The following is a 100,363-nucleotide window of genomic DNA, read 5'->3' as shown; positions in this document are numbered from 1 at the left end:
CGTCTCGATGGGCGGCGACGGCGCGATGCTCGACATCGGATTCCAGAACCTCTCGCGGCTGCTCGCGTCGGGCAAGCCGATCAAGGTGGTGGTGCTCGACACGCAGGTGTATTCCAACACCGGCGGACAGGCGTGCACCTCCGGCTACACCGGCCAGGTGGCCGACATGGCCGCGTACGGCAAGGCGCAGCACGGCAAGACCGAGACGCGGAAGGAGCTCGCGCTCCTGGCCATCGCGCACCGCGGCGCGTACGTGCATCAGTCCTCGCAGGCATCGGCGTCGCACCTCGTGGCGGGCGTGCTCAAGGGACTGCACAAGCGCCGCCCTGCGGTGTTCAACATCTATACTCCGTGCCCGGTGGAGCACGGCCTCGCCGACGACTCGTCGCAGCAGGCCGCGCGGCTGGCGCTGGAGAGCCGCGCCTTTCCCTTCCTCACGTACGACCCCGACGCCGGTCCGAACTTCGCCGACTGTCTGAGTCTGGACGGCAATCCGTCGCCCGACGAGACCTGGCCCACATACACGGTCAAGTACCTGGATGACGCCGGCGTCGAGCAGGCGCTCGACGTGCCCCTCACGATCGCCGACTGGGCGGCGACCGAAGCCCGGTTCAAGCAGCACTTCACCGAAGTGCCGTCCGACGCGTGGAACGACGCGATGATGCCCTTCCATGAATTCGTCGCGCTGCCGGCCGACGAGCGCGATGGGCGCGCGCCGTACATCCTCGCCGTGGGCAAGGATCGCACGCTGCGGCGCCTGGGCGTGTCGGCGGAGATGGTGCAACTGGCGCAGGAGCGCCTGCACTTCTGGTCGCAGCTCAAGCAGCTGGCCGGGCTCGAGATCTCGCCCGCCGTGCACGACGCGGTGGCGGTTGCGCTCGAGGCCGAATTCGACCAGCGGCTGTCGGCCGTGCGCGCCGAGTACGAGGCCAAGATCAGCGAGCTGAAGGCCAGCTATCCGTCGCAGATCGCGCGCCGGCTGGCCGAGGGATTACTGCGGCACGGCGGAGGCTCGGCGATTGCCGACCTGCTGTCGTCGCTGCCCGAGGTGGCGCACACCGGGAACGGAAACGGCGCGGCGGTTGCTGCCGCGCCGGTGCCGGCGCCGGTCGCCGCTCCTGTCCCCACGGCCGCGCCGTCTGCCGTCGCGGCTCCGGCGGCCGCACCGGCACCGGCACCGGTCGCGGTCGCCGTGTCGGCCACCGTCGTGGAGGAAGACGATGCGCTCGTCCTCGAGGCCTACATCGACTCGGCGCGGTGCACCAGCTGCAACGAGTGCACCAACCTGAACAAGAAGATGTTCGCGTACAACGCGGACAAGCAGGCGTACGTGAAGGATGCGCGCGCCGGCACGTACCAGCATCTCGTCACCGCCGCCGAGCGTTGCCCGGTGTCGATCATTCACCCGGGATCGCCGCTCAACCCCAAGGAGAAGGATCTGGAGAAATGGGTGAAGCGCGGCGCGAAGTTCAACTGAACTGACGATGGCGATCTCGCTGGGATTCCGGCACGGCGTCCATCCGCCGGAGGAGAAGGAGCTGACCAACCAGCTCCCGATTCGGCGGATGCCGTATCCCGATGAGCTGGTGCTGCCGCTGCGGCAGCATGCCGGCAAGCCGGCCAAGCTGTGCGTGAAGGTGGGCGATCACGTCGAGCGCGGCGACATGGTGGGCGAGGCCGACGGCTTCATGTCGGTGCCCATCCACGCTTCGGCGGCGGGGACGGTGGTCGACATCGACTGGTGGCCGCACCCCGACGGGTCGATGGCCGAAGCCGTGCGGATCAAGGTGGACCGGTACGCGCCGCACATTCCTCGGCCGCGACTGGTTCCGCAATGGGAAGGGCTCTCGCCCGAGGAAGTCGTGCGGGCGGTGCAGAACGCCGGCGTCGTGGGGCTCGGCGGCGCGGCATTCCCCACGCACGTGAAGCTGGCGCCGCCCAAGGACGCCCATGTGCACACGCTGATCATCAACGGCGCCGAGTGCGAGCCGTATCTCACCTCCGACCACCGCACGATGGTGGAGTACGCGCCGCGGGTGCTGTTCGGCATCCGTGTCATGATGCGCGCGCTCGGCGTCACGAAGAGCGTGGTGGGGATCGAGCGCAACAAGCCCGATGCGATCGCGGCGATGATCGCCGCCGTGCCGGCCGATCTGGACGTGGAGATCCTTCCGCTCACGGTCAAGTATCCGCAGGGCGCGGAGAAGATGCTGATCAAGGCCGTGACCGGGGTCGAGGTGCCGTCGGGGCAGCTGCCCGTGACGGTGGGGGTCGTGGTGCAGAACGTGGGCTCGGTGGCGGCGATCGCCGAGGTGTTCGAGACCGGGCTGCCGCTCGTGGAACGCATCGTGACCGTGTCGGGCCATGGCCTGCGGCGGCCGGCCAACCTCATCGTGCCGGTGGGCACGAAGCTGCGCGACCTCCTCGCGTTCTGTGACGGCGTGACCGCCGACGCGGCCGAAGTGATCATCGGCGGGCCGATGATGGGGCAGGCCCAGGCCAACCTTGACGCGCCGGTGCTCAAGGGAACTACGGGCGTGGTCGTGCTGGCAAGGGACGAAACGCGTGCCGACGAGTCGTGGGCGTGCATTCACTGCGGGCGCTGCCTCGACGCCTGTCCGGTGTTCCTGAATCCGTCGATGCTCGGTGACCTGGCGCGCGTGCGGCGGTACGACGAGATGGCGGAGGCCCATCTGGCCGACTGCATGCTCTGCGGTTCCTGCGCCTACGTGTGTCCGTCGAACATCCCACTCGCCCAGCTCTTCCAGGCCAGCAAGACGGCGCTCCGGCGCCAACTCGCCACCGTCCAATGAGCGAATCGATGCCCCCGCGCCTGATCATCACGGCGTCGCCGCACCTGAAGCCGGCCGACTCCACGCCCCGCATCATGTGGACCGTGGTGGGGAGCCTGGTGCCCGTGATCGCGGCCGCGGCCTGGTTCTTTGGCGTGAGCGCGCTGCTCGTGATCGCCGCGGCCACGCTCGGTGCCGTGGCGGCGGAGCGCATGTTCGGCCGCGGCGGAGCGCTTGCCGACGGGTCGGCGGCCATCACCGGACTCCTGCTCGGCCTCACGCTGCCGGCCGGCATGCCGCTCTGGATGGTGTTCGTGGGCGGCGCGTTCGCCATCGGATTCGGCAAGACCGTGTGGGGTGGATTGGGCCAGAACGTGTTCAATCCGGCACTCGTGGGCCGGGCGTTCCTGCAGGGCGCGTTCCCGGTGGCGATCACCACCTGGCCCACCGTCGGCGGACCGTTCTTCTCGCTCAAGGGCGATCTGTTCGCGGCGCCATTCGTGCATCCGATCGTCAACGCCGTGACCTCGGCCACGCCGCTCGGCCTGCTGAAGTTCGAGGGCAAGGGCACGGCGCTGGCCAGCCTCGTGATCGGAAACACGGCCGGTTCGGTGGGCGAGACGGCGGCGCTCGTCATCCTCGCGTGCGGGGCGTACCTCGCGCTGCGCAACTATCTCAACTGGCGCATCCCGGCGAGCATCCTGCTCACCGTGGCCGTGTTCAGCGGCATCCTGCACCTGATCGACCCGCACAAGCCCGGCGCACTGTTCATGATCTTCTCGGGCGGGCTCATGCTCGGCGCGGTCTACATGGCCACCGACATGGTGACGTCGCCCGTGACGAACGTCGGCAAGTGGGTGTTCGGCGTCGGCATCGGCGTGCTGGTGGTGGTCATTCGGGTCTGGGGCGGGCTGCCCGAAGGCGTGATGTACGCCATCCTGTTCATGAACGCGCTCGTACCGTTCATCAACCGGGCCACGCAGCCTCGCGTGTTCGGCACCGCGCGGCGGGCGGCGACATGACCGGCGCGCCGCAGGGCCAGGGGACGGGCACGCCGCCGGCGGAGCACAAGAGCACCCCCGCGTGGCGGCTGCTGCTCACGCTCGCCATCGCCGGCGCGGCCGCCGGGTGGCTCATCGTCACGGTGTACAATCTGACGCTGCCGGCGATCGAGAAGCACGCCGCGGAGCAGGTGAACGAGGCGGTGCGCGAGGTGCTGAAGGCACCCGCGCGGTGGGACACGCTGTACCTGGCCGGCAACGCGCTCACCCCCAAGCCGCCCGCCGGGTCCGCCAGGGTCGAGGCGGAGATGGCGTTCGTGGGCTACGACGCAAGCGGCAGGCGCATCGGTGTAGCCGTGACCGCCGCCGAGCCGGGGTTCCAGGAGTTGATCCACCTGATGATCGGTTTCGATCCCGCGACGGGCACGCTCACCGGCTACAAGGTACTCGACGAGCAGGAGACGCCGGGTCTCGGCCAGCGGATCGAGACGGACAGTGACTTCACTCGCCAGTTCGCGGGACGCGTCGCGCCGCTCAAGGGCGTCAAGAAGCTCGACGCCGGCGATCCGAGCCAGGTCCAGACCATCACCGGCGCGACGATCTCGTCGCGCGCCGTGGTGCGCATCATCAACGACGCGGTCGCCAAGTGGCGGCCGTTGCTGCAAGCCTACGATCGTGGAGACCATCCGTGACTTCGATTTCAGTCGGTGACCGCGTGGCGGGAGCGCCGGCGAAGGCGCAGGAGTTGATTCCCGGCGCTCCACCGCCGGCGAGCGCGATCGCCGACATCTGGCGCGGTATCGGCCGCGAGAATCCCGTGCTCGTGCAGCTGCTCGGCATGTGCCCGACGATGGCCGTCACCAACGTCCTCGCCAACGGTCTGGCGATGGGTCTCGCGACGACGTTCGTGCTCGTCGGCTCCGGGCTCTTCGTGTCGCTGTTCCGCAAGTACATCGCCAACGAGGTGCGCATCACGTCGTACATCCTGATCATCGCGACGTTCGTGACCCTCGCCGACATGATCCTCGCGGCGATCCTGCCCGACATCCGCAAGGCGTTGGGGCCGTTCATTCCGCTGATCGTGGCCAACTGCCTGCTGCTGGGTCGCGCCGAGGCATTCGCCGCCAAGGTGCCCGTGCGCCGCGCGGTGGCCGACGGTCTGGGCATGGGGATGGGATTCACGCTCTCCCTCTCCCTGCTCAGCACGATCCGCGAGGTGCTGGGCAACGGCAGCATTCTCGGCCACCCGCTGTTCGGCCCGCGGTTCGAACCCTGGGTGTTCATGATGCTCCCACCGGGCGGGTTCCTGGCGCTGGGCATTGCGCTGCTCGGCGTGGCCTACGTGATGGAATTGCAGAAGCGGCGCGCGCGGAGGATGGCATGAGAGATCTGTCGTGGATCTTCATCTCGACCATGCTGGTCAACAATTTCACGCTGGTGATGTTCCTGGGCCTGTGCTCGTTCTTCGGCGTCACGGGCAAGATCGAGACGGCGTGGCGGCTGGGGCTGGCCAACACCTTCGTGCTCATTCTCACCGCGGTGAGCGTGTGGGCGCTGAACACGTTCGTGCTCGCCCAGGCGCCGTACCTGCGGACGATCGCATTCATCGTCGTGATCGCGTCGGTCGTCCAGATCGTAGAGATGGCGGTGAAGAAGTACCTGCCGGTACTGTTCCGGCAGCTCGGCATCTACCTGCCGCTGATCACCACCAACTGCGCCATTCTGGGGCTGGCGTTGTTCCAGACGAGCCGCGGCTACACGCTCGTGGAAGGCCTGGTCTTTGCGCTCGGCGCGGGGCTCGGGCTCACGCTGGCGCTATCGCTCATGGCATCCATCCGCGAGCGCACCGAACTGGCCGACGTGCCGGTGGTGGCGCGGCGCATGGGGCTCGTGCTCGTGATCGCGTCGTGCCTGTCCATGGCCTTCATGGGCTTCGCCGGAATGGGGACCGCGGGATGACCCACACCATCATTGCCATCATCATCGGGGCGGTGCTGTTCGCCGCGTACGGCCTCGTGCCGCACCGGGCGTGCACCGGCCATTGCGAAGGTTGCACCGGCGGTTCGTGCGACCGCTGGACGGAAGGAGATCACCATGTCGTCTGACCCATCGTCGCGCTGGAGCCTTGGCCGGCGCGAATTCCTGACCATCGGCACGGGCATGTTCGTGGGGCTCACGCTGCCCCTCGCGCTGCGCCGCCGCGTATCGGTCACCAAACGTACGCTCCCGGTGATGGGCACGATCGCCGAGATCCAGGTGGCGCATCCCAACGTGCAGCTCGCCGAGCACGCAATCGACGCCGCGATCGCCGAGCTGCGCTGGGTGGACCACACGATGTCGCGGTTCCGCTCGACGTCGGACATCGGCCGCGCCAACCTCGGGGCGGCGCGCGAAGCCGTGATCGTGGGGCCCGAGACGGCTCTTGTCGTGCGCCGGGCCCTGCAATGGGCGTCGGTGAGCGACGGCCGCTTCGACCCCGCCATCGGCGAGGTCTCGGAACTGTGGGACGTGCTCCACCGGCACGAGCCGCCGCCACCGCCGCAGGTGAAGCGGCTTGCAGGGCGCAACTTCTGGCGCAAGGTGGACGTTTCGACGTTTGGCGGAAAGCCCGCCCTGCGGTACGACGATCGCGACATCCATCTGGACCTGGGCGCGATTGCCAAAGGGTACAGCATCGACCGGGCGACCGATGCGCTGCGCGCCCGCGGCATCGCGCACGCGATCGTCACCGTGGGCGGGGATCTCTACGCCCTCGGCGGGTCGCCGGAGGGCGAGCCGTGGAAGGTCGGCATTCGGGACCCGCGCGATCTCTCGGCCATCTCCCGCACGCTCGACGTCGCCGATCGGGCCGTGACCACGTCGGGCGACTATGAGCGCTTCTTCCGGTACCGTGGGGTGCGGTACGACCACCTGATGGATCCCGTCACCGGGGCGCCGCGGCGTACGCCCATTCACAGCAACACCGTGATCGGCGACTGCGCGATGGATTCCGACGCCGCGTCCACGTCCGGGTTCGGATTGACTCGCGAGGCGGCCACGGCGCTCGCCCGGCGCATGATTCCAGGAGCCGAAGCAATTCCGTTGACCTGAGGAGGGCGAGATGAAGAGCCACCGGCTGTTCTGCAACGCCTGCGAGCGTGAAGTGAATCTCGTGATCACCGACGCCCCGGAGCACGAAGGGCAGGCGACGCTCCTCGACTCCGAGGTCGTGTGCCTCGAAGTCGGCGACAAGTGCACCGGAGCCCTCTGTCCGCTCGGCGCGGTGGGGCCCGACGCGATGGTGGCACGGATCGTCCGCAACGGCCTACCCATCGACGGCCTCCGGACGCTGCGGTCGCTGTGTCCCGCCTGCGACCGCGAGACGGACATGGTGCTGTACGGCAACGGGCACGCTGCCTGTACGGAGTGCGGCAGCCCGGCCCGGTGGAAGGTCGATCACGCCGAGCCTGCGGACTGACGGCGGTCCATTGCCGTGGGAATGGAGCCCGCGTCACGGCGGCGCCCTGCTACGGCTGCCGCTAGGGCATGGTCACGATGGCGCGCATCATCGTGATGGCGTCGAAGAAATTGCGAAGCCGCAGGTTCTCGTTGGGCGCGTGCTGATTGTCGTCAAAGTTGACCACCGGCATGCCCACCGTCGCTGCCTTCAGGCCGTCGGAGAATAGATAGAAGGGCGTCGAGCCGCCCATGGACGGCAACCGAGCCGGGGTCGCGTGCATCGCGTCCGCGACCGCCGCCACCACGCGTTGCGCGGTCGCATTCGTCAGCGGCGTCCGGCCGGCCGGATAACCGCCCATGCGGCGCAGCTTCGCGAGCAGCGGGTAGGTGGACCGCTCCCGGTCCGTGGGCACGTCACCGGTGATCAGATGAAAGCCCTGCGCGCGGATGTGCGCTTCCAGCCGTGCGAACTGGGCATCGGGCGTGATGTTCTTCACGAACCGCAGATCCAGCCGCGCCACGGCCTGGGCCGGAATCACCGTGCGGCCCTGGCCGGTAACCGTGCCGGAGCCGAGCCCCGACACATTGAGCGTGGGCAGATTGTCCAGCGTCTCGAGGCGCTTGCCCGCGCCGTCGGGACGCGAGAATCCGAACTCGCGCATCAGGGTGCTGTCCACGTCCGGTATCTCGGCGATCGCCGTCTTCTCATCCGGGGTCAGCGGCACGACGTCCTGGTAGAACCCGGCGATGGTCACGCGCCCATTCGTGTCCGTCATCGACGTGAGGAGCCGCGCAAGCTCGAAGGCCGGGTTCGGCGCCCAATTGCCGTAATTACCGCTATGCAGGTCGTGGCGCGCGCCGAACACGGTCAACTCGGCGCTCATGATACCTCGGGCGCCGAATACGAACGTCGGACGGCCGCTCGGATGCTGTGGACCGTCCACCAGCACGATGAGGTCGGCGCGGATCTGCGCCGCATGGGCGTCGACCACTGAGGCCAGGGACGGCGAGCCCGCCTCTTCGTCGCCCTCGATCAGTACCCGGACTGTGGACGTGAGCGGCCGCCCCGCCGCGCGCGCTTCGTCGATTGCCGAAAGGAAGGCGATGATCGGCCCCTTGTCGTCGGCGGATGACCGTGCGTACAGACGCCAGTCGGGGTCAACCGGTCCGCTGGCCGGCAAGCTCACCACGCGGCCGCCGTCCTCCAACGGCTTGTCGCGGTAGATCGGTACGAAGGGACCGGAGTCCTTCCACTCCGACGGAATGACAGGCTGTCCGTCGTAGTGGAAGTAGAAGGTCAGTGTGCGTGCTGGCGCCGGGCTTCCCGGTACGAGTTCTCCAATGAGCACCGGCGAACCGGGGGTCTGGACGACCGACATCCGGAAGCCCCGCCGTTCGAACTCCGTCTTCAACCACGCCGCGTTGCGCGCGATGTTTCGTGTATCGGACGCAACGTTGGGAATGGACAGGAACGCCGTCAACTCGGCCAGCTCTGCTTGCCGCGTCGGCGACGGCTGCTGCGCGCTCAGCGAGGTCAGCGTGATGCAGAAAACGAGAACACCGAATGTGGCGCGCTTGACCATCCTGACCTCGCTGAGACACGGTTCCCGGATCAGCCGGCGTAACAGTAGTTGCAGCCCTTCTCCTGCGCGCGTCCGACGGCCATCACGCCGGATGGCACGAGCTGGATTCCGGGATACACATTGGCGAGCAGTTCGCGCTTGACATCATCCGCGTTCGCTCCGGTCTTGCCGGCGATCGTGCCGCTCAACACGGTGAGCGCCATATTGCAGACGCCGATGAGCACGCCAGCCTTGAGGAGTTCAACCACGCCGAGCCCTGGAATCGGGAGGCCGGTGATCGTGGCGAAGACATTGCGTGTGGCCGGATGACCGTTGTCGTCCACCTTCAACTGTTCGCCGAACTTGTACTTGGCCCACATCGCGTCGCCCAGCGCGAGGGGCGCGCCCTCGTGTCGCAGGATCACCACCGCGGTGTCGTCGGCATCGGGGGTCGGGTACGTGTCGTGCATGGTGTTCAGATAGATGCGTGGCCAGATGGCCGGCATCCCGCCGTTTGGCGCGGTGGCATCGAACACCATGCGATGCTTTCCCGTGATCCGATTGAACCACGCTTCGAGTTGCGGATCTTCGCCCCGCCCGCTCGGTTCCGCGAAAAGCCGGCTCGGGGCGACGGCGGCGAGGCCGATGGCGCCGGCGACGCGCGTGATGAACCCGCGCCGATGGGTGGAGAACTGACCGAGATCGAGCATACGCATACCTCCTGGGATGAGGGTTTGACCATCGAACCTACCGCCCCGTGCTGCAATGCGGGAGACCCGACCGCGTCCAACACCGTCCGGGCACGGGAGACGGGTTGCGAGTTTCCGCTTTGCCGCCGTAGAATCCGCGGCATCCCGCTCTCGAATCCACTCCCGCACCCAGACCCATGACGTACACGCTCATTCGCAACGGTACTCTCATCGACGGCACGGGCGCCGCGCCGGTTCCCAACGGCGCCGTGCTCATCAAGGATGACCGCATCGAAGCGGCGGGTCGTCTGGAATCGCTGCGCCGCCCCGCTGGCGCGGTTGCGGAAATCGACGCTGGCGGCGGGACGATCCTGCCCGGCCTCATCGACGCGCACGTGCATGCCACGATGCAGAACGAAGGGATGATGAAGCATGCCACCACGCCCTTCTCGCTCAATTTCTACCTGGCGGTGGGGTACCTGCGCCGCACCCTGGACGCGGGCATCACGACGGTCCGCGATGCGGGCGGCGCCGACCTCGGGCTCAAGCGCGCGCTCGAGATGGGGCTCATCGAAGGTCCGCGTATGCAGATCAGCATCACGCCGCTCTCGATCACCGGTGGGCATCTGGATTTCTGGCTCCCGTCGGGGCAGGAGCTGGGGTTGTTCACTCCTCACCCCGGGCTGCCAAGCGGGATCTGCGACGGCGTGGACGAGGTCCGGAAGAAAGTGCGCGAGGTGCTGCGCGCCGGTGCGGAGGTGATCAAGGTGTGCTCCACGGGTGGCGTGCTCAGCCCCACCGACCATCCGGAGTTCACGCAGTTCTCGCCGGAAGAACTGGCCGTCATGGTACAGGAGGGCGCGTTCCGCCGCGGGGTGAAGGTGATGGCGCACGCGCAGGGCGCCGAGGGCATCAAGAATGCGGTGCGGGCGGGGATCCACTCCATCGAGCACGGCATCTATCTGGACGACGAAGCCATAGAACTCATGCTCGCCCGGGGTACCTTCCTCGTCCCGACGCTGCTGGCGCCGCAGGCCGTTATCGAGCAGGCCGAGCAGACGGGGATGATTTCCGAGTGGGCGTTGCGCAAGTCCAAGGAAGTGCTGCAGGCGCATCGCGACAGCATCCGCCACGCGCACAAGGCGGGGGTGAAGATCGCCATGGGCACCGACGCCGGGGTGATGCCGCACGGGACGAACCTTCGGGAGTTGGGTCTCATGTGCGATCACGCCGGCATGTTGCCAATGGAGTCGCTGGTGGCCACGACACGAGTGGCTGCCGAGTGTTTGGGATGGCAGGACCGCGTGGGCACGTTGGCTGCGGGCAAGTTGGCAGACGTCACGGTGACCGCGATCGATCCACTGGTCGACATCCACGCGCTCACGCCGGCCACGATCCGGCTGGTGGTGCAGGGTGGGCGGGTGGTGAAGGCCGCGGCGACGGAGTAGCGGGCGGCGCCACGCCCCGCGCCGCAAGCCCGGCGATCTCACCGAGAACGACCGGGCGCGCGGCATATCGAGTTGCTCTGACGGCGCGCGCCCCGCGCGGCGTTCCATGAATCCATCGATCCGACACGCCCGTTGCGGGGATCCGCGACGGGCGTGTCGGCATTTGCCCGCGATCACCACGGCGATCCCACACCCCCGCTCGCCCCACTCGAAGGGGAAGGGGGCGTTCCACCCCCGTCGCGAGTCCGATCCTGACGGGCAACGCCTCACGGCTTGACCCCTTTTCATGGATCGACGGCCCGGCAGAACCAGGCAACCCTTCTGCAGTGGGGTGATGAAGGGGTTGCTCGTGACAAGTACCACACAAACGGGAGACGTTATGAAGAGCCTTCGAATCATGATCGTCGCGGCGGTCGCCGTGGGGTTGTGGGGGGTGGCGTGCCGGGACAATCCCTCGACGCCACAGCATCAACATGTGACGGCGCTGGTGGCATTGAACCAGACAGCGGTAACGCTGAAAGCCGGTGAGCACGCAAGTCTCACCGCGCAACCGAAGTGCAGTTGCGGGGAGTTGATGACGTCCACCGTGTCGTGGGCATCGAGCAACGAGTCCGTCGCCACGGTGACGGCGACGGGCGACGTGACTGCGGTGGCGTATGGCACCGCGATGGTCACGGCGTCCGCGGATGGGAAGAGTGCGAGCGCGACGGTGACGGTCGAGCCCTCCGGCACCGTGGTGACCTCCTTGGGCGGTGTGGTGACATCGGCCGACGGCGCGGTGACATTGGACGTGCCGGCCGGTGCCCTGACCGTACCGACGGACATCACGATCACGCGCGTGGAAGACGCCGCGTTCGGCGGTGACGCGCAGTATCTGGCGGGCTCCGGCTATGAGATCAAGCCGGCAGGGCTGGCGCTACAGATAGCGGCGCAGCTGCGGCTACGCTACGACGCGGCCAATCTCCCCACGGGAGTACTTCAGGAACAGCTGCGCATTCGCGAGCGCGACCGCGTGCAGAACCAGTGGCGCGACTGCGATCAGTTGGCGCTGCAGTCACAACATGTCGTCGCGTCGATCAATCGGTTCGGCGTGTTCGGCATCGTCGTACAGCCACCGGTGGGTAAGTACATCGGCGTCCTGGGCGGAACCGTGCTCTCGGCGGACGGCAACGCGGAACTGGTCATCCCCGAGGGGGCGCTGGACGTCGCGACGGACGTGGTGGTCACGAAAGTCACGGATAGCGAATTCACCGGCGACCTGACGTATGTGGGCAACACCGCGTACAAGGTGGAGCCGGATGGACAGACGCTGCATAAACCGGCGACCATGAACATCAAGTACGATCCGGCCAACGTGCCGAGCGGGATGGACGTGACGCAACTGCGCATCCAGCAGCGCGACCGGATCCAGAATAGGTGGCGGGATTGCACTCAGCCCGGGCTCCAGGACCAGACGGTCGGCGCAAACGTCGATAGCTTCGGGACGTTCGCCGTCACTGGAAAGCCGTCCGGCGGCGGTGGGGGAGGCGGTGGAGGCGGTGGGTCGTCGGCGAGCGTGGCAACTGTGACAATCAGCCCGTCAAGTATCAATCTCGTCGAAGGCGACGTCATCCAGTTGACGGCCACCACACTCGACAGCGCGGGCAATACGTTGTCGGTGCCGGTCACCTGGTCCACGGGCAACAGCAATGTCGCCACGATCGATGCGACCGGTCTGCTGACCGCCGTCACCAATGGGTCGACGTCGGTGACCGCGAGCGCGGGCGGCAAGCAGGGCGGTGGGTCGGTGAGTGTTGCAAGTAAGGTGGCAACGATCACGATTACCGGTGACGCCACCATCCGCGTTGCCGCCACGTCGCAACTCATCGCGACGGCCTACACCTCAACGGGGACTGTCGTGGCGGTGACGTTCACGTGGGCGAGCAGCAACACCGCAATCGCGACCGTCAGTTCGACCGGTCTCGTGACCGGAGTGGCAGCGGGGACCGCGAACATCACCGCCAGCGTAAAGAACGTGACCGGGACTCTCGCGGTCACCGTGTCCACCACCGGCGGCGGTGGCGGCGAGACGGAAACGACCGGGAACAACCTGTCGTGGCCGGTGGTATTCGCCGAAGGCACGGGCATCACCGGGTCGCCGGTGGCCACGGATCCAGGCGTGCGGCCGACGACGACCGAAACGGCTGCGTCGACCGAGCTGCTGGCGATCCCGGTGACCAGCCCGACGACTCCGTTCTGGTGGACGGGCAACGTCGTGGATGCGACGGGCTTCTACCTCCAGGGGACGCCGAACACCTGGCGGCCGCAGATCGTCGACGGCACTGGCCAGCCCAAGTACGATGCCGAGGCCGCCTGGGGCGACAACCTCACCGGCACGGGCAACCTGTCGGCTGGGCACCCGATCAGGATCGAGGTCGCACTCTCGGCCACCGGCATCGGCACGCTCCAGGGCTACAACATGCCGTACGTGGCCAACGCCTCGTCGCCCGACGAGATCCAGGGCACGGATGGCACGCTTGGGGCCTTCGTCCCACTCATCTACTCGGTCGGTCCGACCCTGACGATCGAGCAGCTCAGTGGGCCGGGTGGCAGCGTGACCAGCACGGTCTCCAGCGGCCCCATCTCGGCCGAAGTAAACGTGGGCGGCCGGACCGTGTACGGCCAGCAGTTCAAACCGACGGTCGCTGGCACCTATCGGTTGCGCTTCGTCCTCGCGAGCGGCAATAACGTCAACATCACCTCGGCCATCAACGGCATCGTGGTGAGCGGCAGCGAGTCGTCGATCGAGATCACGGTCACACCGTAGCAGGCTCCGGACTCGTTATCGTGGTCCACTGCCGGCCCGGGACAGGATGTCCCGGGCCGGCAGTCGCACGTTGCCACGAGGGGGCGAGCGGCGAGAAGAGCGGCAGGGGCTTGTGGCGAACCGTCCGACGCACAAATAGAATGCCGCGGCCGTTGCATTGCGGACCGCTCGCAGGCGACCTTTCCCTCGATGCACGCGTCGGAGACTCTTCCAGGAGAAGGGCGAATGCAACTCGGAATGATCGGTCTGGGCCGCATGGGTTCCAACATGGTGCAGCGGCTCTTGAATGCTCGTCACGACTGCGTGGTGTACGACACGCATCCGAAGGCGATGCAGGATCTGGTGTCCAAGGGCGCCACGTCCGCGACCACCATTGCGGATTTCGCGAAGAAACTCAGCAAACCACGCGTCGTGTGGATGATGGTGCCGGCGGCGGCCGTCGACTCGGTGTTGCAGTCGCTGACCCCCGTACTCGATCGGGACGACATCGTGATCGACGGCGGCAACTCCTACTACCACGACGACATCCGTCGCGCGGGCGAGTTGATGCGCGCGGGAATCCACTATGTCGATTGTGGCACCAGCGGTGGGGTGTGGGGGGTGGCCCGTGGATACTGCCTGATGATCGGGGGGGAGAACGGAATCGTGAGTCACCTCGATCCGATCTTCCAGTCGCTTGCCCCAGGCGTGGGATCGGCCCCGCGGACGCCCGGGTGTACGGGCGACGCATCACCGGCGGAGAACGGCTACTTGCACTGCGGCCCGAACGGCGCGGGACACTTCGTCAAGATGGTGCACAACGGCATCGAGTACGGCATGATGGCCTCGCTCGCCGAGGGGTTGAACATCATCAAGCACGCCAACGCCGGTACCGAATCGCGCGAGGTGAACGCCGAGACCACACCGCTGCGCCACGCTGAGTTCTATCAATACGAGATCGACGTATCGCAGGTGGCCGAAGTCTGGCGGCGTGGAAGCGTCATCGGTTCCTGGCTCCTCGATCTGACCGCGGGGGCGTTGCGGCAACATCCCGACCTCTCGACGTTCGCGGGTCGCGTGTCGGATTCCGGCGAAGGCCGATGGACGGTGCAGGCGGCGGTGGACGAGGGCGTTCCCGCGCCGGTGATCAGCGCGGCGCTCTACTCACGTTTCGCATCGCGGGGCAACGAGGACTATGGCTTCCGGCTACTCTCGGCCATGCGTTACGGTTTCGGCGGGCATCTGGAGCAGCCCGCGGGGAAGCCCGGCAAGGCCTGACTCGGCGCCCATGGTTCAATGCGCGCCCGGCCACCCACCGCCCAGCGCCTTGTAGAGCTGCACGGCGGCGGTGAGCTGCTGCAGCTGCGCCTGGCTCACTGCCAACCGCGCTGCGAACAGGCTGCGTTGGGCATCGAGCACATCGAGATAGCTGGCCAGTCCCGCCTCGTACCGCAACTGCGCCAGGTCGAGCGCGTCCTTGAGCGCGTCGGCCTGGGTCTGCTGCGCCGCGGCCTGGTCGCGCGCCGTGCGCACGCCAACGAGCGCGTCGTTGGCGTCGGCCAGCGCACTGAGCGCCGTCTTCTCGTACTGCGCGCGGGCCTGCACGGCCCGGGCACGCGCCGCAGCGGCCTGATCGGACAGGCGGCCGCCATCGAACAATCCGAAACTCACCCCCGCCTGAAGCGCGTACACGCGGGTTCCGACGCCGAACAGATCGCTCGGCTTCGGGGCCTGGCTGCCGTACGACCCGGTGATCATCACCGTCGGCATCCGGGCGGCGTCGGCGGCGCCGATGCGCGCCGTGGCCGCCGCGTACTCACGCTCGGCCTGCTCGATGTCCGGCCGCCTGCTGAGCAGCGACGCCGGCAGGGAGTCGGGCACGGTCAGGGCCCGTGCCGCGTCGGCCAGGGTACCGCCCCGGGCGATCGGGGTGGGCCCCTCGCCGAGCAGCACGTCGAGCGCGTGCTCGGTCTGGGCGATCGCGCGTTCGGTCTGGGCGAGCGTTACGGCTGGCGCGGCCACCTGGGCTTCGAACTGCTTGACGTCGAGTTCGGAGATCACGCCCTGGGCGTAGCGTTGCCGGGCCAATTCGAGCGTGGCCTGGCTCGACGCCAGCGTCTGCAGGGCGATTGTATGCTCCTGGTCGAGTTCGAGCAGCTTGAGATACGAGGTCGCGACGTCGCTGACCAGGGACAGGACGGTCTCGCGTTGCGCCGCTTCCTGCGCCGCGAGGTCGGCGTTGGCCGCCTCGACGCCCCGCCTGATCCGACCCCAGAAGTCGAGTTCCCACGACACGTCGCCCGTGAGGCGCGTGGCGCGGTACGAAACCGGCGGGATGAAGCCGAGGGCGATCTGGTTGCTGGCCACGCTGCCGTTCAGCGTCGCGGTGGGGAGCAGCGGTGCGCGGGCCACACCGACATCGGCCCGGTACTCCTGGATGCGTGCCACGGCGGTCTGCAGATCCAGGTTCTGATGAAGCGCCGTGTTGACGAGGCGCACGAGCGCCGTGTCGCGCAGGATGTCCAGCCACGCCACTCCGGCGAGCGAATCGGCCACCAGGCGCCGCTCGGCGATCGGGGCGCCGCCGGCGGCGGCGCTGTCGCGCCGGCGCGCCGCGGCGAGTGAATCGAAGAAGGTGCGCGTCGAGTCCGATGCGGCCGGCATGCGGATGCTGGCGCGCTCCGGCATCGGTGACGACCCCTGGTAATTGGGACCGAACATGCAGCCGGCGAGCGGTGCGGCGAGGATCGCGACGAGGACGCGAGGTCTCATCGGGTCTCCGCCTTGCGGTGGTGCACGGCGCGCTCGCCGCGTTCGGCCATCCCACGAATGACCTCGAAGAACAGCGGGATGAAGAAGATCCCGATCGTCGTGGCGAACAACATGCCGGCGAATACGCCGGTGCCGATGGAGTGCCGGCTCGCCGCCCCCGCGCCGCTGGCGATCGCCAGCGGCAGCACACCGAGAATGAACGCGAACGACGTCATGAGAATGGGGCGCAGCCGTTCGCGCGCCGCCTCGAGAGCGGCTTGCCGTACCGACATCCCCTTGTTGCGCAATTCCGTGGCGAACTCGACGATCAGAATGGCGTTCTTCGCCGCCAGCCCCACCACGGCGATCACGCCGACCTGGAAGTAGATGTCGTTGGGTTGCCCGCGGATCCAGATGCCAAGGATGGCTCCCAGCACGCCGAAGGGAATGCCGAGCAGCACGGCGAACGGCACCGACCAGCTCTCGTACTGGGCCGCGAGCACGAGGAACACGATCACGAGCCCGATGGCGAACACGAGGGCCGCGTCGCCGGTCGACGCCTGCTCCTGGTACGATTGTCCCGAGTACGCCACGCCCACTCCTTGCGACGCGAATTGGCCGGCGACCAGCGTGTCGATCTCGTCGAGCAACTCGCCCGAACTGAATCCTGCTTTGGGCGTGCCCGTGAAAAGCGCCGACTCGAATCCATTGAACCGCGAGACCACTGTGGGACCGGCCCGGAACTGCGTGGTCGTGAGCGCCGACACGGGAATCATCGCATCGTTGTTGCCGCGCACGTACAGGTGTCCGATGTCGGCCGGTGACTGGCGGAACTGAGGTTCGGCTTCGGCCTGCACCCGGAACGTCTTGCCGAACAGGTTGAAATCATTGATGTAGAGCGCCGACAGAAACGTCTGCAGCGTGTTGAAGAGATCGGTGAGATTCACGCCCCGGGCCTTGGCGGCCGCGCGGTCCACGTTCACATAGAGCTGCGGCACGCTCGCGCGGAAGTTCGTGGTCACGCTCTGTGCGGCGGGGAGCTTGTTCACGGCCTGCTGGAACTGCTGCACGCGCTGTGCGAAATCGCCGATATCCTGACCGTTGCGGTTCTGCAGGTTCAACTCGATGCCTGCCGTCGTGCCCAGGCCGGGGATCTCGGGCAGGTTGAATCCGAACGCCGTCGCGTCCTTCATCGCGAACAGCCGTTGGTTGATCCGCCGGGCGATCTCGTCGGCGGAATTACCCGGCCCGCGCTCATTCCACGGTTTGAACGACACGAACATCGTGGCCGAATTGGTCTCGGTGGAGAAGCCGAGGATGTCGAGCCCGACGAGCACTACCATGTTCTTCACGGCCGGTTCCTGGCGCAGCATCCCCTCGATCCGTTTCACCACGGCTTCCGTGCGCTGAAGCGACGCCGCGTCGGGGAGCTGCACCGAGATCGCCATGTAGCCCTTGTCCTCGGTGGGGATGAACGCCGTGGGCACCTGTCGCCAGAGCACGCCGGCGAGGCCCACGAGAATGAGGAACACGGCCAACCAGGCGCGTGGGCGCCCGAGCACACGATCCACGGCGCCCGCGTATCCGCCGGTGGCTCGTGCGAACCCGCGATTGAACCAGCCGAAGAACCCCGTCGTGTGCGTTTCGTTCGATTCCTTGAGCAGCAGCGAGCAGAGCGCCGGCGTGAGCGTGAGCGCGACGAGCCCCGACAGCACGACCGCAATCACGATCGTTATCGCGAACTGGCGGAACAGCGCGCCGGTCACGCCGCCGATGAACGCCACGGGCACGAACACGGCGCACAGTGAGAGCACGATGGCCACCAGGGCACTGGCCACCTGGCGAATAGCCCGGTCGGCGGCGACTCGCGGTGGCAGTCCCTCGGTGGCCATCAAGCGTTCCACGTTCTCGATCACGACGATCGCGTCGTCCACCACGATGCCGATGGCGAGCACGAGCCCGAACAACGTCAGCACGTTGATCGACATATGGAACGCCAGCAGGCCGAGAAAGGTGCCGATCACGCTCACCGGGACGGCGAGCATCGGGATGAGCGTCGCGCGCCAGCTCTGCAGGAACAGGAACACGACCAACGTGACGAGCAGCAGCGCCTCGAGCAGCGTCACCACCACTTCGTGGATGGAGGCCGTGACGAACGGAGTCGTATCGAACGGAATGGCGTAGTGGACGCCGGCCGGAAAGGTCTTCTGCAACTCGTCCAGCCGCTTGGCCACGGCGTCCTTGACCGCGATCGCGTTCGCGCCCGGCCGCGAATAGAGCAGCAGCACGGCGGTGGGCGTGCCGTTCAATCGTCCCTCGAGATCGTAGCTCTGGGCTCCGAGCACGGCGTGGCCGATGTCCCGGATGCGCACCAGGGCGCCGTCGGGCTTGGCTCGCACCACGATGTCGTCGAACTGTTCCGGCGTCGTGAGCCGGCCCACCGTGGTTACCGGAATCGTGAGCTGCGTGCCCGCCGGCGCCGGCTCGCGTCCCAACCGGCCGGCCGGGTTCGTCGCGTTCTGCTCCCGTACCGCGTTGACCACGTCGTCCACCGTGAGGCCGAGCCGCGCCATCTTCTCCGGATCGAGCTGGAGCCGCATGGAGAAGTTCAATCCCGCAAAGGCCGTCGCATCGCCCACACCTGGTACGCGCTTCAGTTCGTCGGTGACGTACAGATTCATGTAGTTCGTCAGATACGCCGCGTCGTACGCCGGATTGGTGGAGGTGAGCGCCACCACGGCGAGGATGTCGGTGTTCGCCTTGACGATCGAGATGCCGTTGGTGCGGACCGCGGCGGGCAACTGCGGTTCGGCGAGCTTCTCCGCGTTCTGCACGTCCACCGCGGCCAGATCCTGGTCCCGCGAGACGTCGAACGTGATGGTGAGCGTCATCGTCCCGTCGCTCGAATTGGCCGACGAGTAGTAGAGCATCCCCTGCAGCCCCGCCAGCTGCTCCTCGATCGGCGCGGCCACGGCCTGCGCCACGTCCTCGGCCGACGCGCCCGGGTACACGGCGGTGACGCGAATGGCCGGCGGTGTGATCTCGGGATAGCGCGACACGGGCAGCAGGAAGATCGCGAACACGCCGAGCAGCGTGATCACGATCGAGATCACCGACGCCAATACCGGGCGCCGGATGAAGAAGTAGCGCAGCTCGTCGGTGGAACGAGCCGGCCCGGCCTCGCTCACGGAGTCTTCCTCGCCGGTGCGGCCGACCTGCCGGGCGCGGGGGGCGCGCCGGTCGGGACCGTCGAGTCGCCCGCCGCTACCGGCGTGACCTTACGCCCCGGGCCGACCTTCTGCACGCCGTCGACGACCACCCGGTCGCCCGCCGTGAGTCCGCTGTCAATCACCCACTCGAAGCCGGTCCACGGTCCGGGCTTCACGTCGCGCGTCGAGACCGTATCGCCCGGGCCGACCACATACACGAACTGCCGCCCCAACCCCTGCTGCACCGCGCGCTGGGGCACGGTGAGGGCGTCGGGCCGCGTGAGGCCGTCGAGTTGTACGTGCACGAACTCGCCCGGAACGAGCGCCCGGTCTGCGTTGGCGAATTCGGCGCGGAACTCCTGCGTGCCGGTGGCCGAATCGAGCGACGGGGCGATGAAGTTGATGCGGCCGGCGCGCGGGAACGTCGACCCGTCGGGCAGTACGATGTGCACGGCCAGCGGACTGCCCGGTCGGATGAGCGCGCGCGTGCGCGGGTCCTCGCTCCACTGCAGCAACTGCTGCGATGACGGGTGGAAGGTCACGTACACGGGATCGAGCTGGTCGATCGTGGTCAGGAGGTCGCTCGGGCCCGTGACCCGCGCCCCCAGATCGAGCTGCGTACGTCCCACACGCCCGCTGATCTCGGCGCGGATCTCCGTGTCGTCGAGGTCCTTCTTGGCTTGGTCGAGCGCAGCCTTCGATGCGTCGACGGCCGTGCGGGCATTGTCCACGTCCTGCTGGGCCACGGCGTGTTTGGCGAGCAACGGCTCGAGCCGGGCCAACGTGCGCGTCGCGTTGTTGTAGGTGGCGAGGTCACCCAGATACGCCGCTTCGTAGCGCACGCGGTCCAGCCGGTAGAGCAGCTGGCCCTTGGTGACGACGGCCCCTTCGGTGAACGGCCGCTCCTCGATGATGCCCTGCACGCGGGCCCGCACTTCCACGCGGCGGAACGGCTCCACCTGGCCCTCGAATGCGAAGGGAACCGGCACCACGTGCGGCTCGACCGTGACCGTCCCCACCTGCGGCGGCGGGAAGGCGGGCGGAGCACCGCCCTGGCTCTTGCCGCACCCGGCGAGTCCGAGTATGGCCGCGCATCCGACGGCCGTCGCCAAACGACGGTGGTCACCACCTATTCCCCACGCTCGCACAGGGCCTCCCAAGACACAGAATATCAAAACTATGTACCGCGTCATGGAGCCGTCTATGGGGCAGGGCGCATCTTTTCGGGAATGTGGCGATACGGGATGGGAATTCTCACCCTTACTCTCACCCGAGACACCGCATATCGTGAATCTCTGCCGCCTGATGGAGCGGGGTACTCATGCGAAAGTCGATCCTGCCGTTGTCGCGGGTCTACGGCCTGCTCGAGCCGGGCCCGGTCGTGCTGCTGACCACGAAGAGCGGGCGGAAGGCGAACGTCATGACCATGTCGTGGCACATGATGATCGACTTCGAGCCGCCCCTCGTGGGCTGCGTGGTCAGCGAGCGGGACTACAGTTTCAAGGCCCTCCGGACGTCGCGCCAGTGCGTCATCAATATTCCGACGGTGGAACTGGCCGCTGCCGTCGTGGGCTGCGGCAACACGTCGGGCCGCGACGAGGACAAGTTCGCGGACTTCGGGCTCACGCCCGCCAAGGCCTCGCGCGTCCGGCCGCCGCTGATCGAGGAGTGCTACGCGAACCTCGAGTGCCGGGTGGTCGACGCGCGGCTGGTCACGCGGTACAACCTGTTCATCCTCGAAGTCGTCCGGGCCTGGCACGACCGATCGGTGACGCGGCCCAAGACACTCCATCACCTCGGGTACGGCACGTTCATGGTCGCGGGCCGTCGCCTCTCGCTCCCGTCGAGGATGCGCTAGCGGTTGAGAATCGAGCCGTGGCTCACCGCGATCGCTGCGACGCGACCAGCGGGATCCATCATGGCGGGGTGCTGTCCCGCCTGATGATCTGCAGCGGACCCGCCAGAAGAGAACCATCGCCCCCGGTGACGGTGCCGTCGAAGACGACGGCGGTGTACAACTCGGCGTCGAAGCTCGCGTTGTACATCAGCGAGTCGTTGGTCGCGTCGCCAGGCGCTCCCACGAGGCGAACGGTGAGCTGGTCGTCTCGCATGATGCCGCGGATCGCATACGTGACGGCCACCAGGGCAGAACCAGGGGCCGTGTAGGTGCCGGTGCCGTTGACGATGGTGTCGGCCTGATCGAGGGTCCACGTCAGGGTGCCGCCGTCGACGGGCTGGCCGTCGTAGAGCCCGGCAATGATGCGGGCGCGCGGAGGAGCGGTGGCCCCGCTCGTGGTGGAACAATTGGCACAGCACAGGAGGACGGCAGCCAGCCCGAGCACGCGGTGGACCTTTCCCTCCGTCCGGTTTTTTTGCCTCCGGCCCGGATCGGTAACCATTTGGGAATTAGTGAGTTGGGCGAACCGGTGCATCCGGACCCCATATGCGTGGCCAGCCGTCCTGGTGGATGACGTCGCTGGTCTGACGATGAACTGCGGACCTGGAATCGTACCGCGGTTGGTACCGGATTGCACTCCCGGTGCGGCGGAAACGCTCGACCATCGCGCTAAGAAGTCGTGCAGGCGGGTGGGTCCGGAATTCCCGGATCATGTGCGCCTTGGCCCCTGATGCGCTATGCTTGATGGCGATTCGGCGATCGATCAGGCGGCCGGCTCGCAGATCCATCACCCCAGGCATGGCCAACGCAATTTTCGGGGTCAAACGGCTGCTCGTCGGCCGGCCCCTTCCTTCGGATCGGCTCGAGCACGAGCGGCTGAACAAGAAGACCGCGCTCGCCGTCCTTTCGTCCGATGCCATCTCCTCCGTGGCCTATGCCACGGAGCAGATCCTCATCGTGCTCGCCGTCCTCGGCACGATGGCGCTGCGGTACGTGCTCCCCATTTCGGCGGTCATCGTCGGCCTGCTGATGCTGGTGGCGCTCTCGTATCGGCAGACGATCTTCGCGTATCCGAACGGGGGCGGCTCGTACACGGTAGCCAAGGACAACCTCGGGATCGGCGCCGGACTGGTGGCCGCCGCCGCGCTGCTCACCGACTATATCCTGACCGTGGCCGTGTCCATTTCCAGCGGCGTCGCAGCCATCACGTCGGCCTACCCGGCGTTGGCCCCCTGGACGGTGACGATGTGCGTGGCCGCCATCGCCCTCCTCGCCATGGTGAATTTGCGAGGGGTTCGCGAATCAGGGGCGGCCTTCAGCGTGCCGACGTACATCTTCATCGCGTCGATGCTCGCGCTCCTCGGCGTGGGCCTGTTCCGGCTGGCCTTCGCCCACACGCTGGCGCCGTCGGCCGGTCCCGTGCGCGTGGACGTCGTTTCGCAGGCGCACGGGACGGCCATGGGCGGCGGATTCGCCGGATTCGCGCTGGTGTTCCTCATGCTCCGCGCGTTCGCAGAAGGATGCGTAGCGATGACCGGTACGGAAGCCATCTCGAACGGCGTCACCGCGTTCCGCACGCCGGCGCCGAAGAATGCCGCCATCACACTGGGCTGGATGGCGGCGATTCTCGGCACCTTCTTCATTGGCACGAGCATTCTCGCGCAACGGTACGGCGTGATGCCGAGCGCCAACGAGACCGTGTTGTCGCAATTGGGGCGCCACGTGTTCGGCGGAGGATGGGCGTACTACCTGCTCCAGTATTCCACGTTCGCCGTGCTCGTCCTGGCGGCCAATACGGCCTTCGCCGACTTCCCACGCCTGTCGAGTCTGCTGGCCGAGGACCGCTACATGCCGCACCAGCTCGCAGCGCGTGGCGACCGGCTGGCCTTCTCCAACGGCATCGTCGCGCTGTCGCTGGTGGCCATCCTGCTGGTGTGGCTGTTCCACGGCGACACCTCGGCGCTCATTCCGTTGTATGCGATCGGGGTGTTCCTCTGCTTCACCCTCTCGCAGGCCGGCATGGTGAAGCACTGGTTCAAGGCGCGGAGCAAGGGGTGGGGGTGGCGGGCGGCGCTCAACGGACTCGGCGCGGTCGCCACGGCGCTCGTGTTCATCGTGCAGATCGCCACCAAGTTCCTGCACGGCGCATGGATCGTGGTCCTGATCATTCCACTCATCATCTGGCTGCTGGTTGCGATTCACCGCCACTACGTGCGGTTCGCGGAGGAGATCAGGTACACGGGACAGTCGCCGTTGATGTTCCTGCACCATACCGTGGTCGTGCCGGTGAGTGGGATCACCAAGGCCACGGCGGGCGCGCTCGTCTACGCGACGACGATCTCAGAAGACGTGCGCGCCGTGACCGTGGGGGTCGATGGTGCCGCGACCGCGGCATTTCGCGCCCAATGGGAGGCGTGGGACATCGACGTGCCGCTGGTGGTGCTCGAGTCGCCGTATCGCTCGGTGATCCGCCCGATCGTGGACTATGTGAAGGGATTGGAAGAGCACGGCGAGGCGGATCTGGTAACCGTGATCGTGCCGGAGATCGTGCCGCACCACTGGTGGGAGCACCTGCTGCACAACAAGACGGCCCTGTACATCCGGACCGCGCTCCTGTTCCGGCCCAAGGTCGTGGTCACGGCCGTGCCGTACCTGCTGGGGCACGCGGCGCGGCTGCAGGATCTGGCGTTCCGGGAGGACCCGGTTCCGGCGCCGGCCACGGCGCGGGGCCACGAATAGTCATGCTCCCTGGCGGGAGTGCCTCGGGCGGCGACACGCCGTTCCTGACCCTCGTCGTGCCGGTCTATAACGGGGCCGCGCGGCTTCCCGCGAACCTGTGCCAGCTGAAGGAATTCCTGGCCGCGCAGCCGTACACTTCCGAACTCATCCTGGTCGACGATGGGAGTGCCGAGTCGACGGCGCGCGCGCTGCGTGAATTCGTGGCCTCGAATCCGACGGTCGTACTGCTCCGCAACGATCCCAACCAGGGCAAGGGGGCGAGCGTCCGACGCGGCATGCTCGCCGCGCGCGGTCGGTACCGCGTGTTCATGGACGCGGACCTCGCGTATCCTCCAACCGAGATCAACAAGATCCTGCGCGATCTCGAAGCGGGGGCCGACGTGGCCATCGCCTGCCGCGTGCTGCCCGAGTCCCGCTATCTGATGAGCCCGAATTTCTTCCGGTATCTCTATACGCGTCATGTCATGAGCCGCGCCTTCAACCTGATGGTCCGGTCGGTGTTGCTGCGCGGCGTACTGGATACGCAGGCCGGTCTCAAGGGGTTCACGGCCCGCGCCGCCGAGGCGGTGTTCCCGCGCGTGACCATTCCGCGCTTCGGGTTCGACGTCGAAGTGCTGTACGTGGCCCAGCGGCACGCGCTGGCCGTTCGACAGACGGCGGTGCACTTCCGCTACGATGAGGAACCGTCCACCGTGCGGTTCGTCAAGGCGGCGGGGACGATGGCCGCCAACCTGCTTCACGTGAAGCTCAACGGCTGGCGAGGCCGCTACGACTGAGCGAAGCGCGCGCACGCCGGCGCGCCGGCTGATCGTCAACGCCGACGACTTCGGCCTTTCGCCGGCGGTCACGGCGGGCATTCTCGAGGCACACGCCGCCGGGACCGTCAGTTCCACGTCCATGATGGTGCACTGCCCGGGCTGGGACGACGCGGCTGCACGGGCGCGCGCCACGTCGACCCTGGGCGTGGGACTCCACTTCAATCTTCTCCTTGGCACCCCGCTCACCGCGGCGGCGTCACTCCGCCGCCCGACCGGCGAGTTCCTGTCGCTGGGCGCGCTGGCGCGCCGGGCACTGCGCGGGGCCCTCAGGACGGACGACATCGTCGCGGAGTGCGAGGCGCAACTTGCCGCGCTGGCCGGCGCCGGCATTCGCGTCACCCATATTGATTCCCACCGCCATACCCATGCGTTGCCCGTGGTGCACGGCGCTGTGGCGCGGGTGGCCGTGGCGCACGGCCTTCCGCTTCGGCGGCCGGTCGAATCGCCGCTCCGGTTCGGCGGCGACCCGGCGGGTCAGGTGCGCGGGGCGCTCGTCGCGTGGTCGTGGCGCCTGTCGTCCATCGGGGCGCCCCCGACGCACGCGCCGGATCACTTCATCGGCATGTCGCTGCAGGGCCGCCGCCGGTTTGCGTCACGGTTGGCGCATGTGCTGGGCTCTTTGCCCTGCGGCACCAGCGAGCTGATGGTGCACCCGGGACGCGTGGACGCCGCGCTCGCCGCGATCGACGGCTACACGTGGCCGCGCGAGCGCGAGCGAGCGGCGCTCACCGATCCGGCGCTCGTTGCCCTGTTCCAGCGCTTCGAGATCGCCCTCGTCGATTTCAGCGCACTCTGACGCCGCTCACGCGTCGGTGGCCGCGGCGCGAAACTCGTCGACGGGGACCAGCCCCCACAACTCGCCCTGCATGGCGAACCAGAGCGGAATCAACGGCACCGTCTTGACGAGATACTTGACGTAGAAGCCGTCGTAGAACGCGTGGGGCATCAGGTCGGGCGATACGAAATTCACAATGACGAGGCACGCCACGGTGAGGGCCGTACGCCACCAGGTCCGTTCCGAAGCGGCGAACCAGACCGCGGCCCCGATCATGGCGATCGAGTACGACGGCGATTCGGCCTGATGGTTGAACAGCACACAGAACACCAGAATCGACGCGAGGAACGTGATCCGGAACTGCCGGGTCCACGCGGCCGGCCCGCGGAGCAGCGGCGCGAGGAGCACGACGATCCCGGCGAGCTGGGTGGGCCAGAAGGGCCACTGCACGCCGAACCAGACCCGGAACTGCCCCATCAGCCCGGCATACAGCTCCGCGCCGCTCACGCCGTAGCGTGGGAGCGGCACGGCGTCGCGCGTCTCGGTAGCGCGCCACCAGTGATACTGCGCGCTCAATGAAGACCAATGCACCGCCACCAACGGAAGGGCGGCACCCACGACGATCGTGACGGCTACGATGGTCGCAAACCGCCACTTCCGCTGGTGAAAGATCGCGCCGGCCAGCGCGGCCACCGGAAAGAGCTTGATGAACCCGCCGGCCATGATTGCGCCGGCCGCCCGCCATTGGCGGTCGCGCTCCATCGCCGCCCATCCGAGCATCATCAACCCAGCGCACAGGGCGTTGCTCTGCGCCCGCTGCATGTCGCCCAATACGCCGAGCCACGCGATGGCGAGCGCGATCGCCGCCTGCCGCGGCGGCAGCACGCGCGTCATGCCTATGAAGACGGCGGCCGCGCACACGAGCGCCCAGAGCACGTAGCCCGGTACCAGCGGCAACAGGGCAAAGGGCGCGAACAACAGGGCGAACGTCGGACTGTACTTAAAATAGTCCGTATAGATCGCAGGATAGGCCGCGTACAGATTCTGCCCGGCCATCAGGTGGTGGAAAGCCGCCCGGAAGATCACGATGTTGTTCTCCGGCGGCGGGAACAGCGTGCGTTGCAGCGCGACGCCGACGGCGGTCACGCCGTACAGGGCGGCCAACCATCGCAGGGTCGCCGACCTCGCCGGCGGCGACGCCTCCGGAACGTTCGGGGCCTCGAGTTGCATCGGCGGAAAATGGCGGCCAGAGCCCGCGGAGGAAAGCCTGCGCGTATCCGAGCATCGAGACGTCGCCACCGATCGTCCTTGACGCCATTTCGGTCCACGGACAAATTCTTCGCCATCCTGCCACCAATCTGAGATCCCGATTCCGGGGTCTCCGTCCGATCTCCACGCGAACGAGAGTTGACCATGGCCCGTGCTAGCGTTCGGATCGCCGTCGGCGTCGTGTTACTGGTCGCGTGGTCCGGCTTTCGGGAGATCCGCCTGGCCCGCGCCAACCTGTGGGCCATCCACAGCGCGGTCCAGGGCGCGTTGCCCGATTCCTTCGCCGTCAATCAGGCCCGCTTCGCCGTCCTGCGACGGGACCTCCCAGCCGACCAGGCGTTGGGCTACGCGAGTGACATTCCTCGCGACATGCCCGACAACGGGTATCAGACAGCCTTCGTCCAGACGCAATACGCCTTTGCACCCGACCTGATCTTCGACAGTGACACGCTGAGTCGCATCCTGGGCAACTTCGTTCATGCCCCACCGGATAGTGCCGGGCTCGCCGCGATGGGCCTGCGCCTCGTTCATGACTATGGGCGGGGCGTCCTCCTGCTCAGCCGGGGGGCGCCGTGACGATCGGCCTCTTCGTGTGGCTCGCCATCACAATGCTCATCGGCTACGCGGCGGTCTCGGCGATCTGGCCCGCCCAGACGCCACGGCGCCTGCCCATAGCCACCGTGCGCCTTGCGCTGGCCATCGGCCTCGGCATGGGCATCGGCTCGTGCGCGCAGTTCATCGCGCTCGTCCTCTTCGGTCCGGTCCGGTTACCGGCGGTCGGCGCAGACGTCATCGTCCTCGTGCTGCTCGTGCTGCTGGCGCGGGTTCGGGCGCGCCGCACGCCCGGAAGCGAGGCCGGGCTCCCCATGCCGGCCCCGCCCGGCCGCCTCGATCGCACCATGGGGTGGGGCATGGTCGGCCTGCTGGTGATCGCGCTGATCACGACGGTCGCCTTCGTCCTTGAAACACCACAGGGCAACTGGGATGCGTGGGGCATCTACAATCTGACTGCGCGGTTCGTGTACCTGGGAGGCGCGACGTGGCATCACGCGTTCTCGCAGGTCCTTGGCATCCATCCCGACTACCCGCTCCTGCTTCCGGGATCGGTGGTGCGCGGCTGGCTGTATGTCGGTCGGGACAGCGTCGTCGTTCCCATCGTCGTGAGCGGCCTCTTCGCGTACGCGACCCTCGGACTTCTCGCCGGCTCCGTCTGGCTGCTTCGCGGCAGACGGCATGGGGCGCTCGTTGGCGTGGCCCTGCTGGGCACGCCGTTCTTCCTGAACAGCAGCGCGTGGCAGTACGCCGATCTTCCGCTCGCCTTCTTCTTCCTTGCGACGATCGTGTTCTTCGCCCTCGCGGAACGAATGACCGAGGATGCCTCGTGGCTTCTCGCCGCGTCGGGCCTTTGCGCCGGACTCGCGGCCTGGACCAAGAACGAGGGTCTCCTTTATGTCCTGATTCTGTTCGCTGGATTGTTGGTGGCGCATCGCCGATTCCTTCGTGACCGCGCCGATCGTCGTGCGATCTACGCCTTTCTGGCGGGGCTCATTCCGGTGCTGGCCATGGTGGCGTATTTCAAATTGGCATTCGCGCCGCCCAACGATCTCGTGTCCGGACAGGGACCGGCGACGCTGCACCGCATTCTGGATATGTCGAGGTACTGGACCATCGTCGGGTACGCCGCCCGGATCTTACCGCGATTCCCCATCATCCTCGTGGCGTTGTTCCTCGCCGTGGTCGGTCTGGATCGTACGTCGGGCGACCGGCGGGCGATCGGTCTGGGGCTGTTCGCCATCGTGCTCTCGGCCGCCGGCTATTTCGCGGTCTACGTGGTCACGCCGCTGGACCTCGCCGTACAGCTCCACCGGTCGCTCGACCGCCTCGTGCTGCAGCTCCTGCCGCTATTCCTGTTCGCGGCCTTTCTGGTGGCACGGATTCCGGAGCAGGGAATCGGGGCCGAGCCGCAGGTACACGATTAGCGCGTCCGGCGGGGCCTCGACCCGCGTCGGCGCCAGCGACTGCTTTGCGGCTGGCCTGCCTTACGGCATCCGTGCGTTCGGCGACACCCCCAGGCGCCGGAATGCGCGACGGCGGCGTGCCCGTTCGTGGGCAATCTCCGCGGCAGAAGCAGCGCGTAACAGTCTCGCAACAGCTGGGGACGTGCTGGCAAGGCGCGTCACAAGTGTCTATTCCACACCGTGTTGACCGGAATCTCGACATTTGGGTGAGGTCACCCGATTGATCCTCCGGGGCCACGGCTTATACTTGGGGACGCCATACCCATCAAGACCGCTTCGGCGAGCCGGCTGGGGCGACGCACCGCTCAAGAATCAGGGAGAACGTCTCCGCTCGCGGTTCCTCCGCCCGATCGACCTTCCAACCCTGCCGCAATGCGCATCTGTCTGATCACGCCATATGATCTTTCTCATGATGGCGGAGTCAATCGACATATCATCACCCTGGCCCAAGCGCTGCAGCGCCTCGGCCACGACATGCAGATTCTCGGGCCGGCGAGCGGCGAGACGCCGCCGCGGTGCGACAGCCTGCGCGGTGTGGTGCCCGTGCGAGCCAACGGATCGCGGGCGCGCGTCGGGTTATTGGTCTCCGGGTCGGCCGTGCGGCGGTACCTCCAGCGCGGGCGCTTCGACATCGTGCACGTGCACGAGCCGTGGGTGCCCGGACCCGCGCGGTACGCCGTGCGCTTCGCCGAGGCGCCGCTCGTGGCGACCTTTCATACGTTCGCGGAATCGGAACCGCGGATGGCCACGCTGGCCCGCCGCGCGCTCGCCCGCCCGCTCCGGCGGCTGAGCCTCGGGATCGCGGTGTCGGGGCCCGCGGCGGACTTCGCGCGCCGCGTGTTCCACGGTCCCATGCACATCGTGCCCAACGGCATCGATCCCACCACGTTCGCCACGCCGCACCTGCCGCCGGGGTTGGACGTGCCCGCCGTCGCGGCGCGCGAATCGGGCGCGCTCCGTCTGCTGTTCGTGGGCCGGTGCGACGAGCCGCGCAAGGGGCTCCGCCATCTGCTGGCGGCCGCTGCGCTCCTGCGCGAGCGCGGCCGTCACGTCGAACTGCGTGTGGTGGGCCACGGCGATCCCCTCATCTTCGGCGATCTCGTGCGGCGGTCCGGCGCCGTGTTCATGGGGCGCGTGGACGATCACCGGCTGGTGGAGATGTACCGGTGGTGCGACGTGTTCTGCGCGCCCTCCACGCACGGCGAGAGCTTCGGCGTGGTGCTGATCGAGGCCATGGCGAGCGGCCGCCCGGTGGTGGCGAGCGACATTCCGGGCTACCGCGACGCCACGGAGGGCGCCGCGATCCTCGTGCCCCCGGCGAACCCCGAGGCGCTCGCCGCGGCGATTCTGCGCGCGGCCGACGACGAGGTGCTGCGCCGCCACGTGGTGCAGATGGGCTGGCAACGGGCCCACCAACTGGCGTGGAGCCGGGTGGCGCTCACGATCAACGCCCTGTACGAGCACGCCGCGGCCGCGGCGGACGCGACCCGTCGCGACGTCGTCGGCGTGCCGGCGTGACGGCCCCGTCGGGCCCCATTCCACGATTCCAGCGCGATGGTGCGCTCACCCACGTCATCATCCCGGCGGCCCGCGTGCTGGCCCGCTACTACTTTCGCGCGCGCGCCGTGGGTGCGGATCGGATTCCCGCCGACCGGCCGGTGATCTACGTGGCCAAGCACCCGCAGACGTTTCTCTATCTGGAAACGATAATGCTGGCGCTGTTCACGTTCTGGGACAATGCCCGCCCGGCCATCCGCGTGCTCGAGAAGACCGGCACGTCCATTCATCGGACGCCGGTGCTGGGCTGGATGCGCCGGAACGTGAACGCGGTGCCGGCCACCGAGGAACACGCGCTGGCGGTGCTCGCGCAGGGCGAATCGCTGCTGATCTTTCCGGGTGGCACGCGGGAACTCTACGGTGCGCGCGACACGCTGCGGTGGGAAGGGCGTACGGGCTTCGCGCGGCTCGCCATCGCCGCCGGGGTGCCGGTGCTGCCGTTCGCCATCGCCGGCGCCGACCACCAGCATCTGGCGCGGATCTCGGTGCGAGGGGTGAGCCTGTGGGTGCCGCCGTTTCCGCTGCCGGTACGGCTGGAATATCGCTTCGGGCATCCGATGATGCCGCCGGCGGCCACGGGTCCGGAGGGTGCCGACCCCGTGGCGTTCGCGGGTCGCGTGCAGACGGCGCTCCGCGACCTGATTGCCGGCGGCCAGCCAGATGGCTGAGGTAGCCGTGGAGTCACAGACGGTGGCGGCGCTCGATCCGGGCCTCTGGCGCTACCGGTTCGGCTACCTGGCGCTGGCGCGCTGGATGTCCCGCTATCACCGCGTGCGCGTGGAAGGCACGCGGCCCTCCGGGCCGTGCATCTACGTCACCCACCACGGCGCCGGCTACCTGAACGTGGACCTCGCCATCGCCGTGTATCAACTTGCGTGGCGCGACTGGTTCGAGGCCGGCGGCCCGCTGCGCACGCTGCGCATCGCCGCGTCCAAGGGGAATCCGCTGGAGCGGGCCATTCCCGGGTTGGCTGCGGTCAAGCGCCACGCCGGACTCATCGATCCGTCCGAGGCGTCGTGCCTGCGGGTACTGGAGCAGGGCGACCAGCTGATGATCACGCCCGGCGGACGCCGCGAGTCGAGCCCGCAGTCGCGCCACTACCGCCTGCGCTGGGACGATCGCTACGGGTTCGCCCGGTTGGCGGTGCGAACGGGCGTGCCGGTGGTGCCGCTGGCAGTGGTGGGCGGGTTCTCGGCGTATCCAGGGGTCACCGTCGGCAAGCTCTCGCTCTGGAGCCCATTGCCGCTGCCGGTGCGCGTGGATATCGCGATCGGCACGCCCATCGCCGTGGCCCGCGACCCGGAACGCGCCCGCGATCTGGGCGTGCTCAAGCCGCTGCAGGACGCGGCGCGGCGCGCGACCCAGGCGCTGTACGACGAACTGCTCGCACGGCGCGGCAGGAAAGCGTCGTGACTCGCGTGCTCATCGCGGGCGACTGGCATCTCGGAACGTACAGCCCGCCGGCGCAGGCGCGGCTGGCGGTGCGGTTCCTGGAAGAGACTGGCGACGCGGGGCACCGGATCGTGCTCAATGGCGACATCTTCGAAGGATTGTTCGAACCCGCCGCCCGCGCCGAACGGGCGCACCCGGAGTTGAGCGCGCTGATCACCGCGATGGCGGCGGCGGGCGTGCTCACCCGTATCGAAGGCAATCACGATCCCGGCGCTGGTGCTCGGTCGCTGGTGCTCGAACACGGGGGCCTGGGCCGCGTGCTCGTCACGCACGGCCACCTGGTGGATCCCGTGCACGATTCGTCGGTCGGGAACTTCGGCGACGGCATCTCGCGACGGTTCGGCCACCTGTCGCTGGTGCGCGGCGCAGCGCGCATGGCCGAAGCGGTGGTGGCGGGCGCCATGGCCGGACCGGTCGACCGGCTCTACCGGCGCCGGTGCCTGGCCCTGGTGGAGCGGGAGCGTTGCGTGCTTGGGGTGTTCGGGCACAACCACCGGCGGCACCTCGCGGCGGGCGACCCGTACGCGAATGCGGGGTGCCTGCGGCACGCGCGCTTGGAGTATCTCGTGCTCGATGCAGCCGGCGCGTCGCTGCACGAATTCACGGCGTCGAACGCGTCGGGCGGGGTGCGCGCGGCCTCGTGATTGGGTCCGTGCTCGCGTTTCTGGCCCAGTGGCAGTACCTGGGCGCATTCGTGGGCATCTTCCTCGAAGAGTCGGGGGTGCCGCTGCCGGTGCCCGGCGACGTGTTCATCGCCGCACTCGGGGCGTCGGGGCGTGCCGGCCATGCGAATTATTTCATGGCCACGCTGGTCGTGTTCTCGGCGACCATGCTGGGCAGCACGATCCTGTTCGAGGTCTCGCGACGGCTCGGCCACCCGTTGTTGCGGCGGGTGGGCCACCGGTTCGGGTTCGACGGCGAGCGCGCCGATCGGATGGAGGTCTGGCTCAACACGCACGGGTCGGTGACCGTGGCGCTCGGACGCCTCGTGCCGGGATTCCGCATCGTGCTCACGGTGGCGGCGGGCGCGCTCAAGATGAGTCGCGCGGCGTTCCTGATCGGCGCGGCGGCGGCGTCCATCCTCTGGGCGGCGATCTACTATTGGCTGGGCTATGCCCTGGGCGCGGGCGTGGAGCGGGCGCTGAAAGCGGCGGCGGGCCGCGCCATTCGCAATCCGGAGGTCGCGGCGGCCGTCATCGTGGTGATCGTGGTCGCCGCCGCGTTGGTCGTGGGAATGGTCATGTGGCGGCGGAACGTTCGGCGAAGATCTGCACCAGATGCACCAGCGTCTCCGTCGTCTTCTCCAACCCACGGCGAGAATTGAACTCGAGCTTGCCGTGGAAGTTGTGGCCGCCGGTGAAGATGTTGGGGCAGGGGAGGCCGCGGAACGTGAGCCGCGAGCCGTCGGTGCCGCCGCGGATCGGCTCCAGGAACGGCGCGAGCCCCGCCCGCCGCGCGGCTTCCATCGCATGCTCCGTGAGCTGGGGATGGTCCCGGAGCACTTCCTTCATGTTCAGGTAGTTCTCCTTCACCTCCACCTGCACCGATACGCCGGGATACGCCGCCGCCGAGGCCGCGGCGAGGTCGCGGATCAACCGTTCCTTGTGTTCGAGTTCGCTCATCTCGAAATCGCGCAGCAGCACCTTGACGGTCGACTGTTCGACGTCGGCGGTGCCGAGGTAGGGGTGCACGAAGCCGATCCGCGCCTCGGTGGTCTCCGGCAGCATGTCGCGCGGCATCTGCGTCAGGAAGTGCGCGAAGGCATAGATGGAATTCACCATCACGCCCTTGGCGGTGCCCGGGTGCACGCTCTTGCCGCGGAAGGTCACGGTGGCGAGGCGCGCGCTCCATGTCTCGTCGCTCACGCCGCCGAGGGTGCCGCCGTCCACCGTGTAGGCGAACCGCGCGCCGAACTCGGCGATGTCGAACTTCTCGATGCCGCTGCCGATCTCCTCGTCGGCCGTGAACGCCACGGCGATCGGCCCGTGCGCGAGGTCGGGATTCCGCACGAGGGTGTCGACGAGCGTCATGATGGCTGCCACACCGGCCTTGTCGTCGGAGCCGAGAAGCGTGGTGCCGTCGGTCGTGATGATGTCGTCGCCGATCAGCGTGGCCAGCTCCGGATTCTGCGCCACGGTGATGATCTGCGCTGGATCACCGGGAAGGACGATATCGCCGCCCTGATAGTTCGCGTGGATCACGGGCTTGACGTTCGCGCCCGTCACGGCGGGGGAGGTGTCGACGTGGGCGATGAACCCGATCACGGGTACCGCCGTGGCGACGGTAGCCGGAATGCGCGCATAGACCATGCCGTGCTCGCTCGTGCGCACGTCGGTGGCTCCGATCTGCTCGAGTTCGCCGGCCAGAAGGCGGACGAGCGCCCACTGCTTGTCGGTGCTGGGTGTCGTCGACGCGCCCTCCTGGGACTGCGTATCGATCCTTACATAGCGTAGGAAGCGGTCGGTTACGGATTCGGAAGGCGGGGCGCGCATGGATGGAGAGGGGGAGGGTAAGAGAGTAGGAGGCTAGGAGAGAGCGGCAGCGACAGAACGGCGAACGGGGCAAGCGATGTCGCTTGCCCCGTTCGCGACGAAGGTGCGTCAGTCGTTCGGGAGCTTCACCTGCGGTTGGCCCGCAGCCTTCCGTTTGGCATTGAACGCGGCCAGACCGCTGGTCTTGAGGGTGTTCCAGCGCGCCATGACGTCATGCGACTCGGCGCGGGCCTGGTTGCAGGCCGTGATCTCCACCGCCGTCGGCGCCACATCGGCTCCCTGCATGGCCATCGCCGCGCCGAGCAGAGTGTTGGACAGCGTCTGCAGAGTAGCGGGCGCACTGCCGCCGCGTCCACCGCGTCCGAACCCGAATCCGAACCCGCGGCCGCGCCCGCCGGCCGGTGCCGCCGGGGCGAGCGCATCCACTTCTTTCCTGAACGCGTCGACGTCGGTGCCCTGGAGCTTGCCCAGCGCCGCGCTCAGGACGCGCGCCTGTGTGTAGGCCGTATTCGCTGCCTGCGCGCCATCGTACATCTCGCGCGACAGCGAGGCCAACTGCGCGAGCCCGGCCGGCGAGGTCTTCACGCGCGGATCGAGCTTGAGGGTCAGCGGCTGAGTATACGTCTTGCCGCCCACGGTGAGCCGAACGGTGTACTGGCCGGGCGGCGCCCAGGGCGCGTTCACGCTGGGATACGTGCGGTGCGGCACGACGCCGGCGCCGCCCTCACCGCTCGGCCCTTCGATCTCGCCCACGGCGTTGAAGTGCAGGTCCCAGCTGAAGCGGTGCATGCCCGCCTGCGTCGAGATCGACATCTGCGGCGCGGCCCAGTACAGCGGCACCGAGCAGTCGGCGGCACGGGGATCCCGCTGGCAAACCTTGTCGTACGCTTCGGGGTCCACGCCGGGATCGGGGTCGAGCACCGGATCCGTGCTCGCATACGAGCGGACGAGCTTGCCGCTCTGGTCCAGGATCTCGAGCTTCACGGGGCCCGACGCGTCGTGGGCCAGGTAGTAATCGATGATGCCGCCCGGCGGCGGGTTCTGCCCCGCCAGCACTTCGGGGGGCCAGGGCGTGGGGTCGTTGGTACCGAACCGCACGCGCAGGGCGGTGGCCGGCTTGAACAGATACGCGTCCTTTGCCTTCGCGACTTCGGCGGCCTGGCGCAGCGGTGTCAGGTCGTCCAGGATCCAGAACCCACGCCCGTGCGTGCCCGCCACGAGGTCGGAGCAGAGGCAGGTGGCATCGTCCTTCACCTGGATGTCGCGCACCGAGATGGCCGGCATGTTCAGACGCAGCGAGTGCCAGTGGTCGCCGTCGTCGAACGACACCCACACCTGGGTGTCGGTGGCGCCGTAGAGCAGCCCCTTCACGCGCGGATCTTCGCGAATGGAGTTGGCCACGGCGCCCGGCGCCATCCCGTTGTCGATCTCGGTCCACGTCTTGCCGCCATCGTGCGTGCGGAAGAAGTGCGGGTTCATGTCGTCGAGCCGCATGCTGTTGGCGGCGATGTACGCGGTCTGCGTATCGAAGTGGCCCGCGTCGATGTTGAAGATGCGCGTCCACGGTTTCACGGCGGCCGGCGTGACGTTGTGCCAGGACGTTCCGCCGTCGGTGGTCACCTGGACGTTGCCGTCGTCGGTGCCGGCCCACAGGGTGCGGATGTCGCGGGGCGAAGGCGCGAGGGCGGTGATCGTACCCTGCGGGCCCGGGGTGATCTCGCTGGCGTATTTGCCCATGTTGGCGGGCACCGGCCACGTCTGCCGCGCCAGGTCGGGGCTCACGCGCGCCCAGCTGTGCGCCTTGTCGGTGCTGCGCCAGACGACGTTGGACACGTAGTAGAGCGTCTTGTGGTCCACCGGCGACCAGATGATGGGCATCGTGCGCACGTTGCGGTTGTAGGTATCGCCGCCGGGCCCGCGGGCGCTCATGTCGGGGCCGACGTCGGTGGTCTGCCCGGTCCTCCGATTGTAGAGCGACACGTTGCTGCGGCTGCTGCCGTAGACCATGTCGGGATCGCTGGGATCCGGCGCCGCGATCCCGTACTCCTGGATGTTCACCGGATGCCAGTCGTGGAAGGTGATCTCACCGTCCATCGAGCGGCTGTCCACGCACGCCGAGCCCGAGTCCTGCTGGCCGCCGCACACGCGGTACGGGAAGGCGTCGTCGGTGGTCACGTGGTACATGGCCGCCGTGGGCTGCGTGTACCAGTTGCTCCACGACCGCCCGTGGTTGGCCGACACCACGCCCCCCTGGTCGGAGACGAGGAGGATGATCTTGGGGTTGGTGGGGTTTATCCACGTTTTCTGATAATCGTCACCGCCGGGAGCGCCCCGCACGGCGGTCCAGGTGACGCCGCCGTCGTCGGAGCGCCAGAACACGGTGGAGCAGCTGTACACGACGTTGTCGTCGGTGGGATCGACGGCGAGCGTGGGCAGGTCGCCGCCGCCGATGCGGACCAGCGGCCGCGGGTCCTCCACGCGGTTCCCGCGCGCGTCGCCGTTGGGGCCGTCGATGGCGCGGAACCAGTGCTCCCCGCCGTCCACGGACTTGAACAGCCCCACCACGCCCGTGGGGCCGCCACCACCGCGGCCACCCCGTCCGGCGCCCTGAGGTGCCGTGCCGGCGACGGTCGCGTACAGCACGTCGTGGTTGCTCGGCGCGATGGCGAGATTCGCCTGGATGATGTCCGGCAACCCGTTGGTGAGCTGCTTCCACGTGGTGCCGCCGTCGGTGGACTTGTAGATGCCGCCGCCGGCGCCGCCGAACGAGGTGTTCTCGGAATAGCCCTGCTGCTGCTGCCAGAGCGTGGCGTACACGATGTTCGGGTCCACCGGATCGATGCGCACGTCACCGCCGCTCGTGTACTCGTCCTTGTACAGCACCTTCTGGAACGACTGGCCCCCGTCGGTGGAGCGGAAGATGCCGCGCTCCTCGTTGGGGCCGTAGGGATGCCCCAGCGCGGCCACGAACAGCCGGTCGGGATTCTTCGGATCGACGTCCACCATCGCGATCATCTGCGAATTGCGAAGGCCGAGGTGCGTCCACGTCTTGCCGGCGTCGGTGGACTTGTACATGCCGTCGCCGGTGGCGAGGTCGGGCCGGATGATGCCGGCGCCCGAGCCCACGTAGATCACGTTGGGGTCCGACTGCGCCACCGCGATCGCGCCGATGGACCCCGTGGACTGGTGGTCGAAGAGTGGTTCCCACGTCGAGCCGTAGTCGCTGGAGCGCCATACCCCGCCGTTGTCGAACCCGATGTAGAAGACGTTCGGCTGGCTGGGCACGCCGTCCAGCGCACGAGCGCGCCCGGCGCGGGTGGGGCCGATCTGGCGCCACTGCATGGCGGGCGAATAGAAGTCGGAAGTCTGCGCGGTGGCCGTCGCGGCCGGGGCCGCGAGGATCGCGATGGCGAGCGTGAAACGCGTCAGGAGTGTGCGCACGGAAACCGCCCTCATGGAATGGAGATGGGATAGAGAGATAATGGGGCCGGGACCCGGCGTCGGCCAGTCGGCGCATCCGTCGAACGCCGCCCATCCCAAGAATCCAGATCCGAGTTGGCGCTCACGGCTCCCCAGTCGTCATCTCACTTCGACCGTCGTCGTGAGCCGGATGTCGGCCGACGAGGCGCCGACCCTGAGTTCCACCGGCTCATGCTCCACCACCCACCGCTGCGAATTGGGATTCCAGTACGCCAACGATGAGGCTGGCACCCGCATCGTCACCGTGCGCGCCTGTCCTGGTTGCAGCGTGACGCGCTGGAATCCGCGGAGATCCTCCCGTGCTCTGGTCACCATGGAATGCGGGTGGCTCACGTACAGCTGGACCACCTCGTCGCCGGCCCGCGTGCCTGTGTTCCGCACGTCCACGCGGACCGTGACGGTATCATTGGCGCCGAGCGTGTCGGTACTCGTTCGCAGGTTGGAATAGGCGAACGTGGTGTAGCTCAGCCCGTAGCCGAATGGATAGAGAGGCGCGCCGTCATAGTACCGATAGGTGCGTCCCGCCATCGCGTAGCTGTCGAACGGCGGCAAGTCCTTCACGCTATGATAGAACGTGATGGGCAGCCGCCCGCCGGGATCGTAGTCCCCGAACAGGGTCTCGGCGACGGCGGTGCCGCCCGCCTGGCCGGGGTACCAGGCCTCGAGAATGGCCGGGACGTGGTCATTGGCCCAATTGATGCCCAGGGCGCTGCCGTTGAGAAGCACGAGTACCGTCGGCTTGCCGAGCGCGACGACGCGTTGGAGCAGGTCTTCCTGCGTCTCGGGGAGCGCCAGTCTGGTGCGGTCGCCGCCGTCGAACCCGTCGATGTGCAGCGGCATCTCCTCGCCCTCCATTCGCGAGGTGAGCCCGAGGACGAGCACCACGGCGTCGGCCTGTTGAGCAACGGCCAGCGCCTGGGATTCGAGCAGGGAGTTGGGGGGCGCCCAGTCCAGGTGCAGTTGGGCATCGCCGGTCGATTCCGACCCGTCAATGCGAATCTGGTAGCTCTTGCCGGCCTCGAGGGTGATCGGACCACTGCGGATGGGGAACGGCATCGGGAACTCGCCGCGCGCCAAGCCCACATCGGATCCTCCGCGTCCCCCACCCGCGACCGGTGCGCCGCCCGGCGGACCACCACGGCCGCCGCGCCGACCGAACGCCGCGGAACTGAGGACCAGGCTGTCGTCGATCCACATGTCGAACTTGACCGTTCCCCGAAGTTGCAGCCGGTACGCGCCCGTCTCAGGCACCCGCAACGTGCCTGTCCAGCGAACCCCGAAGTCATCAGGATTCAAGTCGCTGCGCGGCGCACCCTCTCCCCATCTGGCGTCCACCGTGCGGTCAGTGCCGGAGTATGAGGGAGCGCCTTCCAGCGCCTGGTTGTCGAAATAGTCCACGTGCAGGCCCGGCTGCCCGTCGGGGGTCGTGAACAGGCTCTCCGGCGCCGCCTCGTACACGGGAAAGCTGTCGGCCAGGTTGGCGCCGAGCGCGTAGAGTACCTTCGTGGACTGGGACACCGCCGCGCGAATGCCGCGTAACGCCGAAATCGGGTCGGCCGGGGTTCCGTTGTAGTTGCCGAGCAGCACCTCGGTCTGGTCGGCGTTGGGACCGATGACGGCCACCGTGCCCAGGTCCTTGCGGAGCGGCAGCAGGTTGCCCTGGTTCTTGAGCAGGACCATCGATTCACGCGCCACCTGAAGCGCCAGCGCGCGGTGCGCCGGCGTGTCCACGTCACTCAATGAGAGATTCGACCAGGGCACGGAATCCGGCGGGTCGAACATGCCGAGTTTGAAACGCGCCAGGAACAGTCGGTCGATGGACGTATCGATCTGTGCCTCGGTGATGAATCCCGAGTCGACCGCCGCCCCCAGGTCGGCGTACGTGCTGCCGCAGTCGAGGTCCGTTCCCGCCTTCACCGCCAGAGCGCTGGCCGCCGCCCCGCTGGTCGCGAACTCGTGCGTCCGGTAGATGTCGTCCACCGCATCGCAGTCGGAGACGACGTATCCCTTGAACCCCCATTCGTGGCGCAGGATGGTATCGAGCAGCATTGGGCTACCGCAGGCCGCGGCGCCGAACAAGGCGTTGTACGAGCACATGACCGAATAGGCGCCCCCCTGTTCGATGCCCTCCTGGAACTGCGCCAGGTAGGTCTCGCGCAGGTCGCGCTGACTAACCACCGCGTTGTATACGTGGCGCTCGGGTTCTGGCCCACTGTGCACGGCGAAGTGTTTCACCGTGGACACCGCCTTCAGGTACTTGGTGTTGTCCCCCTGAATGCCCCGGATGAATTGAACGGCGATGCTCCCGGTCAGGAACGGATCTTCCCCATAGGTCTCCTGGCCCCGTCCCCACCGCGGATCGCGGAAGATGTTGATGTTCGGCGACCAGAAGGTCAAGCCGCCGAAGCGTGGGTGGCGGTCGTTCTTGATGTTGTCGTTGTACTTTGCCCGTGCCTCGTCGGAGATGACCGTCGCTTCGCGGTAGATGAGCGAGTCGTCCCACGTGGCGGCCATGCCGATCGCCTGCGGAAACGAGGTCGCCAAGCCGGCACGCGCCACGCCGTGCAACGCTTCGTTCCACCAGGCGTACGCAGGAACCCCGAGGCGCGGAATGGCGGGGGCCATGTCCTGCATCTGCGAGATCCTTTCCTCCAGCGTCATCTGCGCCACGAGGTCGTCGGCCCGCGCCCGGAACGAGCGCCGTAAGTCGAGATAGGCGGGGGTGGAGGCGCCGCTGGGTGCCTGGGCAGAAGACGAGATCGGTATCAGCGGGATGACGGCGGCACTGACGAGCAGGGCAAGGCGCAGGCAATGACGTGGGCGCATCGGACTCACCGTGAACTTTGGTTGGTGCTTGGGACCGTCGCAGGCAGCGGCAGCCGGGCAACTGGTTGCCGATCGGGAACATGAGGCCGATTCTCGGCGCTGATGAGCATTCATAATATCGATCTTGTCGAGCTATCTCCCCGGCAACCGGACCCGGACCCGCACGCGAGCGCGATCTGTTGGTGGAACCCCATGTTCGAGGTGTGCAGCACTCCGCTGATCGCGAAATTGTGGCTGGCCACATCCACCGGCCGTCGCATTTCGATGAGCTGATGGGCCGTGCCGTGGCGAACCGCGTCAGTGACCGACTGCACGTCGAGGGGCAGGCGAATTCGAACGAGATCGAGGCGCCGCTTCTTTGTCACCATGCCCGCATGGTCCGGAGCGGCGAGCAGGAGCGCGTCCTCATGGAGGCGGACGCACACGCCCGACCCGTGGCGGATCTCGACGGTGCCCATCGGTGGATCTCGACGATGCCCATCGTCCGCAGCTTCTTGAGCGCTTCGCGGATGGCCGGACAAGCTCTGCTTGGCCATCGGCTCGACGATGTCGCTCATCGGACAGCGGTCCCGGAGTTCTCGTCCCCGTCAATGCTACGGGAATCCGGTGCTGCCCGCAGGTACGCCTTCCGGAAATGTGCGTAGAGCGGCGTGTAGAGCGCCCGGGCGAGTGGGTCGGGAGGGGTGGGCGGACTCCGCGTGACGGTGACCCGTACGGCGGCATCGAGGTCGCGATAGGCGCCAGCACCGACCGCGGCAAGCAGCGCCGCCCCGTAGGCCGATCCTTCCTCGCGATTCACCGTCACCACGGGCAGGCCGAACACGTCGGCCTGCAGCTGGCGCAGCAGGGCGTGGCGGGCGCCGCCTCCGGTGAGTACCACCTCGCTGGCGGGGAGCCCAAGCTCGCCGAGGATCTCCAGCGAGTCCCGCAGGGCGAAGCAGACTCCTTCGAGCACAGCCCGCGTGACGTGCGCCCGCGTATGGGCAAGGCTGAGTCCCAGCAGGGCCCCGCGCAGCGAGGCGTCGCGATGTGGGGTTCGCTCCCCTTGCAGATAGGGCAGGAAGGTGACGCCATCGGCGCCGGGCGCGACCGTCGTCGCCTCGCGGCGCAACGCCCGGCTCGCCTCGTCGGCGTTCGCGTACCCGCGGGCGAACTGATCGCGGAACCATGCGAACGCGCTCCCGGCGGACAGCACGACACCGATGAGATACCAGCGGTGGGGGACGACGTGGCAGAAGGTGTGGGCGCGCATTCGCGGATCTACGCGCGGCTCGGCCATCGGGGCGAGCACCGTGCCCGACGTGCCCCAACTCGCCACGGTGTGGCCGGCGGCGACCGCGCCGACGCCCGCCGCACCGCAGGCGTTGTCTCCACCCCCGCCGACCACGGGCGTGCCTGCCGCCAGTCCGGTAAGCGCCGCTGCGGCTTCCGTGACGCGGCCCAGGATCTCGGCCGACTCCCCGAGGTCGGGCACCAGGGAGGCGGGCAGGTCGACCAACTCGAACATCGCGCCGCTCCACCGGCGGCGCGCCGTGTCGAACATCAGCGTTCCCGACGCATCGGACGGTTCGGTCGCGAGCGCCCCGGTGAGGCAGAATCGCACGTAGTCCTTGGCAAGGAGCACCTTCGACAGCCGGGCGAACGCCGACGGTTCGTGACGGCGGAGCCAGAGTACCTTGGGGAGCGTGAATCCTTCGAGGGCCGGATTGCTGACGAGCTCGCGGAGGCGGTCCTCCCCGCCGGCGCGTTCGGTGATCTCCCGGCACTCCGTCGTCGTGCGTCCGTCGCACCAGAGCAACGCCGGGCGGATGACGTCGCCGTGCGCGTCGAGAAAGACGGACGAGTGCATCTGGCCGGAGACGCCGACGGCCGCCACCGAAGCGCGGGGGTTCGCGGCCAGCAGCGCGCGTACGGCGCCACTCGCCGCGCGCCACCAGTCGGCGGGGTCCTGCTCGGCCCATCCGGGGCGGGGCGTGATGAGGCTGAGCGGAACCGTGGTCGTCGCGACCACATCGCCGGAGGGGCGCATGAGCAGGGCCTTCACGCCGCTGGTCCCGACGTCGAGTCCCAGGAACACCGGCCCCGGCCCGGCCATTCCGCCTGCGTGCTGGCTCGGCATGTCAGGGCTCATAGATACGGTTGGGCAAGCCACATCAGCCCGTCGCGCAACTTCACGGGGAGTGGCCTGCGCCGCTGGTCGACGATCGTCCAGAGGCGCGCGGCGTCCCGCTTGGCGTCGATCATGGCGTCCAGCCGCGCCGCGAAATGCGGACAATAGCATTCCACGGCATACTCGAAGTTCAAACGCAGGCTGCGCGGGTCCCAGTTCGTGGATCCGACCAGCGACCACTCACCGTCCACCGTGAACAGCTTGGAGTGGTCGAAGGGCGCCGGTGTGAAGAACACACGGCACCCCCCGCGGAGCACCTGCGCGAGCTGACCGCCCTGCGCCCACTGCACGGTGCGAAGGTTGCTACGCGCCGGCAGCAGGATCTCCACGTCCACACCTCGCAGCGAGGCCACCTTGAGCGCGTCGACCAGTGGCTTGTCGGGCAGGAAATACGGCGTGACGATCCGGATACGCCGCCGGGCCTGTGCGATGGCGCCGAGAAAGGTGAACAACATCGCCTCGAAGTCCTCGTCGGGCCCGTCGGGGATGCCGCGGGCCAGCACGGGCCCGACGTCGGCGGGCAGGATGGGAAACCACGACTCGCCTTCGAGCGCCTCGCGCGCCGCGAACTGCCAGTCGAAGGCGAACGCTCCCATGAACTGCCGCACGACCGGCCCACGAAAGCGGAAATGGACGTCCTGCGTGGGGTCGGGCGGATCGAGCGACAGCATGCAGCCGTCCCGGATGTTGAGCCCGCCGCAGAACCCGACGGCGCCGTCCACGATCATGAGCTTGCGGTGGTTACGAAGATTGAAATAGGGGTGCGAGAAGGGGAACGCCGACGGCAGGAATTCCTGCACCGTCACGCCGTGGCGGCGCAGCGTCCCGACGATCGGTGGGCGGCTGTACCGTGCTCCCACGCCGTCGATCAGAACGCGCACCTGGACGCCGCGCGCGACCGCGGCTGCCAACGCGTCCACGAACCGGTCGGCCGCCGTGCCCCGGTCGAAGATGTAGGTGGCGAGCGCCACGCTCGTGCGGGCGTCGGCGATGGCTTCGAGCATGGCGGGATACCCGGCGTCGCCGCCCACCAGTGGATCCACGGCGTTGCCCCCCACGAGGGGAGCGCCGGTCACCCGTCCCGTGAGGGTCGCGAGGGGGCGTAGCCGTTCCGGAATCTCGGCTTCGGCCACTCCCCGGTGCGGCAGGATATGCGAACCGGTGTGGGTGATTCCGGTCATGGCACGGTCGCGTCGCAACTGACCGGCCAGGCGCTTGATCCGGTTGACCCCGAGGAACAGGTACATCAGCGACCCCACGAGGGGCGTGAGCCACACGAGCCCGATCCATCCGATCGCGGCGCGGACGTCGTCCTTGGTGAGGACGATGTGCGCCGAAACGCCGACCGCCAGCACGACGTGAAGAACCGCGATGAGGAGCTGCAGCGCGCTTGGGGACATGAGACCGTGGGGCAGCGGGTCCAAGCATCTTAGTCGACAGTTGATGGACAGGCGAGGAGCGATCGCCGGCCCTCGACGGCTCGGCGCCGCCATGGCAGCGCACGGTAGGGAGACAACCGCGCGTTGCCGGCCCTCTCCTTACATGCTTTCGGGTAGCCGCCGACAGTGGGTCGCGGGGGGCGGCGGCAACTTACATGCGACCGAGCGGGCGCCGTTGCCCGCCGCACCCATCCGGAAGGGGAGGGAGGTGCCCATGCTGAAGCTCCGCAACATCATGACGACGGACGTCGTGTCCGTCACTCCGCTTACAACGCTTCGCGACGCCATGGAGTTGCTGGCGCGCCGCCACGTGAGCGGGGCTCCCGTGCTCCAGGGCGATAAGGTGGTGGGCGTGGTATCGGCGTCCGACCTGATCGGCTTTGCGGCCAGCCAGCCCGGCGTGCCCACCGAACAGGAGGAGCCTGGCGACACCGAGTGGCGTGACTGGAGCGATCTGCCGGTTCCGGACGTCAGCGACGCGGAAGACGAGCCGTCGGCGGAGTTCTTCACGGATCTGTGGGACGACGCGGGCGCCGAGGTCACCGAGCGCATGGCGAGCGTGGAAGGTCCCGAGTGGAACGTGCTCGAGGAGCACGAGGTGCGCGAGGTCATGACCCGTCGCCTATGGGCGCTGAAACCCGGGGATGCGGTGGAACAGGCGGCCGAGTTGATGAGCCGCGCCGGCATTCACCGCGTGCTCGTGGTGGACGAAGGGGCGCTCGTGGGCATCGTCACCGGCACGGATATCGCCCGCGCCGTGGCCGAAGGCAAGGTGCAGGCACGGACCTACGTATTCAACCGCGACCGGGAGTTCCGCGAGCCCTGGTCCTGAAGCACGGCCGCCTTTGGGCGGAGGAGGCACCGATGTTCCGCACCATCGTCGTACCGCTGGACGGTTCACCCCTGGCCGAGCATGCGCTGGCCACCGCCACGATGCTCGCCGAGCGGGCCAAGGCGGGGATCCAGTTGGTGCGCGCCCACCAGCTCATGCTGCACGACCTCGGCGATCAGGTGGCGCTCGATGAGGCCATGCGCGAGGAGGCGCAGGAGTATCTCGAGCGCACGGCCGTGGGCATCCATGCCGAGACGGGGCTCGACGCGCGCACGGTGGTGCTCGACGGCCCGCCGACGCAGGTAATCTGTGACCACCTGCGAGCGCAGGACGCACCGCTCCTCGTGATGTCCACCCATGGGCGCACGGGTTTCAGCCGCGCGTGGCTGGGCAGCGTGGCCGACGGCGTGGTGCGTACCGTGTCGTCGCCGGTGCTGCTCCTCCGCCCGGAGGAGGCCGCCGGCGGCGTGCTTGAGCCGATCGGGGCGTTCAATCGCATGCTCGTGCCGCTCGACGGCTCGGGGTACGCCGAACAGGTCGTGCCGCCAGCCCTGGCCCTCGCCGAACTGACGGGCGCCCAGGTGCTGCTGCTCGAGGTCGTGAAGCCGGTGTTCGCGCCGGCGTTCATGCCGGCCATGGAGTACGCGGTGGCCTACGCGCCGCCCGAAGAGTACTCGGCGGCGGCCACGGACGCGCTGGTCGAGCGGGCGGCCGATTACGTGTCGAGCCTGGCCGCCAAGCTGCGCCGCCAGCATCCGACGGTCAACGTGCAGAGCGAGGTGCGCACCGAGCGTTCGCCGGCCCAGGTCATCATCGAGACGGCGGCCGCGAATGCCAGCGACGTCGTGGCGCTGGCCACTCACGGGCGGGGGATGTCTCGGCTGGTGGTCGGCAGCGTGGCCGACAAGGTCCTTCGCGGCGGACCGCGGGCGCTGTTGGTGGTGCGGCCTCAGTAGCCCGAATCGTCGCCGCAGCCGCAGTTCGGACCGCATGCTCCGGACTGCGGCTGTCGCGCGCGGAGCCACCGGGTCCACGCCCGGCGCAGCAGATAGGCGGCCGCCGCGGTCAGGGCCAGGGCGACGAGGGCCGGCTGGATCCACGCGCTGTTCATCAGGCGCCTCCCAGGCCGAGGGCCAATCCGCCGTGATAGATGACGAAGCCGGCGCCGTAGGCCAGTACCAGCATATATGTAAATTGCAATAGCGCCCAGCCAGCCCCGCGCCACCCTCCGCCCGTTTCGCGGTGGGTCATGGTCACGGTGCTGGTACACATCAGGGCGAACACGTAGAACGCCATCAACCCGACGGCGATGAGCGGCGTGTAGGCCAGGCGCCCGGTGGCCGGGTTGCGCTCCTCGCGCAGACGCTGGGCCAGCGTGTGCGCGTCGGTGCCGTCCCGCGATACGCCGTAGATGGTTCCCATGGTCGATACGAACACCTCGCGTGCTGCGAACGACGCCATCATGGATACGCCGATCTTCCAGTCGTAGCCGAGCGGGCGTACGGCCGGCTCGATGGCGTGGCCCAGCCGGCCCAGCGCCGACTGCGAGAGCCGCTGCTCCTGCGTGATCGTCTGCCCCGGCGCCGCCGTCGCCCGTGGATAGGTGGCCATTCCCCAGAGCAGGATCGAGATGGCGAAGATCACCGTGCCGGCACGGCGCAGGAACAGGCGCACGCGCTGCCATACCGAATTGGCGAGCACGCGTCCACTGGGCAGCGAATACGGCGGCAACTCGATGATCAGCGCCCGGGTCTCCGACCGGAGCAGGGTGCGGCGGAACACGGCGGCCGCGGCCAGGGCCGCCACCGTGCCCAGCAAGTACATGCCCAGCATCGTGAGGCCCTGGAGGCTGAATACCCCCGCCACGGCCACCGCCGGCACGAATGCGGCCACGAGCAGCGTATACACGGGCAGCCGCGCCGAGCAGCTCATGAGCGGCACCACCATGATCGTGGCCAGGCGCTCCTTGGGGTGCTGGATGGTGCGGGTGGCCATGATCGCCGGCACGGCGCACGCGTATCCGGAGATCAGGGGAATGAAACTCTTGCCGTGCAGACCGAGCGGGCGCATGTAGCGGTCCATCACGAACGCCGCGCGCGCCATGTAGCCCGAGTCCTCGAGCAGCCCGATGAACAGGAAGAGAATCGCGATCTGGGGCAGGAACACGAGCACGCTCCCCACGCCGGCGAGCGCGCCGTCCACCAGCAGGTTGCGAAGCTCGCCCGGAGGTACCGCCACTCGCACGCCGGCACCCGCCAGGGTCACGAGGGCCTGGATGCCGCCGGCCAGCGGCCGCGCCCAGCTGAACATCGCCTGGAAGACCAGGAGCATGAGACCGAGAAAGATGATCGGCCCCCAGATCCGGTGCAGGACCACGGCATCGACGCGGTCGCTCAGCGATCGCGTATGCGGCCGTGTGCGCGTCACCGTGCGATCGCACACGGCCGAGATCCAGCGGTACCGGCGGTTCGCCTCCCGCGACTCGGGATCCCCGCCGCGGGTGCCGTCGGCGTCGGGCATCAAGGTCAAGTTCGAGTGAGGGAGCGAGCCGGCGCGCGCCACGGCATGGCGCAGGCGATCCACCCCTTCGCCCCGCGTCGCCACCACCGGCACCACCACCACGCCCAACTCGTGGATCAGTTCCACGACATCGATCCGGAGGCCGGCGCGCTCCGAACGGTCCACGCGGTTGAGCGCGATGACCGTGGGGCGCCCCAATTCCAGGACCTCGGTGGCCAGATACAGATTGCGCTCGAGATGCTCCGCGTCCAGCACGAGCACGATGACGTCGAGCGCGTCCACGCCGCGGGCGGAACCGAGCAGCACGTCGACGGCGATCGTCTCGTCGGGCGATTCCGGGGAGATGCTGTACATGCCGGGAAGGTCGATCACCGACACCGCCTGGCCGTCGTACCGGTATTCGCCTTCGGCGCGGTCCACGGTGACGCCCGGAAAGTTCGCCACGCGCTGGCGGCGGCCGGTGAGCGCGTTGAACAACGTGCTCTTGCCGCAGTTCGGATTGCCCACCAGGCCGACGCGCAGCGGCCGCTGTTTCGGGTTCTGCAGGACGGGCGCGAGCCCGGCCGCGGCGCTCATGCGGCGAACGCTCGCACCGTGATCGTCCGCGCGACCGCGACATCCAGCGCGAGCCGCGAGCCGCGGACGTCGAGCAGGATCCCGCTCCGCGTATCCACGATGTTCACCCGGGCGCCCTCGAACACGCCGAGCGTGCGCAGCCGCCGGGCCTCGTGTGCCGGACAGGAAAATCCCACGACCAGCGCGCAGAACCCGGTGGGGCAGAAGGCGAGCGGACAGTCACTGGGGCACGCGCGGCGCGAAGTCGGGGCCGGCTGCTCGGATTTCCGGTGCTTCCACAGTCTGAACACGATAGGCGCTGGCGATGGGCTGGTCGTGGTTTCCTTCGGCGCTGCACGAACGCTAGCCGCTGGGAGGGGGACCACAATCAGTGGATTTGCGGCGTGGATGAAGGGGAATCCCTGACAAGACGGCCTGCAGGACCGTAGGAGGGAACGACGGGAACGGCGTTTGCACCTATCCGTCCTACTCTCCTACCGTCCTACTCTCGAATCGGCCGCGATCTCACCCTACATAGGTCGCCAGCGTGCGGCTCACGCGCCCTTCGTGCAGTCGCTTGAGCGCGCGGTCGCGGAGCTGGCGGATGCGCTCGCGCGTGACGCCGAATAGCAGGCCGATTTCCTCGAGCGTCCGTTCGCGACCGTCGTCGAATCCGAAATAGAGCCGGAGCACTCGCTCGTGGCGCGGGGAGAGGGTGCGCAGCGCGCGCTCGAGATCGCCGTGGAGCAGGCGTCCGATGGTTTCTTCTTCGACGTCGGGGGCCTGGGCCTGCGCGAACTGCTCCATGAGGGCGCGGTCGCCGGCGCCGGAAATGGGCGCGTCGAGCCGCAGTTCGTTGGTCTGCACGCCGTGGAGCGAGCGCACGACGCGCGGCGAGAGGCCGGTCGCGTTGCTCAACTCTTCTTCTGTCGGTTCGCGGTCAAGTTCCTGACGCAGGGCGGCGGCAGCCTTCACCATGCGCGACATGTCGCCGGTGCGGTTGAGCGGCAGGCGTACGGTGCGGCCCTGCCGGGCCAGGGCGGCCAGAATGGCCTGGCGCACCCACCACACGGCGTACGAGATGAACTTCACGCCCCGGTCCGGATCGAACCGCTGCGCGGCGGTCATGAGCCCCAGGTTGCCTTCCTCGATCAGATCGAGGAGCGAGAGCCCCCGATTGCGATACTTCTTGGCCACGGATATTACGAAACGTAGATTGCGCTGTACCAGTTCATCCAGGGCCAGGCGGTCGCCCGCCTGAATGCGGCGCGCGAGCGCAATTTCGTCGGGCGAGGTGAGCAGTGGGAACCGGTTCACCTCGAACAGGTACTGGTCGAGGATGTCGTGCTGCGGGGTATGCGCAATGATGGGGCTCGGACGGCCGAGCGCGCGGCTGCGGGTGGCTCGCTTCATGACGACGCCTCTGTGCCGATGGGGGTATTCGACAATGTTCATCCGCGCATCTCGCCCCGCATCGGAGGATGCCTGATTCTGCGTGGGGGCTTTGCCCTGCGGCCCGGTAGGCGCGGCTCCGTCCGCAGCGCAGGGCGGCACGCGCCTACCGGTGCGTGGAGGCAACGTGGCGGGTGGCGGCGCGACGAGTTCACCCGATGGTTCGGGGCCGAATCAGCAGCAGGCGATGGGGCCCGATGCTCTGGGCGAAGGGGTCGACCACGGGATGACGGAGACGCGACGATCGTGGGGGAAGCCGAGGAGCAGAAACCCTTACGACGCCTCAGGGCATCTCCGATTGGTGGGTACCTCGCGCCGGGCGTTTATTTGACACGCTGGAACGACGCCGGTCCGCGAGGACCGGACCAGAAGGCCGGGATCCGATTCGATGTCATACGCGAACGCAGAACGGGCAGGTGGCCTTGATACGACTGAGCACGCAGGCTGGTTCGGGATGGAGTGAGTTCGGCGCCCGTCGCACTCCGTGGCGCCACGTGATCGCGGTCATCGTGTCGTTCTTCGGCGCTGCGACCCTCGTCCTGGGTCTGGCGGCGCCCGCTTCTGGCCAGCAGCAAAAGGGCGTCGTCGAGTGTCGAAACTGCCATTCCAACCGGGACTTCCTGGTCGGGAAGGCAGCGACCCTCAAAGCCGATTCGTCGTTGTTCGTCCCCGATACGCTGCTGCATGACTCGAAGCACGCGGGGCTGACGTGCGCACGCTGCCATCCGGACTTCGCGAACGGCTACCCGCACCGCGTCACCACGGGCATTGCCGTTCCGTGTCAGAGCTGCCATCAGAAGGAAGGCGATGACTGGGCCCGTTCGATTCATGCGCCCGATGCGGTCACGAGGGGGAATGCGCCGACGTGCGTCAGTTGCCACGGAGCGCACCACGTGTTGGGGGCCGACGATCCCCGCTCTCCGACCTACCCGTTGAACGTGGCCTCGCTGTGCGGCCGCTGCCACGCCGATCCCAGAATCATCGGCACGTACTTCGGCGCGGCCGATCAAGCGCAGGCTCGGACGGCGGTGAGCTCGTACTACAAGACGGTCCACGGCACCGCCATGACCAAGGCGGGGCTGGTCGTTTCGGCCACGTGCAGCGACTGCCATGGCGCGCACCTGATTCTGCCGCCCGATTCGTCGCAATCCACGATCAACCGCGCGAACATTGCCGGGACCTGCGGCAAGTGCCACGCGGGAATCCTCGAGACCTTCAATCAGTCGTCGCACGGACAGGCCCTGCGCACGGGGGCCAAGACGCCCACGGGGCACTCGGCACCGGTGTGCACCGACTGTCACTCGTCGCACCAGATCGTGGCGGCCTCGGATCCGGTCTGGTTCCGCGGCGTGGTCAAGGAATGCGGCTCGTGCCACGAACAAGAATACAAGACGTACTTCGAGACCTACCACGGCCAGGTCACGGAGCTCGGGTTCGGGATCACCGCCAAGTGCAGCGACTGCCACACGCCGCACGACATGCTGCCGTCCACGGATCCCAAGTCGTCGGTCAACCCGGCCAACCTGGTGAAGACGTGCAGCCAGTGTCACCCGACCGCCAACGCAAACTTCGTCCAGTACCAGCCGCACGGAGACCCGCGGAACCGGCAGGCGTATCCACGGCTGTTCTGGACCTGGCTCTTCATGACCGCACTGCTCGTGAGCGTCTTCCTCTTCTTCGGGTTGCACACCCTGATGTGGCTGGGCCGGATCACCGTGGATCGGCTGCGCGGCAGGCCCACGCATGGCGCTGAGCCGCCCGTCACGCCCCGGGACAAGGGGGAACAACCATGAAGAAGCCCATGGCCGTCTCGGATCAGGGGCAGGGACCCTACATCCGGCGCTTCGGGACCGTCGAGCGCACGATCCACGCACTGGTCATCATCTCGTTCCTGGGCCTCGTGGCCACGGGCATTCCGCTCCGCTTCGCCTATGCGCCCTGGGCCGCGCCGTTCATGCGGTTCCTCGGTGGTCCCGGCTCGGCCGGGTTCATCCACCGGGTGTGCGCCGCCATCACGTTCGGCTACTTCTTCATCCACCTGGCCGCCGTGACCCGCAACCTGATCAGGGCCGAGGACAAGATGTCCATCTTCTGGGGCCCGCGGAGCATGGTCCCCCAGCCGAAGGACATCCGGGACGTCGTGGACATGTTCAAGTGGTTCCTCGGTCGGGGACCCCACCCGAGGTTCGACCGCTACAGCTACATGGAGAAGTTCGACTACTGGGCGGTGTTCTGGGGCGTGGCCATCATCGGCGGCTCCGGCTTGTTGCTCTGGTTCCCCACGTTCTTCGCCCGGTTCTTGCCGGGCTGGCTGTTCAACGTCGCCACCATCGTGCACGGCGATGAGGCGTTGCTCGCGCTGGGCTTCATCTTCACGATCCACTTCTTCAACGTGCACCTGCGTCCGGAGAAGTTCCCCATCGACCTCGTGATCTTCACGGGCCGGGCCAAAGCGGAGTACTTCGAGGATGAGCATCCGCTCGAATACGAGCGGAACCAGCGCGAGGGCCGCCTGCAGGAGCTGCAGACCGTTGCGCCGTCCCGCGCGACCTACCTCTGGTCCATGGGCCTCGGCTTCGCGGCGCTGGCGGTGGGGATCTTCCTGGTCCTTCTGGTGATCTACGCTCTTGTGAGTTGAGATAATGACCGCCGTTCGGCGCCGGATCGTCGGTGGTCTCGTGGCCGGTTTGGCCACCGCGACCATCGTCGCCTGGACACCGGGACGTCAGCTACCGCAGCGGGAAAGCCAGCCGGTGGTGGCGTCGTCCACCCCCGTCCCGCTCGACTGCACGAGCTGCCACCCCGGGGTCCACGCCACGATGTCGGACACGGGTCCGGAGGCGTCGGCGCGCTGCACCACCTGCCACGCCCGGGCGCACGAGGCCATCCAAGCGCTGTTCACGGGGCAGGGCCCGGACTCGACGCTCCGGCCGGATCAGATGTACCTGGCCCGGGTCGGCTGCCGCTCCTGCCACACGGATCGGGTCCTCGCTGCAACGGCCTCGGGGCCGCGGATGGCGGCGATCGTCCAGGCGTGCACGAGCTGCCACGGCCCCAGCTACCGGGACATGCTGCCCCGCTGGGACGAGGCCCTCGGCTGGCGCACCCAGGTCGTGGCCTCATACGTCTCGGAAGCCAACGCCCAGCGCCGCCTCGCCGAGCGCGCTGACGCAAGGGCCGAACTGCAGTCCGCGCGCGCGGACATGACGCTGGTGGTCGATGGCGTCGGCCTGCACAACGTGCCGGGTGCCGACGCGCTCCTGCGTTCGGCGGTCCGGAAGGTGGGGTCCGCGTATCGGGACGCAGGTCTGCCGGTGCCGCCGCCGCCCGCGTTGGGGCCCAATCCGGCCGTCGTCCCCTGCGCCGAGTGTCATTACGGCATCGAGGCCTTGGGCGCCACGATCTTCGGCCAGGCGTTCAGCCACGCCGATCATGTGGTTCGTGCGGACGTCGCGTGCAGCAAGTGCCACTCTTCCGCGGGCCCCTTCGCCGCTGGCGGCCGCCAGTTCGATCCCGCACACGGCAAGCCGAAGGTGACGGCGGCGGCGTGCAGCGAGTGTCACCACGTCACGTCGGCGTTGACGTGTGCCACGTGCCACAGCGGTCGGGATCTGACGAGCCGTGCCGACTCGGTGATCCTGCCACTCCATTTGCGACCCAACGGCGCACCGACCTCGCGCGAGGTCGCGTTCCGGCACGGTGCCCACGCCACGGTGCAGTGCGCGCGCTGCCACACGTCGCCGGCGGCGATCGCGACGGTCGTGGCCTGCACGACCTGCCACGAGGCGCACCATCGCGAGGCTGCCGACTGCGCGGGCTGCCACGGAACCAAGCTGCTCACGTCTCACGTGGCCGCCGACCACCTGGCCTGCGCCCAGTGCCATGCGCGCACGACCCTCGAGCTGCTCACCGGCGACCGCACGTTCTGCCTGAGTTGTCACGTGGACCAGCGCGCGCACCAGCCGGCGCGGGAATGCGCGCCCTGCCACATGCAGATGTCGCCAAACGAAGTCCAGGCAAGGATCCTGGGTCGTCGGCCCTGACGGGTCAACGATCCGGCCTGGCTTCTTGCACGCGCGGCCGGCGCCGGAGGTTCAGCAGCAGCTCGCGTGCCAGCAACCGCAGGATCCCGCCAACGCGGAAGTTGCGCAGGAACGCGCCCGGCGGGAACAGCTCCGCCTTGTCGTTGACGGTCGCTTCGGAGAAGGCGCGGATCTCCCCCAGCAACGCGCTGTGGACGGCCGGATCCAGCTCACCCCCGCCGGCTTCGGCGAGGCTGCGCCGCAGCGCGCGGGCCGAGGCCATGCGACGCGCCACCGCCGCGGCCTGCTCCGGCTCGATTCTCCGGTGCTTTGCCTTGAGCGCGTTGAGGCGCTCGGCGCCGTCGTACGTCGCGTCCACGATCTCGGCCCGGGTCATGGAATCCGTCGAGTAGTTCAGGAACGACTCCCAGTCCCGCTGCTGGTCGAGTAGCGCGCGGTGTTCCGCCAGCGTGTGGGCGCGAATCCGGTAGCCTTGTGCTTCGGCCTGCTCGAAGCCGTCGCTGCCCGGGTCGATGAAGGGACCCATGGGTGTGATGAAGGCCGAGAGCCGACGGTCGAAGCGGGAAAAGAGGCGTTCGATGGCGTCCACCATCTCGAGGACGTTGCCATAGCTCTGGCCCGGCAGGCCGATCATGAAGAACATGTCCAGGTTCTCGCAGCGGAGCGCGAGCATGGACGCGATGCCCGCCTCCAACTGCTCGTTCGTGTAGCGGGCCTTGCCAAGGCGGGTGCGGATCGCTTCGTCGTGGCTCTCGGGGGAAAGCTCCGCGCCCCAGCGTGGGACCATCGCATCGATGCGCTGCAGCAGGTCTACCGGCGGCGGTTCGAAGAATTCGAATACGATGCGATTGGCAACGGGCGCACGCCCGAGCGCCTCGACCACTGCTCGCGCGTATGCCGGGCCGCCATCGTTGATATCGCCGACCAGGAAGATCGGCGCCCGCGTGAACGACGCCAGGCCCCGTACCTGCGCGGCGATGGCGTCGGGGCCGCGGAACAGCGGGTGCCGCCCCGCCATGAAGCGCTTGAAGGCCGCGTCCGACGCACCGCACGTCACGCACCCTCGGGCGCAGCCTCGTACGGTCAACACGGCCGTGATCGGATGGCGCCACCACGCCTGGAACGGGATACTCGTCCAGAAGTCCAGGTGGCTGACGACGGACGCCACCATCATCCCGAGATCCAGATCGAACTCATCGAGCGACGGCGGCGCGAACGACGCGGGGTTGACGCGCACCGCGCCGTCCTGCTTCCACGTCAGGTTGGGCACGCGGTCGAACCGGCGCTCGCCTTCGAGTTCTCGCACCAGCGCCAGCAGGCATGGCTCCGTCACGCTGCCGCGCAGCACGAAGTCCACGGCCGGGTCCTGGATCAGCTCCTCGTGGAAATAGCTGGACGAGATCCCGCCGAATACGATCGGAATGTCCGGGTGCAGCCGCTTGAGCAGCGCTGCGACTTCCGGCCCGCCGTGCGCATGAGGCAGCCAGTGCAGGTCGATGCCGAAGAGTCTGGGGCGAAGTCGGCGCAGGAACCGCTCGGGCCGGAACCGCCGGCTGCGCATCATGCGCAGCGCCAGATTCACGATGCGGGTCCGATAGCCGTGACGCCGGAGGTACGCGGCGAGCGTCACGAAGCCGATCGGATACATCTCGAAAATCGGCGACGATGGGATGACGTCGCTGATCGGACCGTAGAAGATGGTCCGCTCGCGAAAGTCGTAGATGCTCGGCGGGTGGATGAGCACGACGTCCGGTTGGCTCAATGCGCAAGGTCTCCTGCCCGCGGTCGCGCGGTCCCCGAGGTGCGGCGAGGCTGCCCCAGGGCATACTGGGGCAGCCCATCGAGTCGCGTCAAATGGCGGGGGAGGTCAGCGTCCCTTTCCCGCGGCAGGGGCCGGTTTCGGCACCGCCGTATGCGCGGTCCCCATCGCCGGCACCCGGTGGCAGGTCTCGCACGCCTTGCCCGGGTGGTGGTTGGTGTACGACGCGTGGCACGCCGTGCAGACCGGGCGGCTCCATCGGTTGATCTGCGGCACGGTCTTGTGGCACTGACTGCACACCACGTGGTCGGCCACCTTGTGCTTGGCCAGCGCGCCGCCGCGATGGCAGCTCAGACACGCCACCTGCGGCTGGTGGTGCTGTTCGTGGCAGTTGTCGCACTGCAGGGCACGCGCGTCCATGCCCGGCGCCGTGTGGCACGCCTTGCACTCCAGGTTGGCGGCGAGGTGCGCGCCATGGGAGAAGTCGCCGGCCGCCAGCTTGAATGTGTCCGGCGGCACGCCTCCCGGTCCCGCGTGGCAGCGCGCGCAGTTGGCGACCGGCTGCACCTGGGAATGGTGGCACGCGTCGCAGCTGGCGGTGGAAGTCAAGGTGATTCCGCCGTGCGCCGAGAACGGCGTGTGGCACGCGCTGCACTGGAGCCCGGCGCGCAGTACGTGGCCCGTATGGTCGAAGCTTCTTCCCTGGAAGCTGCCCTTCTGCTGTTCGACTCCCAGGTGGCACTGCAGGCATTGGTTCTCGCTCACCGGCGGGCCCAGGTCCAGGCTCGGCACGCGGTACGGCAGGCCGCCATCCTTCACGGCCTGCCGCACCAGACTCAAGGATGCCCGCAGCAGCTGGTCGGCGTAGACGATGTTGTGGGCGCCCTTGCCGGCGCGCACGAACTCCACGTTCTCGCTGGCCATGCCCAGCAGGCTGTCGGCCAGCGCGCGGCGGCGCAGCGGCATGGCAGAGGCGGCCGTCTGCGCGGCGTCCACGATCGGCCCGACCAGCTGCACCTTCCGCTCCATCTGCGTCTGCCAGGCGGGCAGCACGTTGGCGTACTTGATGCCGTGACACGAGAGGCACGCGGCCTGGTTGGCGACGTTGACCGTGTCATGGCCCGGCAGCTTCGACGCGGCGTTGTGGCAGGCCACGCAGGCCACTCGCGCCGTGTACATGGCGCTCGGAGTCGGCTGCACCCCGTGGCCGCCGATGCCGGCGTAGAGACGTTGCTCGGCCTTGTGGACCCCGGCGTGGCAGCTCTTGCAGTCGAGCTCCACGTTGGTGGTGAGGGCCATGACTTTGTGGTCGAGCGAGGTGTGACACTGGATGCACGCAATGTTGTGCTGCGAGACGTGCACCTGATGCAACATGGTGGGGTTGTTGAACTGCGCAAGCAGCGCGGGCTCGTTGTGGCAGCTGACGCACCGCGCCTCATCCGCGGCGCCCGTACCGTGCGTCACCTGGTTGTGGCAGGACAGACAGTCGATCCTGTCCTTGACGTACTGCGCGTGGTCGATCACGTAGCCTTCGGGCGACGTGACCGTGGGCGGCGACGGATGACATCCGATGCAGCCGCCCAGCGGCTTGCCTGCCGGACGATCCTTGAAGTGACAGAGGAAGCACGTGCCTTCCGTGACCGCGATGTGCGTACCCTGCACGATCTGGGAATGGCAACTCGTGCAGTGCAGCTGCATGCCATTCCGCACTTCGCCCAGGTGCGTGGTATGGTCGAAACGCACCCCCTTGAAGTCGACGCGGCCCTGGATCAGCCGGTCGGAGTGGCAGCCCGAGCGCAGGCACGACGCGTCCTCGATCTCCGCCCACGGCCGCGTGGTGGTGGCGCCGGTGAAGTCCTTCACCACCATGTTCGCAGCCTGGATCTTGGTCATCGCCTCGGCCTTGATCCCCGGCGCGATGTGGCACTTGATGCAGGGAACGTTGCGATGCGTCGAGGTGGTCCACGACTTGTAATACGGCTGCATGATGTGGCAACTGCCACAGAACCAGGGCTGGCTGGAGACCTGGACGAAGGTCACGGTCCCCACGGTGATCAGGATGATCGTGAGGATCCCGACCGGAATGAGGATCCGGCCTATCCGCGAGATGCGCCGGCGTACCGCAGGTGACATGCCCCTAGCCTTGCCGGTGGTCGTCGTCGCCGGTTCTGCGCAGAGCCCTCAGCGCCAGCCACGCCAGCACCACGGCCGAGAGCGACAGGAACCACACCGGAAGCAACAGGAGCTTGTGCTCCCAGCGCTGCTCACGGCTCGTATTCGCGGCGTTGTTCAGGTCCACGGACACCGAGCGCACCCGCCGGGCGAGATCGTCGACCTTCGCGAAATCGAGACTGTGCTGGGCCTGCGCGATCTGCAGGTAATACGTCAAGGCCGACTGATACCGGAACCGGTAATAGCCAACCTGACGGCCTGCGAGAGACAGCGCATCGACCGCCTGCCGCGCGGACTCCATGTCCAGACTCGCCTGGACCACGCTGTGCTGGAGGTCCACGCCCATCTGATGGAGCCGCGCGTCCGATGCGTGGCACTTGTCGCACGTCGCGCCGATCTTGTCGATGGGCACGCCCTCCGTGCCGTGGTTCGTGTGGCACGCCAGGCAGCCGCGCAGCTTGCCGACCCGGGACGCCGCGCCGTGTGGGCTCTGCTCGAACGCCTGGTCCACCAGCGCGTGACACTGCCCACAGACGCTCGCCACCTGCGTTCCCGTCGGCGGAAGGGCGGAGTGCGCGCCATGGCAGGAGATGCACGTCGGAGCTGCGAAGTTCTGGTGCTGGAACAGGGCCACCCCGTGCGCACTGCTGCGAAACTGTTCGAACTGGTCCGTGCGCAGGTGGTACTTCGCCATGAGCTTCTCGTCCGAATGGCAGTGCGCGCAGGTGCCCGGAATGTTGGTCGGGTACACCTGGCTGCGGGCGTCGTACGGCGGGTAGATGATGTGGGTCCCGTGGCAATCCGTGCACGTGGGTGCATCCGCGTTGTTCTGGCCGAACAACAGCTGGCCGTGGCGGCTCGTCCGGAACTGCGCGAGCTGTCCCGTGGGCAGACCGTACTCCCTCATCCGATTGGGGTCCGAATGGCACGAGCCGCACAGCTCGGCGGTCTGCACCTTGTTCGGCGAGCCGATGAAGTGACCCTGGTGGCCGCCCGGCAGCGTGCGCGCGTCGGCGTTTCCACCGTGGCAGTCGACGCAACGAACCCCGTGCTGGGAGTGAACGCCCATCGTCGCGGCCTCGCGCTGTCCTGCGTGGCAGGCGAGACAGCCGTTGGCCGTGTCCGCGCTCACCACGGTCCCCTGCGCCTGCGACGCTCGCGGGCCCAGGAGCAGGGTGGCGAGGACGGCGACTCCCATCAGGCTCCTGAATGCGGCGCCTCTCATTGCGGACCTCTGGGGCTCGAAGTGCCCGTGGGTTGCGCGGCCGGCTGCACGGGCGCGACGCGTGGCAGCGCGGGCCCCGGCATCGCCAGGGGCTGCTCGATCGGCGTCAACTCGCCGGATGCCAGGACCGGCACGGACCGCAGGTGCCATCCGGCGGCCCAGGCCACGGCGAACGCGAGAAAGAAGACCACCCCCAGGCTGGCCACGATCGGGCGTTGTCTCAGACGGCGCTCCGGCGATCGGTCGAACAGCGGCAGCAGCACCATCACGGCGCCGAGGAGCAGGTACGCCGCGAAGCCCCACCCGCCCAGGTAGTAGATCAGCGCGCGGGACACGTCGGCCACGATCCAGGTCGAGCGCAGCGACGCCGGCGGCTGTGCCGGGTTCGCCGGCGCCGCCACATCGCGCGGGTACAGGGCCGCCGCCGTGATCACGAGCGACAGGACCAGCACACCCACGATCAGCGAACGCAGAAAATGGTTCGGGAAGAACGGGACGCCGGATTCATCGCTTGGGCCGAGGTCCTCGGTCGCCGCCTCGGCCGGCGGCGCGACGCCGTGCTTTCGCACCAGAGTGAAATGCAGCATCAGCAGCGCGAGCGCGAGCCACGGCAACACGATGACGTGAATCGCGAAGAACCGGCTCAGCGTAGCGCCCGAGACGAGCGGGTCGCCCCGAAGGATCTCGACGAGGGCACCGCCGAACAGCGGCACGTGGCCGAGGATGGCCAGACCCTGCGTCACCGTCCAGTAGGCCCACTGATCCCACGGAAGCAGGTAGCCGGTGGCGCCGAACGCGAAGATGACGAACAACAGGAGCAGTCCGACGAGCCAGTTCGTCTCCCGCGGCGGCTTGTAGGCCGCACCGAAGAATACGCGGCCCATGTGGACCAGCGCCGCGAGCACGATCAGGTTGGCGGCCCAGACGTGCACATCCCGCATGAGCCAGCCCAGCGTGACGCCCGATACGATGTTTTGGATGCTCTGGTACGCTTCCTCCGCCGACGGCCGGTAGTAGAAGGAGAGCAGCACGCCGGTCACGACCAGCACCATGAACAGCAGGTACGTGATGCCGCCGAAGGCGTGCCTCCATCCGGCGTGGCGCGACAACCGGTGGCGCAGCGACTTGCGGAACGCCTGGTCGATGGGCAGACGCGTATCGATGCGCCCGTACAGCAGGCCCACGAACCGCAGGATGGCGAGCAGGCTGGCGTCCGTGCTTGCCTTCAGATCGTCCCAGAAGCGTTTCCCCCACGCCACGGTTGCCTCCCATGCACGCCCCAGCATCCTATGGCCTCCCCACGTAGACGATGCCGTCGCGGACGAACACGGGATACCGCTGGAGCGGCACCGTGGTCAGGCCCCGCACCACGTTGCCCTGCAGATCGTACACGATGTAGGTGCATGGAGAGAGGACCCGCAGCGAGGTCGGGTCCCAGTCCAGGATGCAGCCGTCGGTGGGCGACGTGCCCTGCAGCCCCGCGTAGGTCTTTTCCCCGGTCCGCACGACCAGGATGACCTGCTGCCCCCAGTCCACGACGCGGCTGGCGCCGACCGGGAGCTGCGCCTCGGGCGCCACGACGAACGCGGGCTGCAACTCCGCAAGCTGAAGACGTTCTGGTGGCAGGAGATAGAGGAATGCGGCCAGGGCGAGCCCGACCACCATCAGCACGACAATGCCGCCCAATAGATATTCGCTGAAGCCCGGCTCCCAGGGCGCATCGCCGGCTTCGGGCTCCGTCGTCGGGGACGTCACGGTCACACCGCTCCTCCCATGCGAGATCTCATCGATGCGATCCGGAATGAAGTCGTAAGCGCCAAGCTCCTCGGCGTCCCACGCGCCGTCGGGGCCGTGCTCGCTCCTGGCTCGACGGCTCCCAGGGGACCCGCGCCTCAACCTACCCCCCACCCGGTAGAGGTCTGTCGGGTAAATCCTGACTCTCTGTCGGGCCGGCTCTAGGCGCCGCGGGGAATCCGCCCGACGCCATCCGGGCGTCCGGCGCCACTGTTGCCGCGCATCGCGATGCTCGAGTTCCTCCGCCGACCGTTCACGCGCGGGCGCGGTAGCCCAGTATCCGCGCCAGGCCGGGCACGTGGCGAAGGAGCTGCGCCAAAGCCAGCGTTCCGGCCAGCGAGCTCGCGAACAGGACCGTGAACTTCACTCCCACTCCGACCCGTGCGGGCCACTGCACGATCACGTACGCCAGCGCGACGATCACCGGCTGGTGCACCACGTACCAGGCGAACCCGTTTGCGCGCCCCACGGCGATCGCCCGATTCTCCACGCGCAGCCACCGGCGGCCCGCCCCCAGCACGGCCACCATGCAGGCCCACGCGTCGACGGCGTACAGCGTCCAGAACACGAGATAGCTCGGCGAATACGGGGGCGGCAGTCGTGAGGGCAGGGCCCCCGCCCAGACGAGGGCGGCGAGCAGACACGAGAGCGCGGCCCCCGCGGCCGCGAGACCCTTCCAGTACCGGTCGATGGCCGCGCCCAGCGTCGGCGCGCCGGCGAGCACGAAGCCGTACACGAACGCCACCAGCAGCAGCGCGTGGTTGGCCCAATCCGTGCTCAGCATGTGGCGCTCCGGGAACAAGCCCCAGAGCAGTTCGCGCTCGAGGACCAGTGGCAGGGCGAGCGCCAGCAGTCCGATGCTGCTGCCGCTCAGGCGCGCGAGTCGCTGCATCTTGAGTTCACCCGCGGCGGTCTGCCAGTACCGGAAGAGCGGAAGCGCGATCACGGAGTATGCGAACAGATGTGCCAGGAACCACAGGTGGTGCCACGACAGGTTGCCCTGCGGGTAGATGCCCTGGAAGAAGTGCGGAATGAACTGCACGAACGACCCACTGAACTGGCCGCGCAGTCGCCGCTCCAGGTACACCTGGGGGGGCACGAAGAGCAGCGTGCCGACCACGAGCGGCAGGAGCAGCCGGTTGACGCGTTCCCTGATGAATACGCCGCTCCCCCGCGTGCGCAGCGAGTACCAGGTGGCGGCGCCGGACAGCACGAAGAACAGCGGCATGATCCAGGGCGCCATGAGCGCCGCCAGGGCGCCCGCCCACGGCGCGCGCACCGCATTCGTGATGTGCCACTCGTCGGCCGGATTGAACACCTCGCACACATGCACGACAAACACGCCGGCCAGCGCCGCCACACGCAGCGCGTCCACGTAGATCAGACGCGGTTCGGGAGCCGCGGCGCCGCCCCGTGGGGGGACGCCGCCTTCAGGGGCCGGTTGGGGGGCGACGCTGTTCGTCATCATGGAGCATGCGCACTGCGGGCGTATCGAGATCGTCGAACTGCCCGCGATTGGTGGCCCACACGAATGCCGCAACGGCCGCGCCGACGACGAGCAGCGCCAATGGCACCACGATATAGATGACGCTCACGCTCCGCCTCCTTCAAACGTGCGGGCGCGCCACGAGCTCATCACCACGGTCAGCGAACTGGCCGGCATCATCAGCGCCGCGATCAGCGGATCGAGCACGCCGGCCATGGCGAGCCCCGCACCCACGATGTTGTACAGTAGGGAGAACGCCAGATTGCGGCGAATCACCCGCATCGTCCGCTCGGCTCCTCGCACCAGTTCGACCAGCGGCGCCAGCCCCGGCCGTGTCAGATAGACGTCGGCGGTCGCGAGGCACGCCTCCGCGCCGCCGTGCACGCCCACCCCCACCGATGCGGCGGCGATCGCGCCCGCATCGTTCACCCCGTCGCCCACCATCACCACGGCCCGCCGAGTGTCGCGCCGCGCCGCCTCGACGACACGCAACTTGTCCTCCGGCGCCGCGCCGCCGGTGCACGCCTCATCCGCGAGCCCCAGGGCGCGACCCACCGACGCCACCACCATCGGTGCGTCGCCCGACAGGAGCGCCACGTCCCATCCACGCGACCTGAGCGCGGCAATGGACCTCGCGGCGTCGGGGCGCACCGGGTCGCCCAGACCCGCGGCGGCGACGATCGTCCCGTCCACGGCGACGAGCACCGGCGTGAGATCGGAGGGCAGAGTGACCGCCGGAGATTCGCCGTCGGCCCGAGCACGCACGAACGCCGGCGCGCCCACCACGACGCTCCGGCCCTGAACCCACCCCGAAATGCCGCCCCCCAGGGCGTGGACCGTTCTGCCTGCGGGCGGGGCCGCCACGCCCGGCCAAGCGGTGCGGAACCCCGCGGCGATCGGGTGCGTGGACTCGGCCTCGAGCGCCAGCACCAGCGGCTTCACCCAGTCGGGCCCCTCCCAATGCACGAGCGCCGTCTGACCCGCCGTCACCGTGCCCGTCTTGTCGAGCAGCAGCCGTCCGGGACGCGCCAGCGTCTCCAGCGCGTCTCCCCCTTTGATGAAGATTCCGGCCCGCGCCGCACGGCCAATCGCGACCGACACCGCCAGCGGCGTGGACAGCGCCAACGCGCACGGGCAGGTCACGATGAGCAGGGCAATGGCGTTGTCCACGGCCCGCGACGGATCGCGCAGTTCCCAGATCACGAATGTGATGGCAGCGAGCGCGAGCACGACGGCCACGAACCAGGCCGCCATGCGATTCGCCGTCTGCACTACCGGTGCGCGGCGGCGGCCGCTCTCCTCCACCTGCTGCAGCAGTCGGGCGACGCGGCTCGATTCACCGGCCCGCTCCACGCGCACGAGGATGGGCGACGACAGATTCACGGTCCCGGCGAACACGCCGGCCCCCACTCCCGCCGACACGGGGCGCGACTCGCCGGTGAGCAGCGCCGTGTCCAGCTGCGACCGGCCAGCGGTGATCACGCCGTCGGCGGCCAGCGTCTCGCCGGGCCGCACTTCGAATTCCATGTCCGGCAACAGCGCCTCGGCCGGCACCATGCGCGTCGCGCCGCCGGGCTCGATGACGCGCGCGGAGGAGGGGGTGAGCGAGTAGAGGAGTTCGGCGCCGTCGGCCGCCGCCCGCTGGCCGCGCTGCTGCAGATAGCGGCCCACGAGGAGCAGGAAGATCAGCAGCGCCAAGCCGTCAAAGTAGATCGGTCCGCTGTCGCGGATCGTGTTGATCGCGCCTTGCGTATAGCCCACGGCAAGGCCAAGGGCCACGGGTACGTCCATGTGGAGCGTGCGCGTGCGGAGCGCCGACCACGCGCCGGAAAAGAAGATCCGGCCGGGCCAGAACAGGGCTGGCGTGACGAGCAGCAGACTCAACCAGCGGAAGAACAGCTGCCATTGGTGCTCCATCCTCCCGCCCCAACCCGCGTAGAGCGCAAAGGCAGCGAGCATGATGTTGCCGGCGATGGCGCCCGCAACCCCGATGCGCACGAGCATGGCGCGGTCCTCGCGCCGCCGTATGGCCTCGCGCTGCACGCCGCGGAACGGGTGGGGCGGGTACCCCAGCGAGTCGAGCATACGGGCCACCCGCGAGAGGGGTACGGTGGCGGGGTCCCACTCCACGCGGGCCAGCGAGCGCCGGATCTCCAGCTCGGCGCGGGCCACGCCCGGCAGGAGGAGCGGGACGCGCTCCACGAGCCACACGCACGACGCGCAGTGTACGCCCTCCAGGTAGAGGTCGACCTGGGCCCGCCCGCCCGGCAGCGGCCGGATATATAATTTCTGGAATGCCTCGTGGTCGAACTCCTCGTAGGCGCGGCCCGTGGGGCTGACCGACGCGCCCCGCGGCGCGCCCAGCCGGTAGTACTGATCCAGCCCGTGCTCGTGGAGGATCTCGTACGCCGCTTGGCAGCCCGTGCAGCAGAACTGGTGCGGCGCTCCGGGCTCGACGAGCCCGCTCGGTACCGGGAGCCCGCAGTGCGTGCAGGTCACCTCCGACGGCGCTTCGGCGCGGGCGCCCGCCGGGGGCGCCAGCGCGGCGCGTTCAGTGGCCTGCATGGCTCGAGTCCATCGCCGTCGCTTGGGGCGCAGCCGCGGCGGTCGGAGCGCCGGCGTGCATGCGCATGTTCATGGCGGGCGGATGGACGCGTCCGGCAATCGAGAGAAGCCCAAGCACCAACACCAACGCCGCACTCGCCAGCGGGAGCCGCCGAGCCACGGGCCCTAGCAGCCGCTGAGCCCCCAGCCCGAGCCCGAGCAGCACCGGCACGGTGCCCAGCCAGAACGCGAGCATCACGCCGGCGCCGCCAAGCCCACTGCCGGTTCCGCCGGCGGTGACGACGAACGTGTACAGCCAGCCGCAGGGCAGGAGCGTCGTCAATAGCCCGGTGACGGCGGCGCGGGCTACCGGTGGACGGTCGCGCATGGCGACGAGTGCGGCGCCAAGCCGGCGCTTCGCCCACTCCGGCGCCAGCGTGCCCGGCACCCGCATGCCAAGCGACGCGGCCATGATGCCTAGTGCCCAAGCCACCATCAGCGTGCCCGCCAGGATGGCGGCCCCTCGGCTCATCCCGGCGAACCGGCCCAGGTCGTCGACGCGAGCGCCGATCGCACCGGCCACGATTCCCAGCACTACGTACGACACGAGGCGGCCGCCGTTGTACGCGACGTGGGCGGGAAGATTGGCAAGCCCGCGTGGTGTCGAGGCGCCGGCGTACACGCACACGAAACCACCGCACATCGCCGCGCAGTGGATGCTGCCCACCAGGCTGGCGACGAGGACGCCCAAGAGCAGGGTCACGTCCCGTTTCCCGCCGCCACGGCCTCGACGCGCGACGTCGCGGTGAATCGCTGGCTGCCCCGCGTCACGTCGAACTGCAACTCCCACACCCCGCCATGCGTGACGGGGAGACGCACGTTGTAGCCGGCGAAATCCCGCGTCAGCGTGGTGTCGATGACGTCGTTGGCGCGCGCGTTGAAGAACGCCGCGACCTTCACCGTCGCGTCGCGGATCTCGACGCCCGACGCGTCGCGCAGCGTGATCTGGAGCAATGCCCCGCCGCGCGGGGTGTAGGCGGCGAGTTCGGGCGACAGGTGCCAGCCGAGCGCGAGATTCTGGCGCTCCTGCGCCATCGTGCTGTCCCAGTCCACCGCCTTCTGATAGTAGTTGGGCTCGATGGCGAACGAGGGATCGTCGTTGGCCACGCGGTACATCCACCCGTTGAGGCCTACCGTGGCGGCGAGGATCGCGGCCACGGCAATGGGCCACCCAGCTCCGCGCTTCATCTGCTATCCCCTCCCGCGCCGCGCTCGGCGTCGCCGTGGTCATCGTGGTCGCCGTGCTCGGGACCCACGAGACGGTACGGCACGTCGCCACTGAATCCCGCGCCGTCGGTGACGTGGACGGATATGTTGCGCCGCCCGTCGTGAAACGCCGTGGCCGGGAGCAGCACGAACAGCGCCATCTCGTCGGTCTCACCGGCAGCCACGGCCATGGGATCGTCCGGCGCGATCACCGATCCGTCGTTCACGCCTGCGATGTTCACCTGGTACACGTGATCCTGGTTCGAGCGATTGGTGATCTTGACGCGCAGTTGGTTGGCCACGCGTCCGTCGGCTTCGATCACGAAGGGCTCGCCCATGCCGCGCAGCACGGTTACGTCGGCGGAGGATTTGGTTCCCAGGGCGAACAGGAATCCTCCAAAGGTGACGGCGAGCGCCATCGGGTAGAGCACGACGCGCGGGCGCAGCTTGCGCACCTCGGCGCCCTCGAGGGCGGCTTGGGACGAATAGCGAATGAGACCGAGCGGTTTGCCGACGCGGGCCATGATGTCGTCGCACGCGTCCGCGCACTGGGTGCAGTGGATGCACTCCATCTGCAGCCCGTCACGGATGTCGATGCCCGTGGGGCAGGTGAGCACGCAAGCGCCGCAATCGATGCAGTCGCCGGCGCCAGTGCGGTCCTTGCCGCGGGCCCGCGGCTCGCCGCGCTTGCGGTCGTAGGCCACGATCAGCGATTGCCGGTCGAGGAGCACCGACTGGAACCGGCCGTAGGGGCAGGCGACGAGGCAGGTCTGCTCGCGAAACCAGCTGAAGTCGGTCATGATGCCGAACGTCGTGAGCGCCATGATGGCAAACGAGGTCGGGTGATCGACGGGCGAGCGCTGCACCCACATCACGAGGCGATCGATCCCCACGAAGTAGGCCAGGAACGTGTGGGCGAGAAATAGCGACAGCAGCAGGTAGACGCCGTGCTTGGCCATCCGCCGGGCGCGCAGCTGGCCGCGCACGCCCTGGCGATCGAGCTGCAGGGCCCCGCTGCGGCCTCCCTCGAACAGCCGCTCGATGGGACGGAACAGGAACTCCATGTACACCGTCTGCGGGCAGCTCCACCCGCACCAGACCCGGCCAGCCAGCGCAGTCATCAGAAAGATCCCGATGAGGATGCTGGCCATCAGCAGCATGAGGAGCAGCGTGTCGGTGGGCAGGAAGGTCGTGCCGAACAAGGTGAATTGCCGGTCGGGAAGGTCGAGCAGCACGACGGGCTTCCCGCTCATCCGCAGATACGGGAGGATGAAGAACACGAACATGAGCCCGTACGCCACCGCGCGCCGCCGGCGCCAGAACTTGCCGGGCGAGGGCCTGGGTCGGATCCAGCGGCGAGATCCGTCGACGTTGAGCGTCGGAAGGACGCGGTCGGTGGCGGCAGGCGGGGCGGTCATTCCGGGCGAGCGACCTTCACGCCTTGTGGCGGCTTGGGATTGGGTGGGTTGGTGCCGTGGAGTGCGTAGTACACGTATACGGCGACGTCGTTGATCTGCTCCGGCTTGAGGATCTTGCCCCAGTTCGGCATGCCCTTGTCGAGCACGCCGTTGGTGATGGTCCGATGGACGTCCACCACGGTTCCGCCGTGGAGCCAGTAGTCGTCGGTGAGATTCGGGCCGATGACCCCGCCGCCGTCGGGGCGGTGGCACGGGGCGCAATTCGTGACGAACACTTCTTTGCCGGCGGTGAGCGCCTGCGGATTCTTGCCCAGCGCGGCAAGGGTGGTGGCATCGCCCGCCGTCGAGGGCGGCGGGAAGCGCTTGACCGCTGCGGCCACCGACGCGTTGTAGTCGGCAATCCGGCCCGGCCCGCGCAGCACGTGCCACGGATCGAGTCCGTACACGATCGCGAAAACGATCGTGGCCCAGAAGATCCAGACCCACCACCGCGGCATCGGGTTGTCGTATTCCTGGATGCCGTCATAATTGTGTTCGAGCAGGCGGTCCTGATCGCGATTACTGGTCGGCATGGTCGGTTGACCGGTCGAGGGGCGTATTGGAGGTGAACCGCGCCACGCCGTCCTCGAGCGGCAGATGGGCCTCGTGCTCCCAGGTGGAGCGCTTGGCCAACAGCACACGGGCGAGAATCGCGAGGAACACGGCGAGGAAGATGATGAGGGCGATGTCGGCGTAGATGTGCAGACCGGCACCGGCCACGACGTCGGACAACGACTTCATGGAGTGCCGCCCCCGGCCGTCTTTCCGACGGCCGCCGCCGGCGCTGCCTCGACGGCGGTCGCGACCGGTGGCGCCGAGACGTGCGTGGCGTCCCAGCCCAGCCGCTGCAGATAGGCCACGAGGGCGACGATCTCCTTGCCTTGCAGGTTGGCCGGGCCGCCCTGCTGCGCGATCGTATCGGCGATCAGCGCCGCCTGCGCCTTCGCCATCCTCGGCGCATTCCCCGCGATCACGGCGCTCCCGTAGGGCACGCCGAGCATGGCCATGGCGTCGACCTTGCGCTGGATCGACGCGAAGTCGAGGTCGTCGGTGAGCAGGAATCCGTATGGCGGCATGATCGATTTGGGCGTGATCGACCGCGGGTCCTGCATGTGGCGCACGTGCCAGAGGTCGGGATACTTTCCGCCCTCGCGCGCCAGGTCGGGCCCGATGCGCCGCGATCCCCACAGGAACGGATGGTCGTACACGAATTCGCCGGGCTTCGAGTACTCGCCGAACCGTTCGGTCTCCCAGCGGAAGGGCCGGATCATCTGCGAGTGGCAGTTGAAGCACCCTTCGCGAACGTAGAGGTCGCGGCCCGCCAGTTCGAGCGGCGTATACGGTTTGACCGACGAGATCGTCGGCACGTTCTCGCGGATCAGGAAGGTGGGAATGATCTCGAACAGCGAGGCCACGGCCACGGCGACGATCACCATCACGGTGAACAGCAGCCAGCGGCCCTCCCACACGCGGTGCCAGTCGAGGCGCGTGAATCGCGCCCAGGCGCCCTGCGGTGCGGCGTTCGGCGTCTCGCGCACGCGCTCCGGGGCGAGCGGCGCTGCCTGGATCACCGGCACGTCGTACACGGCGGGCCGGTTGCGCCACGTCATGAGGATGTTCCAGCCGAACATGAACATGCCGACCATGTAGAAGCCGCCGCCGATGGCACGCATCCACCACATCGGAATGACCCGGACGACGGTCTCGATCCAATCCGGATACGCGAGGCGCCCGGTCTGGTCGAACGCCCGCCACATCAGGCCTTCGGTGACCCCGGCGCTGTAGATCGCCACGACGTACAGGAGGATGCCGAAGCTCCCGATCCAGAAGTGCCATTCGGCCAGCTTCTTGCTGTAGAGCTTGGTCTGGAACAGCCGTGGCAGCAGCCAGTAGATCATCCCGAACGTCATGAAACCGTTCCACCCCAGCGTGCCCGTGTGGACGTGGGCGATCACCCAGTCGCTGTAATGCGCGAGCGCGTTGACGCTCTTCACCGAGAGCATCGGCCCTTCGAACGTCGACATGCCATACGCCGTCACGGCGACTACGAAGAACTTGAGCACCGGATCTTCCACGACCTTGTTCCATGCGCCGCGCAGCGTGAGCAGGCCGTTGATCATGCCGCCCCAGGACGGCATCCACAGCATGACCGAGAACGCCATGCCGAGCGTGGATGCCCACTCGGGAAGCGCGGTGTAGTGGAGATGGTGGGGGCCGGCCCAGATGTAGATGAAGACCAGCGACCAGAAGTGAAGAATCGACAGCTTGTATGAGTAGATCGGGCGCTCGGCGGCCTTGGGCAGGAAGTAGTACATCAGCCCGAGGAATGGCGTGGTGAGGAAGAAGGCCACGGCGTTGTGGCCGTACCACCACTGCATGAATGCGTCCTGCACGCCGGCGTAGATCGAGTAGCTCTTGAACCATCCGGCCGGCACCGAGAGGTTGTTGAAGATGTGCAGGATGGCGACGGTGATGATGCTGGCGATGTAGAACCAGAGCGCCACGTACAGATGCCGCTCGCGGCGCTTCTTGAGTGTGCCGAAGAAATTGACGGCGAACACCACCCACACCACGGCGATCGCGATGTCGATGGGCCATTCGAGTTCGGCATACTCCTTGGCCTGCGTGAACCCCATCGGCAGCGTGATCGCGGCCGCGACGATGATCGCCTGCCACCCCCAGAAGTGGAAGCGCCCCATGAAGTCGGAGAACATCCGCGTCTTGCACAGGCGCTGCGTGGAGTAGTACGCACCCGTGAAGAACGCATTGCCGGCGAACGCGAAGATGACGGCGTTGGTATGCAGTGGACGTAGACGCCCGAAGGAGAACCAGGGCGCGACGTCCAGCGACGGCATGACGAGCTGGACGGCGATGACGAGCCCCACCAGCATGCCGACCAGCCCCCACACGAAGGTGGCGACCATGAACTTGCGAACGATGTCGTCGTCGTACGAGAAGGAGTCCAGAGCGACGGATGCACCGCGGGTCGTGGACGGCGCGCGCGCGACGCCGCCGGAGCGGGCGTCCGCTGCACCTTCGGGAAGCATCATCGGGAGGGGGTCCGGTGAGGGGCTATGATGTCGCGATCGCACACCGCAGGCGCGACCTAGGCCCAACCTGTCGGTGCAGGCCAATCGCCGCATTCGGCAGTTTCCCCCATCCCGTACGGGATTTCCCTGACCCCGGCGACTTGCCGGGACTTCCCCTACTCCGCGCGGGACGCGATAGCTTCCATAGATATGACCATCACCGAATTCACGTCCCCGCCCTCAGACCCGATCATCATTCAGGGCGGCATGGGCGCGGGCGTTTCCAACTGGATGCTCGCTCGCGCGGTGTCGCTCCGCGGACAGCTCGGCGTCGTCTCGGGCACCGTGATCGATACCATCTTCGTGCGGCGCCTCCAGGATGGCGACCACGGCGGGCACCTCCGCCGCGCCATGGCGCAGTTTCCCTGTCCGCCCGTGGCCGAAGCCGCGCTCACGCGCTACTTCCACCCCGAGGGACGCGCACCCGGCACACCCTACAAGGCGCTCCCCACGTACAAGCAGGTGGTGAGCGCCGCAAGGCAGCAGCTCACCGTGCTGGCGAGTTTCGTGGAAGTGTGGCTGGCCAAGGAAGGGCACCAGAATCCCGTTGGCATCAACGTGCTCACCAAGGTGCAGTTACCCAACCTGGCCACGCTGTACGGCGCGATGCTGGCCGGCGTGGACGTGGTGCTCATGGGGGCCGGTATTCCGCGCGAGATCCCCGGGGCGCTCGACGCGATGGCCCTGCATCAGCCGGCCGTGATCCGGATGGACGTGGAAGGCGGGGGTGATGCCGAGTACCTGACCTTCGATCCCGGCGAGCACGGCGCGATGCGGGTGACGCTCAAACGACCCAAGTTCTATCCCATCGTATCGGCCAACTCGCTGGCCACGACGCTGGCCCGCAAGGCCAATGGGCGGGTGGACGGGTTCGTGATCGAAGGGCCCACGGCAGGTGGGCACAACGCGCCGCCCCGTGGCGAAATGCGCCTGTCGGCGTCCGGGGAGCCGCTGTACGGCGAGCGCGACGCGGTGGATCTCGCCAAGATTCGCGAGCTCGGGCTTCCGTTCTGGCTGGCCGGCGGCACGGGCTCGCCCGAGGGACTGCGCGCCGCGCTCGATGCGGGCGCGGCCGGCATCCAGGTGGGAACGTTATTTGCGTTCGCAGATGAATCGGGCGTCGTCCCCGGGCTCAAGGAGGAAGTGCTGGCGGGCGTGAATCGCGGCGACGTTCGTGTGCGCACCGATCCGCGCGCGTCGCCCACCGGCTACCCCTTCAAGCTGGTGGAACTGGATGGCGGAACGTACCAGACGCCCGACCGCGAACGCGTATGCGACCTCGGGTATCTGCGGGTCGCCTACCGCACGGACACCGGCGGCATCGGCTACCGGTGTCCCGCCGAACCGGTCGATGCATACGTGGCCAAGGGCGGCACCGCCGACGAGACCCACGGCCGGCGCTGCCTGTGCAACGCGTTGCTGGCCAACATCGGCCACGCGCAGGTCCGCCCCCGGTGGGACGACGAATTGCCCCTGCTCACCAGCGGAGACGACCTCGTGGGCATGGCGCCCTTTCTGCGCGGCCGCACGCGATACAGCGCGGGCGACGTGCTGGATTACCTCCTGGCCGGAGTTACCGTCGACGCCGCTTCCCGAGCAACCGCTGGAGCCTGAGTCGTTCCTCGCGCTCCCGTTCTTCGAGATCGCGGCGCACGGCGGTTATCTGTGACTCCAGCGTGGGCGCCACCCGCTGCTCCAGCGTGCGAAGTCGCCGCGACGTGGTCGCCACGGCGTCGCCCAACCGACGCACGCGCTGCTCTCGCGGGGCGGCGTCGATGAGCAGTTCGGCGAAGATCTCGTAGCGGCGCGCCGCCTCCTCCACCGCCACCCCGACATCCCCCGGCGCCAGTCCACGGGCGTCGAGCGTGCGCTGCAGGACCGGACGTTCGATCACGTCGCTCACCGCCAGCCCCCACACCCGCGCCGGCCGCACCTCCACGCGCGGATCGCCCGGCGGCCACGACATGGCCGACAATCCGGAGATGCCGTGGATGGCCAGGGCGGCGGAGAGCGACTCCGCGGCCGCGTTGGCGCTGTCGGCCAGCTGCTGACGCACGTCCGCCGCGGGGCGGGCGAGCTTGAACAGTTCGGCCACCAGCGCTTCACGCTTGCGCCGGGTGAGCGACGCGCCCTTGGCCACGAGCGCCAGGCGGCGGCGCGCGCCGAGCAGGCCCGCCCGCGTGGACGTGATCCGGCCGCCGGCGCTCACGATGGTTCCTCGTGCTGGGCCACGGCGGCTTGCCGCGCCTCGATGGTCCGGTCGCCGAGGCGCATGAGGTCGTCGCGCGGCAGCGTCTCGAGCAGCGCCCACCCGCGTTCGAATGTCTGGTCGATGGTGCGCCTCCCGTCGGGCTGCCCCACGAACTCCCGCTCGAACCGGTCGGCAAAGACGAGGGCGCGCCGGTCGGCGTCGGGCAGCCCGGACTCGCCGACGATGGCCGCCATGCTCCGCGCCTCGCGGCCGCGCGCGTACGTGGCGTACAGCTGGTCGCTCCATTCGCGATGCTCTGGCCGCGTGTGCCCCGCGCCGACGCCCGCGTTCATGAGCCGCGACAATGATGGCAGGACGTCGATCGGCGGCGCGATGCCGGCCCGATGAAGATCGCGCGACAGGACGAGCTGGCCCTCGGTGATGTAGCCGGTGAGATCGGGAATCGGATGCGTGATGTCGTCGTCCGGCATGGTCACGATCGGGATCTGCGTGATGGACCCTGGCTTCCCCGCGATGATCCCGGCTCGTTCGTAGATCGTGGCGAGGTCGGTGTACATATACCCCGGATACCCGCGACGCCCCGGGATCTCCTCGCGCGCCGTGGCGATCTCGCGCAGCGCCTCGCAATAGTGCGTCATGTCGGCAATCACGACGAGGACGTGGATGCCGCAATCGAAGGCCAGGTACTCGGCGGTCGTCAGCGCCAGCCGCGGTGCCAGAATACGCTCGATGGCCGGATGGGCCGCCTCGTTCAGGTAGAGGACGGTACGCGGCATCGCTCCGCTCGTCCGCACACGATCGAGAAACTCGTGTGTCTCGCGCGCCGTGATGCCGATACCGGCGAACACCACCGCGAAGGGCTCCCCGCGCGGTGCTCGTGCCCACTCGACGATGCGCGCCGCCAGGTCGAGCGCCGGTAGCCCGGGGCCGCCGAACACGGGCAGCTTCTGTCCGCGGACCAGCGTGTTCATGGCGTCGATGGCGCTGACGCCGGTTTCGATGAAGTCACTCGGCCGCGCGCGGCGCATCGGATTGATCGGCGCGCCGTTGGTGGGTCGCACGGCGTCGCCCACCGGCGCCGGAAGCCCGTCCACGGGTGCGCCGTGTCCGTCAAAGGCGCGGCCGAGCAATTCCCGCCCGACGACGGTGTTGGCAACGTCGCCGGTCAGCACGACCTCGACGCGATCGGGCGCCAGCCCCACGGTGCTGTCGAGGAGTTGGATGCTGGTGATGCCTTCGCCGGCATCGATCACCTGCCCGCGCCGGTCGGGTTGGCCTGGCAGGCACACCCGCACCCATTCGCCGAGGGCAACACGGCGCGTGTGCTCCAGGAACAGCAGGGGGCCAGCGGCCGAGGCCGCGCCGTGATAGGTCCGTTCGGGGGCGATGCTCATGCGGTATCTCGCGTGGCCGTGCTCGGAGCGAGCGCGCGTGCGGCGGCCCGTGCATCCGCCGTGCGTTGCTCCCGTTCTTCCTCGGGTGCGTCACGCAGTGCGGCGAGCGCCCTTCGAACAGGGCCGAAGTCGAGCTTGGCGAATGAGACACCGGTGCCGAGTGCCGCCGCGCCCGACGTGTGCGCTTCGAGTGCGCACGACGCGAGCGCGTAGGTCTTGGCCACCGAGGAACTGGCGTCGTGCGGGTGAAAGGCATTCTGCCTGAGCAGGATCTCGCGCACCATGGCGGCGCAGTCCAACGTCAGGCGGTCGGCATCCTCGAGGGCGTCGGGGCCAACGAGACTGGCGATGTCGCGTAGTTCGCGCTCGTGCTGGATGAGCCGCATCAGGCCGGCCCGCACGGCGGCCCAGTCGGCGCCGCCCTCCGTGGCGAACCAGTCGGCGATGCGGTCCCCGTACAGGGAGTAGCTCGTCTCCCAATCCACGGCCGGGAAGTGTCGCTGGTGGGCGAGGGCGGAGTCGAGGGCCCACATAGCGCCGGCCACCCGAAGCGATGCCTGCGTGACGGGCTCGGAGAAGTCGCCGCCGGGCGGAGAAACCGCGCCGATGATCGTCACCGCGCCATCGCGCGCGGGCGCGCCCAGCGCGCGGCCGCGTCCGGCGCGCTCGAAGAACTCGCCAAGTCGGCTGGCGAGGTACGTGGGATAGCCCTCTTCGCCCGGCATCTCCTGGAGGCGGGCCGACATTTCACGCAGCGCTTCGGCCCAGCGCGACGTGCTGTCGATCATCAGCGCCACACGGCATCCCTGATCGCGGAAGTACTCGGCGATCGTGACGCCGAAGTAGATGCTGGCCTCGCGCGCGGCCACAGGCATGTTGGACGTGTTGGCAACGAGAACGGCGCGCTCCATGAGCGGGTGCCCGGTCCGCGGGTCGACGAGGGCGGGGAATTCCGTGAGGACGTCCGTCATCTCGTTCCCACGTTCGCCGCATCCCACGTATACGATGATGTCCGCCTCGGCGTGTTTGGCCAGCGACTGCTCGATGATCGTCTTGCCGGTGCCGAAGCCGCCCGGCACGACGGCGTTGCCGCCCTCGGCGACGGGAAAGAACAGGTCGAACACCCGCTGGCCGGTGACGAACGGGCGTTCGTAGCCGAGGCGCGCGGCCAGCGGTCGCGGCACCCGCACCGGCCACCGGTGCGCGAGATGGAGCAGGGTGCCGTCGTCGAGCGCGCCGATCGGCTCGCCCACGCGGTACGAGCCGCTGGCGATGCGCGCGATGCGGCCGCTCAGGTTCGGGGGCACGAGGATCCGGTGCGTGAACCCGAGTCGCTCGGGCGTCGTGCCCAACAGATCGCCGGGGCCGACCTGGTTCCCCACGGCGGCAGTGGCCGTGAAGCTCCAGAGGTCGCCCGGATCCAGCGTATCGGCGGCCGCGCCGGGGCCGATGAAATCTCCGGTGGCTTCGGCCACGCGGGCCAGGGGGCGGCCAACTCCATCCAGGACGGCGCCGAGCAAGCCGGGCCCCAACTGTGCGGTGAGGGTGACGCCGGAGAATTCGACCGGAGCGTCGAGCCGGAGCCCAGTCGTATCTTCGTATACCTGGAGTGTGGCCACGTCGTGCTCGACCCGCACGACCTCGGCGAGCAGGCGGTGGGCACCCACGTACGCAAGTTCATATAGCGCCGGGGCACACGGACGGGCCTCGACCAGGGCCCCGGCGATGCGCGTGATGACGGCGGTCATTGGAGCCTCACGCGGTACCCGATCGCACGCCGCAGCAGCTCGAGAATATAGGTCTCGGCGCGTTCTGGAAGCCCGCCCCACGTGGCGCGCGGCATCGGGACGACGATCGGCAGCGCCCGGGTCTCGAGGTCGTGACGAAACGACGCCGGGAACCCGTCGAACAGCGGCTGCTCGACCAGCAGAATGCCCAGCTCAGGCTGGTCCACGATCTCGGCCACGCGGTCGGCGGCATCGGCCGACGTGGCGGCGTCGTCGGCCGGCAGTCCGGCCAGCCGGAGCCCGGCCGCCACCGCGGGGGTGGCCACGGCCCGCACCCGGTAGCTCATGCGGCCGCCTCCTCGTATGCCCGCACGCGCAGGTCCGTCGGCACGCCGAGCGCCAACTGCCACAGCGTGCGCCGCAGCGCCCGCTGTTCCGCCCGCACGCGCAGAATATATAAGATGACGAAGGACAGCCCGAGAGGAGCGTGCAGGCCGCGGGTCCGGAACTCACCGATCAGCGCCGTGAGTGCCGCGTCATCCGGGTCATGAGGGCGGGGCGAGAGCGCCGCCGCGAGCGCGGTCCCGGCGGCACGGCGCGCCAGTCGCGCCACGAGCCTCGCGGCGCTCTTCGTGTCCACGGCGTATCGAAGGTCGTCCACCGCCACCAGCCTGCCACCGGGCAGAAACACGGCATCGGGGCTCGCGTCGGCGTGCTGTTCGGCGAGCAGACGCGCTGCCCAGTAGTTCTGGAGGTCGATCGTGCGCTCCACGTAGTGCCGCAGCGCGGCATCCGCCCGGACCCCTGCCTCACATGCCCGGACGGCCCACGCCCGACCGATCGCCTGGTCGAGCGCGAATAGGTCCGGGCGCTCCCGGCGTGCCGCCTCGGCTACGGCGCGGCCGAACGGATGGCCAAGGGCGAGCAGGGCCGCGCCGATCGCGCCCACGTCATTGAGCAGGGCCAACTCGTCCAGCGCGCGCGCTGGTAGGGCAGCGGTCGGGATAAGCCCGGCGGTGCGCATCTCGTGTGGCACGTGCCCCAGTGCGCCGCGGAGAATGGCGCGGAGCGAGCGGCGGTCCTCGTCTTCCAGAAGCGGTTGGAGCACATCCCCACAGTCCCGGCTCCAGCGCGCGAGCACGGCGAACCGGCGTGCTGCGACGCGACGGATCGCGACCTCGGTCGCGTGCTCGTCCGGGGCTGGTGCATTGGGCGGAAACGCCAGATACCCGAGGCGCACGAGCGCATCGGTGAAATCCCGCCGATCCTCGGATCCGGCCAGCGAGCGCAGGGTGCCGGGCGCCAAGAGATGCCCCGACAGGCCGCGGGCGCGGGCGACGAGCGCCCCCCAGGCGTTCACCGGGCCGGCGCCTCGAGCAGGTGCACGGCTTCGATCTGGAGCGTGGGGCGCAGGCGGCGAAGCCGCGCGCCGAAGGTCGCGTCCACGCGCACCGTGGCGGCGCGGTTCTCGATCAGGGCTCCGAGAGGTACCGCGTCGTCCACCGTGATCGTCGTGTCGGGCCGCCCGAGCGAAGCCAGTGCGGCCTCTACCGCAGCACGAGCGGCCGTGGCGCACCGCACGTGAACGGCGGCAGCGTCGACGAACGGCAGCGCGTCGGCCAGCAGCGGCGCCAGGCGCTGGGCCAGGTCCGGTGCGCGCTCCAGCGCCTGCAGCTCGCGCTCGGCGGCCGCGAACACGCGGTCGAGGAATACCGCGCGCGCCGTGAGCACGCCGAGCAAGGTCTGTTGAGCAACCTCCGCCTGCGCCGACTCGCGCTGGCGCGCCAGGGCGCGCTCGCGTTCGCCGACTGCGTCGACGCGCTGGCGTTCGCGGCGCGTGGCAGCCGCGGTCGTCACCCGATCCGCTTCGGCGCGCGCGTCGGCGAGGCGCGCCGCCGCGGTGGCTGCCGCGTCGCGCCCGATCTGCTCCAGCAGCGGGCCGGCCTCGGCCGGCACGGGCTAGCCTCCGCCCGCCCGCAGCAGGATGAGCACCGCGACGATGAAGCCGAGGATGACCATCGTCTCCGGAATGGCGAGAAGGACGATGATCGTGCCGGCCAACTCCGGCTTCTCGGCCAGTGCTGCGGCGCCGGCCGTGCCGATCTTGGACTGTGCCCACGCGGTGGCCAGCGCGGCCACGCTGAGCACGGCGGCGGCACTGATCACGATCCACATCATGTTCATGAAAGTTTCCTCGTCGTCTCGGGAACGAGCGGGCCGGCGCGATGGCCAAACGGCTGAAACGGACGTCCGCCCGGGTTATAGAACTTCCCAAAAAACTCCACATAGTGGAGCCGGAGCGCGTGAATCGCCGGGCTGAACAGCCCGATCGCGAAGTTCACGAGGTGGAACAGCAGCGCGAATACCAGGCCGACGACCGTGCCGCCAAAGGCGCCAACCATCTGGTTGGCCACGACGGCGAGCATCACCGACGCGGTGCCGATGGCCATGATACGCGCGTACGACAACACGTTGCCGAGCGTGGCCAACAATTCGACGGGCGCGATCACCCCTTCGGCAAAGACCAGCAAGGGGAACGCGATGAGCAAGGCAATCACGGCCGGCGTGAACAGCCCTTTGGGAAGCACCTCGAACGCCGCCAGCAGTGCCCCGACCACCAGCAGCACCATCACGGCCGACACGCCGCGGCCCAGCGCGTGCTTGGGTTCCTTGTGGAACGCGGTGATGGCACCGAGCACCAGGCCGAGCACGACCTGCACCACGCCGAGGCCGACGGCCAGCGCGAGAGCGGCGAACACGGCCTTCTCGCGATCGAAGATGATGGGGTGGATGCCCAGCAGCCGTATTCCCAGATCCCCGAAGTACTCGCCGTACAGCACGCCGAAGATGATCGCGAACGCCGCGCACGGACCGGCAATCTCCGCGGCCGTTCGCAGGAAGCTGCCCCGCTCGGTCCGGGCATGAATGATGACCGCCAGGATGGCGAGCAGCACGCCGTAGCCCACATCGCCAAGCATCATGCCGAAGATGAGCGGAAAGAAGACGGCGACGAACGGCGTCGGATCGATGCTCCCGTATCGCGGCAATGGAAGCAATCCGATGATCTGCTCGAACGGCCGGAAGAGCCGCGGGTTTGAGAGTACGACCGGCGCGTCTTCGGTGCCCCAAGCCTCGCGCGCCACGGACTCGATCACCACCGCGGGCCCGGCCGCGGCGGTGACCCGTCGCATGAACTCGGCCAGGCTCCGCTCGGGAAGCCACCCTTCGAGGTCGAATGCGTGCTCGGTCACCGCGGTACGCTCGTGTGCCGCGGCGGTGGACAGCCAATCATCGATCGCCGCCCGCGCCTGCCGAAGTTCGGCTCCACGGCTCGCGGCAAGCAGGCGCCGGTCGTCGGCGCATGCTCTCAGTTCCAATGGGATCTCGTCCAACCGCGCGAGCATCTTGGGCACGGCGCGTTCGAGCGGCATGTCGCGATACGCCTGCGGCAGCGGTACCTCGGGCACGCGGGCCTCGGCCAGTCGGGCGTCGAGCTTGTCGCTGAACTCGCGGGGCAGCACGAGCAGGATCGCCAGGTCGCCGCCGGGCAACTCATGCGTGCTCATCGTGAACTCGCCTCCGAGTTGCTCGCGCAGCGCGTCGGTGAGGGCGTCCACGGTGGACCGAGTCGATGCAGGCACGACCACGGCGCGGCTCGTGAGCCGCGCCGTGTCGGCCACCTGCCGCACGGCCGGGAGCACTGCCGAGAGGAAATCGCGGTATCGTGAGACCAGCGCGCGTTCCTCCTCCAGCCCGGTCTCGCGGTCGCGGAGCGCCCGCGCCGCCCGCGCCGTCGCGTCGGCAAGCCGCGCCCAGTGGGCGAGGTCGGCGGTCGTCGCCGGGCGCACTTCCGCCCGCGCACCGTCCGCGGAGAGCAACCGCAATGCCTCTTCGACTTCCGCGAGCACGCGCGTCAACTGTACGCGTCGGCGCTGTTCCGGTGGGGAGAGGCGCGCCCGTTCCACCCCCGTGCGCGATGGCGCCTCTGCCAACTGCAACTGGCCGAAGTCCTGGACGGCGCTCAGAGCGGCGTCGAACCGGTCCTTCGGTCCGAGCACCCGCACCTTGGCCATCGGGATGATCACGGAGACTCGGCCGCCGGCGCCACGAACAGGGCCAACCGCTCGGCGATCGCGGCGATGCGGGCGTCGTCGGCATGGGCGAACATTCGTGTATGCCGATCGGCCTCATCCTGAATGGATCGGGCGTCGCGCCGCCGTTGCTCCGTGGCCTGCTCATCCAGCAGCCGCAGCGTTTCGGCAAGCTCGCGCTCCGCGTCGGCGTCAGCGGCGGCCGCGGCATCATGCGCGTCGCGCACCAATCGCTCCGCGTCACGCTCGGCCTCCGCCAAGCTCAGGGCCACGGCGCGTTCGGCTTGGAGCAGTTCGTCAAGGGCCGACGAGTCGGCGGCCGCCTTCTGTTTGTCCTTTCTGGAAGTTGCCATGTCCGCCTCGGTACCCACGTAGAATGGGGAATCCCAGCCACGCTTCGTAGATACGGCGGCGACAATGGGGCAGGACATAGGGTGTGTGCCGCACAGGCGTCGGGGAATGACCGACCAGTCACCCCCGGAGGACCGGCTATATGGGCAGCGATCATTCCCGGACGGTGGTCACGAGGGTCGTGCCGCGTCGTGCGGGTCGGTGGCCCCCCGGTCCTGCTTCAGTTGATGCCCGACGCCCCCACGACCGCGCTACTTCTTTGCCACGCGCACGACGCACTCATCCCTGGCCCTCGAAGCCCGCGGTTCGCTTGGCGAAAAACGCGTCGAGCCCCTCCGCGAAGTCGCGGCCGTCGGCCGAGCGCACCAGGTGCTGTAGTTCCTCGTCCAGGTGGTAATCGAGCTGCTCCACGCCGGCCGCTTGATTGATGAGACTCTTGGCTACGGCGTACGCCTGCGTCGGCCCGGTGGCGATCCGCTGCGCCACGGCCATCACGTCGTCACTGAATGAGGCGCGCGGAAATACGTCATTGATCAGATGCAGGTCCTTGGCCTGGCCGGCGGTGAGCCGCGGGTTGAGCAGCACGAGACCCATCGCCATGCGAAGCCCCACGAGCCGCGGTAGAAAGAAGGTCGAGCTCTCCGCCCCCGTCAGTCCGGTCTTGTGGTACGCCCACTCGAAGGTCGCGTCGTCCGATGCGAACACCAGATCGCACGCCATCGCGATGCCGAATCCGCCGGCCGCGGCCACGCCTTCGACGGCCGCGATGAACGGCTTGGGCGCCCGTTTGATCTCGGAGATCGTGCTATGCAGGTACTCGAGGATCTCCTTGAACCCCTCACCGAATCCGGGAGGAGCCGCCGTCCCGTCGGGGCGCAGGTAGCCGAAGTCCTCTTGCGAACCCTGGGCCCGGATGTACTTGAGGTCCGCACCGCTGCAGAAGATACCGTTGGTGCCGCGCACGATCACGCACCGCACGTCCTTGTCGCGCGCCAGCTGCAGGCCGGCCTTCCGGAAGTCGCGGGCCGTCTCCACGTCCAGGGAGTTGAACCGCTCGGGCCGGTCGATGACCAGCACGCCCACCGCCCCGTGGCGTTCAATATGGATGTGCTCCATGGCCATGACGCCGGTCGCCTCAGCAGATGCGCGGCAGGAGTTCGCCCTCGTACTCCGAGAGCAGCCGCTTGCCGAGCCCGGTATCGAGCACGACGTCGCCCACGCGCGTGTCCACGCATTCACCGATCACGGCGGCGTTGACGCCAGTCGGGTGGCGGCGCAATGCGTCGAGCACGGCCTGCACCGTCGCGTCGTCACCGCGCACGCCGAGCACGGCCTTACCCTCGTTGGCCACGTGCATCGGGTCGAGGCCCAACATCTCGGCCACCGCGCGCACCACCGGGTTCACCGGCACCAGTTCCTCGCGAACGAGGATGCCGACGCCGCCCTTCTCGGCCATCTCGTGCAGCGCGCTCGATAGCCCGCCGCGGGTGGGATCCTTCATCGCACTCACCGCGCCGGGGCGGATGGCGAGGGCGTCGCGGATCATGCCGTTGATCGGCGCCACGTCGGAATACAACTCGGCGTCGATGGCGAGATGGTGGCGATGCGCCATCAGCGCCATCCCGTGATCGCCCACGTTGCCGGTGACGAGGATGCGGTCGCCCACCTGCAACCCCGAGTCGCGGACGATGGCGTCGGCCATCGCCACGCCGGTGGTGTTGATCACCATGCCGTCCAGTTCGCCGCGTCCCATCACCTTCGTATCGCCGGTCACCACTGTGGTGCCCGCTTCGCGGCAGGTGTCGAACATCGACTGCTGCACGCGCTCGAGGTCGGCAAACGTGAAGCCTTCCTCCACGATCAGCCCGCAGGTGAGGCCGAGGGGCTCGGTGGCCCCCATCATCGCCAGATCGTTCACCGTGCCGGCAATGGCCAACCTCCCGATGTCGCCGCCCGGAAAGAACACCGGTTGCACGACGTGCGAGTCGGTGGTCACGACGAGCCACCTGTCCCCCACGCGCAGCGCGGCGCCGTCGTCCATCGCGGCAATGCCGAAGCCGTCGACCTCGACGTCCACGAATCCGCGCGTCAGCGTTTCCTGGATGAGGCGGCGCATGGCGCGCCCGCCGGCTCCGTGCTTCATCACGATCGTCGGATCGCGGCGGCCGGAGTGCGCGCGCACCGCGTCGGCGGACGTTGCGGTCGTCATAGCTTCGGGTGCCCTCCGTACTGGTGCCAGATGCGGCAGGTGCCCTCACTGCTCACCATGCACGCGCCCACCGGGGCGTCGGGCACGCACTCCTTGCCGAACAGCGAACACTTCTCCGGCGAGGAGATGCCGGCCATGATGTCACCGCAAACGCAGAGTTGCGTGAGGGCCGGTGGGGCCTGCGTCCACAGCCGCTTGAGGTCGATCTTGAATTGCCGGCGCGCGTCGAGGTGCGCGTACTCGTCCCGCAGGCGAAGGTTGCCGTTGGGCACGTGCGCGATGCCGCGCCAATTGCCGCCCGTGGTCCGGAACACTCGCCACAGTTCGCGTTGGGCCACCGTGTTGCCTTCCTTCGTCACGCAGCGTGGAAACGCGTTCACCACGCGATGGTCGTGGTCGCGGATCAACTCCACGAGCTGCGCGAGCCCGGCCAGGATGTCCAGCGGCTCGAACCCGGCGACCACCACGGGAATGCCGTGCCGCTCGACGAATCGCTCGAAAATTCCCCAGCCTGTGATCGTGGCCGCGTGCCCCGCCGCCAGGAATCCCTCGATCCGCGTGTCCGGCATCTCGGCCACGATCTCCATGACCGGCGGGATGTACTTGTGTGCCGAAAGCACGTAGAAGTTCGGCGGGGGATCGTTGACGACGATCGCTGCCGTGGCGACCGCGGTGGTTTCAAAGCCGCTGGCGAAGAAGACAACCGGTTCGTCGGACTCGCGGGCGATGTCCACCGCTTGGGCGGCGCTGTACACCACGTCCACGTGGCCGCCCATGGATTGGACCTCGGCCAGCGACCGCACCGTGCCTGGCACGCGCAGCATGTCGCCGTAGGTCACCACCCGCACGCCGTCCTCGGCGAGCACTACCGCCTCGTCCACTTCGGGTAGGTCGGTCACGCACACCGGGCACCCGGGACCCATGATCACGTCGAGCGCGTCGGGAAAGGTGGCGCGCAGGCCGAACTTGGCGATGGACTGCTCGTGGCTGCCACAGACGTGCATCACGGTCACTGGCGCACGGCCGATCTGCTCGCACATGTGGGCGATCGCGTCGGCAAGGGCGTGGGCGCGCGCCGGGTCGCGGAACTTCAGTTCGTCGGCGCCCTTGGGCAGCGCCGCCGTGGCGGCGGTAGGGCTAGCCACGCGTCGCGCTCGCGCTGGAATTGGAGGTGGCACTCGCCGGCCGTTGGCCGGCGTCGATCTCGCCGCGCACGTCGGCGGCCATCATGTCATTCTCGGCTTCGCGCAGCAGCACCTCGTACAGCGCGAGCGTCTCCTGGATCTCGTCGGCCGGGATGCGTCGGATGGCGAACCCCACGTGGTTCAGGATGTAGTCGCCCGGCCCGACCGGCTCGTCGATGATGTCGAGGCGGGTCTCGCGACGTACGCCGAAGAAATCGACCTGAGCCGTCTGTCCGTTGACCGCGATCACGCGGCCGGGTACGCCGAGGCACATGGGAATTCCCCTCTCCGATGCAGCGGGTGGATCTCGAACGCTACGCCAAGCTGGGAATGACGCGTGCGCGTGTCAGTAAGCAGACCCGGTGAAGAATGTAAGGGGAACCCGGATGTGCTGCCGGTGTCGCCGGCCTTACGCCAATCACACCACAGATGCGTAGGCGCGTGCCTTACAAAACTCCGGCATGTGCCGACGGTTCCGCGCCTTGGGAGTCGGCACATTCAGCCCTGCAGCAACGGGTATCAACGGAGCAGAACATCGGCACCATGCGACGAATCAGCTACCAACAGTCCTGGATACCACGCCCCCAACGGAGTGCGGAGATCGTACATATGAAAAATTTCAATAGTCCGGTTTCGAGGCGGCTGGCCGCGTTGTTTATCGTCGCGGTGGTCGCCTCCGCTTGTTCCAGCGAGAAGATCGCGTATCGGAGTGAGCCGAGGTTCAGCGCGCCCCCGGCGGCGGCCGCGAACTTCGTCGGGTACGCGGACAGCACCACCAAGGAGACGGTGTGCGGAACGTGTCACGTGGATCAGCAGGCCAAGTGGGTGACGACCAAGCATGCCAACGCCTGGGCGGATCTGCAGGCGAGCGGGCACGCCGGCGCGTCCTGCGTGCCGTGCCACACCGTCGGCCCGAACGGGAACGCGACGAGCGACACCCTGGTGGGCTACGTTGCCACCAAGAGCGCCCGCTATGAGGACGTCCAGTGCGAAAGCTGCCATGGCGCCGGTCTCACGCATGTGTCGGCTCCAGGGCTCAGCAATCGTCCGCTGGCGTCGATTGCCGTCGACACCGGAACGGCGTTTGGCAACGGGTGCGGCGAGTGCCACACCGGCACGCACGATCCGTTCGTCGATGAATGGATGCAGACGGCCGACGCCGGCCATGCGCACGTCGAGGCCCATGCGTTGGGCAACGCGTCGTGCACGTATTGCCATGTCGGGCAGGACGCGCTGGCCAAGTGGGGCGTGAACACCAACTATGTGGAAGCGTCCCAGGAAGCCACGAACCCCATGACGGTGACGTGCGCGGTCTGCCATGACCCGCACGGCGGTCCGAACACCGCACAGCTGCGCTACCCCGTCAACGTGGCCGACACCGCCGGCAACCTCTGCATGCGGTGCCACCAGCGCAACGGTAAACCGGTGGCGCCCGCCAGCACGCACGCGCCGATGGCGCCGGAAGGTCCGGTGCTGCTCGGCTTCGCGGGCTGGTTCCCTCCCAATTACACCGGTCCCGACACCATCGTCGGCACGCACGGCTCATCTGCCAATGCGAACCTCTGCGTGACCTGCCACATGGGCAAGATGACGGTGAACGACGCCAACGGAGCGTTCGTCACGAGCTACATGGGCCACACGTTCGCCGCGGCCCCCTGTCTCGATGCCCAGGGCGTCCCGACCACCGGCACGTGCGACGTCTCCCAGCGATCGTTCGACGCCTGCGCGACCAGCGGCTGCCATGGCAGTCCGGCGGCGGCGCGCTCGGCGATGGTGGCCGTGGAGGGCCGCCTCGCGTTGCTTGATTCGGCGCTCAACAGCCAGCTGGTGCAGATCCCAGCCGCCGAATTGAAGAAGACGACGATGAATACCGCCATCGGCGCGACGTTCAATCTTCAACTGGCCGAAAAGGTCGGGAGCGCCGAGCACAACCCGTTCCTTATGGAAACGCTCCTCACGAGCAGCATCAAGCAGGTCCAGTTGGACTATGGGATCGCGCCCAAGATCAGCGTGAACCTGGCGAACATCCTTCCGCAGATGGCGCGGGACAACCGCTGATCGGCATCCACTGAGCGGATCGTGGGCGCTGGCGGGGGTCGGGAATGGATACCTTCCCGACCCCCGTCAGCGTCTCGAGCCCAGGGAGAACGGTGCGCAGAGGCCCCCGGCCGTCCGGGGCCCCGCCTGTCGTCCGGGTTGCGGGTCCAGACCTGTTGTGTGATATCAGGGGATACCCGACAGATCTGAGCACTCGAATTCACCCCGGTAAACGCATGACACTAATGTAGGCGTATCCCCCACAAATCTCCGGTATCCACCGACGGTTACGCTACTTAGCCGCCCGCACATTGCATCACGCAGCGGTTGCCGCCGTGAGGGAGGCAGCCGCACGATGCGAAACAGCACGAGATCGGTGCAGGTCCCACGCCCCCCACGGAGTGCGGAGGATAATCGCATGAGAAGTTCCAAGGGTCCGGTTCTGGCGCGGCTTGCCGCGGTGGTGATCGGCGCGGTCGCCGCCTCGTCGTGTACCAGCGAAAAGATCGTTTACCGGAGCGAGCCGAGCTTCACCGCGCCCCCTGCGGCTGCTGCGAATTTCGTCGGGTACTCGGACACGCTCACCAAACAGACGGTGTGCGGCAACTGTCACGTTGATCAGCAGACGAAATGGGAGACCACCAAGCACGCGAATGCCTGGGCGGATCTCCAGGCGAGCGGGCATGCCGGCGCCTCGTGTGTCCCCTGCCACACCGTCAGCGCGAACGGCAATGCGGTTACCGACACGCTGGTCGGCTATGTGGCCACCAAGGACGCGCGGTACGAAGATGTGCAGTGCGAGAACTGCCATGGGCCTGGGCTGGCGCACGTTTCGGCGCCCGCCCTGAGCAACCGGCCGCTGGCCTCGATTGCGGTCGACACCGGCACCGCGTTCGGCAATGGCTGCGGCGAATGCCACACCGGCGTTCACGAGCCGTTCGTCGATGAATGGCGGCAGTCGCGGCACGCCGTCAGCGTCGAAACGCCCACGAAGGGGAACGCCACCTGCCAGCCGTGCCACACGGCGCAGGGCGCGCTCGCGGCGTGGAACGTCAACACCAATTACGTCGAAGCGAGCCAACTCGCCAGCAACCCGCAGCCGATCGTGTGCGCCACGTGTCATGACCCGCACGGCAGCAGCAACCCGGCCCAGTTGCGGTGGCCGATCAACGTTGCAGATGTCACGCAGAACCTCTGCATGAAGTGCCATCAGCGGAACGCGACGGCCGATCCGACCAACACGCGCGGTCCGCACTCGCCCGAAGGCGAAACGCTGCTCGGCACCGCCGGGTGGTGGCCCCCGGGCACGGACCTGACCGATACGATCGTCGCGACCCACGGCTCGTCTGCGAACCCGGAACTGTGCGTCACCTGCCACGTATCCAGCTTCGCCGTGAACAATCCGGCCACCGGCAGCTTGGTGTTCCAGGCCACCGGACACCTGTTCGTCGCCATCCCGTGTCTCGACGCGAACGGGCTCCCGACTACGGCCAGCTGCGACGTCTCGCAGCGCACGTTCGGTGCGTGCACGGCCAGCGGCTGCCACGGCAGCGAATCGGTCGCACGGTCGGCGATGACGGCGGCTTCGTCGCGGCTGGCGCTGCTCGACTCGGCGCTCAACAGCCAGCTGGTCAAGATTCCGGCCAGCGAATTCGCGGCGAGCAGCGTCCTCACCACGGCCAAGGGAGCCAAGTTCAACCTCCAACTGGCCGAAGAGCCGGGCGCGGTGGTCCATAATCCTTTCCTCATGGAAGCGCTGCTCACGGCGAGCATCAAGCAGGTGCAACTCACCTACGGCATTCCGCCTACGATCAGCGTGAACCTGGCGAACATCCTGCCCGCAACGGCCAAGTCAGACCAGTAAGCGGGTGATGCCGAATTCGAAATGCAGCATCGGCGCGGGTCGGGGATGAACACCTTCCCGGCCCGCACCAGCACCGGGGCGCCGCTCCGGTGCCCCCAACGGGCCCGAGTCGGGCCGAGCGGAGAGAGCAATGGCAGCAGCGGACCGCCACCACGGCGCGACGCCGAGCGGGGAGTCGGAGGCGGGCATATGGTGACGCCGGCGGTCGTGCGGGGCTTCGGGCCCCGGAGGGTCACGCGGGCTCACACGATTCGTTCGATGGTCGCCGCAGGGGCACTCGCCGTCGCGGCCGCGGCCAGTGCCGGCGCCCAGGGCGTGGTCATCCAGGGATCGAGCTACGCCCAGTTCCTCGATATGCGGCCCCTCGTCACCGACAGCGTGCCGTTCAGCGCCACCGACTCGCTCTCGTCGCTGTTTCGCGTGACGAAAAACGGGGTGGTGACGACCTGCACGACCGGCGATCCGTACTGCTACTTCTACAAGTCGGCACCGAGGGCGAGCCTCACCGCGATGATGCAGGACCTGGACGTCACGGCATGGGGTCTCGGGACGGGCCTCAGCCTGCACGCGCAACTGCGCGGCCGCGCCGCGACGGGCGATGCCCGCGACCTGTGGCCGCAAGCCACCCAGTCGTTCGACGTGCTCGCGGCCTATCTGGAACTCGACCGCTCGGCGTTCTCGGCCAAGCTCGGGCGCCAGTGGGTGGCCACGGGGCTCGGCATGTTCAACTTCGACGGCGCGGCGTTGACGGTGCACCCGGTTTCCATCGTCAGCGTCGACGCCTACGGTGGCGGCACCCTGGTACAGGGCCTCGATCGTCCCCTCGATGCGGCGGCGCTGTCGCCGGTGGAAGACATCCCGCCAGTGGACCGATCGTTCCTCGTGGGCGGTTCGGTGCAGATCCGCCCGAGCCCGTTCGCCGCCGTACGCGTGCAATACCAGCGCGAAGTGCGCAGCGACCTGGGCGCCCTGTACTCCGAGCGCATGGCGGCGGACGCCGAGTTCCAGGCGCCCTGGGCGTCGTTCGGCGGCGAGGCGACGCGGGACCTGGCCACCCAGACGTTCAATGACCTGGCGGCGCACGTCGCCTTCAACCCCTGGCGCGGCATCAGCTCGCGGCTGGAGGTGCGGCACTACGTGCCGTATTTCGACCTGTGGACCATCTGGGGGGCGTTCTCCCCCATCGGGTACGACGAGGCCACGGCCAACCTGAACTGGAGTTCGGCCAACGCGCGCCTGGCCTTCGGTCTCTCGGGCGGCCGCCGGACATATGAAGACACATATACCGGCGTGGCCTTCCTCCCGCTGCGCACGAGCGGATGGCGCGTGGGAGCCACCGGCGCCGTGCACGTCGCCCGCGCGTGGACGGTGCAGGGCAGCTATGACATGGATATCAACTTCGGCGCGTCGACCACCGATGGCGACGTGGCCCTGCGATGGGCCCCCAGCGATCGCGGCTCGCTCTCCGTGCACGGCACCGCCTTCCAGAACATCTACGAATTCACGGTCGGCGAGGGGCGGGTCCTCGGCACGGGTCTCCAGGGCAGCTACCGGCTGCGCCCCGATCTGCAGGTCATCGCCGATGCCACCGTCTACCAACACACCGGCCGCAACGAACCCGACCTCGCCAACTGGGACCAGCGGCGCGCCAGCCTCCGCCTGGAGTGGCGCGTGGGCGGCGAGCCAGGCGGTTGGACCGTCGGTCCGCTGAGGAAGCCATGAACCTGCGGCGATTGATCGTTCCGCTAGCGCTCGCCGTGGCCACGGCCGGGTGGGCCGTGCAGCAGCAACAGTCGCGCGGCACCTTCCCGCATTCCCGACATGCCAAGCTGTTCCCCACCTGCGAAGGGTGCCACAGCGGCATTCTGGACGGCGATACGGCGCGCATGTTCCCCACCAAGGACGCGTGCGCACAGTGCCACAACGGTACGGACCAACGGCTCGTGGCATGGAGCGGCCCGTCCTGGCACGCCACCAACCTCAAGTTCTCGCACACCGACCACGCGGCCACGTCGGCCCAGGCGGGCAACCCGGCGGCGTGCGCCAACTGCCACGGCCAGCAGGCGGGCCGCGACACGGCGTGGATGCACGTGGCCGGCGCGAATCCCGACGCCTGCATCGCCTGCCACACGCATCAGGCGCCCGCACATCTGGCATCGACCGCCACGTGCACGACGTGCCATGAACCGCTGACGCAGGCCACGGCGCTCACCGCCTCGGCGATCGCGAATTTCCCGAAACCGCCGTCGCACGACGCCCCCGACTTCCTGGCCGCGCACGCGCCGACCACCGGCGCCCAGGTGGCGCAGTGCGCGACTTGCCATGCCCGGGAGAGCTGCGCGCGGTGCCATGCCAACGCCGATCAACTCCCCGCCATCCGCTCACTGGCCAACGACGTCCGCGTCGCCTCGCTCGTGCGCAACGTGGCGCCGGTGTACTTCACGCCCGCTTCCCACCGCACCGCGGGCTGGCCCTATGAGCACGGCAAGGATGCGGGCGCCAATCCGCAGACCTGCGGCAGCTGCCACACGCAGACCAGTTGCCGCACCTGTCACATCGGCGCGCTCGGAAGCAGCGTGATCGCCAAACTTCCCGAGGCGAAGCCGGGCCAGGCGCCGGGCGTCGTGCTCGTGGCGCCCCCCCGCACGCCGCCGCGCCAATCGGTCACCGTGACGGCGGCTGCCAATGCACCGGCCACCACACTGCTGGCGACTGCGAGAGACACGGTGCGCCTCGCCGTGGTGCACGTCCACCCCGCCGGATTCGCGACCAATCATGAGACCGCGGCGACCACTGGGCAGCTCGACTGCCAGGGGTGCCATAAGCCGAGCGATTGCGCGGCCTGTCACGACGGGGTCCCCACGCGCCAGAGTTCTCATGTCCACCCGGCCGGATTCGCGACCAACCACAAGACCGCCGCCGCCAGCGGGCTGCTCAACTGCCAAGGGTGCCATAAGCCGAGTGACTGCACGGCCTGTCACGACGGTGTCTCCCCGCGGCAGGACTTTCACCCGGCCGACTTCATGGCGCGCCACGCCACTGCGGCCTACTCGCAGGAGCAGAACTGCAGCTCCTGCCACCGTGTCGAGACCTTCTGCCGGTCGTGCCATCAGAAGAGTGGCATCGCCAACAGCGGAGGGGTGCGCGGAACGGCTCACACCGGCCAGCCGCTATGGCTGCTGCAGCACGGGCAGGCGGCCCGCCAGGGGCTCACCGGGTGCACGAGTTGCCATCAGCAGAGCGATTGTCTGCGCTGCCACTCGAGCCTCGGCATGCACGTCAACCCGCACGGGCCGAACTTCAACGCCGAGAGCATGGGATCGAAGAACATGCAGATGTGCCTGGTGTGCCATCTGACCAACCCGCTCAAGGGTGGTGGCTGAGCCCCCAAACGCGGGTCAGTTCTTGGCGGACTTCCCTGGCCCCTTGGAGTGCAGGTTCTGCAGCGCGCTGTCCGTGAGCATGTCGGTCGTGTTGTTCTCTCGCCGCTTGATCTCGGCGCTGGCGCTGTCGGCGAGCGCCTTGTTGCCCAACTTCTCGGCGGCCATGTAGATGCCGAAGAAGGGTGCGGCGTTGAGCGGGGCCAGGTTCGCGGACTGCCGGTAGCTCGTCAGGGCATCGGCATACTTGCCGGCGCGATATTGTGCATTGCCGCTGTCCAGCGCCGCGCGTGCCTCCGGCGACATCGTGGTGTGGGGATTGGCCTGACTGTCGGCCGCCGGGGCCATCATCTGGCCCAGCGGCTGCTTGGCTGGCTCGGCTTGCTTGCTGCACGCCGCGACGAGCAGCGCCGGCAGGGCGACGATCGTGAGAGCGCGGACGGCGCTACGGGAAAACTCGGACATGACGGCCTCGGTACGTGGGCGGTGCTGGGTGACTGCTCGTTGCGCCGCAGTATCGCCCACCGGGCGCCGCAGACGCAGCCGGACCTTTTCCCCGACACGGGTCGGGCGATTCCCGACCATCGTGTCAGTACAACCCCCTGGGGGATTCAGGGGTTCGCTTCTGTGTGGCGCCTTCCCCAAGTCTGATCATCATGGCACGCGATCGCAATACACGCGGGGGCGGGTGCCCGGGAGCCGGGTGTCGCGAGCCCACGCGACCACAGACCCACCTAGGGGGTTGTGCCATGCTCACGCCAACCACGCATGCGTGGTCAGACGATGAGGCGCTGGGCGGATATCTTGGCCGGCGCGGCATCAGCCGTCGCGACTTCATCGAGTTCTGCGGACAGATGGCCGCGGTCCTCGGACTGAGCAGCCTGGCGGTGCCGCGCATCGCCGAGGCCATGGAGTCGCTCCAACGGCCCACCGTCATCTGGCTGCAACTGCAGGAATGCACGGGATGCGTCGAGAGCGTCATTCGCTCGTCGGACCCGACGATCGGCGACTTGGTGCTCGACGTCATCTCGCTCGATTTTATGGATACGCTCATGGCCGCCTCGGGCACCGCCGCCGAGAAAGCGTTGGACGATTCCCGCAAGAAGAACGCCGGCAAGTACGTGCTCATCGTCACCGGGTCGGTGCCCACACACGAGAACGGCATCTACACGATGATCGGCGGGAAGACCGCGCGTTCGCTGCTCGAGGAGACTGCTAAGGATGCGGCGGCGGTGATCGCCGTCGGCGCCTGCGCCCACTGGGGCAGTGTCCAGGCGTCGCATCCCAACCCCACGGGGGCGGTCGGGGTCTCGGACATCATCAAGGACAAGCCGGTGCTCAACATCGCCGGGTGCCCGCCGATCGCCGACGTCATCACGGCGACCGTGGTGCACTTCCTCACCTTCGGGCGGCTGCCCGCCACCGACTCCGACGGGCGTCCGCTGTTCGCGTACGGCAATCGGATCCACGACCAGTGCCCGCGCCGCGCCCACTACGACGCCGGCCAGTTCGTGCGGACGTTCGACGACGCCGGCGCGCGCGAGGGCTGGTGCTTGTACGAGGTGGGGTGCAAGGGACCGGCGACCTTCTCGCCGTGCCCGATCTTCATGTGGAACTCGCACACCGACTTCCCGATCGGCGCCGGCCATCCCTGCCTCGGCTGCACGGAGCGGAACTTCTGGGACACGATGTCGCCGTTCTATAATCGCATGCCGAACGTCGCCGGAGTCGGCGTGGAACACACCGCCGACATCCTCGGCGCTGCCCTTGCCATAGGCGCGGCCGCGGGCGTTGCCGCGCACGCCGCGGCGACGGGCATCTATCAGATCCGTTCGCGGCATCCTCATGAGGCGGCCGACCAGTCAACGAGCGAACCCGGCCGGGAGGACAGCCATGGCGAGAACTAAAGTTGTCGTTGATCCGATCACGCGCATCGAAGGCCACCTGCGTATCGAGGCCCAGGCCGAGAATGGCAAGATCGCCGACGCGTGGGCGTGCTCCACGCAGTTCCGCGGGATCGAGATCATCATGGAGGGGCGGGATCCCCGTGACGCGTGGGCGTATACCCAGCGCATCTGCGGCGTGTGCACCGTGGTCCACGCCGTGGCGTCGTGCCGCGCCGTGGAGGACGCGCTCGACATCCACATCCCGCCCAATGCGAATACCATTCGCAATCTCGTGCATGGGATGCAGTTCGTTCAGGACCACGTCATTCACTTCTACCACCTGCACGCGCTCGACTGGGTAGACGTGGTGAGCGCACTCAAGGCCGATCCGGCCCAGACGTCGAAGATCGCCGCGTCCATCTCGCCCTGGCCCAACAATTCCGCCACCCACTTCCGCGAAGTGCAGGAACGTCTCAAGACCTTCGTGGGCAGCGGCCAGCTGGGCATCTTCGCCAATGGGTACTGGGGCCACCCGGCGTACAAACTGCCCCCCGAAGTGAACCTGCTCGCCGTGGCACACTATCTCGAGGCGCTCGACTGGCAGCGCGACGTCATTCGCCTGCACACCATCTTCGGCGGCAAGAACCCGCACCCGAACTTCCTCGTCGGCGGCATGGCGAGCGCCATCAATCTCGAGGGCACGGCGACGATCAACGCCGCCAAGCTCAGCGAGATCAAAGACATGATCACGCGCGCCCAACGGTTCGTGGAAGAAGTGTACTGGCCCGACCTCGTGGCCATTGCCGGCTATTACAAGGATTGGGCGGCGATCGGCGGCGGCACGGGCAACTACCTGGCGGTGGGCGAGTTCCCCGACACCGACATCCGCGACGTGAGTTCGCTCTATCTGCCGCGCGGCATCGTGATGAACAAGGACCTCACAAAGGTGATCCCGTACGACCAGAACGGCGTGACCGAGTCGGTCTACGCTGCCTGGTACGACTATGACGAGGGGCCGAAGGCCGCGCTCCATCCGTACAAGGGCGAGACCAAGCCGCACTACACCGGCCCGCAGCCGCCCTGGCAGTTCCTCCAGGACGAGACCAAATACACGTGGATGAAGGCGCCGCGCTACAACGGCCACCCGATGGAGGTCGGCCCGTTGGCCCGCATGCTCGTTGCCTATGCCGGCGGGCACAAGGACGTGCAGGCGATCGTCGGCGACACGCTCAAGGCGCTCAACGTCGGGCCGGCGGCGCTCTTCTCCACGCTCGGACGCACGGCAGCGCGCGGCATGGAAACCGTGTTGCTGGCCCGCCGCCTCAGCGTGTGGTACGACGACCTCGTGACGCGCATCAAAGCGGGTGACGTCACGACCTTCGCCGGCAAGAACTGGGATCCGTCCACCTGGCCGAAGACCGCGCGGGGCTATGGTCCCCTCGATGCACCGCGCGGCGCGCTCGGCCACTGGGTGGAGATCGCGGACGGCAAGATCTCACGGTATCAGTGTGTGGTGCCGACCACGTGGAATGCCTCGCCGCGCGACGACAAGGGCGTCGTGGGCCCGTACGAGGCGGCGCTCACCGACAACCATCCGCTGCTCAAGCCGGACCAGCCGATCGAGATCCTCCGGACGGTCCACTCGTTCGATCCGTGCAACGCCTGTGGCGTCCACGTTCTCGACGTCAACGGCGATACGGTGACGGAGGTGCGCGTGCAATGACACCCGTCGATCCCAAACACGCGCGCGGTTCGCCCTGGCCGTCCATCGACGAACGGGCAGGCGCCATGACGCGCGAGCCGGTCATCCGTCGCGGTGGCCGTACGGAACAGTGGGTCTATCTCTGGCACTGGCCCATCCGCGCCATGCACTGGGCGGCGGCCGTGAGCATCGTGGTCCTCGTCGTGACCGGATTCTGGATCGGGAGCCCGTACTTCCTCACCGGCGGCGCGAGCCAGACCTTCGGATTGCAGTACGTGCGACTCGTCCACTTCATCGCCGCCGGCGTGCTCGTGGCCACGGCCATCGTCCGCGTCTACTGGCTGTTCGCCGGCGATCGCTTCGAGCGGCTGCCGGCGCTGTTCCCCGTGCGCAAGCGCGATTGGGTGAATCTGTGGCGGATGATCAAGTTCTACCTGCTCATCCATCCCGAACGCGGGCCGCGCTACCTGGGCCACAATCCGCTGCAGCAGCTGTCATATACGTTCACGTACTTCATGGCGGCCATTCTGGTCGTGACGGGCTTCACGATGTTCGGCGAGGCGGATCCGCAGGGGATCTTCATGCACACCTTCGGCCACCTCGCGCCGTACTTCGGCGGGTTCCAGTGGGTCCGCGTGCTTCACCACGTGGCCGCCTGGTACTTCCCGCTCTTCATCATCCTGCACGTGTACCTGGCCATCCGCGCCGACCTGCTGGAACGGAGCGGGGCCATCTCGTCGATCATCAGCGGCGGCCGGTTCGTTCCCACGGACGAGCGCTACGCCGATGAATGAGCCGCGCGAGGGCGATGTCGTCGTCGGGCTGGGCAACCCCATCATGGGCGACGACGGCATCGGCCTGGCCGCGCTCGAACGGTTGCGCGAAGAATGGGACATTCCGGCCATTGTCGAACTGGTGGACGGAGGCACGTGGGGGATGACCCTGCTGCCCCTCATCGAGTCCGCGCAGCGCGTGCTGTTTCTCGACGCGATCCGCACCGGGCGGCCTACCGGCACCGCCGTCAGGTTGTTCGGTGACGAGATCCCCCGGCAGGCGGCCCTCAAGGTTTCCCAGCATCAGATCGACCTGCGCGAGGTCCTGGCCGTGGCCGAGTTCCGGGGCACCCTGCCGCCCGAGATGGTGGCGGTCGGCCTCGAGCCCGCGACCTTCGAGCTCGGCGACCCCATGACGCCGGCCGTCGTCGACAATCTCGACCAGGTGGTGCACATGGCCGTCCACCAACTGCGTGCCTGGGGGCACGACTGCCGGCCGCGTCAGCCGGTCGAGGCGCTCCGTGCATGAGATGAGCGTCGCCATGGAGATCTGCCGCATCGTCGAGAACAAGATGCCGGCCGAAGGGACACTCGTCTCCGTTGGCGTCGAGATCGGCGACACCGCCGGGCTCGAGCCCGACAATCTGGAGTTCTGCCTCGAAACGCTGCTCACCCAACCGCCGTTCGCCGGCGCCAAACCGGTGTTCGACCGGGTCACGGGCGACGTGCTGCGCGTGACCTACCTGGAGATGGACGATGGCAATTAGAACGATCGACGTTCGGGAGCGCGTCATGGAACGCAATGACGGCATCGCCCGAGATGTCCGGCAGCGTCTCGACGAGGCCGGCGTCGTCGCGCTCAACCTCGTGTCGTCGCCCGGCTCCGGCAAGACGCTCCTGCTCGAGCGCACGCTCGACGCGCTCGGCGACGACCTCAACATGGCCGTGATCACCGGCGACGTGCAGACGCAGAACGATGCCGAACGCCTGGCGCGGCACACCAACCGCCTCGTCCAGGCCGTGGTCACCGGCGGGGCGTGCCACCTCGACGCCAGGCAGATCGACAGAGGACTGGAAGCGGTGGACCTCGACGACACCGACGTGCTGTTCATCGAGAACGTCGGCAACCTCGTATGTCCCGCGTCGTGGTATCTGGGTGAGGATGCCAAGGTCGTGCTGTTCTCGGTCACCGAAGGCGAGGACAAACCGCTCAAGTATCCCAAGATGTTCCGCGAAGCGCGCTACGCCGTACTCACCAAGATGGATCTGCTCCCCTACGTGCCGTTCGATATCGATCGGGCGGTGTCGTTCGCGCGCGAGGTGAACCCCGACCTCCAGTTCTTCTTCACGTCGTCCACCACCGGCAGTGGTCTGGACGAGTGGTTCGACTTCATTCGGGATCTCGCCGGCCGGCGGGCTGAACGACCTGCGCGGAGCGCGCCGTGAGCGGCGCGCGCTGACGCATGAACCCGACGGTCGACAATCTCGAGGCGGAGTCGGCGTCCGGATCTCATCCGGCCGCGCTCCGCCTCCGCGTTGCAGGCGTGGTGCAGGGCGTCGGGTTCCGGCCGTTCGTCCACCGGCTGGCGGTGCGGCATGCGCTCCGCGGATGGGTGCGCAACACCACCGGCGATGTCGAGATCGCCGTGGTGGGTGAATCGCTGGAACTCGAACGGTTCGTCGCCGCCCTGCGCGTCGAGGCACCTCCGCTCGCCCGCATCGACCGCCTTGAACGCGAGCCGGCGGACGGGGAAGACTTCGGCTCGTTCCGCATCGTGGAGAGCGAGGTCGACGGCATGGCGGGGCAGTGGGTCGCGCCCGACGTCGCCACCTGTCCGGATTGCGAAACCGAGCTGTTCGATTCCACGAACCGGCGCTATCGGTACCCGTTCATCACCTGTACCAACTGCGGCCCGCGCTATACGGTCATCGAACAGATGCCCTACGATCGCGAGCGCACCGCGATGCGCCCCTTTCCCCAATGCCCGGCCTGCCACCGCGAATACACTGGCATCGGCGATCGGCGCTACCACTCGGAAACGAACAGTTGTCCGGCATGCGGTCCGCGCCTCACGTTCCTTCACGGCACGGGCGGCGAGCAGGTGGGCGTCGATCCGATCGCCGCTGCGGCGGCCTGCCTGAGCGAGGGTGGCATCGTGGCAGTGCGCGGACTCGGCGGTTTCCATCTGGCGGTCGACGCGACTGACGAAACGGCGGTGCAGCGGCTGCGGCGCGGTAAGAACCGCGACGGCAAACCGCTGGCCGTGATGGTGCGTTCGCTGCGGGCGGCCCGGCGTCTGGCGGTCGTCTCCGATGCGGAAGCCCAGTGGCTCGAGCGGCCGAGCCGTCCCATCGTGGTACTCGAGCGGCGCGCGGACGCGGGTGTGGCCCCGTCGGTGTGCGGTGCACTGAGCACGATCGGCGTGATGTTGCCCTACACCCCGGTCCACTTGTTGCTCCTCGATGCCGTCCGGCGCCCATTGGTCATGACGAGCGGCAACCACAGCGGGCAGCCGCTGGCGGCATCGCTGGACGAAGCGCGCCGGGACCTCGGCGACGTGGCGGAGGCGTACCTCACGCACGATCGCGACATCGTCGCGCGGATCGACGATTCGGTCGTGCGCGTGGCGCCCGATGCCGCACTCGGCGCCGCGGTGGCGAGCGGTGGCGGCGCCACCATCCTGATGCGTCGCGCCCGTGGGTTCGCCCCCCTTCCGGTGGCGCTTCCCGTGGCCACGCCAATGCCGCTCGTCGCCGTGGGGCCGCATCTCAAGAACACCTTCGCCATCGCCGCCGGGCGCGACGTCTATGTGAGTCCGCACGTGGGTGATCTCGAGACGCTGGAGACCGCCGATCACTGGCGCGCCACCTACGATTCCTTCCGCCGGCTGTTTCGCGTGGAGCCGGCCGTGGCGGTGCGCGATCTTCACCCTCAGTACCTGTCCACGCGGCTTGCCGAGGAGCTGGGGCTCGCGCGCATCGAGGTCGTGCAGCATCACCACGCGCACATCGCCGCCGTGGCCGGGGAGCATGGGGTACGCGATCCGGTGATCGGCGTGGCGTTCGACGGCACGGGCTACGGCGATGACGGGCACACGTGGGGCGCCGAGATCCTGCTCGCCGATCTCACGAACTACCGGCGTGTGGGGCAACTTCGCTATGCGCCGCTGCCGGGGGGCGACGTCGCGGCCCGTTCGCCCTGGCGTGTGGCGCTCGGGTATCTGTCCCTCGAGCCCGGCCTAAGCGACGCCTTCGCGCTGGCGTTCGAGGACGTCGACCCTCGCGCCGTCGAGACCGTGCGCCGCCAGGTGGCCCACGGCGTGAATTCACCCCTTGCGTCGTCGATGGGCCGGCTGTTCGACGCCGCGGCCGCCGTGCTCGGCGTTTGCCGCGAGTCGCGCTTCGAGGGCGAGGCGGCGATGCTGCTCGAAGCCCGGGCCGGACGCCACCGCGGCTTGGTGCTCGCGTACCCGGCGGCGCGAGGCGAAAATGAGCGTCTGGTATTCGACCCCGTACCGCTGCTCGCCGAGTTGGGCGAGCGGGCGGTGCGCGGCGAGGATCCCGGGCCGTTGGCCGCGTCCTTCCATGAGACCGTGGCCGAGGGGACGGCTCGGGCAGTGGCGGCGATCGCCGAGCGCGAGGGCGTGCAACGGGTCGTGCTCGGGGGAGGGGTGTTTCAGAATGCACGCCTGCTCGCGTCGCTCTCGCACCGACTGGCACGGGGCGGGCTGCTGGTCTTCGCGCCCCAGGTTCTGCCGCCCAACGACGGCGGGGTGAGCTACGGCCAGGCCGTCGTGGCGGCGGCTCGCCTGGCGCGGGTTTGACCTTGCGTGGGGCGCCGCTGCCCCCATGTTCATGACTGGTGAAGAGGCCGCACGCATGACCGCGCGACAGGCGTGGCGACGAGGGGCGGTGATCGTGGCGGCCGTGTTCGCGGTGGCCGCCGCGGCGTGTTTCCGCAAGGGCAAGGGTGTTGAACCGGCCCGCCAGCCGGTGGTGCTCGTGGTGAACAACCGCGGGTTCTTCGACGTGGACGTCTACGCCCTTTCGTCGAGCGGCGCGTCGGCCGCGAGATTGGCGACCGTGACGGGATTTTCCGTAGCGCGCTTGGTGGTGCAGCCCAACTTGCTCCAGCCGGGGGGCGTTCTGCAGGTGCGCTTGCATCCGATCGGGACGTTGGTCACGTGGGTGAGCCCGTCGCTTCAGCTGTCGGATGGGGAGCACGCGCAGTTGGACGTCTATTCCGACGCCAACGGCAACCTGAGTCAAAGCGTCCTGTATCCATTGACCGACTCGACGTCGGCGCCCCCGTTGCGCTGAGGGCGGGCAGGGCAGAGCTGCTTCGGATTCGGGACACGCTGGGTGGGAGGCCAGATGGCATCGGACCGTTCGGACGATGCGGAACGCAGCGGGCGCCGCTGGATGCGCGCGATGGCCATTGGCATTGCGATCGCCTCGATCGCGCTCCTCGTCAGGGCGTCATCGCACTTCAATCAGACGTACGACGAAGAGGCGCACTTGGCGGCGGGATTGAACTGGTGGCAGTATGGCCGATCCGACGTCGACCAGGTGCATCCGCCGCTCGCTCGGATATTCATCGCGCTCGGCCCCGCCCTCGCCGGTGTGCGCCTGCACGGCAACGCGACCGTGTGGCTGCAGGGCAACGCCGCACTCCTGGCCGGGGGCCACTATCATCGCACGCTCGCGCTCGCGCGCGCCGGAGTGCTTCCGTTCTTCGTGCTCCTGCTCGCG

Annotated in this window: 87 protein-coding genes; 42 read left to right on the top strand and 45 right to left on the bottom strand. The window is 68.3% G+C overall.

Annotated features, from left to right (window positions below):
• From VNF92_07665 to VNF92_07625, 9 genes are all read left to right on the top strand, one after another.
• Window positions 1-1,477, top strand: a 1,477-nt coding sequence (locus VNF92_07665) for a ferredoxin (GenBank protein HVA57751.1), incomplete at its 5' end; no start/stop codon positions are given.
• A 7-nt stretch (window positions 1,478-1,484) separates the two neighbouring features.
• Window positions 1,485-2,813: an electron transport complex subunit RsxC gene (rsxC, locus tag VNF92_07660; protein HVA57750.1), complete on the top strand. Its 1,329-nt coding sequence runs from the start codon at window positions 1,485-1,487 to the stop codon at window positions 2,811-2,813.
• Window positions 2,810-3,814 (top strand): RnfABCDGE type electron transport complex subunit D, encoded by a 1,005-nt coding sequence (locus VNF92_07655; protein ID HVA57749.1) that lies wholly within the window; start codon window positions 2,810-2,812, stop codon window positions 3,812-3,814. The genes rsxC and VNF92_07655 overlap by 4 nt, the downstream gene beginning before the upstream one ends.
• Window positions 3,811-4,485: an RnfABCDGE type electron transport complex subunit G gene (locus VNF92_07650; protein ID HVA57748.1), complete on the top strand. Its 675-nt coding sequence runs from the start codon at window positions 3,811-3,813 to the stop codon at window positions 4,483-4,485. Before VNF92_07655 ends, VNF92_07650 begins: the two co-directional genes overlap by 4 nt.
• Window positions 4,482-5,177, top strand: coding sequence for an electron transport complex subunit RsxE (gene rsxE / locus VNF92_07645; GenBank protein HVA57747.1), 696 nt, complete (start codon window positions 4,482-4,484; stop codon window positions 5,175-5,177). Before VNF92_07650 ends, rsxE begins: the two co-directional genes overlap by 4 nt.
• The gene (locus VNF92_07640) at window positions 5,174-5,752 is read left to right on the top strand and encodes an Rnf-Nqr domain containing protein (GenBank protein HVA57746.1); all 579 of its coding nucleotides are present in this window, start codon (window positions 5,174-5,176) and stop codon (window positions 5,750-5,752) included. Before rsxE ends, VNF92_07640 begins: the two co-directional genes overlap by 4 nt.
• Complete coding sequence (locus VNF92_07635; protein ID HVA57745.1) at window positions 5,749-5,898, top strand: hypothetical protein; 150 nt, start codon at window positions 5,749-5,751, stop codon at window positions 5,896-5,898. The genes VNF92_07640 and VNF92_07635 overlap by 4 nt, the downstream gene beginning before the upstream one ends.
• Complete coding sequence (locus tag VNF92_07630) at window positions 5,888-6,883, top strand: FAD:protein FMN transferase (GenBank protein HVA57744.1); 996 nt, start codon at window positions 5,888-5,890, stop codon at window positions 6,881-6,883. Before VNF92_07635 ends, VNF92_07630 begins: the two co-directional genes overlap by 11 nt.
• A gap of 10 nt (window positions 6,884-6,893) precedes the next feature.
• Window positions 6,894-7,250, top strand: coding sequence for a hypothetical protein (locus tag VNF92_07625; protein ID HVA57743.1), 357 nt, complete (start codon window positions 6,894-6,896; stop codon window positions 7,248-7,250).
• Window positions 7,251-7,311: 61 nt separating this feature from the next.
• On the opposite strand, the gene VNF92_07620 is transcribed toward VNF92_07625, so the two are convergent.
• A complete protein-coding gene (locus VNF92_07620; GenBank protein ID HVA57742.1) occupies window positions 7,312-8,814 on the bottom strand; it encodes a M20/M25/M40 family metallo-hydrolase in 1,503 nt (500 codons plus the stop codon).
• Between the two features lie 29 nt (window positions 8,815-8,843).
• Window positions 8,844-9,503 carry a hypothetical protein gene (locus tag VNF92_07615; GenBank protein ID HVA57741.1) on the bottom strand — a complete coding sequence of 220 codons (660 nt, stop codon included), beginning with the start codon at window positions 9,501-9,503 and terminating at the stop codon, window positions 8,844-8,846.
• A 176-nt stretch (window positions 9,504-9,679) separates the two neighbouring features.
• Here VNF92_07615 and VNF92_07610 point away from each other — a divergent pair, with 176 nt between their 5' ends.
• The 3 genes from VNF92_07610 to gnd all read left to right on the top strand — a co-directional run bounded on the left by VNF92_07610 (window position 9,680) and on the right by gnd (window position 14,993).
• Entirely contained in the window at window positions 9,680-10,930 is a 1,251-nt protein-coding gene (locus VNF92_07610) for an amidohydrolase family protein (protein HVA57740.1), read from the top strand.
• Between the two features lie 379 nt (window positions 10,931-11,309).
• On the top strand, window positions 11,310-13,736 hold the full coding sequence (locus tag VNF92_07605) for an Ig-like domain-containing protein (protein ID HVA57739.1): 2,427 nt from the start codon (window positions 11,310-11,312) through the stop codon (window positions 13,734-13,736).
• 225 nt (window positions 13,737-13,961) lie between these two features.
• The gene (gene gnd, locus VNF92_07600) at window positions 13,962-14,993 is read left to right on the top strand and encodes a decarboxylating 6-phosphogluconate dehydrogenase (GenBank protein ID HVA57738.1); all 1,032 of its coding nucleotides are present in this window, start codon (window positions 13,962-13,964) and stop codon (window positions 14,991-14,993) included.
• 15 nt (window positions 14,994-15,008) lie between these two features.
• On the opposite strand, the gene VNF92_07595 is transcribed toward gnd, so the two are convergent.
• From VNF92_07595 to VNF92_07585, 3 genes are read right to left on the bottom strand one after another with little or no spacing between them, the layout of a single operon-like run.
• Window positions 15,009-16,487, bottom strand: coding sequence for an efflux transporter outer membrane subunit (locus VNF92_07595; GenBank protein ID HVA57737.1), 1,479 nt, complete (start codon window positions 16,485-16,487; stop codon window positions 15,009-15,011).
• Window positions 16,484-19,654 (bottom strand): multidrug efflux RND transporter permease subunit, encoded by a 3,171-nt coding sequence (locus tag VNF92_07590; protein HVA57736.1) that lies wholly within the window; start codon window positions 19,652-19,654, stop codon window positions 16,484-16,486. Before VNF92_07590 ends, VNF92_07595 begins: the two co-directional genes overlap by 4 nt.
• The gene (locus VNF92_07585; protein HVA57735.1) at window positions 19,651-20,787 is read right to left on the bottom strand and encodes an efflux RND transporter periplasmic adaptor subunit; all 1,137 of its coding nucleotides are present in this window, start codon (window positions 20,785-20,787) and stop codon (window positions 19,651-19,653) included. Before VNF92_07585 ends, VNF92_07590 begins: the two co-directional genes overlap by 4 nt.
• A 209-nt stretch (window positions 20,788-20,996) precedes the next feature.
• Here VNF92_07585 and VNF92_07580 point away from each other — a divergent pair, with 209 nt between their 5' ends.
• On the top strand, window positions 20,997-21,533 hold the full coding sequence (locus tag VNF92_07580; protein HVA57734.1) for a flavin reductase family protein: 537 nt from the start codon (window positions 20,997-20,999) through the stop codon (window positions 21,531-21,533).
• 58 nt (window positions 21,534-21,591) lie between these two features.
• Here VNF92_07580 and VNF92_07575 read toward each other — a convergent pair whose 3' ends face one another.
• The gene (locus VNF92_07575; protein HVA57733.1) at window positions 21,592-22,017 is read right to left on the bottom strand and encodes a hypothetical protein; all 426 of its coding nucleotides are present in this window, start codon (window positions 22,015-22,017) and stop codon (window positions 21,592-21,594) included.
• A 353-nt stretch (window positions 22,018-22,370) separates the two neighbouring features.
• On the opposite strand from VNF92_07575, the gene VNF92_07570 reads away from it, so the two are divergent.
• From VNF92_07570 to VNF92_07560, 3 genes are read left to right on the top strand one after another with little or no spacing between them, the layout of a single operon-like run.
• The gene (locus VNF92_07570; protein ID HVA57732.1) at window positions 22,371-24,311 is read left to right on the top strand and encodes an APC family permease; all 1,941 of its coding nucleotides are present in this window, start codon (window positions 22,371-22,373) and stop codon (window positions 24,309-24,311) included.
• A 2-nt stretch (window positions 24,312-24,313) separates the two neighbouring features.
• Window positions 24,314-25,087 carry a glycosyltransferase gene (locus VNF92_07565; protein ID HVA57731.1) on the top strand — a complete coding sequence of 258 codons (774 nt, stop codon included), beginning with the start codon at window positions 24,314-24,316 and terminating at the stop codon, window positions 25,085-25,087.
• A gap of 28 nt (window positions 25,088-25,115) precedes the next feature.
• A complete protein-coding gene (locus VNF92_07560; GenBank protein HVA57730.1) occupies window positions 25,116-25,925 on the top strand; it encodes a ChbG/HpnK family deacetylase in 810 nt (269 codons plus the stop codon).
• Between the two features lie 6 nt (window positions 25,926-25,931).
• On the opposite strand, the gene VNF92_07555 is transcribed toward VNF92_07560, so the two are convergent.
• On the bottom strand, window positions 25,932-27,134 hold the full coding sequence (locus VNF92_07555) for a glycosyltransferase family 87 protein (GenBank protein ID HVA57729.1): 1,203 nt from the start codon (window positions 27,132-27,134) through the stop codon (window positions 25,932-25,934).
• A gap of 183 nt (window positions 27,135-27,317) precedes the next feature.
• On the opposite strand from VNF92_07555, the gene VNF92_07550 reads away from it, so the two are divergent.
• The 7 genes from VNF92_07550 (at window position 27,318) to VNF92_07520 (ending at window position 33,524) form a co-directional block, all read left to right on the top strand.
• On the top strand, window positions 27,318-27,749 hold the full coding sequence (locus VNF92_07550; protein HVA57728.1) for a hypothetical protein: 432 nt from the start codon (window positions 27,318-27,320) through the stop codon (window positions 27,747-27,749).
• Window positions 27,746-29,152: a glycosyltransferase family 39 protein gene (locus VNF92_07545; protein ID HVA57727.1), complete on the top strand. Its 1,407-nt coding sequence runs from the start codon at window positions 27,746-27,748 to the stop codon at window positions 29,150-29,152. The genes VNF92_07550 and VNF92_07545 overlap by 4 nt, the downstream gene beginning before the upstream one ends.
• 411 nt (window positions 29,153-29,563) lie before the next feature.
• Window positions 29,564-30,709, top strand: coding sequence for a glycosyltransferase family 4 protein (locus VNF92_07540; GenBank protein ID HVA57726.1), 1,146 nt, complete (start codon window positions 29,564-29,566; stop codon window positions 30,707-30,709).
• Complete coding sequence (locus tag VNF92_07535; protein HVA57725.1) at window positions 30,706-31,416, top strand: 1-acyl-sn-glycerol-3-phosphate acyltransferase; 711 nt, start codon at window positions 30,706-30,708, stop codon at window positions 31,414-31,416. Before VNF92_07540 ends, VNF92_07535 begins: the two co-directional genes overlap by 4 nt.
• The gene (locus VNF92_07530; protein ID HVA57724.1) at window positions 31,409-32,161 is read left to right on the top strand and encodes a hypothetical protein; all 753 of its coding nucleotides are present in this window, start codon (window positions 31,409-31,411) and stop codon (window positions 32,159-32,161) included. The genes VNF92_07535 and VNF92_07530 overlap by 8 nt, the downstream gene beginning before the upstream one ends.
• Window positions 32,158-32,844, top strand: coding sequence for a hypothetical protein (locus VNF92_07525; protein HVA57723.1), 687 nt, complete (start codon window positions 32,158-32,160; stop codon window positions 32,842-32,844). Before VNF92_07530 ends, VNF92_07525 begins: the two co-directional genes overlap by 4 nt.
• Before the next feature lie 8 nt (window positions 32,845-32,852).
• Window positions 32,853-33,524, top strand: coding sequence for a DedA family protein (locus VNF92_07520; GenBank protein ID HVA57722.1), 672 nt, complete (start codon window positions 32,853-32,855; stop codon window positions 33,522-33,524).
• Here VNF92_07520 and pepT read toward each other — a convergent pair.
• From pepT to VNF92_07490, 6 genes are all read right to left on the bottom strand, one after another.
• Window positions 33,439-34,692 carry a peptidase T gene (gene pepT, locus VNF92_07515; GenBank protein ID HVA57721.1) on the bottom strand — a complete coding sequence of 418 codons (1,254 nt, stop codon included), beginning with the start codon at window positions 34,690-34,692 and terminating at the stop codon, window positions 33,439-33,441. The two genes, VNF92_07520 and pepT, sit on opposite strands and share 86 nt — an antisense overlap.
• Before the next feature lie 108 nt (window positions 34,693-34,800).
• Window positions 34,801-38,133, bottom strand: coding sequence for a hypothetical protein (locus VNF92_07510; GenBank protein ID HVA57720.1), 3,333 nt, complete (start codon window positions 38,131-38,133; stop codon window positions 34,801-34,803).
• A 138-nt stretch (window positions 38,134-38,271) separates the two neighbouring features.
• Window positions 38,272-40,998 carry a glycoside hydrolase family 3 C-terminal domain-containing protein gene (locus VNF92_07505; GenBank protein HVA57719.1) on the bottom strand — a complete coding sequence of 909 codons (2,727 nt, stop codon included), beginning with the start codon at window positions 40,996-40,998 and terminating at the stop codon, window positions 38,272-38,274.
• Window positions 40,999-41,108: 110 nt separating this feature from the next.
• Complete coding sequence (locus tag VNF92_07500) at window positions 41,109-41,555, bottom strand: hypothetical protein (GenBank protein ID HVA57718.1); 447 nt, start codon at window positions 41,553-41,555, stop codon at window positions 41,109-41,111.
• The gene (xylB, locus tag VNF92_07495) at window positions 41,552-43,117 is read right to left on the bottom strand and encodes a xylulokinase (protein HVA57717.1); all 1,566 of its coding nucleotides are present in this window, start codon (window positions 43,115-43,117) and stop codon (window positions 41,552-41,554) included. Before xylB ends, VNF92_07500 begins: the two co-directional genes overlap by 4 nt.
• Before the next feature lie 8 nt (window positions 43,118-43,125).
• Window positions 43,126-44,568, bottom strand: a complete 1,443-nt coding sequence (locus VNF92_07490; protein ID HVA57716.1) for a phospholipase D-like domain-containing protein — start codon at window positions 44,566-44,568, stop codon at window positions 43,126-43,128.
• A gap of 253 nt (window positions 44,569-44,821) precedes the next feature.
• Here VNF92_07490 and VNF92_07485 point away from each other — a divergent pair, with 253 nt between their 5' ends.
• A complete protein-coding gene (locus VNF92_07485; GenBank protein ID HVA57715.1) occupies window positions 44,822-45,439 on the top strand; it encodes a CBS domain-containing protein in 618 nt (205 codons plus the stop codon).
• 32 nt (window positions 45,440-45,471) lie between these two features.
• The gene (locus tag VNF92_07480) at window positions 45,472-46,395 is read left to right on the top strand and encodes a universal stress protein (GenBank protein ID HVA57714.1); all 924 of its coding nucleotides are present in this window, start codon (window positions 45,472-45,474) and stop codon (window positions 46,393-46,395) included.
• Here VNF92_07480 and VNF92_07475 read toward each other — a convergent pair.
• From VNF92_07475 to VNF92_07460, 4 genes are all read right to left on the bottom strand, one after another.
• Entirely contained in the window at window positions 46,389-46,550 is a 162-nt protein-coding gene (locus tag VNF92_07475; GenBank protein ID HVA57713.1) for a hypothetical protein, read from the bottom strand. The two genes, VNF92_07480 and VNF92_07475, sit on opposite strands and share 7 nt — an antisense overlap.
• Complete coding sequence (feoB, locus tag VNF92_07470; GenBank protein ID HVA57712.1) at window positions 46,550-48,535, bottom strand: ferrous iron transport protein B; 1,986 nt, start codon at window positions 48,533-48,535, stop codon at window positions 46,550-46,552. Before feoB ends, VNF92_07475 begins: the two co-directional genes overlap by 1 nt.
• Window positions 48,532-48,825, bottom strand: a complete 294-nt coding sequence (locus VNF92_07465; protein ID HVA57711.1) for a FeoA family protein — start codon at window positions 48,823-48,825, stop codon at window positions 48,532-48,534. The genes feoB and VNF92_07465 overlap by 4 nt, the downstream gene beginning before the upstream one ends.
• A gap of 214 nt (window positions 48,826-49,039) precedes the next feature.
• The gene (locus VNF92_07460) at window positions 49,040-49,927 is read right to left on the bottom strand and encodes an RNA polymerase sigma factor RpoD/SigA (protein HVA57710.1); all 888 of its coding nucleotides are present in this window, start codon (window positions 49,925-49,927) and stop codon (window positions 49,040-49,042) included.
• A 455-nt stretch (window positions 49,928-50,382) separates the two neighbouring features.
• Between VNF92_07460 and VNF92_07455 the strand changes: the two genes are divergently transcribed.
• From VNF92_07455 to VNF92_07445, 3 genes are read left to right on the top strand one after another with little or no spacing between them, the layout of a single operon-like run.
• Window positions 50,383-51,759 (top strand): NapC/NirT family cytochrome c, encoded by a 1,377-nt coding sequence (locus tag VNF92_07455; GenBank protein HVA57709.1) that lies wholly within the window; start codon window positions 50,383-50,385, stop codon window positions 51,757-51,759.
• Window positions 51,756-52,604: a cytochrome b/b6 domain-containing protein gene (locus VNF92_07450; protein HVA57708.1), complete on the top strand. Its 849-nt coding sequence runs from the start codon at window positions 51,756-51,758 to the stop codon at window positions 52,602-52,604. The genes VNF92_07455 and VNF92_07450 overlap by 4 nt, the downstream gene beginning before the upstream one ends.
• 4 nt (window positions 52,605-52,608) lie before the next feature.
• Window positions 52,609-54,009, top strand: coding sequence for a cytochrome c3 family protein (locus VNF92_07445; protein ID HVA57707.1), 1,401 nt, complete (start codon window positions 52,609-52,611; stop codon window positions 54,007-54,009).
• 4 nt (window positions 54,010-54,013) lie between these two features.
• On the opposite strand, the gene VNF92_07440 is transcribed toward VNF92_07445, so the two are convergent.
• The 14 genes from VNF92_07440 to ccoN all read right to left on the bottom strand — a co-directional run bounded on the left by VNF92_07440 (window position 54,014) and on the right by ccoN (window position 70,762).
• Window positions 54,014-55,771: a TIGR04190 family B12-binding domain/radical SAM domain protein gene (locus tag VNF92_07440; protein ID HVA57706.1), complete on the bottom strand. Its 1,758-nt coding sequence runs from the start codon at window positions 55,769-55,771 to the stop codon at window positions 54,014-54,016.
• Between the two features lie 105 nt (window positions 55,772-55,876).
• Window positions 55,877-57,901 carry a NapC/NirT family cytochrome c gene (locus VNF92_07435; GenBank protein HVA57705.1) on the bottom strand — a complete coding sequence of 675 codons (2,025 nt, stop codon included), beginning with the start codon at window positions 57,899-57,901 and terminating at the stop codon, window positions 55,877-55,879.
• Window positions 57,902-57,905: 4 nt separating this feature from the next.
• Complete coding sequence (locus VNF92_07430; GenBank protein HVA57704.1) at window positions 57,906-59,138, bottom strand: hypothetical protein; 1,233 nt, start codon at window positions 59,136-59,138, stop codon at window positions 57,906-57,908.
• A 23-nt stretch (window positions 59,139-59,161) separates the two neighbouring features.
• Window positions 59,162-60,451 carry a cytochrome b N-terminal domain-containing protein gene (locus VNF92_07425; protein ID HVA57703.1) on the bottom strand — a complete coding sequence of 430 codons (1,290 nt, stop codon included), beginning with the start codon at window positions 60,449-60,451 and terminating at the stop codon, window positions 59,162-59,164.
• Between the two features lies 1 nt (window position 60,452).
• Entirely contained in the window at window positions 60,453-60,926 is a 474-nt protein-coding gene (locus VNF92_07420) for a Rieske (2Fe-2S) protein (GenBank protein HVA57702.1), read from the bottom strand.
• 286 nt (window positions 60,927-61,212) lie between these two features.
• Window positions 61,213-62,427 (bottom strand): acyltransferase, encoded by a 1,215-nt coding sequence (locus VNF92_07415; protein HVA57701.1) that lies wholly within the window; start codon window positions 62,425-62,427, stop codon window positions 61,213-61,215.
• Window positions 62,390-62,554, bottom strand: coding sequence for a cbb3-type cytochrome oxidase assembly protein CcoS (gene ccoS, locus VNF92_07410; GenBank protein ID HVA57700.1), 165 nt, complete (start codon window positions 62,552-62,554; stop codon window positions 62,390-62,392). The genes VNF92_07415 and ccoS overlap by 38 nt, the downstream gene beginning before the upstream one ends.
• Window positions 62,551-65,010 (bottom strand): heavy metal translocating P-type ATPase, encoded by a 2,460-nt coding sequence (locus tag VNF92_07405; protein HVA57699.1) that lies wholly within the window; start codon window positions 65,008-65,010, stop codon window positions 62,551-62,553. The genes ccoS and VNF92_07405 overlap by 4 nt, the downstream gene beginning before the upstream one ends.
• A complete protein-coding gene (locus VNF92_07400) occupies window positions 64,997-65,752 on the bottom strand; it encodes a sulfite exporter TauE/SafE family protein (protein ID HVA57698.1) in 756 nt (251 codons plus the stop codon). Before VNF92_07400 ends, VNF92_07405 begins: the two co-directional genes overlap by 14 nt.
• Window positions 65,749-66,237: a FixH family protein gene (locus VNF92_07395; GenBank protein HVA57697.1), complete on the bottom strand. Its 489-nt coding sequence runs from the start codon at window positions 66,235-66,237 to the stop codon at window positions 65,749-65,751. Before VNF92_07395 ends, VNF92_07400 begins: the two co-directional genes overlap by 4 nt.
• The gene (gene ccoG, locus VNF92_07390) at window positions 66,234-67,673 is read right to left on the bottom strand and encodes a cytochrome c oxidase accessory protein CcoG (protein HVA57696.1); all 1,440 of its coding nucleotides are present in this window, start codon (window positions 67,671-67,673) and stop codon (window positions 66,234-66,236) included. Before ccoG ends, VNF92_07395 begins: the two co-directional genes overlap by 4 nt.
• The gene (locus VNF92_07385; GenBank protein HVA57695.1) at window positions 67,670-68,245 is read right to left on the bottom strand and encodes a cbb3-type cytochrome c oxidase N-terminal domain-containing protein; all 576 of its coding nucleotides are present in this window, start codon (window positions 68,243-68,245) and stop codon (window positions 67,670-67,672) included. Before VNF92_07385 ends, ccoG begins: the two co-directional genes overlap by 4 nt.
• The gene (locus tag VNF92_07380) at window positions 68,232-68,453 is read right to left on the bottom strand and encodes a hypothetical protein (GenBank protein ID HVA57694.1); all 222 of its coding nucleotides are present in this window, start codon (window positions 68,451-68,453) and stop codon (window positions 68,232-68,234) included. The genes VNF92_07385 and VNF92_07380 overlap by 14 nt, the downstream gene beginning before the upstream one ends.
• Window positions 68,450-70,762 carry a cytochrome-c oxidase, cbb3-type subunit I gene (ccoN, locus tag VNF92_07375; GenBank protein HVA57693.1) on the bottom strand — a complete coding sequence of 771 codons (2,313 nt, stop codon included), beginning with the start codon at window positions 70,760-70,762 and terminating at the stop codon, window positions 68,450-68,452. Before ccoN ends, VNF92_07380 begins: the two co-directional genes overlap by 4 nt.
• A gap of 189 nt (window positions 70,763-70,951) precedes the next feature.
• Here ccoN and VNF92_07370 point away from each other — a divergent pair, with 189 nt between their 5' ends.
• Complete coding sequence (locus VNF92_07370) at window positions 70,952-72,415, top strand: nitronate monooxygenase (protein HVA57692.1); 1,464 nt, start codon at window positions 70,952-70,954, stop codon at window positions 72,413-72,415.
• On the opposite strand, the gene VNF92_07365 is transcribed toward VNF92_07370, so the two are convergent.
• From VNF92_07365 to VNF92_07305, 13 genes are all read right to left on the bottom strand, one after another.
• The gene (locus tag VNF92_07365; GenBank protein HVA57691.1) at window positions 72,375-73,010 is read right to left on the bottom strand and encodes a V-type ATP synthase subunit D; all 636 of its coding nucleotides are present in this window, start codon (window positions 73,008-73,010) and stop codon (window positions 72,375-72,377) included. The two genes, VNF92_07370 and VNF92_07365, sit on opposite strands and share 41 nt — an antisense overlap.
• A complete protein-coding gene (locus VNF92_07360) occupies window positions 73,007-74,407 on the bottom strand; it encodes a V-type ATP synthase subunit B (protein ID HVA57690.1) in 1,401 nt (466 codons plus the stop codon). The genes VNF92_07365 and VNF92_07360 overlap by 4 nt, the downstream gene beginning before the upstream one ends.
• On the bottom strand, window positions 74,404-76,155 hold the full coding sequence (locus tag VNF92_07355; GenBank protein HVA57689.1) for a V-type ATP synthase subunit A: 1,752 nt from the start codon (window positions 76,153-76,155) through the stop codon (window positions 74,404-74,406). Before VNF92_07355 ends, VNF92_07360 begins: the two co-directional genes overlap by 4 nt.
• Complete coding sequence (locus tag VNF92_07350; protein ID HVA57688.1) at window positions 76,152-76,481, bottom strand: V-type ATP synthase subunit F; 330 nt, start codon at window positions 76,479-76,481, stop codon at window positions 76,152-76,154. Before VNF92_07350 ends, VNF92_07355 begins: the two co-directional genes overlap by 4 nt.
• On the bottom strand, window positions 76,478-77,494 hold the full coding sequence (locus tag VNF92_07345) for a V-type ATPase subunit (GenBank protein ID HVA57687.1): 1,017 nt from the start codon (window positions 77,492-77,494) through the stop codon (window positions 76,478-76,480). Before VNF92_07345 ends, VNF92_07350 begins: the two co-directional genes overlap by 4 nt.
• The gene (locus tag VNF92_07340) at window positions 77,491-78,090 is read right to left on the bottom strand and encodes a V-type ATP synthase subunit E family protein (protein ID HVA57686.1); all 600 of its coding nucleotides are present in this window, start codon (window positions 78,088-78,090) and stop codon (window positions 77,491-77,493) included. The genes VNF92_07345 and VNF92_07340 overlap by 4 nt, the downstream gene beginning before the upstream one ends.
• A gap of 3 nt (window positions 78,091-78,093) precedes the next feature.
• Complete coding sequence (locus VNF92_07335) at window positions 78,094-78,318, bottom strand: hypothetical protein (protein ID HVA57685.1); 225 nt, start codon at window positions 78,316-78,318, stop codon at window positions 78,094-78,096.
• Window positions 78,315-80,219 carry a V-type ATPase 116kDa subunit family protein gene (locus tag VNF92_07330; GenBank protein HVA57684.1) on the bottom strand — a complete coding sequence of 635 codons (1,905 nt, stop codon included), beginning with the start codon at window positions 80,217-80,219 and terminating at the stop codon, window positions 78,315-78,317. The genes VNF92_07335 and VNF92_07330 overlap by 4 nt, the downstream gene beginning before the upstream one ends.
• Window positions 80,216-80,578, bottom strand: coding sequence for a hypothetical protein (locus tag VNF92_07325; protein ID HVA57683.1), 363 nt, complete (start codon window positions 80,576-80,578; stop codon window positions 80,216-80,218). The genes VNF92_07330 and VNF92_07325 overlap by 4 nt, the downstream gene beginning before the upstream one ends.
• 277 nt (window positions 80,579-80,855) lie before the next feature.
• A complete protein-coding gene (locus tag VNF92_07320) occupies window positions 80,856-81,698 on the bottom strand; it encodes an enoyl-CoA hydratase-related protein (GenBank protein HVA57682.1) in 843 nt (280 codons plus the stop codon).
• Window positions 81,699-81,711: 13 nt separating this feature from the next.
• Window positions 81,712-82,785 (bottom strand): hydrogenase expression/formation protein HypE, encoded by a 1,074-nt coding sequence (gene hypE, locus VNF92_07315; GenBank protein HVA57681.1) that lies wholly within the window; start codon window positions 82,783-82,785, stop codon window positions 81,712-81,714.
• Window positions 82,782-83,930: a hydrogenase formation protein HypD gene (hypD, locus tag VNF92_07310; GenBank protein HVA57680.1), complete on the bottom strand. Its 1,149-nt coding sequence runs from the start codon at window positions 83,928-83,930 to the stop codon at window positions 82,782-82,784. Before hypD ends, hypE begins: the two co-directional genes overlap by 4 nt.
• Window positions 83,923-84,243 carry a HypC/HybG/HupF family hydrogenase formation chaperone gene (locus VNF92_07305; GenBank protein ID HVA57679.1) on the bottom strand — a complete coding sequence of 107 codons (321 nt, stop codon included), beginning with the start codon at window positions 84,241-84,243 and terminating at the stop codon, window positions 83,923-83,925. Before VNF92_07305 ends, hypD begins: the two co-directional genes overlap by 8 nt.
• 335 nt (window positions 84,244-84,578) lie before the next feature.
• Between VNF92_07305 and VNF92_07300 the strand changes: the two genes are divergently transcribed.
• The 4 genes from VNF92_07300 (at window position 84,579) to VNF92_07285 (ending at window position 91,253) form a co-directional block, all read left to right on the top strand.
• Window positions 84,579-86,027 carry a multiheme c-type cytochrome gene (locus VNF92_07300; protein ID HVA57678.1) on the top strand — a complete coding sequence of 483 codons (1,449 nt, stop codon included), beginning with the start codon at window positions 84,579-84,581 and terminating at the stop codon, window positions 86,025-86,027.
• A gap of 397 nt (window positions 86,028-86,424) precedes the next feature.
• The gene (locus VNF92_07295) at window positions 86,425-87,870 is read left to right on the top strand and encodes a cytochrome c3 family protein (GenBank protein HVA57677.1); all 1,446 of its coding nucleotides are present in this window, start codon (window positions 86,425-86,427) and stop codon (window positions 87,868-87,870) included.
• Window positions 87,871-88,128: 258 nt separating this feature from the next.
• Window positions 88,129-89,592: a hypothetical protein gene (locus VNF92_07290; GenBank protein HVA57676.1), complete on the top strand. Its 1,464-nt coding sequence runs from the start codon at window positions 88,129-88,131 to the stop codon at window positions 89,590-89,592.
• Complete coding sequence (locus VNF92_07285; protein HVA57675.1) at window positions 89,589-91,253, top strand: hypothetical protein; 1,665 nt, start codon at window positions 89,589-89,591, stop codon at window positions 91,251-91,253. Before VNF92_07290 ends, VNF92_07285 begins: the two co-directional genes overlap by 4 nt.
• Before the next feature lie 15 nt (window positions 91,254-91,268).
• Here VNF92_07285 and VNF92_07280 read toward each other — a convergent pair whose 3' ends face one another.
• Window positions 91,269-91,715, bottom strand: a complete 447-nt coding sequence (locus VNF92_07280; GenBank protein ID HVA57674.1) for a hypothetical protein — start codon at window positions 91,713-91,715, stop codon at window positions 91,269-91,271.
• 284 nt (window positions 91,716-91,999) lie between these two features.
• Between VNF92_07280 and VNF92_07275 the strand changes: the two genes are divergently transcribed.
• The 9 genes from VNF92_07275 to VNF92_07235 form a co-directional block, all read left to right on the top strand.
• The gene (locus tag VNF92_07275; GenBank protein HVA57673.1) at window positions 92,000-93,157 is read left to right on the top strand and encodes a hydrogenase small subunit; all 1,158 of its coding nucleotides are present in this window, start codon (window positions 92,000-92,002) and stop codon (window positions 93,155-93,157) included.
• Entirely contained in the window at window positions 93,144-94,859 is a 1,716-nt protein-coding gene (locus VNF92_07270; protein ID HVA57672.1) for a nickel-dependent hydrogenase large subunit, read from the top strand. The genes VNF92_07275 and VNF92_07270 overlap by 14 nt, the downstream gene beginning before the upstream one ends.
• Entirely contained in the window at window positions 94,856-95,632 is a 777-nt protein-coding gene (gene cybH, locus VNF92_07265; GenBank protein HVA57671.1) for a Ni/Fe-hydrogenase, b-type cytochrome subunit, read from the top strand. Before VNF92_07270 ends, cybH begins: the two co-directional genes overlap by 4 nt.
• The gene (locus tag VNF92_07260) at window positions 95,625-96,140 is read left to right on the top strand and encodes a HyaD/HybD family hydrogenase maturation endopeptidase (protein ID HVA57670.1); all 516 of its coding nucleotides are present in this window, start codon (window positions 95,625-95,627) and stop codon (window positions 96,138-96,140) included. The genes cybH and VNF92_07260 overlap by 8 nt, the downstream gene beginning before the upstream one ends.
• Window position 96,141: 1 nt before the next feature.
• Window positions 96,142-96,378: a hypothetical protein gene (locus VNF92_07255; GenBank protein HVA57669.1), complete on the top strand. Its 237-nt coding sequence runs from the start codon at window positions 96,142-96,144 to the stop codon at window positions 96,376-96,378.
• Complete coding sequence (hypB, locus tag VNF92_07250; protein ID HVA57668.1) at window positions 96,368-97,057, top strand: hydrogenase nickel incorporation protein HypB; 690 nt, start codon at window positions 96,368-96,370, stop codon at window positions 97,055-97,057. The genes VNF92_07255 and hypB overlap by 11 nt, the downstream gene beginning before the upstream one ends.
• A 17-nt stretch (window positions 97,058-97,074) precedes the next feature.
• Window positions 97,075-99,435 (top strand): carbamoyltransferase HypF, encoded by a 2,361-nt coding sequence (gene hypF, locus VNF92_07245; protein HVA57667.1) that lies wholly within the window; start codon window positions 97,075-97,077, stop codon window positions 99,433-99,435.
• A 55-nt stretch (window positions 99,436-99,490) separates the two neighbouring features.
• Entirely contained in the window at window positions 99,491-99,931 is a 441-nt protein-coding gene (locus tag VNF92_07240) for a hypothetical protein (protein ID HVA57666.1), read from the top strand.
• A gap of 54 nt (window positions 99,932-99,985) precedes the next feature.
• Window positions 99,986-100,363, top strand: a 378-nt coding sequence (locus VNF92_07235; protein ID HVA57665.1) for a hypothetical protein, incomplete at its 3' end; no start/stop codon positions are given.

The sequence above is a fragment of the Gemmatimonadaceae bacterium genome, from assembly GCA_035533015.1.
In the GTDB taxonomy this organism is placed as follows: Bacteria; Gemmatimonadota; Gemmatimonadetes; order Gemmatimonadales; family Gemmatimonadaceae; genus JAGWRI01.
Note: the sequence above shows the minus strand (reverse complement) of the source record. Positions and strands in the feature narration are given on the sequence as shown.

Excerpts from the sequence above, each read along its gene's own strand:
- rsxC (HVA57750.1), top strand. The coding sequence starts at position 1,485 with ATGGCGATCTCGCTGGGATTCCGGCACGGCGTCCATCCGCCGGAGGAG.
- VNF92_07655 (HVA57749.1), top strand. The coding sequence starts at position 2,810 with ATGAGCGAATCGATGCCCCCGCGCCTGATCATCACGGCGTCGCCGCAC.
- VNF92_07650 (HVA57748.1), top strand. The coding sequence starts at position 3,811 with ATGACCGGCGCGCCGCAGGGCCAGGGGACGGGCACGCCGCCGGCGGAG.
- VNF92_07640 (HVA57746.1), top strand. The coding sequence starts at position 5,174 with ATGAGAGATCTGTCGTGGATCTTCATCTCGACCATGCTGGTCAACAAT.
- VNF92_07635 (HVA57745.1), top strand. The coding sequence starts at position 5,749 with ATGACCCACACCATCATTGCCATCATCATCGGGGCGGTGCTGTTCGCC.
- VNF92_07630 (HVA57744.1), top strand. The coding sequence starts at position 5,888 with ATGTCGTCTGACCCATCGTCGCGCTGGAGCCTTGGCCGGCGCGAATTC.
- VNF92_07625 (HVA57743.1), top strand. The coding sequence starts at position 6,894 with ATGAAGAGCCACCGGCTGTTCTGCAACGCCTGCGAGCGTGAAGTGAAT.
- VNF92_07620 (HVA57742.1), bottom strand. The coding sequence starts at position 8,814 with ATGGTCAAGCGCGCCACATTCGGTGTTCTCGTTTTCTGCATCACGCTG.
- VNF92_07615 (HVA57741.1), bottom strand. The coding sequence starts at position 9,503 with ATGCTCGATCTCGGTCAGTTCTCCACCCATCGGCGCGGGTTCATCACG.
- VNF92_07610 (HVA57740.1), top strand. The coding sequence starts at position 9,680 with ATGACGTACACGCTCATTCGCAACGGTACTCTCATCGACGGCACGGGC.
- VNF92_07605 (HVA57739.1), top strand. The coding sequence starts at position 11,310 with ATGAAGAGCCTTCGAATCATGATCGTCGCGGCGGTCGCCGTGGGGTTG.
- gnd (HVA57738.1), top strand. The coding sequence starts at position 13,962 with ATGCAACTCGGAATGATCGGTCTGGGCCGCATGGGTTCCAACATGGTG.
- VNF92_07595 (HVA57737.1), bottom strand. The coding sequence starts at position 16,487 with ATGAGACCTCGCGTCCTCGTCGCGATCCTCGCCGCACCGCTCGCCGGC.
- VNF92_07580 (HVA57734.1), top strand. The coding sequence starts at position 20,997 with ATGCGAAAGTCGATCCTGCCGTTGTCGCGGGTCTACGGCCTGCTCGAG.
- VNF92_07570 (HVA57732.1), top strand. The coding sequence starts at position 22,371 with ATGGCCAACGCAATTTTCGGGGTCAAACGGCTGCTCGTCGGCCGGCCC.
- VNF92_07565 (HVA57731.1), top strand. The coding sequence starts at position 24,314 with ATGCTCCCTGGCGGGAGTGCCTCGGGCGGCGACACGCCGTTCCTGACC.
- VNF92_07555 (HVA57729.1), bottom strand. The coding sequence starts at position 27,134 with ATGCAACTCGAGGCCCCGAACGTTCCGGAGGCGTCGCCGCCGGCGAGG.
- VNF92_07550 (HVA57728.1), top strand. The coding sequence starts at position 27,318 with ATGGCCCGTGCTAGCGTTCGGATCGCCGTCGGCGTCGTGTTACTGGTC.
- VNF92_07540 (HVA57726.1), top strand. The coding sequence starts at position 29,564 with ATGCGCATCTGTCTGATCACGCCATATGATCTTTCTCATGATGGCGGA.
- VNF92_07530 (HVA57724.1), top strand. The coding sequence starts at position 31,409 with ATGGCTGAGGTAGCCGTGGAGTCACAGACGGTGGCGGCGCTCGATCCG.
- pepT (HVA57721.1), bottom strand. The coding sequence starts at position 34,692 with ATGCGCGCCCCGCCTTCCGAATCCGTAACCGACCGCTTCCTACGCTAT.
- VNF92_07505 (HVA57719.1), bottom strand. The coding sequence starts at position 40,998 with ATGCGCCCACGTCATTGCCTGCGCCTTGCCCTGCTCGTCAGTGCCGCC.
- VNF92_07500 (HVA57718.1), bottom strand. The coding sequence starts at position 41,555 with ATGAGCGACATCGTCGAGCCGATGGCCAAGCAGAGCTTGTCCGGCCAT.
- xylB (HVA57717.1), bottom strand. The coding sequence starts at position 43,117 with ATGCCGAGCCAGCACGCAGGCGGAATGGCCGGGCCGGGGCCGGTGTTC.
- VNF92_07490 (HVA57716.1), bottom strand. The coding sequence starts at position 44,568 with ATGTCCCCAAGCGCGCTGCAGCTCCTCATCGCGGTTCTTCACGTCGTG.
- VNF92_07485 (HVA57715.1), top strand. The coding sequence starts at position 44,822 with ATGCTGAAGCTCCGCAACATCATGACGACGGACGTCGTGTCCGTCACT.
- VNF92_07480 (HVA57714.1), top strand. The coding sequence starts at position 45,472 with ATGTTCCGCACCATCGTCGTACCGCTGGACGGTTCACCCCTGGCCGAG.
- VNF92_07475 (HVA57713.1), bottom strand. The coding sequence starts at position 46,550 with ATGAACAGCGCGTGGATCCAGCCGGCCCTCGTCGCCCTGGCCCTGACC.
- feoB (HVA57712.1), bottom strand. The coding sequence starts at position 48,535 with ATGAGCGCCGCGGCCGGGCTCGCGCCCGTCCTGCAGAACCCGAAACAG.
- VNF92_07460 (HVA57710.1), bottom strand. The coding sequence starts at position 49,927 with ATGAAGCGAGCCACCCGCAGCCGCGCGCTCGGCCGTCCGAGCCCCATC.
- VNF92_07450 (HVA57708.1), top strand. The coding sequence starts at position 51,756 with ATGAAGAAGCCCATGGCCGTCTCGGATCAGGGGCAGGGACCCTACATC.
- VNF92_07445 (HVA57707.1), top strand. The coding sequence starts at position 52,609 with ATGACCGCCGTTCGGCGCCGGATCGTCGGTGGTCTCGTGGCCGGTTTG.
- VNF92_07435 (HVA57705.1), bottom strand. The coding sequence starts at position 57,901 with ATGTCACCTGCGGTACGCCGGCGCATCTCGCGGATAGGCCGGATCCTC.
- VNF92_07430 (HVA57704.1), bottom strand. The coding sequence starts at position 59,138 with ATGGGAGTCGCCGTCCTCGCCACCCTGCTCCTGGGCCCGCGAGCGTCG.
- VNF92_07425 (HVA57703.1), bottom strand. The coding sequence starts at position 60,451 with ATGCTGGGGCGTGCATGGGAGGCAACCGTGGCGTGGGGGAAACGCTTC.
- VNF92_07415 (HVA57701.1), bottom strand. The coding sequence starts at position 62,427 with ATGATGACGAACAGCGTCGCCCCCCAACCGGCCCCTGAAGGCGGCGTC.
- VNF92_07405 (HVA57699.1), bottom strand. The coding sequence starts at position 65,010 with ATGCAGGCCACTGAACGCGCCGCGCTGGCGCCCCCGGCGGGCGCCCGC.
- VNF92_07395 (HVA57697.1), bottom strand. The coding sequence starts at position 66,237 with ATGAAGCGCGGAGCTGGGTGGCCCATTGCCGTGGCCGCGATCCTCGCC.
- ccoG (HVA57696.1), bottom strand. The coding sequence starts at position 67,673 with ATGACCGCCCCGCCTGCCGCCACCGACCGCGTCCTTCCGACGCTCAAC.
- VNF92_07385 (HVA57695.1), bottom strand. The coding sequence starts at position 68,245 with ATGCCGACCAGTAATCGCGATCAGGACCGCCTGCTCGAACACAATTAT.
- VNF92_07380 (HVA57694.1), bottom strand. The coding sequence starts at position 68,453 with ATGAAGTCGTTGTCCGACGTCGTGGCCGGTGCCGGTCTGCACATCTAC.
- ccoN (HVA57693.1), bottom strand. The coding sequence starts at position 70,762 with ATGATGCTTCCCGAAGGTGCAGCGGACGCCCGCTCCGGCGGCGTCGCG.
- VNF92_07370 (HVA57692.1), top strand. The coding sequence starts at position 70,952 with ATGACCATCACCGAATTCACGTCCCCGCCCTCAGACCCGATCATCATT.
- VNF92_07360 (HVA57690.1), bottom strand. The coding sequence starts at position 74,407 with ATGAGCATCGCCCCCGAACGGACCTATCACGGCGCGGCCTCGGCCGCT.
- VNF92_07355 (HVA57689.1), bottom strand. The coding sequence starts at position 76,155 with ATGACCGCCGTCATCACGCGCATCGCCGGGGCCCTGGTCGAGGCCCGT.
- VNF92_07350 (HVA57688.1), bottom strand. The coding sequence starts at position 76,481 with ATGAGCTACCGGGTGCGGGCCGTGGCCACCCCCGCGGTGGCGGCCGGG.
- VNF92_07335 (HVA57685.1), bottom strand. The coding sequence starts at position 78,318 with ATGAACATGATGTGGATCGTGATCAGTGCCGCCGCCGTGCTCAGCGTG.
- VNF92_07325 (HVA57683.1), bottom strand. The coding sequence starts at position 80,578 with ATGGCAACTTCCAGAAAGGACAAACAGAAGGCGGCCGCCGACTCGTCG.
- VNF92_07320 (HVA57682.1), bottom strand. The coding sequence starts at position 81,698 with ATGGCCATGGAGCACATCCATATTGAACGCCACGGGGCGGTGGGCGTG.
- hypE (HVA57681.1), bottom strand. The coding sequence starts at position 82,785 with ATGACGACCGCAACGTCCGCCGACGCGGTGCGCGCGCACTCCGGCCGC.
- VNF92_07305 (HVA57679.1), bottom strand. The coding sequence starts at position 84,243 with ATGTGCCTCGGCGTACCCGGCCGCGTGATCGCGGTCAACGGACAGACG.
- VNF92_07300 (HVA57678.1), top strand. The coding sequence starts at position 84,579 with ATGAAAAATTTCAATAGTCCGGTTTCGAGGCGGCTGGCCGCGTTGTTT.
- VNF92_07295 (HVA57677.1), top strand. The coding sequence starts at position 86,425 with ATGAGAAGTTCCAAGGGTCCGGTTCTGGCGCGGCTTGCCGCGGTGGTG.
- VNF92_07290 (HVA57676.1), top strand. The coding sequence starts at position 88,129 with ATGGTCGCCGCAGGGGCACTCGCCGTCGCGGCCGCGGCCAGTGCCGGC.
- VNF92_07285 (HVA57675.1), top strand. The coding sequence starts at position 89,589 with ATGAACCTGCGGCGATTGATCGTTCCGCTAGCGCTCGCCGTGGCCACG.
- VNF92_07280 (HVA57674.1), bottom strand. The coding sequence starts at position 91,715 with ATGTCCGAGTTTTCCCGTAGCGCCGTCCGCGCTCTCACGATCGTCGCC.
- VNF92_07275 (HVA57673.1), top strand. The coding sequence starts at position 92,000 with ATGCTCACGCCAACCACGCATGCGTGGTCAGACGATGAGGCGCTGGGC.
- VNF92_07270 (HVA57672.1), top strand. The coding sequence starts at position 93,144 with ATGGCGAGAACTAAAGTTGTCGTTGATCCGATCACGCGCATCGAAGGC.
- cybH (HVA57671.1), top strand. The coding sequence starts at position 94,856 with ATGACACCCGTCGATCCCAAACACGCGCGCGGTTCGCCCTGGCCGTCC.
- VNF92_07260 (HVA57670.1), top strand. The coding sequence starts at position 95,625 with ATGAATGAGCCGCGCGAGGGCGATGTCGTCGTCGGGCTGGGCAACCCC.
- VNF92_07255 (HVA57669.1), top strand. The coding sequence starts at position 96,142 with ATGAGCGTCGCCATGGAGATCTGCCGCATCGTCGAGAACAAGATGCCG.
- hypB (HVA57668.1), top strand. The coding sequence starts at position 96,368 with ATGGCAATTAGAACGATCGACGTTCGGGAGCGCGTCATGGAACGCAAT.
- hypF (HVA57667.1), top strand. The coding sequence starts at position 97,075 with ATGAACCCGACGGTCGACAATCTCGAGGCGGAGTCGGCGTCCGGATCT.
- VNF92_07240 (HVA57666.1), top strand. The coding sequence starts at position 99,491 with ATGACCGCGCGACAGGCGTGGCGACGAGGGGCGGTGATCGTGGCGGCC.